At 34.0% G+C, this 115343-nt stretch carries 106 protein-coding genes, 3 tRNA genes, 3 pseudogenes and 1 other annotated feature (2 of these 113 cut by a window edge); of the genes and pseudogenes, 62 read left to right on the top strand and 50 right to left on the bottom strand.

From position 1 onward, the window contains the following. The 5 genes from B6C99_RS00825 to dapB form a co-directional block, all read right to left on the bottom strand. Positions 1-1911: the 5' portion of a translocation/assembly module TamB domain-containing protein gene (locus B6C99_RS00825; protein ID WP_086358081.1), read on the bottom strand. The gene continues 1890 nt to the left of window position 1, outside the view; 1911 of the gene's 3801 nt are visible here — the first part of the coding sequence; the start codon lies at positions 1909-1911; its stop codon lies beyond the left edge, outside the window. 1 nt (position 1912) lies between these two features. Beyond that, a complete protein-coding gene (locus B6C99_RS00820; RefSeq protein ID WP_173795324.1) occupies positions 1913-3595 on the bottom strand; it encodes an autotransporter assembly complex family protein in 1683 nt (560 codons plus the stop codon). A gap of 53 nt (positions 3596-3648) precedes the next feature. Then, positions 3649-4188 (bottom strand): hypoxanthine phosphoribosyltransferase, encoded by a 540-nt coding sequence (gene hpt / locus B6C99_RS00815; RefSeq protein WP_086358079.1) that lies wholly within the window; start codon positions 4186-4188, stop codon positions 3649-3651. 160 nt (positions 4189-4348) lie between these two features. After that, positions 4349-4819 (bottom strand): tRNA adenosine(34) deaminase TadA, encoded by a 471-nt coding sequence (gene tadA / locus B6C99_RS00810; protein WP_086358078.1) that lies wholly within the window; start codon positions 4817-4819, stop codon positions 4349-4351. Between the two features lie 9 nt (positions 4820-4828). Then, the gene (gene dapB, locus B6C99_RS00805; protein ID WP_086358077.1) at positions 4829-5650 is read right to left on the bottom strand and encodes a 4-hydroxy-tetrahydrodipicolinate reductase; all 822 of its coding nucleotides are present in this window, start codon (positions 5648-5650) and stop codon (positions 4829-4831) included. A gap of 128 nt (positions 5651-5778) precedes the next feature. Here dapB and B6C99_RS00800 point away from each other — a divergent pair, with 128 nt between their 5' ends. Beyond that, a complete protein-coding gene (locus B6C99_RS00800; RefSeq protein ID WP_086358076.1) occupies positions 5779-6972 on the top strand; it encodes an MFS transporter in 1194 nt (397 codons plus the stop codon). Positions 6973-7008: 36 nt separating this feature from the next. Here B6C99_RS00800 and B6C99_RS00795 read toward each other — a convergent pair whose 3' ends face one another. Then, positions 7009-7620 (bottom strand): FKBP-type peptidyl-prolyl cis-trans isomerase, encoded by a 612-nt coding sequence (locus B6C99_RS00795; RefSeq protein WP_086358075.1) that lies wholly within the window; start codon positions 7618-7620, stop codon positions 7009-7011. 208 nt (positions 7621-7828) lie between these two features. Between B6C99_RS00795 and bamE the strand changes: the two genes are divergently transcribed. The 6 genes from bamE to B6C99_RS00765 all read left to right on the top strand — a co-directional run bounded on the left by bamE (position 7829) and on the right by B6C99_RS00765 (position 13901). Then, on the top strand, positions 7829-8290 hold the full coding sequence (bamE, locus tag B6C99_RS00790) for an outer membrane protein assembly factor BamE (protein WP_086358074.1): 462 nt from the start codon (positions 7829-7831) through the stop codon (positions 8288-8290). Positions 8291-8693: 403 nt separating this feature from the next. Then, the gene (locus B6C99_RS00785) at positions 8694-9419 is read left to right on the top strand and encodes an MBL fold metallo-hydrolase (RefSeq protein WP_086358073.1); all 726 of its coding nucleotides are present in this window, start codon (positions 8694-8696) and stop codon (positions 9417-9419) included. Positions 9420-9499: 80 nt separating this feature from the next. Then, entirely contained in the window at positions 9500-10006 is a 507-nt protein-coding gene (locus B6C99_RS00780; RefSeq protein WP_086358072.1) for a hypothetical protein, read from the top strand. A gap of 437 nt (positions 10007-10443) precedes the next feature. Continuing rightward, positions 10444-11406 (top strand): tRNA dihydrouridine(20/20a) synthase DusA, encoded by a 963-nt coding sequence (gene dusA, locus B6C99_RS00775; RefSeq protein ID WP_086358071.1) that lies wholly within the window; start codon positions 10444-10446, stop codon positions 11404-11406. A gap of 97 nt (positions 11407-11503) precedes the next feature. Then, positions 11504-13519, top strand: a complete 2016-nt coding sequence (rep, locus tag B6C99_RS00770) for a DNA helicase Rep (protein WP_086358070.1) — start codon at positions 11504-11506, stop codon at positions 13517-13519. A 305-nt stretch (positions 13520-13824) separates the two neighbouring features. After that, positions 13825-13901: transfer RNA gene (locus tag B6C99_RS00765), tRNA-Arg, on the top strand. Positions 13902-14811: 910 nt separating this feature from the next. Here B6C99_RS00765 and B6C99_RS00760 read toward each other — a convergent pair. From B6C99_RS00760 to B6C99_RS00735, 5 genes are all read right to left on the bottom strand, one after another. After that, positions 14812-15525, bottom strand: a complete 714-nt coding sequence (locus B6C99_RS00760) for a pentapeptide repeat-containing protein (RefSeq protein WP_086358069.1) — start codon at positions 15523-15525, stop codon at positions 14812-14814. A gap of 645 nt (positions 15526-16170) precedes the next feature. After that, the gene (locus B6C99_RS00750) at positions 16171-18471 is read right to left on the bottom strand and encodes a TonB-dependent receptor domain-containing protein (protein WP_086358067.1); all 2301 of its coding nucleotides are present in this window, start codon (positions 18469-18471) and stop codon (positions 16171-16173) included. A 94-nt stretch (positions 18472-18565) separates the two neighbouring features. Then, entirely contained in the window at positions 18566-19414 is an 849-nt protein-coding gene (locus tag B6C99_RS00745) for a hemin ABC transporter substrate-binding protein (protein ID WP_086358066.1), read from the bottom strand. A gap of 369 nt (positions 19415-19783) precedes the next feature. Next, positions 19784-20155 (bottom strand): TonB-dependent receptor, encoded by a 372-nt coding sequence (locus B6C99_RS00740; protein ID WP_086358065.1) that lies wholly within the window; start codon positions 20153-20155, stop codon positions 19784-19786. A gap of 389 nt (positions 20156-20544) precedes the next feature. Next, positions 20545-21357 (bottom strand): hemin ABC transporter substrate-binding protein, encoded by an 813-nt coding sequence (locus B6C99_RS00735; protein ID WP_158092413.1) that lies wholly within the window; start codon positions 21355-21357, stop codon positions 20545-20547. Between the two features lie 294 nt (positions 21358-21651). On the opposite strand from B6C99_RS00735, the pseudogene hutW reads away from it, so the two are divergent. The 8 genes and pseudogenes from hutW to B6C99_RS00700 all read left to right on the top strand — a co-directional run. Beyond that, positions 21652-22956: pseudogene (hutW, locus tag B6C99_RS00730) on the top strand (heme anaerobic degradation radical SAM methyltransferase ChuW/HutW); the annotation flags it as partial. Between the two features lie 125 nt (positions 22957-23081). Then, positions 23082-23582, top strand: a complete 501-nt coding sequence (gene hutX / locus B6C99_RS00725) for a heme utilization cystosolic carrier protein HutX (protein ID WP_086358062.1) — start codon at positions 23082-23084, stop codon at positions 23580-23582. A 16-nt stretch (positions 23583-23598) separates the two neighbouring features. Next, positions 23599-24237, top strand: a complete 639-nt coding sequence (locus B6C99_RS00720; protein WP_086358061.1) for an NAD(P)H-binding protein — start codon at positions 23599-23601, stop codon at positions 24235-24237. A 21-nt stretch (positions 24238-24258) separates the two neighbouring features. Continuing rightward, positions 24259-25245 carry an iron ABC transporter permease gene (locus tag B6C99_RS00715; RefSeq protein ID WP_086358060.1) on the top strand — a complete coding sequence of 329 codons (987 nt, stop codon included), beginning with the start codon at positions 24259-24261 and terminating at the stop codon, positions 25243-25245. 16 nt (positions 25246-25261) lie between these two features. Further along, positions 25262-26035: a heme ABC transporter ATP-binding protein gene (locus B6C99_RS00710; protein ID WP_216819332.1), complete on the top strand. Its 774-nt coding sequence runs from the start codon at positions 25262-25264 to the stop codon at positions 26033-26035. Between the two features lie 87 nt (positions 26036-26122). Beyond that, on the top strand, positions 26123-27124 hold the full coding sequence (gene zntB / locus B6C99_RS00705) for a zinc transporter ZntB (RefSeq protein ID WP_158092412.1): 1002 nt from the start codon (positions 26123-26125) through the stop codon (positions 27122-27124). Between the two features lie 34 nt (positions 27125-27158). Next, complete coding sequence (locus B6C99_RS13155) at positions 27159-27329, top strand: hypothetical protein (protein WP_158092411.1); 171 nt, start codon at positions 27159-27161, stop codon at positions 27327-27329. A 103-nt stretch (positions 27330-27432) separates the two neighbouring features. After that, positions 27433-29349, top strand: a complete 1917-nt coding sequence (locus B6C99_RS00700; RefSeq protein WP_086358058.1) for a DNA topoisomerase III — start codon at positions 27433-27435, stop codon at positions 29347-29349. Positions 29350-29406: 57 nt separating this feature from the next. Here the strand turns inward: B6C99_RS00700 and B6C99_RS00695 are convergent, their stop codons facing one another. Further along, positions 29407-30093 (bottom strand): hypothetical protein, encoded by a 687-nt coding sequence (locus B6C99_RS00695; protein WP_086358057.1) that lies wholly within the window; start codon positions 30091-30093, stop codon positions 29407-29409. A gap of 698 nt (positions 30094-30791) precedes the next feature. On the opposite strand from B6C99_RS00695, the gene mgtA reads away from it, so the two are divergent. Further along, a complete protein-coding gene (gene mgtA / locus B6C99_RS00690) occupies positions 30792-33500 on the top strand; it encodes a magnesium-translocating P-type ATPase (RefSeq protein WP_086358056.1) in 2709 nt (902 codons plus the stop codon). A gap of 389 nt (positions 33501-33889) precedes the next feature. On the opposite strand, the gene B6C99_RS00685 is transcribed toward mgtA, so the two are convergent. Continuing rightward, entirely contained in the window at positions 33890-34105 is a 216-nt protein-coding gene (locus B6C99_RS00685) for a YdcH family protein (RefSeq protein WP_034903410.1), read from the bottom strand. A gap of 108 nt (positions 34106-34213) precedes the next feature. Between B6C99_RS00685 and B6C99_RS00680 the strand changes: the two genes are divergently transcribed. Together B6C99_RS00680 and B6C99_RS00675 are read left to right on the top strand one after the other, a co-directional pair. Then, the gene (locus tag B6C99_RS00680) at positions 34214-35731 is read left to right on the top strand and encodes a helicase HerA-like C-terminal domain-containing protein (RefSeq protein ID WP_086358055.1); all 1518 of its coding nucleotides are present in this window, start codon (positions 34214-34216) and stop codon (positions 35729-35731) included. Between the two features lie 53 nt (positions 35732-35784). Continuing rightward, positions 35785-36870, top strand: a complete 1086-nt coding sequence (locus B6C99_RS00675; RefSeq protein WP_086358054.1) for an AI-2E family transporter — start codon at positions 35785-35787, stop codon at positions 36868-36870. Between the two features lie 27 nt (positions 36871-36897). On the opposite strand, the gene bcp is transcribed toward B6C99_RS00675, so the two are convergent. Further along, positions 36898-37371, bottom strand: a complete 474-nt coding sequence (gene bcp / locus B6C99_RS00670; RefSeq protein WP_086358053.1) for a thioredoxin-dependent thiol peroxidase — start codon at positions 37369-37371, stop codon at positions 36898-36900. Between the two features lie 68 nt (positions 37372-37439). Continuing rightward, the gene (gene hemL, locus B6C99_RS00665; protein ID WP_086358052.1) at positions 37440-38732 is read right to left on the bottom strand and encodes a glutamate-1-semialdehyde 2,1-aminomutase; all 1293 of its coding nucleotides are present in this window, start codon (positions 38730-38732) and stop codon (positions 37440-37442) included. Between the two features lie 157 nt (positions 38733-38889). Between hemL and erpA the strand changes: the two genes are divergently transcribed. From erpA to B6C99_RS00650, 3 genes are all read left to right on the top strand, one after another. Beyond that, a complete protein-coding gene (gene erpA / locus B6C99_RS00660; RefSeq protein ID WP_086358051.1) occupies positions 38890-39228 on the top strand; it encodes an iron-sulfur cluster insertion protein ErpA in 339 nt (112 codons plus the stop codon). Positions 39229-39433: 205 nt separating this feature from the next. Then, a tRNA-Leu gene (locus B6C99_RS00655) sits at positions 39434-39521 on the top strand. 17 nt (positions 39522-39538) lie between these two features. Beyond that, positions 39539-39614 (top strand) — tRNA-Gly (locus B6C99_RS00650). A gap of 13 nt (positions 39615-39627) precedes the next feature. Here the strand turns inward: B6C99_RS00650 and B6C99_RS00645 are convergent. Continuing rightward, the gene (locus tag B6C99_RS00645) at positions 39628-40011 is read right to left on the bottom strand and encodes a VOC family protein (RefSeq protein WP_086358050.1); all 384 of its coding nucleotides are present in this window, start codon (positions 40009-40011) and stop codon (positions 39628-39630) included. Positions 40012-40146: 135 nt separating this feature from the next. On the opposite strand from B6C99_RS00645, the gene B6C99_RS00640 reads away from it, so the two are divergent. The 6 genes from B6C99_RS00640 to B6C99_RS00615 all read left to right on the top strand — a co-directional run bounded on the left by B6C99_RS00640 (position 40147) and on the right by B6C99_RS00615 (position 45427). Further along, complete coding sequence (locus tag B6C99_RS00640; protein ID WP_086358049.1) at positions 40147-41094, top strand: YafY family protein; 948 nt, start codon at positions 40147-40149, stop codon at positions 41092-41094. Between the two features lie 242 nt (positions 41095-41336). After that, positions 41337-41561: a LysR family transcriptional regulator gene (locus B6C99_RS00635; protein WP_086358048.1), complete on the top strand. Its 225-nt coding sequence runs from the start codon at positions 41337-41339 to the stop codon at positions 41559-41561. Between the two features lie 18 nt (positions 41562-41579). Then, positions 41580-42239 carry a LysR substrate-binding domain-containing protein gene (locus B6C99_RS00630; RefSeq protein WP_371265798.1) on the top strand — a complete coding sequence of 220 codons (660 nt, stop codon included), beginning with the start codon at positions 41580-41582 and terminating at the stop codon, positions 42237-42239. A gap of 150 nt (positions 42240-42389) precedes the next feature. Then, positions 42390-43229: an aldo/keto reductase gene (locus tag B6C99_RS00625; protein ID WP_086358046.1), complete on the top strand. Its 840-nt coding sequence runs from the start codon at positions 42390-42392 to the stop codon at positions 43227-43229. Positions 43230-43616: 387 nt separating this feature from the next. Next, positions 43617-43778, top strand: a complete 162-nt coding sequence (locus B6C99_RS00620) for a shikimate kinase (protein WP_086358045.1) — start codon at positions 43617-43619, stop codon at positions 43776-43778. 449 nt (positions 43779-44227) lie between these two features. Beyond that, positions 44228-45427, top strand: a complete 1200-nt coding sequence (locus B6C99_RS00615) for an MFS transporter (RefSeq protein ID WP_086358044.1) — start codon at positions 44228-44230, stop codon at positions 45425-45427. A 578-nt stretch (positions 45428-46005) separates the two neighbouring features. Here the strand turns inward: B6C99_RS00615 and B6C99_RS13325 are convergent. The 3 genes from B6C99_RS13325 to B6C99_RS13315 all read right to left on the bottom strand — a co-directional run bounded on the left by B6C99_RS13325 (position 46006) and on the right by B6C99_RS13315 (position 47117). Further along, on the bottom strand, positions 46006-46230 hold the full coding sequence (locus tag B6C99_RS13325) for a hypothetical protein (protein ID WP_216819331.1): 225 nt from the start codon (positions 46228-46230) through the stop codon (positions 46006-46008). Positions 46231-46387: 157 nt separating this feature from the next. After that, positions 46388-46750: a hypothetical protein gene (locus B6C99_RS13320; RefSeq protein WP_216819330.1), complete on the bottom strand. Its 363-nt coding sequence runs from the start codon at positions 46748-46750 to the stop codon at positions 46388-46390. A 115-nt stretch (positions 46751-46865) separates the two neighbouring features. Then, a complete protein-coding gene (locus tag B6C99_RS13315; protein WP_216819329.1) occupies positions 46866-47117 on the bottom strand; it encodes an MFS transporter in 252 nt (83 codons plus the stop codon). A gap of 377 nt (positions 47118-47494) precedes the next feature. On the opposite strand from B6C99_RS13315, the gene B6C99_RS00600 reads away from it, so the two are divergent. From B6C99_RS00600 to B6C99_RS13605, 5 genes and pseudogenes are all read left to right on the top strand, one after another. Continuing rightward, positions 47495-47842, top strand: a complete 348-nt coding sequence (locus B6C99_RS00600) for a hypothetical protein (RefSeq protein WP_086358042.1) — start codon at positions 47495-47497, stop codon at positions 47840-47842. Between the two features lie 140 nt (positions 47843-47982). Beyond that, complete coding sequence (locus B6C99_RS00595; RefSeq protein WP_086358041.1) at positions 47983-48318, top strand: hypothetical protein; 336 nt, start codon at positions 47983-47985, stop codon at positions 48316-48318. A 22-nt stretch (positions 48319-48340) separates the two neighbouring features. Next, positions 48341-49213 carry a shikimate dehydrogenase gene (locus tag B6C99_RS00590; protein WP_086358040.1) on the top strand — a complete coding sequence of 291 codons (873 nt, stop codon included), beginning with the start codon at positions 48341-48343 and terminating at the stop codon, positions 49211-49213. A gap of 107 nt (positions 49214-49320) precedes the next feature. Continuing rightward, on the top strand, positions 49321-50085 hold the full coding sequence (aroD, locus tag B6C99_RS00585; protein WP_086358039.1) for a type I 3-dehydroquinate dehydratase: 765 nt from the start codon (positions 49321-49323) through the stop codon (positions 50083-50085). Between the two features lie 145 nt (positions 50086-50230). Beyond that, positions 50231-51064: pseudogene (locus B6C99_RS13605) on the top strand (SDR family NAD(P)-dependent oxidoreductase). A 166-nt stretch (positions 51065-51230) separates the two neighbouring features. Here B6C99_RS13605 and B6C99_RS00575 read toward each other — a convergent pair. The 8 genes and pseudogenes from B6C99_RS00575 to B6C99_RS00540 all read right to left on the bottom strand — a co-directional run bounded on the left by B6C99_RS00575 (position 51231) and on the right by B6C99_RS00540 (position 58911). Then, positions 51231-51857, bottom strand: coding sequence for a hypothetical protein (locus B6C99_RS00575; protein WP_086358038.1), 627 nt, complete (start codon positions 51855-51857; stop codon positions 51231-51233). A gap of 56 nt (positions 51858-51913) precedes the next feature. After that, the gene (locus tag B6C99_RS00570; protein ID WP_158092410.1) at positions 51914-52279 is read right to left on the bottom strand and encodes an ester cyclase; all 366 of its coding nucleotides are present in this window, start codon (positions 52277-52279) and stop codon (positions 51914-51916) included. A gap of 65 nt (positions 52280-52344) precedes the next feature. Next, positions 52345-52703: pseudogene (locus B6C99_RS00565) on the bottom strand (MmcQ/YjbR family DNA-binding protein). Positions 52704-53057: 354 nt separating this feature from the next. Next, entirely contained in the window at positions 53058-53402 is a 345-nt protein-coding gene (locus tag B6C99_RS00560; RefSeq protein ID WP_158092409.1) for a TetR/AcrR family transcriptional regulator, read from the bottom strand. A 750-nt stretch (positions 53403-54152) separates the two neighbouring features. After that, a complete protein-coding gene (locus B6C99_RS00555) occupies positions 54153-55364 on the bottom strand; it encodes an MFS transporter (RefSeq protein ID WP_086358035.1) in 1212 nt (403 codons plus the stop codon). A 738-nt stretch (positions 55365-56102) separates the two neighbouring features. Further along, entirely contained in the window at positions 56103-56945 is an 843-nt protein-coding gene (locus B6C99_RS13590; RefSeq protein WP_172400304.1) for a methylated-DNA--[protein]-cysteine S-methyltransferase, read from the bottom strand. Between the two features lie 333 nt (positions 56946-57278). Beyond that, positions 57279-58211: a DUF1848 domain-containing protein gene (locus B6C99_RS00545; protein ID WP_086358034.1), complete on the bottom strand. Its 933-nt coding sequence runs from the start codon at positions 58209-58211 to the stop codon at positions 57279-57281. A 7-nt stretch (positions 58212-58218) separates the two neighbouring features. After that, positions 58219-58911 carry a DNA alkylation repair protein gene (locus tag B6C99_RS00540; RefSeq protein WP_086358033.1) on the bottom strand — a complete coding sequence of 231 codons (693 nt, stop codon included), beginning with the start codon at positions 58909-58911 and terminating at the stop codon, positions 58219-58221. A gap of 110 nt (positions 58912-59021) precedes the next feature. On the opposite strand from B6C99_RS00540, the gene B6C99_RS13295 reads away from it, so the two are divergent. Next, complete coding sequence (locus tag B6C99_RS13295) at positions 59022-59165, top strand: HPP family protein (protein WP_216819325.1); 144 nt, start codon at positions 59022-59024, stop codon at positions 59163-59165. 120 nt (positions 59166-59285) lie between these two features. On the opposite strand, the gene B6C99_RS00530 is transcribed toward B6C99_RS13295, so the two are convergent. Then, a complete protein-coding gene (locus B6C99_RS00530) occupies positions 59286-59843 on the bottom strand; it encodes an endonuclease V (RefSeq protein WP_086358032.1) in 558 nt (185 codons plus the stop codon). Positions 59844-59987: 144 nt separating this feature from the next. Here B6C99_RS00530 and B6C99_RS00525 point away from each other — a divergent pair, with 144 nt between their 5' ends. Further along, positions 59988-60650 (top strand): DUF421 domain-containing protein, encoded by a 663-nt coding sequence (locus B6C99_RS00525; protein WP_086358031.1) that lies wholly within the window; start codon positions 59988-59990, stop codon positions 60648-60650. A 66-nt stretch (positions 60651-60716) separates the two neighbouring features. Here the strand turns inward: B6C99_RS00525 and B6C99_RS00520 are convergent, their stop codons facing one another. Then, entirely contained in the window at positions 60717-60989 is a 273-nt protein-coding gene (locus B6C99_RS00520; protein WP_086358030.1) for a DksA/TraR family C4-type zinc finger protein, read from the bottom strand. Positions 60990-61142: 153 nt separating this feature from the next. Between B6C99_RS00520 and msrA the strand changes: the two genes are divergently transcribed. Genes msrA through msrB form a run of 3 tightly spaced genes read left to right on the top strand, consistent with a single transcriptional unit; the run spans position 61143 to position 62722 of the window. Beyond that, positions 61143-61691: a peptide-methionine (S)-S-oxide reductase MsrA gene (gene msrA, locus B6C99_RS00515; protein WP_086358029.1), complete on the top strand. Its 549-nt coding sequence runs from the start codon at positions 61143-61145 to the stop codon at positions 61689-61691. Between the two features lie 3 nt (positions 61692-61694). Further along, entirely contained in the window at positions 61695-62225 is a 531-nt protein-coding gene (locus tag B6C99_RS00510) for a cytochrome b (RefSeq protein ID WP_086358028.1), read from the top strand. 59 nt (positions 62226-62284) lie between these two features. Then, positions 62285-62722, top strand: a complete 438-nt coding sequence (msrB, locus tag B6C99_RS00505) for a peptide-methionine (R)-S-oxide reductase MsrB (RefSeq protein ID WP_086358027.1) — start codon at positions 62285-62287, stop codon at positions 62720-62722. A gap of 215 nt (positions 62723-62937) precedes the next feature. Here msrB and lptG read toward each other — a convergent pair whose 3' ends face one another. Both lptG and lptF read right to left on the bottom strand, forming a co-directional pair. After that, positions 62938-64002: an LPS export ABC transporter permease LptG gene (gene lptG / locus B6C99_RS00500; protein WP_086358026.1), complete on the bottom strand. Its 1065-nt coding sequence runs from the start codon at positions 64000-64002 to the stop codon at positions 62938-62940. A 10-nt stretch (positions 64003-64012) separates the two neighbouring features. Continuing rightward, on the bottom strand, positions 64013-65116 hold the full coding sequence (gene lptF, locus B6C99_RS00495; protein WP_086358025.1) for an LPS export ABC transporter permease LptF: 1104 nt from the start codon (positions 65114-65116) through the stop codon (positions 64013-64015). A gap of 138 nt (positions 65117-65254) precedes the next feature. On the opposite strand from lptF, the gene B6C99_RS00490 reads away from it, so the two are divergent. The 3 genes from B6C99_RS00490 (at position 65255) to B6C99_RS00480 (ending at position 71238) form a co-directional block, all read left to right on the top strand. Next, positions 65255-66739: a leucyl aminopeptidase gene (locus B6C99_RS00490; RefSeq protein WP_086358139.1), complete on the top strand. Its 1485-nt coding sequence runs from the start codon at positions 65255-65257 to the stop codon at positions 66737-66739. 13 nt (positions 66740-66752) lie between these two features. After that, positions 66753-67208 carry a DNA polymerase III subunit chi gene (locus tag B6C99_RS00485; RefSeq protein ID WP_086358024.1) on the top strand — a complete coding sequence of 152 codons (456 nt, stop codon included), beginning with the start codon at positions 66753-66755 and terminating at the stop codon, positions 67206-67208. A 1171-nt stretch (positions 67209-68379) separates the two neighbouring features. Further along, positions 68380-71238, top strand: coding sequence for a valine--tRNA ligase (locus B6C99_RS00480; protein WP_086358023.1), 2859 nt, complete (start codon positions 68380-68382; stop codon positions 71236-71238). 44 nt (positions 71239-71282) lie between these two features. On the opposite strand, the gene B6C99_RS00475 is transcribed toward B6C99_RS00480, so the two are convergent. Then, positions 71283-71954, bottom strand: a complete 672-nt coding sequence (locus B6C99_RS00475; protein ID WP_086358022.1) for an OmpW family protein — start codon at positions 71952-71954, stop codon at positions 71283-71285. 224 nt (positions 71955-72178) lie between these two features. Then, a complete protein-coding gene (locus B6C99_RS00470) occupies positions 72179-73591 on the bottom strand; it encodes an EmmdR/YeeO family multidrug/toxin efflux MATE transporter (protein ID WP_086358021.1) in 1413 nt (470 codons plus the stop codon). Positions 73592-73810: 219 nt separating this feature from the next. Here B6C99_RS00470 and B6C99_RS00465 point away from each other — a divergent pair, with 219 nt between their 5' ends. The 11 genes from B6C99_RS00465 (at position 73811) to B6C99_RS00415 (ending at position 87720) form a co-directional block, all read left to right on the top strand. Beyond that, entirely contained in the window at positions 73811-74191 is a 381-nt protein-coding gene (locus B6C99_RS00465; RefSeq protein ID WP_086358020.1) for a hypothetical protein, read from the top strand. Between the two features lie 778 nt (positions 74192-74969). After that, positions 74970-75653, top strand: a complete 684-nt coding sequence (locus tag B6C99_RS13290; RefSeq protein ID WP_216819324.1) for a hypothetical protein — start codon at positions 74970-74972, stop codon at positions 75651-75653. A 334-nt stretch (positions 75654-75987) separates the two neighbouring features. Then, positions 75988-76344: a hypothetical protein gene (locus B6C99_RS13150; protein ID WP_086358019.1), complete on the top strand. Its 357-nt coding sequence runs from the start codon at positions 75988-75990 to the stop codon at positions 76342-76344. Positions 76345-76955: 611 nt separating this feature from the next. Beyond that, positions 76956-77672, top strand: coding sequence for an epoxyqueuosine reductase QueH (locus B6C99_RS00450; RefSeq protein ID WP_086358018.1), 717 nt, complete (start codon positions 76956-76958; stop codon positions 77670-77672). Positions 77673-77877: 205 nt separating this feature from the next. Beyond that, positions 77878-82152 (top strand): acyl-CoA dehydratase activase-related protein, encoded by a 4275-nt coding sequence (locus tag B6C99_RS00445; protein WP_086358017.1) that lies wholly within the window; start codon positions 77878-77880, stop codon positions 82150-82152. Between the two features lie 21 nt (positions 82153-82173). Continuing rightward, positions 82174-82791, top strand: a complete 618-nt coding sequence (locus B6C99_RS00440; protein WP_086358016.1) for a CDP-alcohol phosphatidyltransferase family protein — start codon at positions 82174-82176, stop codon at positions 82789-82791. Between the two features lie 3 nt (positions 82792-82794). Then, entirely contained in the window at positions 82795-84552 is a 1758-nt protein-coding gene (locus B6C99_RS00435; protein WP_086358015.1) for a bifunctional alpha/beta hydrolase/class I SAM-dependent methyltransferase, read from the top strand. A 2-nt stretch (positions 84553-84554) separates the two neighbouring features. Next, complete coding sequence (locus B6C99_RS00430) at positions 84555-85877, top strand: phosphatase PAP2/dual specificity phosphatase family protein (protein ID WP_086358014.1); 1323 nt, start codon at positions 84555-84557, stop codon at positions 85875-85877. Further along, complete coding sequence (locus B6C99_RS00425) at positions 85871-86335, top strand: hypothetical protein (protein WP_086358013.1); 465 nt, start codon at positions 85871-85873, stop codon at positions 86333-86335. The genes B6C99_RS00430 and B6C99_RS00425 overlap by 7 nt, the downstream gene beginning before the upstream one ends. A gap of 35 nt (positions 86336-86370) precedes the next feature. Beyond that, positions 86371-87312 carry a phosphatidate cytidylyltransferase gene (locus B6C99_RS00420; RefSeq protein ID WP_086358012.1) on the top strand — a complete coding sequence of 314 codons (942 nt, stop codon included), beginning with the start codon at positions 86371-86373 and terminating at the stop codon, positions 87310-87312. Positions 87313-87456: 144 nt separating this feature from the next. Then, positions 87457-87720, top strand: a complete 264-nt coding sequence (locus B6C99_RS00415; protein WP_086358011.1) for an HPr family phosphocarrier protein — start codon at positions 87457-87459, stop codon at positions 87718-87720. A 118-nt stretch (positions 87721-87838) separates the two neighbouring features. Here B6C99_RS00415 and B6C99_RS00410 read toward each other — a convergent pair whose 3' ends face one another. Next, complete coding sequence (locus B6C99_RS00410; protein ID WP_216819323.1) at positions 87839-89218, bottom strand: APC family permease; 1380 nt, start codon at positions 89216-89218, stop codon at positions 87839-87841. Positions 89219-89549: 331 nt separating this feature from the next. Here B6C99_RS00410 and B6C99_RS00405 point away from each other — a divergent pair, with 331 nt between their 5' ends. Beyond that, positions 89550-89984, top strand: coding sequence for a PTS sugar transporter subunit IIA (locus tag B6C99_RS00405; protein ID WP_086358009.1), 435 nt, complete (start codon positions 89550-89552; stop codon positions 89982-89984). Then, entirely contained in the window at positions 89977-91383 is a 1407-nt protein-coding gene (locus B6C99_RS00400; protein ID WP_086358008.1) for a PTS fructose transporter subunit IIC, read from the top strand. Before B6C99_RS00405 ends, B6C99_RS00400 begins: the two co-directional genes overlap by 8 nt. Positions 91384-91437: 54 nt before the next feature. Here B6C99_RS00400 and B6C99_RS00395 read toward each other — a convergent pair whose 3' ends face one another. Further along, positions 91438-93120 carry an amidohydrolase gene (locus B6C99_RS00395; protein ID WP_086358007.1) on the bottom strand — a complete coding sequence of 561 codons (1683 nt, stop codon included), beginning with the start codon at positions 93118-93120 and terminating at the stop codon, positions 91438-91440. A gap of 149 nt (positions 93121-93269) precedes the next feature. On the opposite strand from B6C99_RS00395, the gene matP reads away from it, so the two are divergent. From matP to cysB, 3 genes are all read left to right on the top strand, one after another. After that, a complete protein-coding gene (gene matP / locus B6C99_RS00390; RefSeq protein ID WP_086358138.1) occupies positions 93270-93734 on the top strand; it encodes a macrodomain Ter protein MatP in 465 nt (154 codons plus the stop codon). A gap of 29 nt (positions 93735-93763) precedes the next feature. Beyond that, positions 93764-96364, top strand: a complete 2601-nt coding sequence (gene topA / locus B6C99_RS00385) for a type I DNA topoisomerase (protein ID WP_086358006.1) — start codon at positions 93764-93766, stop codon at positions 96362-96364. Positions 96365-96530: 166 nt separating this feature from the next. After that, on the top strand, positions 96531-97502 hold the full coding sequence (cysB, locus tag B6C99_RS00380) for an HTH-type transcriptional regulator CysB (RefSeq protein ID WP_086358005.1): 972 nt from the start codon (positions 96531-96533) through the stop codon (positions 97500-97502). 73 nt (positions 97503-97575) lie between these two features. Here the strand turns inward: cysB and hisIE are convergent, their stop codons facing one another. From hisIE to B6C99_RS00335, 9 genes are all read right to left on the bottom strand, one after another. Then, the gene (gene hisIE, locus B6C99_RS00375) at positions 97576-98202 is read right to left on the bottom strand and encodes a bifunctional phosphoribosyl-AMP cyclohydrolase/phosphoribosyl-ATP diphosphatase HisIE (RefSeq protein ID WP_086358004.1); all 627 of its coding nucleotides are present in this window, start codon (positions 98200-98202) and stop codon (positions 97576-97578) included. Next, complete coding sequence (gene hisF, locus B6C99_RS00370) at positions 98196-98972, bottom strand: imidazole glycerol phosphate synthase subunit HisF (RefSeq protein ID WP_086358003.1); 777 nt, start codon at positions 98970-98972, stop codon at positions 98196-98198. Before hisF ends, hisIE begins: the two co-directional genes overlap by 7 nt. Continuing rightward, positions 98954-99691: a 1-(5-phosphoribosyl)-5-[(5-phosphoribosylamino)methylideneamino]imidazole-4-carboxamide isomerase gene (hisA, locus tag B6C99_RS00365; protein WP_086358137.1), complete on the bottom strand. Its 738-nt coding sequence runs from the start codon at positions 99689-99691 to the stop codon at positions 98954-98956. Before hisA ends, hisF begins: the two co-directional genes overlap by 19 nt. Positions 99692-99708: 17 nt before the next feature. Beyond that, positions 99709-100296, bottom strand: coding sequence for an imidazole glycerol phosphate synthase subunit HisH (hisH, locus tag B6C99_RS00360; protein ID WP_065613039.1), 588 nt, complete (start codon positions 100294-100296; stop codon positions 99709-99711). Continuing rightward, positions 100297-101364, bottom strand: a complete 1068-nt coding sequence (gene hisB, locus B6C99_RS00355) for a bifunctional histidinol-phosphatase/imidazoleglycerol-phosphate dehydratase HisB (protein WP_086358002.1) — start codon at positions 101362-101364, stop codon at positions 100297-100299. It lies immediately after the preceding gene. An 8-nt stretch (positions 101365-101372) separates the two neighbouring features. Continuing rightward, positions 101373-102431, bottom strand: a complete 1059-nt coding sequence (gene hisC / locus B6C99_RS00350) for a histidinol-phosphate transaminase (protein ID WP_086358001.1) — start codon at positions 102429-102431, stop codon at positions 101373-101375. Between the two features lie 9 nt (positions 102432-102440). Continuing rightward, positions 102441-103742: a histidinol dehydrogenase gene (hisD, locus tag B6C99_RS00345; RefSeq protein WP_086358000.1), complete on the bottom strand. Its 1302-nt coding sequence runs from the start codon at positions 103740-103742 to the stop codon at positions 102441-102443. 5 nt (positions 103743-103747) lie between these two features. Further along, complete coding sequence (gene hisG, locus B6C99_RS00340) at positions 103748-104647, bottom strand: ATP phosphoribosyltransferase (RefSeq protein ID WP_086357999.1); 900 nt, start codon at positions 104645-104647, stop codon at positions 103748-103750. A gap of 39 nt (positions 104648-104686) precedes the next feature. Further along, positions 104687-104812, bottom strand: a sequence feature (His leader region). 194 nt (positions 104813-105006) lie between these two features. After that, positions 105007-105399 carry an Lrp/AsnC family transcriptional regulator gene (locus B6C99_RS00335; RefSeq protein WP_086357998.1) on the bottom strand — a complete coding sequence of 131 codons (393 nt, stop codon included), beginning with the start codon at positions 105397-105399 and terminating at the stop codon, positions 105007-105009. Positions 105400-105505: 106 nt separating this feature from the next. Between B6C99_RS00335 and B6C99_RS00330 the strand changes: the two genes are divergently transcribed. The 3 genes from B6C99_RS00330 to B6C99_RS00320 all read left to right on the top strand — a co-directional run bounded on the left by B6C99_RS00330 (position 105506) and on the right by B6C99_RS00320 (position 108341). After that, positions 105506-106057 (top strand): cysteine hydrolase family protein, encoded by a 552-nt coding sequence (locus B6C99_RS00330; RefSeq protein WP_086357997.1) that lies wholly within the window; start codon positions 105506-105508, stop codon positions 106055-106057. 131 nt (positions 106058-106188) lie between these two features. Next, a complete protein-coding gene (locus B6C99_RS00325) occupies positions 106189-107346 on the top strand; it encodes a hypothetical protein (protein WP_086357996.1) in 1158 nt (385 codons plus the stop codon). A gap of 53 nt (positions 107347-107399) precedes the next feature. Further along, positions 107400-108341: a zinc-dependent alcohol dehydrogenase family protein gene (locus tag B6C99_RS00320; RefSeq protein ID WP_086357995.1), complete on the top strand. Its 942-nt coding sequence runs from the start codon at positions 107400-107402 to the stop codon at positions 108339-108341. An 83-nt stretch (positions 108342-108424) separates the two neighbouring features. On the opposite strand, the gene B6C99_RS00315 is transcribed toward B6C99_RS00320, so the two are convergent. Then, positions 108425-108841 carry a DoxX family protein gene (locus B6C99_RS00315; RefSeq protein ID WP_086357994.1) on the bottom strand — a complete coding sequence of 139 codons (417 nt, stop codon included), beginning with the start codon at positions 108839-108841 and terminating at the stop codon, positions 108425-108427. Between the two features lie 134 nt (positions 108842-108975). On the opposite strand from B6C99_RS00315, the gene B6C99_RS00310 reads away from it, so the two are divergent. Together B6C99_RS00310 and B6C99_RS00305 are read left to right on the top strand one after the other, a co-directional pair. Continuing rightward, positions 108976-109878 carry a LysR family transcriptional regulator gene (locus B6C99_RS00310; RefSeq protein ID WP_086357993.1) on the top strand — a complete coding sequence of 301 codons (903 nt, stop codon included), beginning with the start codon at positions 108976-108978 and terminating at the stop codon, positions 109876-109878. Positions 109879-110006: 128 nt separating this feature from the next. Then, entirely contained in the window at positions 110007-110882 is an 876-nt protein-coding gene (locus B6C99_RS00305) for a DUF4261 domain-containing protein (protein ID WP_086357992.1), read from the top strand. A 68-nt stretch (positions 110883-110950) separates the two neighbouring features. Here the strand turns inward: B6C99_RS00305 and B6C99_RS00300 are convergent, their stop codons facing one another. The 3 genes from B6C99_RS00300 to B6C99_RS00290 all read right to left on the bottom strand — a co-directional run bounded on the left by B6C99_RS00300 (position 110951) and on the right by B6C99_RS00290 (position 113682). Next, entirely contained in the window at positions 110951-111367 is a 417-nt protein-coding gene (locus B6C99_RS00300; protein ID WP_086357991.1) for a DoxX family protein, read from the bottom strand. 253 nt (positions 111368-111620) lie between these two features. Beyond that, positions 111621-112454 (bottom strand): phosphoenolpyruvate hydrolase family protein, encoded by an 834-nt coding sequence (locus B6C99_RS00295; RefSeq protein ID WP_086357990.1) that lies wholly within the window; start codon positions 112452-112454, stop codon positions 111621-111623. Between the two features lie 16 nt (positions 112455-112470). Beyond that, positions 112471-113682: a Tm-1-like ATP-binding domain-containing protein gene (locus B6C99_RS00290; RefSeq protein WP_086357989.1), complete on the bottom strand. Its 1212-nt coding sequence runs from the start codon at positions 113680-113682 to the stop codon at positions 112471-112473. 185 nt (positions 113683-113867) lie between these two features. Between B6C99_RS00290 and B6C99_RS00285 the strand changes: the two genes are divergently transcribed. Continuing rightward, the gene (locus B6C99_RS00285) at positions 113868-114521 is read left to right on the top strand and encodes a TetR/AcrR family transcriptional regulator (protein ID WP_086357988.1); all 654 of its coding nucleotides are present in this window, start codon (positions 113868-113870) and stop codon (positions 114519-114521) included. 151 nt (positions 114522-114672) lie between these two features. Here B6C99_RS00285 and B6C99_RS00280 read toward each other — a convergent pair whose 3' ends face one another. Together B6C99_RS00280 and crcB are read right to left on the bottom strand one after the other, a co-directional pair. Continuing rightward, on the bottom strand, positions 114673-115065 hold the full coding sequence (locus B6C99_RS00280) for a cell division inhibitor SulA (RefSeq protein WP_086357987.1): 393 nt from the start codon (positions 115063-115065) through the stop codon (positions 114673-114675). Between the two features lie 105 nt (positions 115066-115170). Continuing rightward, positions 115171-115343: the 3' portion of a fluoride efflux transporter CrcB gene (crcB, locus tag B6C99_RS00275; protein ID WP_086357986.1), read on the bottom strand. The gene runs 205 nt beyond the window's last position; the window shows 173 of its 378 coding nt (coding positions 206-378); its start codon lies beyond the right edge, outside the window; it ends in the stop codon at positions 115171-115173.

The raw sequence follows: 115343 nt of genomic DNA, 5'->3' as shown, positions 1-115343 counted from the left end.
ACCTGATAGTTCAATATTAGCTTTTTTAATATTTTGGTTAGCGATATCGATATTTTGACCAATTAGTTTCAATTGCCCACTAAGTTGATCGTTGTATTGGATTTTTCCTGATAGATTTGCTTTAGCGATTGAAATATTTTCATAATTTAATTCATTGATATTTATATTGTTTTCAATAACAGGTGAGGCTTTACTACCTGTCATTCTAATATTTCCTATTATGGTGCCATTTAGATCATCAGCTAATAATGACAAAGACTTTAAATTAAGTTGGCTATTCAAATTACCTTTATCAGTAGAACCACTAATATTTAATTCGTTTTTGCCCCAAAGCATAGTTAGATTTTTTGATATTAAAGTACGATTAGAATCGATAAATAGATCGCCATTAGCTGAAAAATTAGCTTGTTTTATGTTACCTTTTAATTGTATATCAGGAATATTTAATTGCCATAAATCACCTTCGAGCATACCCGAAGTTTTTACTTGGCCGGCTAAGCGAATAGGGAAGGTTGGTAACTCTTTAGTTATATCAACATTATTAAGTTTAACACTAGCATCCCATTTAAGAGCTTTTTGCCAATCTAATTGACCGGTAAGATTAATATCACCTTGTGGAAACTTAATATTGGCATGATCAAAAGAGGCCGATTGGTTGGTACCATCACCAATAATATCAACAGATGTATCAGGTAAGTCATGTCCCTTAATCAAACCTTTAGCAAGCATATTATATTTTTGTGCATTGCCATTTAAGCTTATAGCAAAATTATCAAGCTGATATTGCGGTGTGCCATCAATTGGCCATTGGATATGTTTACCTTCTAGTTTTGTAATTAATGGTAAATATTTTTCAATAAAATTTATTTGCCCTTCAATAACAATCTGATTTAACCCAGTAACATGAGTATAAGTTGATAATTTACCTAATAAGTTTCCTGAAAATTGCCCATTAAGATGATTTTTCTCTGTATCGGCCTTAACATAAGCAAAAATAGGCCAATTATCACCTAAGGTTATTTCACCTGATACATAAGCATGACCACTCGCATAAGGAGTTATTGCATTGGTGTCGACATGTTTAACCATAATATGATTATTAATCATCTCTGTTTTGATATTCACTTGATTAAAATGATAATCTTGCCCTGCAATGTGTAATAACCAATTGTTCCCGGTTAAACTTGTAACATTAATATCGAGTGGAATACTAACTTGTGGCAGTGAATTTATTAAAGGTTGGTTAAACAGTTGACTAATTTGTTGGTCAAGCGGTAGATTATCATCTATCTGATTATTAGACTTTTTTGCAGGATAATCTGCAAATATTGCCTGTAAATCCATAGCAATAGCTGGATATACATAGATTTTTTCATTGACCCAGTTAGCTTTGCCAGTAAAGTCTGACATACCAAATTGCATATTGTTAACTTTTACTGTGACATCTGAAATATGTGTTTGTTTTAATTCAATAGGTAATGGTGTTTTAATTATTTGTCGTTTTTCTGGTGTTGGTTCATCCGGTGAAAGTTCTATTTCATCAGTATTAATTACAACACTAACCCCATCAGCATCAAATTGTTTAACACAAATTTTTGTCTGTATTAAACATAAACCAGACAATTTGAATGTTGCATCTTTTACCTGTACATTGACACCAGGTAGTTCAAGTGACAGTCCTTTAATATGTAAATCATGGAATGTACCTTCAATTTGTGCTATTTTCAATTCAGGTAAAAATTTATTAAGAACATAGGTTGTTAGTTTTACACCTAAAGAGGTGTAAATCATTAACATTATAAAAGTGATAAGGAAAACAAAAATGGAAAGCACTATAATGCTGCGTTTTTTCCATTTACGTATTCGTTTTATTTTTTCAACCTTTTTCGTTCTTGTTGGATTTTTTGCCATTTTATAGTTCGCTTCCTAAACCAATATATAGGTGTATTGAGCCTTTATCTTTTTTATTTAGTGGTGTTGCTAAATCAAACTTAATTGGCCCAACAGGTGAAGCCCAGCGAATACCTAGGCCGGTACCGGTATAAAATTTAGTTGTATCGACTTTATCTATTGCTTCTCCAGTATCAACAAAAGCAGCACCCCACCAAGAACCGGTTAAGTTGTATTGGTATTCCGCTGATCCTGTGATCATTTTTGAAGCCCCTTTAAGTTTACCTTTTTTATCTTTCGGTGAGATAGATTGATAGCTGTATCCACGAATGCTGCGATCACCACCAGCAAAAAATCTAAAAGAAGGGGGCACTCGATCAAAGTTACTTGCTTGAATAATGCCGAAATTACCTCTGGCTATAAAACGATGTGATTGTTTAATTGAACGAATCCAAGTTTGTTGGGCTTGAAAACGGACTAAATTAATATCAGATCCTAACGATTCTGCCGCGCCTTCAATTGAATAACGTTGAGAGTCGCCCCACATAGATAATAAATTACCGTCATTACGAATACGCGAAATACTAAGTGATGGGTAGTATAAAAAGGTTTTAAAACTTGCATCCCCTTGAGTAAAGTCGTCATGTAACATATTAAAACCTAGAGCTGTTTGCCAACCATCAAAGTTATCCCAATTACGCAGAGCACCTAAGGTATAAGAGCGCGAGTAGGTATCATTATTGTCAATTTTTTTATAACCACCTTGAATGGTATAATATTGTTCAATAGGTGATTTTTTCAAAGGTATCTTATAACTCATCGTAATAATTTGCTCAGGTGATGATAGAGATAAATTACTTTGAAAACTCTGCCCTCGGCTATTAATCCAAGGTTTATTCCAACCAATTTTGCCATGCACACCATTATCTGTTGAAAAACCTAAACCCAGATCCATGGCATTTTTTTTACGTGGCGTGGTTACCACATCAATAGGTAACGCTTTGTCTGCTGTTAGATTAGGAAAATCCGGTGTAACGACCACTGAGTTAAACCAGTTTGTTGAACTAAGACGTCGGTTTAATAATGATAGTTGTTCAGCCGAATATTCATCCCCCTCTTTAAAAGGTACGATGTTGGCAAGATATTCTTGGCGAATTTTTGCGTCTGGAAATTTAACCTTACTAAACTTATAGCGTTTACCGGTATTAAAATCGATATTCCAAAAAGCTTGATGATCGTATTGAGATACAGCTAATTGATGGGTTGGCATTTCAGCATCAAAATAGCCTTTTTTTAATGATAAGTTTTCTAAGCCTTTTTTAAATGCTTCGTAAGTGCCATGATTTAAAATTTCACCGATTTTAGGCAGTTGTTTAGCTAATAATTCTTGAAAATCTTTATCTTGTTTACCTTCACCATTAATATTGATATTTAATTGTTTAATTCTAACCGGTTCGCCAGGCGATATTTTAACAACGAGGACTTTAGGATCACTCTCGTCGTAACTAAAAGTAGGGGAATAATACCCTAATGCTCGAAGGGCTTTTTGTGCTTCACTTTCAAAATATCGCTTAAAATTAGGCGAATTATTAATTTTATCTGATGTGATTAACGAAATGCGTGCATCGACATTTTCCGCAAGTTCTCCCGATAATCCTTTAATTGATAACTTCATATCAGCATAACTTGATGCAGTCGTTACCATTAAAAGTACGCATAATGAGCGAGAAAATCGTGACACATACACCTCGATAAAGTTTAGGATTCAAGTAATTTTACATGTCCAATATATGGTAAATGGCGATAATGCTGAGCATAATCTATACCATAACCCACTACAAACTCGTCAGGAATTGAAAAACCGATATATTTCACTGGTACTGCAACTTCACGACGTGAAGGTTTATCTAATAATGTACAAATCTCGATACTACGAGGATGACGTAGTTTTAAAATAGCCATTACCTTGCTAAGAGTATTGCCGGTATCAATAATATCTTCAACAATCAGCACATCTTTGTCACGAATATCTTCGTCTAAATCTTTTAAAATTTTGACATCTCTATTACTTACCACGGCATTGCCATAACTTGAGGCCGTCATAAAGTCGACTTCGTGACCAACACTAATTGCTCGGCTTAGATCAGCCATAAAGATAAAAGAACCTCTTAACAAACCAACTAAAATAAGCTCATTTTGACTGCCTGCATAATCTTGACTTATCTGTTGACCTATTTCATTTACCCGCTTTTGGATATCTTCAGCAGATATCATGGTTTCTAATGTATGTTTTTTCATTAATAATGCTCAGTATATATCTTAAAAAATCAGAACAGATTCTAGCAATTTTCGCAGGTAAAAAGAATAACTAAGCTAATTTTTTATCAAATAATTAAAAAATGATTTATTGAATTAATTTTTAATTATTAAGCCAATCGTTAACTGTACTATGACAAGATTATTTATTATGTTTTTTTTCTAAACGACGTTTTTTGAAAAAGTTGCTTAACATTGAGCTACATTCACTAGCTAAAACACCACTAGTTATTTGGGCAAAATGATTAATGCCCGTTCTGGAAAGAATATTGATATAAGAACCAGCTGCGCCGGTTTTATAATCACTAGCACCATACACTACACGCTTGATTCGACTATGTATAATAGCACCAGCACACATAATACAAGGTTCGAGAGTAACATACAATGTTGTATTGACTAAACGGTAGTTGTGTAAAAATTGACCTGCTTGTTCAATTGCCATGATTTCTGCATGAGCAGTTGGGTTATGTTTAATAATTGATTGATTAAAACCTTCACCAATAAGTTGTCCGTTTTCATCAACAATTACTGCGCCGACCGGAATTTCTCCTATAGATTCAGCGCATTTCGCTAATTCTAATGCATGACGCATCCAAATTTCATCTGTCATGCTTTAATATTATAAATTATTTAGATTAAGTACATCACGCATATCATAAAGTCCAACCGGTTGCTTAGCAAGCCATAATGCAGCTCGTACTGCTCCATTCGCAAATGTCATTCGACTTGAAGCTTTATGACTAATTTCAACTCGTTCACCGATATCAGCAAAAATAGCAGTATGTTCACCCACAATATCACCAGCTCGAATAGTAGCAAAACCAATTGCACCTTTTGGTCTTTCTCCTGTATGGCCTTCTCGACAATAAACTGCACGTTCATTTAAGTTACAACCCAACGCATCGGCAATCGCTTCGCCCATAGCAAGCGCAGTACCCGAAGGGGCATCAACTTTATGACGATGATGAGCCTCGATAATTTCGATATCGGTATAATCACCCATAATCTTGGTGGCTTTTTCAAGTAACTTAAGTACTAAATTCACGCCAACACTAAAATTGGCGGCAAACACGATAGCAATTTGTTTCGCGGCAGTTGCAATAGCTTGTTTACCGGCCTCATCAAATCCGGTGGTACCAATAATCATCATTTTTTTATTTTCAATGCAAAAAGCTAAATGGCAAAGTGTGCCTTCAGGACGGGTAAAATCGATTAAGACATCAAACTGATCTTTCGCCTGTTGTAAATCAGCAGTAACTTTTATTCCACAGTGACCAATACCAGCAAGTTCACCAGCATCACTACCAATCAATGATGATCCCTCTCGTTCAAACGCAGCACCTAAGGTAACCCCTTCAATTTGCGAGACAGATTGAATTAGTTGTCGTCCCATTTTTCCACCTGCGCCAGCAATAGCGATACGAATCATATTTGTAGACATATAACTTTCCTTAACTTTCCATTGAATATTTATAAATAATTATTATAGCGGAAAACTTTTAAGTTATATACCTAAACAAGATGATATACTTTTCGTGTTCTTAATATTAAGACTAATAGGAAATTGAAATGCATTGTCGATGGTATTTTGGCTGGAATATTGTTATAGCAGCCGCATTTTTAACCTTACTTTCTAGTGGATTACGCATGAGTATGGGGGTATTTTTTCTGCCTATAGCTAACGATCTCCATTTCAGCCGAAGTGCTTTGTCGAGTATTATTGCTATAGGGATGCTATTTTCCGGTATCGCCATGCCGATAGCAGGGTACTTAGTCAACAAATATAGCACCCGATTTGTATTACTATTAGGTTCAATTATCATTATTATTTCAACTGTTTGGGCAGCTAACGTAAACGGCTATTGGAACTTTTTCTTATCTTTTGGGGTAGCTTTATCCTTTGGTACCTCATTTGTCGGCTCTGTCAGTTTTACACCTATTGTGGTTCGTTGGTTTAGCAAACATAGAGGCCTGGCACTATTTATTCTGTCGAGTGGCAGTATGGCGGGTATTGCAGTTATGCTACCGGTATTTGCTTATTTTATTCCGCTGTATGGATGGCAAACCACGTTAGTCGGATTTTCTCTGCTTTTTATGCTACTAGCTCTGCCTATCGCTATTTTTATTATGAAGGATAATCATATTGAGACAGCGACAGCAGAAGTTCAGGAAAATCTAAAAAATAATATAACTTTAAAACAGGTGTTAAAAACACGGCCTTTCTGGTTGCTTAGTTTTGGCTTATTTACTTGTGGGTTTAGCATGAATTTACTAGGTACACATGGTGTTCCTATGTTAATTGATCACGGTTTCGACGCAATTACTAGTTCTTCTGGGATAGGTTTAATCGGATTAGTGGCAATTTTTAGTACCTTGGTGCTCGGTTTTATTTCCGATATAGTGCAACGAAAATTAGTATTAGCGATGATCTTCTTAGTTAGAGGGCTTGGTTTTATCGCATTAGTCATTGCTTCAACTAAATGGCAACTCTATGGCATTGCATTAGTTGGGGGATTAGTTTGGGCTGGAGCTTTATCATTATCAAGTGCTATTAGTGCTGATATTTATGGAGTGAAAATTGTAGGACTACTCTCTGGATTAACTTACCTTGGACATCAAATTGGCGCAATGGTTGGTTCATGGTTAGGTGGGTGGGCCTATGACAATTGGCATACTCATTATATTGCTTTTGGCGCTGCTAGTGTTTTACTCCTCTTGGCTGCCTTTGGCTCATGTTTTTTACCGAAAATAACTAATGATTAAACACCAAATAATGGACGCGAATGCGTCCATATATACTTATAGAACTTTCAATAATTCGACATCGAAAATCAGTGCACTATAAGGTGGGATAGAAGCGCCTGCTCCTTGTGAACCATAAGCTAGTTCCTGAGGAATGTATAAACGCCATTTTGAACCTTCCGACATTAATTGTAATGCTTCAACCCAACCACGGATCACACCATTAACCGGGAATTCAGCTGGTTGCCCACGTTCAACTGAACTATCAAATACAGTACCATCGATTAATTGTCCGGTATAATGAACTCGAACACGATCGGTTGCTTTAGGAAATGCGCCATCACCTTGTTTAATGACTTCATATTGCAGACCAGATTCAGTCGATTTTATGCCATCTTTTTTTAGATTTTCAGCTAAAAAGTCTTGACCTGCTTGGGCAATTTTTTCAGCTTGTTTGGCTTTTTGTTTCGCTGCTTCTTCGTGGACATGACGAAGGGCATCGTGTAACTCTTGTAAAGGTAATGCTGGTTGGTTATCGCTCAAAACATCTTCCATAGCTAATTTTAATGCATTAAGCTCTAAATTATTTAAGCCAGATTCTTTTAATTGTTGACCAATTTGCAGTCCAATTGCATAACTTGCTTTTTGTTCAATCGTTTCTAATTTCATTTTTTACCTATCGCTGGTTTATATTAAGTTAATTATTATAGAGCATTAAGATTGAAGATAATAAGAAAAATATCAACTATTATTAATTATCATTAATATAACAATACTTTTTATTATTAATTTTTGAAAGAATTTATTATTTTATCTAGCGCTTAGTTAAAATATCAGCGATAATAAACACCATTGTATTTTTGAATGGATAATTTAAATGCCGTTTCGTAAATCTATTTTGCTTTCTATTATGACCGGTATATTACTTACTGGTTGTTCACTTGTTGATCGTTGGGTTTATAGACCTGATATTAATCAAGGTAATTACATAACACAGGATGCAATTGAACTATTACAAGTTGGCCAAACCAAAGATCAAGTAGTATTTATTATGGGATCACCAATGTTGACTTCTTCTTTTGGGGGAAATGTTTGGTATTATGTTTTCCGTCAACAACCACAACATGGTAATCTAAGTCAAATTACTTATGCCGTTTATTTTAATGAGATGGGCGTAGTTAGTGATATCAAAACTTCAACACTAGAAGGATCATTATCATTAGAAGAAATGAATAAACAGGGAATTTCAGATCCAATTGAAATAAAATCTGATGATGATAATCCAAATAATCAACAACCGTCAGAAACCTCATCAGAATCTGAATCTCAATCTGAATAAAATTAAAAAAACCTCGAATATAACGAGGTTTTTTTATATTTCTTATAGCGAATATTTAATTAAGCTCATTACTACTTTATATTGACTTTCAACCTTTCTAGCTTATTACTTCATCTACTAATTTAAGATGTTACTATGTGAATATTTGGAAAAATTTATTTGATAGGCAACTTATGGATTAGTATATTTAAATATTTTGCTACATAACTTTGCGTTTTTATAAATATCATATTTACCCTAAATGTTATAAGATAAATTATGATTAATGAGATATTTTTAAAATTTAGTAATAAGATACCCAACAATAGTATAAATAATGCATTAAATTGATTGAATAATGGATAGAATTATTTTAAATGACAATAATTAAACATTATTGTGATACTAAAAAGGTTTTGAGACAATGAAAATATCGTTAAAAAGAGTATTTCACCCAGTTGGCCAAGGCGCTTTTTATTCAGAGCAAATTTATTCAGGCAACAATGTTTTCGAAATGGTCTTTGACTGTGGTAATGCCCCTGAGCATAATGAAGAATCAACTATAAAAGCTGACTCTAAATTATCCAAATATTTTAAGTGTCGAACACAAAATAATGATTGGAAAATAGATTTGCTGTTTATATCTCATTTCCATGCAGATCATATTAGTTTTTTGATAAAATATAGAAGAAAATATCAAGTTAAAAATTTGATTATTCCTTTGCTGACCCCGCAAGAAATTAATTTATTATTGTTAGGTGTAGCGCTAAAAGAATATCAAATTGATATTAAAGCTTATCATGAATTGTTGACAAATCCCGAAAAATTTTTTGGTGAGGATTGTCATATTATTAAAATAAATTCGGATAAATCAAATGAATCAAATCTGTTAAAAACATTTAATCCCATTTTCAAATTACAATATACTGATAACAAATTGATTATCTATCATCCTGATCCTCAATCTCATTATTATTTTCCTATATGGTTATATATACCTTATGACTTTATAAAATATTTTTGTCGTTTGGATTATAATAGAAAAATTTCTACTTTCTTTACAAAAACGAAGTTAACGTCCGAGCTATTAATGGATGTTAAAGATATAACAGAAATACTTAAACATATAGAAAAAAACTTAAAAATATAGAAAAAAAACTTAAAAATAAAAATAAAAATAAAAATAAAATTATCAATATCAAGCCATTAAATTATTTGAAAGCTCAATATATGAAATTTAATAGAGATTTAAATAAAATTTGTTTAGGTGTTTTTTCTGGTCCAGTTCCCTTTCATTTATATTCTTATTTGCGAAATTTAGACTTAAAAGAATATAATAAAATTTTTAAGGAACAGAGTTGTCTGTATACAGGGGATATTCCTTTTAATGCCACTAAAGAGATAAATTGCGTAGAAGAAATTAGGAAACTTATTATCAAATCTTATGCATCATTGAGCAAACTTTATTCAGAGTCGGAGGATTACGATTTTGAAAATAACTTTGATTGGCATATAGGAACCTTGCAAATACCTCATCATGGAAGTGGTAGCAATTATTCTGACGATTTTTTTAAACTAAAATTTATCAATGCGGTTATCTGTTTTGGTTCAAACAATGGATATGACCATCCTGATGAAATATTAAAGGAAAAACTCTTAGACAAAGAAAAAATTATTAAAGAGGTTAGTGATTATTATAAAACAAAGTTTAAGCAGAAATTTGAGATCAATAATTGAATGGATAGCGTTATCTATTTATTAAGCGACGATATTTATTTTAATTACTTTCAAATAATGGAATCTTCAATTATCTAAATATATGCTTCACTATGAAGCCAATTATGTTGAGATTTTCCTCGAAAATATTATTGATAATCTATCCATTTTTGACGTAGTTTATCTTGTAAACTAGTTACAGCAACATGTAGTTCATTAATACTAATTTTCATTAATCTAATCTTTCGTATTCAATATATATAAGGAGATTGAGGAAACTTAACACATGACTTATTTAAGCAATTTAATGTGCATAGTTGCCTATCTGCACCTACTCTAACCTCTATGGTATAATAATTTATAATTTTTTGCTTGCGTTTAGGCTATAGCGTAACTTATTGATAAAGCAAAATAGTATTCCAATAAAATCAAAGAACCTTTTAGATACTGGTATTTCAATGAATTCAATTTTAAATAAGTTTTCAATAGCTCCCATGCTCGATTGGACTGATAAACATTGTCGTTATTTTCATCGTATATTGACCAAACAAACCTTACTCTATACCGAAATGGTCACTACCGGCGCAATTTTGTATGGTAAAGGCGATTATCTTGCTTTTAATAGTCAGGAACAGCCGGTGAGTTTACAATTAGGTGGCAGTGATCCCATTGCATTGGCTAAATGTGCAAATTTAGCTGAGCAACGAGGATATGCTGAGATTAATCTTAATGTGGGGTGTCCATCGGATCGTGTTCAAAATGGTATGTTTGGTGCTTGTTTAATGGCTAAAACTGATTTAGTGGCAAATTGTGTTGCAGCTATGCAACAAGAGGTCAATATACCTGTGACGGTAAAAACACGCATTGGTATTGATAACCAAGATAGTTATGCATTTTTATGTGAATTTATTGAAAAAGTCATGCCATATACCACAACATTTATTGTGCATGCTCGCAAAGCATGGCTTTCAGGACTCAGCCCTAAAGAGAATCGAGAAGTGCCTCCTCTTGATTATGAACGAGTTTATCAACTAAAGCGTGATTATCCGCAGTTAACTATTGCCATAAATGGTGGCATTAAAACCATTGAAGAGATTAAACAGCATTTAAATTATGTTGATGGTGTGATGGTAGGGCGAGAAGCTTACCAAAATCCGATGCTCTTAACCCAGATTGATCAGCAAATCTTTGGCGATGATACGCCAATTATTGATCCGATTGCGGCAATACAAGCACTTTATCCTTATATCGAAACGCAACTTAGTCAAGGCGGACAGCTTAATCATATTATGCGACATACCCTAGGTATCTTTAATGGTAGAAAAGGGGCAAAACAGTGGCGACGTTACCTTAGTGAAAATGCACATAAGTCAGGGGCAGGAATTGAAGTTGTTGAACAAGCGTTGACTTTCATTCAATAGAGCTCAAGTTTTTATTTTTAATGCTACTACCTCTGATTGAACATGATGGATAAATCAGTATATACTAGCGAACAATTTTACTTAGGGTTCATTTTCTGTGCGTTTAAATTCAAGCCAACAACAAGCAGTGGAGTATGTCTCGGGGCCTTGCCTGGTATTGGCTGGTGCGGGTTCAGGCAAAACTCGGGTAATCATTAATAAAATTGCTTACCTCATTCGAGTTAAGGAGTATTTACCTCGACACATTGTTGCTGTGACTTTTACTAATAAAGCTGCGCGAGAAATGAAAGAACGTATTGCCCACTCATTAAGCAAACAAGAGGCCAGAGGGCTTAAAATTTCCACTTTTCATACGTTAGGTTTAGATATTGTTCGCCGCGAATATAAACATCTGGGAATAAAATCTAATTTTTCATTATTTGATGATCATGATCAATTTGCTCTGCTTAAGGAGCTCACTCAACAATGGTTTGAAGGTGACAAAGATCTTATTAACCAATTACGCTCTACCATCTCAAATTGGAAGAATGATATTATCGATTCAACTATAGCGATGGCTCGAGCACAAACCAATAAAGAAAAATTATTTGCCCACTGCTATCAACTTTACGAAAAACAACTTAAAGCATGTAGCATATTAGATTTTGATGATCTTATTTTATTACCGACATTGCTATTAAAAGCCAATGAAAAAGTCAGAGAAAAATGGCAAAACCGTATTCGTTATCTATTAATCGATGAATATCAAGATACCAATACCAGCCAATATGAATTTATTAAATTATTGGTAGGTAGCCGAGCTAAATTTACAGTTGTCGGCGATGATGATCAATCAATTTATTCATGGCGTGGTGCTCGTCCGAAAAATCTAGTTTTACTCAAGCAGGACTATCCTCAACTAGAAGTGATTAAGTTAGAACAAAATTACCGATCATCAGGAAGAATATTAAAAGTTGCCAATATTTTAATTGAAAATAACCCTCACATTTTTGAAAAGAAATTATTTTCCGAACTCGGTTATGGAGAACATCTAAAAGTCATTTCAGCCGATAATGAAGAACATGAAGCTGAAAAAGTGGTTAACGACTTAATTGGACATCGATTTGCCAATAATAGCCAATATGGTCAATATGCCATTTTGTATCGAGGTAACCATCAATCTCGTTTAATTGAAAAAATGCTAATGCAATATAGAATTCCTTATCGAATTTCAGGCGGTACATCTTTTTTTGCTCGAATTGAAATCAAAGATTTAATGGCCTATCTTCGTTTATTAACCAATCCTGACGATGATAATGCATTTATTCGGATTATTAATACCCCAAAACGTGAAATTGGACCTGCAACTATCCAAAAATTAGGTGAATGGGCCAATCAGCGTGGAGTGAGCCTATATCATGCAAGCCATGATATGGGATTAACGGAATTACTCTCCGGTAAACGTTTAGAAACATTGCATAGCTTTATTCACTGGTTTGATTCTTTGATTGAAAAATCACATATAGAGCCGATGGCTGCCATTCATGAACTCTTACATGATATTCATTATGAAAGTTGGATCTATGAAACCTCATCTTCGCCGACGGCTGGGCAAATGCGCATGCGTAATGTAGAACAGTTGGTAAGCTGGTTAAATGATATGTTACAAGGTGATGATATCGATGAAGGATTAACTTTAGAGCAGGCTGTAGCGAGATTTACCTTGCGTGATATGTTAGAGCGTAATGAAACAGAAGGAGAACTGGATCAAGTACAATTAATGACATTACATGCTTCTAAAGGGCTTGAGTTTCCTTATGTATATTTAATTGGCATGTCAGAAGGATTATTGCCACATCAAACCAGTATAGATGAAGACAATATTGAAGAAGAACGACGACTTGCTTATGTTGGCATAACTCGAGCACAACGGGAATTAACCTTTTCATTTAGTCGACAGAGAAAACAATTTGGTGAAACAGTTTATGTAGAACCTAGCCGTTTTTTACTTGAACTTCCTCAAGACGATTTAGCATGGCAAGATCAGCGTCATGAATTATCACCCGAGAAAAAGATGCAACAAGGGCAAAGTCGTTTAGCTATGCTAAAAGCACAAATAGCCAATGCTAAATAAAAGAATAATATTTCAATTGAGATAAGACAGCCATCAAACTGCTATCATGATTTATAATTAAATCTGACTAAATTATCAATGATATAAAAAGTTTAGGAAAGGGGTTTTTTAGGCTTAACAATAAATAAATTTTTATTTATTTTTAACAAAATACCCGATTTTAATTAGAAAAATTTTCAATATATCGATTATGTCATTAAATTGATGATATTTTGACTATATAACCTAATAATCGATTAAAAAGCATTGACGGATCAAAATAGCTTTATATAATACTCTGCGATATATTAATTCTGCTACTTAATGTCTCCTTAGCTCAGCTGGATAGAGCAACGGCCTTCTAAGCCGTAGGTCACAGGTTCGAATCCTGTAGGGGACGCCATTATAAAGACGAATCGCTGAGCCTGTTACTCTTTCAGCTCTACATTGATCCTTGATTTTAGAATCTTCCACTGCTTTAATTTGATCCTTCTCAACCTTATACTCAACGACAGGTTTTCTTATTTCGTTATAGAATGCTCCAAGTGCATAATTTATTTTTCTTCGTGTAGCATCAATTTTGTTTGGTTTGGATTTTAATATTGACACCAACTCCTTGCTAGCGTCATCGATCTCGTCAATTTTTTATTTAATTCCGCAGCTATTTTATAATACTTGTTTGCCCGCAATTGTTTTGCTATCTACGTCTTCAATTGTAACTGATGAATAGTATTTTACTATTGCGTCAATAAGTAGTTACACATCGTTATTTTCTTTAAAAAAATGCTTCACGGTTAGAATAATCCACTGGTACTAAACTTTTAATTTCGATAAAATTTGTCATTTTTATTATTCCTTTTAATCTATAGCTACTTCAATCATTCACTTAAACAGCATAAATAAAGCGTTGAACATTGTTAAAAAGATACAAAAAAGGGCGTAAACTTGTTTCCCTTCGTTAACTCATAATTGATTGCCATTTAATCGGTTTGTCTAACATTACGACCAGTATAGTCAATCGGTATGTTGTTAGTCTATACGACCTTTGGTCGTTCTGTTAATGATAACTGCCCACGCCGTTTGTGTTTATATTGAGTGCGCAACTCTCAAAGTACGAGAAGAGGATAGTCAACAGTAATTGCATTTGGTGGATTTAATATCATAAAAATATATACCTTTACTTTCATCCATAGCAATAAATTGCCGTTTTTTATCTATTCTTCGCCACAACTCGCTAGAAACAGATAACAGTGTTGGTTTTGAGTTTATGCGGTATTCATAATCTAGGAATATTGAGCTCCATGATCTTTTTACTAATCATTGTTTTCCTCCTTTAACCATTCTGGGCGCTCACCTTTACCACAATAAAAATCAATAATATCTAATAGGCGAGAGTAAAATTTAAGCCAGTCATCGCCCATATCAATAATGTTTTGTTTGCTAAATTGACGCCATTCACTAGCTGAATGAACCTCACAACCTACTCTGACATAATCACCACATATTGAAATAAAATATTTTTCACCAAATATAATGAAAGTTGATTCAGGTAAATCAGTACTAGTCAGGTTAATATCTTGTAGATCTGCATTATTCAGATCAACACCTCTCAAGTCTGCATTACTTAGGTCTGCACTACTCAGGTCTGTATAATCCAGATCTGCTCCTTTCAAATCTGAACCTTTCAGATCGGCTCCTTTCAGAGATGCACTTTTCAGATCTGTACCTCTCAAGTTAGCTTCTCTTAGGTCTGCTCCTCTAAGGTTGGCACCTCTCAGATCTGCACCTCTAAGATTCGAGCCTCTAAGGTTTGCTCCTCTTAGATCGGCATCATTTAGGTCAGCACCTCTAAGGTCAACACCACCTAAGTCTGCACCTCTAAGGTTGGCACTTCTAAGGTTGACACCACTTAGCTCTGCATCTTCCAATTTGGCATTTCTCAGGTCTGCTTTCTCTCCATTTTTGCCACGAGAAAAGATCCAAATTTCATGTTTTTCCAATATTTCATTCATTTCATTACTGTTCATCAATTCACCACGTTTTAGTTATTCATTAGTTAATTCAATGATAAAATTATAAATGTGATTTTTTTAACATTCATGCTGTTTTATATCTTAATTAAAAGCTCTAAATATTTTGCACCTAACTGCTTATTATTCTTGCTTTGATATTCACATTGTAGCTTGGTTATTATTAACACAATTATAGCGTTAGATTCGTTTTATAGTGACTAATTAATGATTTCTATTTTTCACATGCTTTTAAATTTTTCAAATAATGATAGAATCTATGACATACAGCTATAAAATAATTTAAAAGGAATTAAATATGGTGTTAAATGGTTGGGGAGTGTTTTTACTTACTTTGATTATTTATTGGTGGGTTTATTTTGCTGTTTTAGTGGTTGGTATATTGCTTTTATTCTCATCTCATAAATTTTTAAGAATTACTGGGATATTTTTTATAATTGTTCCTATATGTTGTTATCTCTTCATGTTTCTCTTCTTTATTTTTGCACCTAGGTTTTCAGTTGGTTAAAAAGAGCGTAACATAACCAACATTATAATAATTAAATGGTTTTTTGTTGAAAAAATTAATCAATAGTCATATCTGTTATGCTAATAAAATAACCCGCAAAAGCGGGTTATTTTTTATTCTGTGATTATTTGATTTTAGAAATCAATATCTAAACCTAGTTGGAAAGTACGGCCTGGAGCAGTAAACATATCTAGATATTTATGATCTGATGTACTATATAATTTATTATTACTTAGATAATCCCAATATTTTTGATCAGTAAGATTGTAGATGCCACCATTTAGCTTCACATTTTTGGTGATATTGATATAACCAGTTAAATCAACAATACCATGACCAGCGATTCTAAAGTAATCATCTTTAGATTTATCAATTGGTTTACCATCATTACCATAAGTTTCACGAGATGTTGCTTCGGCCTTTTTGCCTTTTTGGAAGGTTGCAGTAATCGCTACACCGTAAAACTTGTTTGGATCGTCCCATGCTAAGCCGATAGTGCTTTTCATTGGTGCAATGGAATCCATCTCAATATATTTATCACCTAAATAACTCGATTTTGATTTGCCTTGGTTATAACCAATTGCGAATCTGGCGCTCAAACCATTAACCGGTTCAATCCATTTTCCGATATTGAATTCACTGCTTAGTTCAGCACCATAAATATAAGCCTTATCACGGTTTTCAGATTGATAAACAATACGGTTACCAATGCCAACGAAGTCTTTTTTATAGCGAGTATAAGCTATAAAGTTTTTATATTTATTATAAAAAGCTGATGATGAAAGTGTCACACCCGATACAGGTTGTCCTTTTAAACCTAATTCAAAGTTGTCACTGGTTTCAGTTTTAAGATTTGAATCGCCTACTAATACATACATGTTGCTATGCGCTAAATAAGAGCCATAAAGTTGGTTCTGATTTGGCATTTGTGCTGCACGCTTATATTGCAAATAGGCAGTGAAATCAGGGGTAATGTCATACATAAATGCCATCGAAGGTAATACTTTAAAATCACTATTACCATTGTATTGTTTACCTAATTGACTACTACTTATTTTTGATAATGACATATTTTCAAGGTTACGCGGTTTAGTATTTTGGTAAACCGCTCTGACACCTGGAACTAAATAAAAATTATTACTGTCATTAACATTAAAGCTGATCCGATCTTCAAAGAAACCACCAAGTTGATAACTACGGCTATCGGCTTGTGGTTTACTGTAATCGCCATCAGGGAATACTATAGCATTTGGTGATTTAGCTGATGAGAAGAATGGTGATTCATCTTCACTCCATTTACCATTTAAACCAGCACTAATTCGTTGGTTATCATAACTTTTGATTAAAGTCGTAATGAAGTTATAGGCTTTAGTGTTATAGTTAGTTTGGGTATTAAAATCACCTTTAGTTTTGTGACGGAGGTCGGTATTGTCATAGACATTAGTGCGTTGATAATTCAATTGTGTAGTTAAACTATCAATCCAACTAATATTTGTCGGTTTCCATAGATCTTTAATTGCAAGATTGAAACGATTGTTTTTGCTTCTTTGATGATCAAATGATTCAACCTTTTTACCATATCTATCCCAAGTATCATAATGAGAGTTTTTGGTTTTATTATTATAATCAACTGTGGTGTTGATTAAATGTTCATCCGTCATTTGCCAACCAAAACCAGCTAAAATCGAGTTGGAGTGCCAATTTTCTGGATAACTATTGATTGAATCACCATAATTACGAGTTTGTTGACCATCACGTCGACTTAATACCAAAATACCATTTAGATACTCATCACCACCAGCCATCGTTAAACCTTGGTGATAACTTCTATCAGCACTGTCATAGTTGTTTTGAAAACCGAAATAGCTAGTTTTTCCGGGATATAGGTAATAACTTGCAGTTTTAGTTTGAAATGAAACAGAACCACCTAAAGCATTGTTAGCATTACTTACTGAAGTTGCACCTGATTGGATATCAACTTTATTGTACATATAAGTATCAATATAATCTCGCCCAATACCATAAGATCCAAATCCAGCTCGACCTACTGAATTAACCCGACCTTGGGCAATAGGTAATGGCATACCATCGATATCGATTGAAACACGGTTAGCATCTAAACCACGGATGTTATAACCGGTAAATCCACCACGGTCCCAACTACTTTTGCCACTACCTGAGCCGGAAATACTACCAGATGCTGATATTAGTGGTTGATAACGCATAATGGTTCCAAAATTAGTCCCACCATCACGGCGAATATCTTGCTCTGAAATTTCGGTATTTGTTCCGGGTTTTTTCGTTGCTTCATGAGCGGTAACGGTAATAGTATCAATGTCTTTTTCATCATTATACTTATCAGTAGCGAGAGCGGGTAACGCTAATGTTAAGCCTATTGCTAATGAGCTTGTCTTTTTTAATTTTTTAAAATTCACCTTTAAATCCTTTCATATTTAATATGCTTAATAACAAATATACGCATTTATTGCTTCAATTAATAAAAAATATTATTAAAATTATTTGACTACATTATTCAGGGTAAAAGCTTTGGAATAGCAATTTTGCTGCTTCATCAACTCGTGGACCAATTCCAAATAAATAACTATCATCAATAATAGTGATACGATTATTTTTAAATGCACTCGTTTCAGTTATCCCCGGAATAGTAGCAATTTTGTCTAATCCACCAAGTTGATCAATCGAATATTTATTTAGGATGATAACTTCTGGGTTAATAGCAATGATTGATTCAGCAGTATAGCTTTTGAAACTATTATGTTTTGCTAGATTCTCACCGCCTGCAATAGCAATTAATGCATCAATGGTGGTATTTTTGCCGGCTACTGAATTGGTGCCACTCATACTCATTAGTGATAGAACTTTAGTTTTTTGCGGGTGTGTTGCGATTTTAGTTTGAATATCGGCAAGATTGGTTTTAATTCTGTTGATTAATAATTCACCTTCTTTTTGTTTATTCAATTTAGAGGCAATTTTATTGATATTTTCGTATAACAGTTCAATAGTACCAGGTACACGTTGTAAAGCTAATACATCTACTTTGGATTCAGACACTTTTTGGATAACATTATCAGGTTCTACATCATTTAAAGTGATAAATAATGTTGGTTTAAGTGATAATACTCCCTCAATATTTAACAACTTCCAATAGCCAATTTGTGGCAATTGCTTAACTTTTTCAGGGTAACTACTGGTTTTATCAACGCCGACAACATCATCACCAGCGCCTAATGTAAAGACAATTTCAGTCAAAGATCCACCAGCAATAACAATTCGTTGGTTTGCTGAACTAAGGTTGATAAGACTATTGATACTAAAAATTAGCAAAAATAGACAAATCTTTTTTACAAACTTCTTCATGAGCTAATTTACCTACCATGGTTTTCCATTTAGATTGCGTAATATAGTGAAAATGAGAACCATTATCAACCTAAAATATCGATATATTTGTGAATAATGCATTGAAATATAGTTAACTATAAGATGCTAAAGAAACTTTTTTTCAAATAAATAATAAATTTATAATCAATATATTAGTAAAATAATATGCAAGTTTTTTATAAAAATTGTCAGAATTTTTAACTCAATAACCATATTATGGTCAATACAAAGGATTAATATGTTAATTGATGGCAATTTACAATGAATTTTAGATCCTTTTTTAACTCGAAAAATAAACTTTAAATTAACACATCCAAAAGTAGGAGATGTTTTTGTTCGTGTTTTGAATTAATAATCAATATTCAAACCTAACTGGAAAGTTCTACCCAGCGCGGAAAACATATTTAGATAGTTATGATCGGCAGTGCTATATAATTTATTGTTACTGAGATAATCCCAATATTTTTGATCAGTAAGATTATAGATCCCGCCACTTAATTTGATATTTTTAGTGATATTGATATAACCGGTTAAATCAATAATGCCATGGACAGCTATTCGAAAATAATCGTCTTTAGAATTAGAGATTGGTTTACCATCATTACTATAACTTTCACGAGAAGTTGCTTTGGCTTTTTTGCCTTTTTGCAGTATGGCAGTAAGCGCTAGCCCATAAAATTTATTTGCATCATCCCATGCTAAACCAATCACACTCTTCATGGGGGCTATGGAATCCATTTAAACGTATTTATCAGGTAAATAGCTTGATTTTGATTTACCTTGGTTATAACCTATTGCCAATCTAGCGGTTAAACCATTAGCTGGTTCAATCCATTTACCTATATTGAGTTCACTGCTTAATTCAGCGCCATAAATATAAGCTTTATCCCGTTTTTAGCTTGATAAACAATTCGGTTACCCATGCCAAAAAAGTCTTTTTTATAACGGGTATAAGCAATGAAATTTTTATATTAATTGTAAAAAGTTGAAGAAGAAAAGGTCACGCCAGAATTTGGTTCTCCTTTCAAACATAATTTATTAAAAAATGCTCATCTCTTGCTTCAATTGCTAAAAATATTATTAAAATAGAGAAATTACTTAATGAAGTTTTATTCAGGGTAAAAACCGTTAAACAGTTTAAATACTACCTCAACAACTCTCGGTCCGATTGCAAATAAATAGCTATCATCGATAATAACAATGCCATGGTTTTTATATGCATCTGTTTCGGTAATACCAGGAATGGTATTAATTTTGTCAAAGCCACCTAACTCTTCGATTGAATGGTTAGTTAAAATAATAACTTCGGGATTCATCGCAATTAGTGATTCACTAGTATAAGTTCTAACACTATTATGTGTTGCCAAGTTCTCACCACCAGCGATGGTAATTAATGCATCGATAGCGGTATTTTTTCCTGCTATAAAAATGTTTCCCTCCATATTCATGAGGCATAAAACTTTGGTTTTTTGTCGACGAGTAGCTGTTCTGTTTTGAATTAGCGAAAGATCATTTTGGATTCGCTTAATCAGTTTTTGTCCTTCCTTTGCTCTATCTAATTTAGCGGCAATTTTATTGATATTTTCATACAGTAATTCTACTGTACTTGGAACACGTTTAAGCGTTAAAACTTCGACTTTTGCTTGGGAAATCTTTTTCAGTACGTTAGCGATTTCCGCATCATCAAAACTAATAACCAAGGATGGTGTGAGGGATAAAACTGCTTCAATATTTAACAATTTTACATTACCAATTTGTGGTAATTGGTTAACTTGTTTTGGATATCGACTGCTACCATCCACCCCAACGATATCTTCTCCAGCACCTAGGTCAAAAACGATTTCTGTCAAAGCATCACCAGCAACAACAATTCTTTCATTTGCATAGCTTAAATTGATTAGGCTATTTAGGCTAAAGAGCAACAAAAATAACCAGATTTTGTTTATGAAATTTTTATTTATCACTTGAGTCATCGACCACAATTTTAAATCAGACAGAACACTATAATGAAAAAAATTATCAATATCAACTTTGACAAAGTAGGGTGTGGATTGAATAGAATTTTTAAAAAACATCCAGAATTAGGATGCAAATTGAACAGTTATTAAATAAATATTTAGTTCAGGATAAATAAACAGCAAAAAAATTAAAAAAATATTGATAAATGATAATAATTATTATTTAATTCACCGAGATTATTTTTATGAATGGATGTTATGAAATCATTTGATGTAAGTGCGTTTTACGCTTCAAATTCAGTTTTACCTTTTAAAGATCGTTGGGCAGTGATGCCATTACAAGCAAGCCTACCAGTACCACCGCAAGAACTAGAGCAGCAATGGAGTGTCCTGCAAAATTCAGATTTGTCTGGAAAAAAACGACTGATCTACATACATATTCCTTTTTGTGATATTCATTGTCAATTTTGTGGATTTTATCAAAACCCATTAAAAAAGTTTGATAGCAAGACTTATATTGATTATTTATTACAAGAAATATCCCTCGAAATAAATAATAAAGCTATGCAGTCGGCGCCAATTCACGCTATTTATTTTGGTGGAGGTACACCTTCAGCGTTAGCGGTAGGACAATTAGCACGTGTAATAAGTTATTTTAAACAGCATGCACCATTAGCGCCTGATTGTGAAATTACGGTCGAAGGGCGAATTTCTGATTTTGATGAAGATAAAATTGATAGTTATATTGAAGCTGGCGCAAATCGTTTTTCGATAGGTATTCAAACCTTCAATACTGCAATTAGACAACGATTGGGACGCCAATCATCTGAAAAAGAGATTATTCAAGGTTTTGAACGTATTGCTGCGCGTGATAGTGTTGCATTAGTTTGTGACCTGATGTTTGGCTTACCTAACCAGACACCGGCTATATGGCAAAGAGATTTAGAAATTGCTGATCAATTGCCACTTGATGGGGTTGATCTTTATTCTTTAAATCTCTTGCCGACCACACCATTAGCTAAAGGGGTGGAAAATAATCGAATCGCGATCCCATCGGTTACTGATAAGTGCAATTTTTACCATCAAGGTGCTGAATATTTAGCTAAACAAGGTTGGACCCATTTAACTAATGCTCATTGGGCAAAAACCAGTCGCGAACGAAATTTATATAATTTTTTGATAAAACAAGGCTCTCACTTTTTTGCATTCGGTTCTTGTGCTGGTGGAAAGCTAGACGGACAATCTTTTATGATCCATCGAGATTTGAGTCAATATTATGCTTTATTAGACCAAGGTAAAAAACCGTTGATGATGTTAACTGGCAAACCTTTAGTGGGTGACTGGTTGCACAAATTACAAGCTGGTATAGAAAAAGGGCGAGTAGATTTAACGCAACTAACCAATCAATCTGAACTCTTTGATCCACTTATCAAGCAATGGCATGAAGTCGGTTTGCTGCAAAATGAAGATCGTTGTTTACGCCTAACTTTATCAGGACGTTTTTGGTCGAGTAATATAGTTCAAGCATTGCAGCAATTGTTATTGCAACTTAATAATCCAGAACATATCGAATTACAACAGAAGATGGCCCAAGCTAGACAAGCCATGCAACAAGGTAATGGTATGCCTAAATCTCATCCACATATGCAAAACATCCAAGTAAAAACAAAAAATTAAAGGAAATTACTATGGCAGAAAAACAAACCCTTTTAGATAACCTTGCAGCTTATATGCAATCTAATCCAGAAGAACTGTTAGAAAAAATCGCTCAAGATCATAAAGTCACGCTAACACAAGTAATCCAAGCAATACCAGATGCTAAAATTGTTGATGGCAGCCATTTTGATGAAATTTGGCAAGAAGTAACCACTTGGGGTGATGTATTATTTTTAGTTCACACTGGTGACGTTATTGCTGAAATTTCAGGTGAATTACCACCGGGAACACATAGCCAAAAATACTTTAATTTACGTCACCAAAAAGGGTTAAGCGGTCATATCAAAGCAGAACATTGTCAATATATTGCATTTATCGAAAGAAAATTTATGAAAATGTCGACTGCTTCAATGATTTTCCTCAACCATTTAGGTCAATCCATGTTTAAAATTTTCGTTGGCCGTGATGAAAAGCATCAATTAAAAGCCGATCAACTAGAAAAATTTAGAGCGTTAGCCAAAAAAATTAATTAATTTGAAGAATAATAACATGAAAACAGTAATTATTTTTGGTGTTAGCGCCAAGTTAGGAACTGGTTATCAAGTATCGCAATTAATCAAACAATGCCACCCAGAGTGGCGTTGTATTGCTTTAGTCCGCGATGCTGACTTTGCAAAACAATTAGCTCAACAAAATATTGAAACCTATGTAGGTGATGCGACCGACGTTAAATTAGTCAAGGAAATTGGTAAGCAAGCTGGTTGTGATGCAACCATTATTTCAACTTTGGGCGGCGAAACCGGCAATTATATTGCGCAGCGTAATATCATTGATTGCGCTGAACAAATAGGGATCAAACAAATGATATTGGTGACCTCACTTGGTTGTGGTGATTCATGGTCAACCTTATCCTTACGAGCTAAACAAGCATTTGGTGATGCGGTGCGCGAAAAATCCTTGGCAGAAGTTTGGTTACAAACGAGTACATTAAATTATGTGATCTTAAGACCCGGCGGTTTACGCGATGGTGAATTAACCAATAACGGCCAATGCTATTTTGCTCAAGAAGTTCACGGTTTCGTATATCGTAAAGAATTAGCCAAAATAATCATGGATAAAATTGCAAATCAACAATTTGATAATCGTGCATATAGTGTTGTTGACCCAAGCCTTACGGTAAATTATTAATTAGATTTATGAGGTTAATCGGTGCGCAAATCTAGTCCACAAATATTGTTATTGGGATTATTCGCTTTATTGTTAATCTTAATAATCTATTCGGCAAACTCGGGAGCATTAAAATTATCCTTTACTCAATTAATGAGTATGTCATTTGATGATCCTCTATGGAATATTTGGTGCAATATCCGATTACCTAGAATTATACTCGCGGTAGTGGTCGGCATGGCATTAGCGAGTGCTGGCGCTGTTATGCAGGGCTTATTCAGAAATCCTTTAGCCGATCCTGGTTTATTAGGTATTAGCAGTGGCGCAAGCCTTATGGTGGGTATAACGATCTTATTTCCTGCTGTTTTTCCGCCCATTATGATGCTTTATGGCAAAATGGTAGCAGCTTTTGCCGGTAGTTTATTTATTTGTGTTTTGATCTATCTTTATAGTCTTAATGAGCAATGCAACCTTGCGAAGATGATTCTGTTAGGTGTAGCGATTAATGCCATCATTGGCGCAGTAATGGGCGGACTTAGTTACATCAGTGATGAATCACAATTACGTCAACTTTCGTTATGGTCAATGGGACATTTAGGTAAAGGGTCTTGGGATCTGGTATTCGTATCCATTTCTTTAATTTTTCCTGCATTATTTGGCGTCATCAAACTGGCTCATCAGCTCAACATATTACAACTTGGCGATGAAGATGCCCATTACTTAGGTATCAATGTTGAACGTATTAAACGTTATCTCTTATTACTTTGTGCCGTGTTAATTGGTACCTCAGTGGCGGTTAGTGGCATTATTGCTTTTGTTGGTTTAGTTGTTCCTCATATGATTCGTTTACAAATCGGTGCCAATCATAAATGGTTAATACCGGGTTCGGCACTTGGTGGCGCATGTTTGCTCTTATTAGCGGACACTTTAGCGAGAACATTAGTTGCGCCAACGGAAATCCCTGTAGGCCTTTTAACCAGTTTAATTGGTGGCCCGTATTTTCTTTGGCTTATTCTGAGACATAAATAACGCATGGAGATTTATTGTGTTAACCGCTAAAAATTTAACCTTTGGTTATGGCAGTCGCATGATCATTAATGATGTATCTTTATCAATAAATGCGGGCGAAATTGTTATTATCATCGGTCCTAATGGTGCCGGTAAGTCGACCTTATTACGTCTATTAACTGGTTATCAAAAACCGTTATCAGGTGAGTGTTATTTACAAGGTCGTCCAGTATCACAGTGGCCACAAAAGCAATTGGCAAAAATAAGAACCGTAATGCTTCAACAAAGCCAACTTACTTTTCCATTTAAAGTAAAAGAAGTGATTGCAATGGGGCGAGCGCCTTATGGTAAAATGCATTTTGATCAATCAATTCATGAAGTCATGGTTCAAACCGATTGTTTGCAATTTGCCGACCGAGATTATCGAGGTTTATCCGGTGGCGAACAACAAAGAGTTCAATTGGCTAGAGTTTTAGCCCAATTATGGCAACCAGAACCGAATGAAAAATTACTGTTTTTAGATGAACCTACCTCAGCGCTTGATCTCTACCATCAACAACATACTTTACGCTTATTGAAGCAATTAGCAGTTAAGCAGCAATTGGCTGTGTGTTGCATCTTGCATGATCTGAATTTAGCAGCTTTGTATGCTGACAAAATAATTTTGGTTAACCAAGGAAAAATTGTTGAACAAGGGGCACCAACCGAGGTGTTAACTGTTGAAAATATTCATCGATGGTATGGTGTTGAAATCGGTATTTTTAATCATCCACATCATACATCGATACCGCAAATTTATTTGAACCCTTAAATAGTAGAACTAGAAAATCATTGATACGCTGCAATTTTGTTCAAAATCGGTATATAATTAAGCAAAAATTAATAAATGGGGCTGATAATGATTAATGAAAATAGCGATAACTCTATTTTGGTTTCAGATCTCCTTGCAGCACAACCTGTTTTTAGTTGCCAATTGGATGGTAAAGGAAAAGCAAATCCTTTAAACGATAAAACTAAAGCTTCTATTAATCAACCATATTGGATACATCTGGATTTTGCTAAAAGTGAAACTATTAATTGGATTAATCAAACAAATTTAATACCTGATCTTGTTAAAAATGAGTTAATTAAAGCTAATCAATTTCCAAAGGAGATCCGTTGTGATTCAGGTATTTTAGTGGTATTGAAAGGGGTAAACTTTATTCCAAATGAACTACCTGATCCTATTGTTACTTTTCGTTTTTATATTACCGATAATTTGATTATTTCAACCAGGCATCAAAAAATAGATGCAATCGTTAAATTAAAAGAAAATTTAGAAAAAGGTATTGGTCCTGTTGATGTTGCTGATTGGCTGATACAACTTTCAGAATTAATTTGTGATCAAGTGAATTTATCTTTTGATGGTGTTCACAATAAGATAATAAAATTAGAAGATTTATTATTAAATCAGCGAATTTTTTCCCATAAAGAAATTGGCAGAGTGCGCAAACAACTTTTCATACTGCGTCGTCTGCTTTCGCCACAGCGTGATATTTTTGTAAAAATTTCGACCGAAAGAATATCTTGGATTGATGACAACGATCGTCAACGGCTTCATGATATCTCTAATCAACAAAATCATTATGTTTCTGAAATTGATAGTTGCCTAATAAGGATTGGTTCAGTTATGGAACAAATAAATAGTATTCTAGCTGAATCGACTAATAAGCGTATCTATTTAATGTCACTATTTACCATTATTTTTACGCCAATTACATTTATAACAAGTTTACTTGGGGTTAATTTAGCCGGTATTCCTTTTAATGAAAAAGAGTGGTCTTTTGTTGGCTTAATCGTACTATTAATTGTGATTAGCATAGTATCTGTTTTATGGCTTAAGCTAAAAAAATGGTGGTAAAGAAATTAACTTTTAAAATAAATATAAATAAAATATGATGAATATTCATGAGATTAGGAGTAAACAGAATATTAAGTCGTTATTTGCAAGCGTACCACAATCATTTTTAATCGCCGATAGGCAAAAAGATCTAAACAATGCTTATACAGATAACGCATTACAAGCTAATTCGGTAGCAATCAATATTGGTTGCTTGTTTTTTTAGTTTTTAAACCGAAGCCTGAACAGATTAGTTATATTTCACAAAGATATTTTAAGCATGATACTAACATTGTTCCAATTAAAATTTATGATTAATAATAATTATTATGCAGTCTAATCAATCTTTTCGCTTATTTATTGCTGAAAAGCCCAGCTTAGCTAGGGCTATTGCTGATGTTTTGCCAAAACCTCATCAAAAAGGGAATGGGTTTATAAAAGCCAGTAATGGTGATGTTGTTAGTTGGTGTATTGGCCATTTATTAGAACAAGCCACGCCTGAAGTATATGATGAACGATATAAAAAATGGGCAATTGATGATTTGCCTATAGTGCCTGATAAATGGATATTGATGCCTAAAAGTAGTACTGAAAAGCAATTCAATATTTTAGTGGATTTGATTAAATCTGCAGATCAGATTGTTCATGCTGGTGACCCAGATCGCGAAGGGCAGTTATTGGTGGACGAAGTGCTAAACTATTGTCAGCTAACACCAGAAAAACGTAAAACTATTCAGCGTTGCTTGATTAGTGATTTAAATGCCAGTGCTGTTGAAAAGTCACTTGAACAGTTACGTAGTAACCAAGACTTTATTCCTTTGTCTACTTCGGCATTAGCTCGAGCGAGGGCTGATTGGCTGTATGGCATGAATATGAGCCGAGTTTGTACTCTGGTCGGTCAACGTAATGGTTATCGAGGCGTTTTATCTATTGGCCGAGTTCAAACACCTATTTTAGGCTTAGTCGTTAGACGTGATTTAGAGATAACCCAATTTGTTCCTAAACCATTTTATGAAGTATTTGCTATATTACAAACCAAACATAATGAAATATTTAAAGCCAAATGGCAACCAAGTGAAGCTTGTGCACCTTATCAGGATGAAGAAGGTCGTGTCTTGGTTAAACGGTTGGCTGAAAATGTTTGCCAACGAATAAAAGATCAGTCGGGCATTATTGATAAAGTCAGTAACAAGAAGAAAGAATTAGCGCCACCAATGCCGTTTAATTTATCAGCTCTACAAATTGAAATGGCAAAAAGGAATGGTTTAAGTGCGCAAGAAGTGCTTGATATCTGCCAATCTTTATATGAAAAACATAAGTTAATTACTTATCCTCGTTCCGATTGTCGTTTTTTACCAGAAGAACATTTAAAACAGATTAATGGTGTAAAAGCTGCCATCGAAAACAATTGTTCAGAACTGCAAACTGCGGTTAATGATGCTGATTTCACTTTACGTTCTAAAGCGTGGAATGATAAAAAAGTTGAAGCACACCATGCCATTATTCCAACTTTACGTAAAACCAAAATGGATAATTTATCGACTAACGAGAAAGCAGTATATCAAGTGATAGCAACACAATATTTGGCACAATTTTATCCTGTTTATAAATATGCCGAATTACAAATAGATGTTGATATTGGTGGTGGTAAATTTACATCTAAAGCCAATCAAATGTTAGATGAAGGTTGGAAAGTTTTATTTAGAAGTAAGAATTATCAAGCCGATAGTGATAAAGATAGTGACGAGAACAATGGTTTATTAACTAAACTAGTTAAAAAAGGCGAATTAGTACAATGTATTGATACAGAGTTACTTAGTAAAGAAACACAACCGCCACGACCTTTTACCGATGCAACTTTACTTTCAGCAATGACGGGTATAGCAAGATTTGTTAAAGACCCTGAGATAAAAAAAATCTTACGCGAAACAGATGGGTTGGGCACTGAAGCGACACGTGCAGGAATAATTGAACTTTTATTCAAACGACAATTTTTGACCAGACAAGGTAAATCAATACGTTCAACACCAATTGGTCAGAATTTAATTCTATCATTACCCGAAAGTGTTTCAATGCCAGATATGACAGCTCATTGGGAGTTGCAACTAGAAGAAATTAGTAAGAAGGAGTTTAGCTATCAGCAGTTTATGTATCAATTAAATTCATCTTTGCTGAGCCTAGTTGAACAACTAAAACATTCACGCTTGAAAATTCAATCTTCATCCCCAAATATGAAAAAAGGATAATCGATAATATCGCAATTATTGATTATCCTTTTAATTGATAAATCCAAACAATTTTAGTTAGTCTGTTGATTCTTCATTTGCAACTTCTTGTGAAACGATAGACTCATTTAGTTCCTGATTTTCAGCAAGTATATTCGTAAATTCTTGATTTGCTCTGCTTAAAAAGTCACTATCCTTCAAAATTAAGCGATAAGTATTTAATCTTTTTAATGGTCCTTTAGCAAATTGACTAATTATAAAAATCATAATAAAAATTGTTAATAGAGAAATAATCACATTAACAATCCAAGCTGATTTAAAGATAGTATGCAAATTGGTTATTAACATAATAAATGTAAACAGACAAACAGCGGCACTTAAAATTACCTCTTTAATTAAAAAAGGTTTTAGTAGCGTAATTCGATTTTGTTCGATAGCAAAATATTGAGTGAATTGATTTAATTGTGATAGTTCAATAATGTTATGTTTATCAGCATTAACCAATGAGATAGCAATTCTCTCTTTATTAATATTACCTGATTTATAGAAGCAGACTTTTTCCCAAATTAGTTTCTTCTTAATGTTATTTAAATAATCTTTTTGATAATTTGGTTGTGGTGTTTTTTCTAAAATATCTGCATATTTAATAATATTGTCAAAGTAGTTTTTTGGCGTGTTTTTTTTATAAATAAAGCCAACAAAAGAGAGCGTAAAAATAAGAAATAAATTAAACCAATTATCTTGTAATAGTTGTGTAAGATCCATTCAGATTAACCAATGTTGATGACAATTGGGCAATTGTAACTGATATTGTATAAAACAGGTATTAATTCTATACAATATTTTCTAATAACCGCATTATTAGTGCTGTTTTTAGGCAGTCACAAGTTTAATTTTGCATATTAAGTTGACTTCTTAAATTTAAAAGCGTATAAAGTGCTCGCCTTTGAGCTTTTCTTATTTTTTTAACTATAAGGTGGTTAAAAATGATGGTTAAGAAAAGTTGAAATACAAAGTGATGAGTTCAATTTACAGGAGAAATATGGACACTCAATCGGGTCACCCCAAAATGTGGGGAGATAAATTCAAACACATCATTATCGGTTAATGAACCTGTCTAAATAGTAATTTTTTCAGTTCACGAGCCGAAATTGATAAAAACGGTAACGGTGAACGATATGCAGTTTTCTACACGCTATCACACAAACTCAAAACATCATTGTGCTCATAAAGTACTTTTACGAGTATTGTATCTTACTGATAAACATTTAGAGCCACCTAGTTGTATCTAATTCTTAATTAAATTTATTTTTTAATAATTTTATTTCGTGCCAAGCATTAGCTTTAATGGCTAGTTATTGCTTTGCATTTAAATTTTGGTCAATTAAAACTTATTTACGCCTTGTTATGTTTAACTAAGGAATAGGTTTCTTTTGTCTAAAAAATATAGATAGGTACCAACTATGATTAAAAACACATCTAAAGTAAAGACAGAAAATACTTTAACTATAAAAGCACTTGAGGAAGCTCAAAACAGTCTAGATAACATTTTATCTAAATTTCAATCAAGCCTTTCTGGCTTAACCCAAGAAAATGCAAAATCAAGATTGGAACAATATGGTAAAAATGAAGTTGCTCGGGAAAAAGTTCCTTCTGCCTTTATTCAGTTGTTATTAGCATTCAAAAATCCATTTATTTTTGTCTTGTTGATACTAGCTATAGTTAGTTTTGTGACTGACTATTGGTTACCACTACAAAGTGGTGAAGAAACTGATCTAACAGGCATTATTATCATTTTAACCATGGTAACATTAAGCGGCTTACTCCGTTTTTGGCAGGAGTTTCGCTCAAATAGAGCTGCCGAGGCACTCAAATCGATGATTCGAACCACAGCTACAGTTCTGCGTCGGCCAAATAAAAATATGCCAGCTGAACATATCGAAGTGCCTCTAAGTGATATTGTCCCCGGTGATATTGTATTTTTATCTGCCGGCGACATGATTCCAGCGGATATTCGTTTAATCGAATCAAGAGATCTATTTGTCAGCCAAGCCGTATTAACCGGTGAATCAATTCCAGTTGAGAAATACGATACTTTAGGTGCGGTATCGCAAAAAACAACTGAAGAGATTAACCCAGCCGATATTGATAAAGATAATGTTCTCGATGTAAATAATATCTGTTTTATGGGTACCAATGTGGTCAGTGGAACGGCAAAAGCGATTGTTGTGGCAACTGGTGCGGATACACATTTTGGTTCGTTAGCAAAATCTATAGTAGGTTCCAGAGCTGAAACTTCCTTTGATCGCGGCGTAAATAGCGTGAGTTGGTTATTGATTCGTTTCATGTTAGTAATGGTTCCGATTGTTTTACTAATAAATGGTTTTACTAAAGGTGATTGGGGCGAAGCTGTTTTATTTGCATTAGCTGTTGCGGTTGGTTTAACTCCTGAAATGTTACCGATGATTGTTAGCGCCAACCTTGCAAAAGGTGCGGTAGGAATGGCAAAACGCAAAGTGGTGGTTAAACGCTTAAATGCGATACAAAATTTTGGTGCAATGGACATTTTATGTACTGATAAAACTGGCACATTAACTCAAGATAAAATTATTTTAGAACACCATTTAGATATTAATGGTCAAGTTGATCCCGCTGTTTTACAACTTGCATGGCTTAATAGTTACTATCAAAGCGGAATGAAAAACTTAATGGATAAGGCTATCATTCGTTTTGCAGAAGAAAAAACCAGTGTTAAAAAAGTCGGCGTTGGTCTTTATCGTAAGATTGATGAATTACCGTTTGATTTTGTGCGTCGTCGCTTATCGGTAGTGGTACAAGGTAATGACGATAATCACTTAATGATCTGTAAAGGTGCTGTTGAAGAAATGTTATCTATTTCTGATTTTGTCTATGAAAATGGAGAATATTTACCACTAGATGAAAAACGAAAACAAGCATTAATTGAACTGGCTCATAATTATAATAAAGACGGTTTTAGAGTATTAGCTGTTGGCGTCAAAGAGATTTCAGCAGAACAAACTAAAACGCAATACAATGTCCAAGACGAGAAAGCATTGGCTATTCGTGGTTTCTTAACATTCTTAGATCCACCAAAAGAGAGTGCTTATGAGGCTATTTCAGCATTAAACGAACATGGTGTTGCGGTTAAAGTTTTAACTGGTGACAACGAAATTATCACTATTAAAGTTTGTCGTGAAGTTGGCTTAGAACCTGGTATTCCTTTATTAGGTACTGAAATTGAAAAAATGGATGATGATGAGTTAAAACAGCAAATTGAGCAAAGGACTATTTTTGCCAAACTAACTCCGTTACAAAAATCCAGAATTATTCGATTATTACAAGATAATGGTCATACTGTTGGTTTCTTAGGTGATGGTATTAATGATGCACCAGCTTTACGTGATGCCGATGTTGGTATTTCTGTTGATACCGCAACGGATATAGCTAAAGAATCGGCTGATATTATTCTACTTGAAAAAAGTTTAATGGTGTTGGAAGAAGGCGTGATCTGCGGTCGTGAAACTTTCGGCAATATAATGAAATATCTTAATATGACGGCTAGTTCTAATTTTGGTAATATTTTCTCGGTATTAGTTGCGAGTGCATTTTTACCATTCTTACCAATGTTGGCGATTCATTTACTTATCCAAAACCTGTTATATGATATTTCACAATTATCATTACCATGGGATAAGATGGATGAAGAGTTTTTACAGAAACCACGTAAATGGGATGCCCCAAATATTGGTCGTTTCATGATTTGGATTGGCCCAACATCATCGATTTTTGATATTACAACATATGCATTAATGTGGTTTGTATTCAGTGCTAATAGTATTGAAGCCCAATCGTTATTTCATTCCGGTTGGTTTATTGAAGGCTTATTATCACAAACTTTAGTTGTACATATGTTAAGAACACAAAAAATACCATTTATTCAAAGTACAGCAGCATTTCCTGTAATCGTAATGACAATGCTAATAATGGCGGTAGGAATTTATATTCCGTTCTCACCAATTGGTAGTTTAATTGGTCTGCAACCATTACCATGGTCATATTTCCCATGGTTAGTAGGCACGTTATTATGTTACTGTTTTGTTGCACAATTGATGAAGCGAATTTACATCAAACGCTTTGGACAATGGTTCTAATTAATTCAAGAATTGATGTAAGAAATAATATTTACATCATAAACTAAAAGATGTATAAATATTGAACTATTATGTTATAGTAATGCCATCATTGAAAAAGCGTTTATACATTATTATTAATAAACTAATATTTATACATTTAATCAGCATCTTTAAAATATTTTAAGGAGCATTTATTTAACAATAACAACAAGAGGATTAAAAAATGAAAACCCCACACAAAAATTTAATTACACTAATCAAAAACCGTAAATTGAAAAAAGCACAAGAACAAGTAAATAAACAATAACAAGTAGATTGGTGGAAAAAGATAAATTGAGATAAACCCCATAATTTGGGGTTTTTTTATAACTTAAAGTAGAATTAATCAAAATTATTGTTTTGAAATATCAGGCTGTTGCTTTTTTCAAAACTTCATAAATTTGATCTTTTAATTTTAATTTTTGTTTTTTCAAACTTTCAATCGTTTCAGATGTATCAACGGCAATACCCGCTTCAATATTTTTAATTTTTTGGTCAAGTTGATTGTGTTCTTCAAATAGTTTTTGAAAATGTAAATCAGTGTTTTTTAACTTAGAGATTAAATCACGATATTCTGGAAACATACTGCCCCCTTACAAGATGAGTTAAAATAATAACAATAGCAGTTATTACTATTTAAGCTTACAATATTCTTGATTGTTTTAATAGCAATTTTTGAACGGGAGATGTTTATGAGTGAAAAGATCGTTATTGCAAAAAGTGAAGGTAATGATTTATACATCCTTGCATCGTTGGCAAATCGCCATGGTTTAATAACTGGTGCGACAGGTACCGGTAAAACTGTAACCCTACAAAAGATAGCAGAAAATTTTTCGCAAATTGGTGTACCGGTTTTTCTTGCTGATGTTAAAGGTGACTTGACTGGCTTAGGAGAAAAAGGGGTATTATCTGACAAATTACAATCACGATTGGCAAATATAGGCGTAACTGATTGGCACCCTGATTCATCACCTTTAGCGTTATGGGATGTTTTTGCTAAAAAAGGGATCCCAGTTCGTAGTACGGTTTCCGATATTGGTCCTATTTTATTGGCTCGATTATTAAATTTGAATGATGTGCAATCAGGCGTTTTACAACTTGTATTTAAAATAGCGGATGATAACGGTTTGTTATTGCTTGATTTTAAAGATTTACGCACCTTAATACAGTTTATTGGTGATAATGCTAAAAAATTTACCACGCAATATGGCAATATTAGTGCCTCATCAATCGGTGCAATACAACGAGGATTATTATCTCTTGAACAGCAAGGTGCCGAATTCTTCTTAGGCGAACCTATGTTAGATATTAACGATTTACTACAAGTTAATGAACAAGGTCGTGGCATTATCAATATTTTATCAGCGGATAAACTATATAATTCGCCTAAACTATATTCAGTATTTTTATTATGGTTGTTATCTGAATTGTTTGAGCATTTACCTGAAGTTGGCGATCTTGATAAACCGAAACTGGTATTCTTTTTTGATGAAGCTCATTTATTATTTAATGATATTTCTCAAGCTTTATTAGAAAAAATTGAACAAGTTGTTCGTCTTATTCGTTCTAAAGGTGTTGGTATCTATTTTGCTACACAAAGTCCAACCGATATTCCTGAAACTATTCTTGGCCAGCTAGGTAATCGCGTTCAACATGCATTACGAGCTTTTACACCTAAGGATCAAAAAGCGGTTAAAGTAGCAGCACAAACCATGCGGGCCAATCCAAATTTTGATACCGAAAAAACTATCATGGAGCTTGGTGTTGGCGAGGCGCTCATTTCGTTTTTAGATGAGAAGGGGCGACCTAACGTCGTTCAACGTGGAATGATCATTGCGCCAGGTTCTAAAATGGGACCAATGGATGCTGAAAATCAGTTGTCGATTATTCATCAATCCTATTTTTATGACAAATATTTAACAACAATTGATCGTGAATCTGCCTACGAAAAACTTAAAAAAGGTTTTACTGTAGATACAGCAAATGGTCAAAAACCACCAGAAAACAATTCAACACCAAACTCTAAAAATCAAGATGAGCATGGTGGTTTGATGGAATTTTTAAATTCAATTATTTTTGGCAGGACTGGGTCAAAAGGTAGACAACATGATGGTATAGTTCAAACTGTTGCTAAAAGTGCCACCAGACAAGTAGTTAATCAAATTGGCAGGCAAATTACTAGAGGGATATTAGGTAGTTTTAAAAAGTAATTTTAATTAATAAAAAATGAACTAATGAACTAATGAACAAAAAGGAGTTGTAGATGTTAAAATTGTTTATTGAATGGTATAAAAAACGCTTTAGTGATCCGCATGTGGTATCATTAATGGTTGTTATTGTTGTGTTATTTTTTATCATCTATTTCTTCAACAAAATTCTACTTCCTATTTTAATTGCAATTGTTTTATCTTATTTACTTGATAGACCAGTTAATTATTTGCAAAGCAAAAATGTTCCTCATACATTAGCCGTCGTGATCGTGCTGCTACTATTTATGTTTGTCGGATTAACTGGAATTATGATTTTGTTACCTTTGATTTGGCAACAAAGTGTTAGCTTAATCACTAATATTCCCAATATGTTGAATTTTGCAAATAAATTTATTACATCTTTACCAGAACATTATCCTGAATTAATTGATGTTGGTCTATTCGATTCAATAATTCAGAGTATAACCAGTAGAGTTGTGCAAACAGGAAATTCACTATTACAGTTTTCAATTAGTTCTTTATTTAGTTTAGTTTCAGTGGCCATTAATGCAGTTTTAGTACCAATTATTATGTTTTTCTTATTGAAAGATAAAGCGAAAATATGGGGGTACTGTTCTAAGGCATTACCGAAGAATCGTACCATATTAAATAAAGTCGCCTCTGAAATGGATATGCAAATTTCCAACTATATAGTCGGCAATGTTTTACACATTGTTATATTAACTATCTGTGTTTATATCCCATTTTGGTATTTTGGTTTAGATTATGGCTTATTATTAGCCGTTTTAGTTGGACTTTCCGTACTGATCCCTTATATTGGTATTATTATCTCTAGTATTCCTGTGGTGTTAATCGCACTCTTTCAATGGGGCTTCACGGCACAATTTGGTTATTTAATTTTCTTCTATATTCTAATTCAAGCCCTTGATGGTAATTTATTAGTTCCCTATCTGTTTTCTGAAAAACTCAATCTTCATCCATTGGTGATTATTGTTGCTGTCATCATATTTGGCGGCTTATGGGGATTTTGGGGGGTATTTTTTGCCATACCACTTGCGACATTAGTTAAAGCCATTATTAATGCATGGCCAAATCTTGAAGAGATAAATAATATAAAAAACGAAAACAAAGCAGATTAATTTAATAATCTGCTTTGTTTAAAGGAATTAATTATGATTTTTAAGATAATCTAAAACTACAGTGTGATGGTTTGTCGTTTTAAAGTCATTAAAGACTTTTTCGATTTTACCATCTTTACCAATCAGAAAGCTTATACGATGGATACCGTCATAAGTTTTTCCCATAAATTCTTTTTCTCCCCAAACACCAAAATCTTCAGAGGTTTTATGGTCTTCATCAGAAAGTAGGGTAAAATTCAACAATTCTTTATCGACAAAACGTGATAATTTTTCCGGTTTATCCGTACTAATACCAATAACAACTACATTATATTTCTTAAAATCATCAGCGCTGTCACGTAAGTTACAAGCTTGAACTGTGCAACCAGGTGTCATCGCTTTAGGATAAAAATAAAGTAAAATTCTCTGACCTTTAAAATCTTTTGAACTAATTAGCTCGCCATCTTGGTCTGGTAGAGAAAATTGAGGTGCTTTTTCGCCTTCTTTTAGTGGATTAACCATAAATTCATTACCTATATTAATAGTTAAAATTTTAATTGTTATGGGGATATTTATTATATTTTATCAATTTAAATTATGTTTTTAAAAAAACGACTTGCTGCATCAATCGTATGATTGATTTCTTTATCTGTGTGCATAAGTGACATGAAACCTGCTTCGAAAGCTGAAGGTGCAAAATAAACTCCTTCACTGAGCATATGATGATAGAATTTTTTGAATAATTCAACATTACAATTCATTACATCCTTATAACTGCTTACTTCTAGAGCAGTTGTAAAGAAAAATCCAAACATTCCTCCCGCATGATTAACCACAAATGGTACATTAAAACGTCTTGCTGCCGACAATAGACCATTAACTAGTGTAGCAGTTTTCTCCGCTAATTCTTGATAAATACCTACATCCATCAATTTGGTCAAAGTAGTATAACCAGACGCCATAGCAACTGGATTACCGGAAAGGGTTCCTGCTTGATAAATTGGTCCGGTTGGAGCTAATTGTCGCATGATTTCACTACGACCTCCAAAAGCACCAACCGGCATACCTCCACCGATAATTTTACCTAAGCAAGTCAAATCAGGAATAACATCGTAATATTCTTGCGCTCCACCTAAGGCAACTCTAAAGCCAGTCATTACCTCATCAATAATTAATAAAGCACCATAATTATCACATAAACTTCTTAATCCCTGTAAGAAGGACTTTTTAGCTGGAACACAGTTCATATTACCTGCGACGGGCTCAATGATAATTGCGGCTATCTCATCCGGAAACTGATCAAATTGTTTTTTTACCGATTCTAAATCGTTATAATCACAGACTAAGGTATGTTTAACAAAATCTTGAGGTACCCCAGGAGAAGTCGGGTGACCAAAAGTAAGTGCTCCAGAACCCGCTTTAACTAATAAATAATCCGCATGTCCATGATAACAGCCTTCAAATTTGATTATTTTGTCACGACCGGTATAGCCACGGGCAAGGCGTATTGCACTCATGGTTGCCTCAGTGCCTGAATTTACCATGCGTAACATCTCTATAGATGGCATCAATTGAGTAACGAGGTTGGCCATTTTGATTTCAATTTCGGTTGGTGCTCCATAACTTAAGCCTTTACGAACGGCATTAATCACAGCCTCTGCTACATCGACATCATTATGACCTAAAATCATTGGTCCCCAAGATCCGACATAATCAATATATGCTTTTTCATCAACATCATAAATATAAGCACCATCAGCTTTTTCAATGAATAACGGTGTTCCATCAACTCCATGAAAAGCACGTACGGGCGAATTAACACCTCCTGGTATTAAAGTTAATGCTTCTTGGTAAAGTTTTTCTGATTTGAATGTTTTAAGCATAATTATGATCTTCTCTTTAGAAATTGTTGTCGTATTTATTCATAAAATTAACTTAAATTCAAGCAAGCCATACAAATTTAACTAATTGATGTTTTCATTTTGTATTTTCCTTTTTCAACAGTATATAATATAACAGTAATTAAATTAGGAGAATAAAATGAGCGATGCGTTACCAATTAACTTTACTGATGCTGCTGCAAATAAAGTAAAAACTCTAGTAACGGAAGAAGAAAACCCTAATCTTAAATTAAGAGTTTATATCACCGGTGGTGGGTGTAGTGGATTTCAGTATGGTTTTACATTTGACGAAAAAGTTAATGAAGATGATCTAGCGATTGAAAAAAATGGTGTTTCACTTCTTATTGACCCTATGAGTCTACAATACCTTGTTGGAGGTACAATAGACTATGTTGAAGGATTGCAAGGATCACGTTTTGTGGTAGATAACCCAAATGCAACCACCACTTGTGGTTGTGGTGCGTCTTTTAGTGTTTAACCAATTCCTAATCGTTAATTAAATTTTTTATTATTCTTATTTAAAATTTAAAACATTTTTGGAGACGGTTGATTAAAAATCCCCTCAAATGTGACAAACATTGAGCAATTAAATAATTATTTTAATTTTTTTATTGACGTAATATTTAAGATAGGTAAAATGCACAACATCCAAAACTCAGTTACCTTTCAGTAATAAGTTTTGAGCCCGGGTGGTGAAATCGGTAGACACAAGGGATTTAAAATCCCTCGGCCTTTTTGGCCGTGCGAGTTCAAGTCTCGCCCCGGGCACCATTTAAAACACCTCTCATGCGGGAATAGCTCAGTTGGTAGAGCGCAACCTTGCCAAGGTTGAGGTCGCGAGTTCGAACCTCGTTTCCCGCTCCAAATTTATACGCGATCAGAAGTCAAATTTTGACGTATCAGTGGCACAAATCCTTAGGCGATGACCATCAGGATCATTAACAACAAAAGTATAACCAAAATCGAGCATTTGTGGTTCAAGTTCAATTTTTAAGTTAAGCTTTCTCCATTCAGAATAAATTTTATCTACTTCATCTTTTGTTACATCACTTAAAGATAGTTCAAAACCACCGTAATGCTTTGGTGCTTTAGGGGTTATTTCATCTGCTTGTTGTAATCCCAAAACAAATTCATCTTTCAACAAAAAAACTGCGAATCCAGGATAAGTTTCTATAGGTTCTTGTGCAAATAGTTTTGTATAAAAGTCAGTACTTATATCGACGTTTTTAACATAAATAATTATGCTATTCGGTTTAAACATTTTGGCTCCTTTAAATATATTGCTATTAAACAAATTAAAATATGTAAATTACATTATCTGTATTATGATGGAGTAATAGTGACAACAGTTTGTCATATTTAAAATTACTTATTGATTATTTTAATGACCTAACATATGAAAATTAACCGCATCATCACTATCATCATGATATTGCTTCAAAAAGAGAAAATAAGTGCTAAGGTGTTGGCTGATAAATTTGCTGTATCTTTACGAACAATCTATCGAGACATAGAGGTTGTTGAAAATGCAGGTATACCGATTATCACTTTTAGAGGAAGTCATGGCGGGATTAGCATCCTAAAAGATTATAAAATCAGCAAAGGGTTATTTACTAAGGATGATGTTATTATTTTGTTAAAAGGACTTAATTTATTATCTTCGCCAATATTAAACGAAAATGAAAAGTCAGCCACACTAGAGAAAATTAAATGCTTGTTAACTCAACAAGAGTTCAATCAAGTAGGAGATGATGTAGGCAAACTAGCTATAGATTTATCACCATGGTTTTCGAAGGAAAATATTAACAACAAAATAGCCATCATTAAAATGGCGTTACAAGAACAGTTGCTGTTATCTTTCAATTATATAAAAATAAAAAATGAAAAAGTTTTGCGTACAGTTGAGCCTTACAAAATGCTATTTAAAGAGAGACAGTGGTATTTACAGGGTTATTGTTTGGCTAAAAAAGATTTTCGGATATTCAAACTATCCAACATGTCTGACATCAACAAAACAGAAATCAAGTTTATTCGCAAATCAGTTCCTGACATGTTCGCGGGATTTAAAAGCAACATGCAACAAAAAATCTTTAAAATAAAATTATTAATCGATCATTCTATCTTAGAGCGGGTATTAGATTATTGCGCTGAAAAAGATATTGAAAAACTTAATGATGCACAATATCTAGTGAATTTTGACTTTATTGATGATGATTACAGTTATGGTATCTTAATGAGTTTTGGACCTAACTGCATTTGTTTAGAGCCGGAACATGTCCGAGAGCAAATAATTCAACGTAGTGAAAAACTCCTTACATCTTATTACAAGTCTCAATTAAATTGAAAACGATAGAATAAAAGATTTAATTAAGCTATTTTATGCAAAGTAACCAGACCATTTAAAGATTATCATTTTGAATAAAATTAAATTTTTTGATTTTCTTAATAGATGATGAAATTTGATTACTAATAAATATTATTTTAGTCAGCAAACAAGCAATTCAATTTAAGAAAATCTTGAAACTTTCCATTTTAGTGTTAACCATCTTATAATATAAACAAATCGTTGATTAGAGTAATGCATTCATGAATATAAAACAACTTAAATACTTTCAGATACTCGCTAAAAATCAACACTATACTTACACTTCCGAATATTTTTCTATTAGTCAACCAAGTCTTAGTCATGCTATAGCTGAATTAGAGAAAGAGGTTGGTATTAAGTTATTTCAGAAGAAGGGGCGTAATGTAGAGTTGACCAAAGAAGGGGAACAGTATCTCCTCTACGTTAATCAAGCATTACAATCGTAAAATGAAGGTGAACAATTTATAAAAGAATTAACTAGCATATCGCATGGACATATCCGATTAGCTTTTGTTTATTCATTATGTATGGGGTATGTACCCAAAATTATTAAAGCGTTTACTAGCTTACCGGAATATAAAAATATTTCATTTTCTTTTTATGAAGATTTAAGCGCTAATATTGTGCAAGAGCTCAAAAGTAAACGTTATGATATCGGATTATGCTCTTATTTGCATGATGATCCCGAAATAGAATTCACGCGTTTAGCTAAGCAAGAAATTGTTTTTATTATCTCGAATGAACATCCGCTATCTAAACGCAAAAAACTAGATCTAAAAGATATTGCTAATGAGCCGGTAATTTTATATACCGAGCGTAGCGGTATGAAAGGTTATCTGGATAGTATTATTAGCGAATCAGGGGTTAAACTGACCAATGTGGTTAGTCATGTTGAAAGTGAAAACGCCATGATTGGTTTAGTATCCATCAATTACGGTATAGGCATGATGATAAACGTACCTGTTCCAGAACAAGCAAATGTTTCATTGATACCAATGAATAAAAATCGTCAAAAACGTGAAATTTATGTCGCAACCGTTAAAAACAGACCACTGATGCCGGTAGCGCAAAAATTTTATCGATTTTTAACCCAATATTGTGGAGATAGTTTTTTTAATAATTAATTTTGTGCTACTATTCATATAATTATTTAATAAATGTTGTTATTTACATAGATAATTTAAATATATTTGTTAAATGATAAACTTAAAACAACATATGTTGTTTTAGAAATTGATTAATTTCGGTAGCTAGAATAATTTGATGAGAGAAAAATGACACCATTAATTAAAAAAATTAGCTTAAGCAATTCTGTATCAATTGAACAGTTAGGTTTTGGTACTTTTAAAATTGTTGATCAGCAAGAAGCCAATAACGCTATCATGACGGCCTTAAACGATGGTTATCGCTCATTTGATACTGCTCAACTTTATAATAACGAAAAAATACTTGGCGAAGCTTTTGCTAATTCGGGTGTAGCTAGACAAGACCTATTTTTAACCACTAAGGTAAGTAACCTCAATCAAGGTTATGAACTAACATTAAAATCCGTTGAACAATCCTTAAAAGATTTACAAACAGACTATCTAGACCTGTTCTTAGTCCATTGGCCATTAAAAAATCATTTTTTCGATACTTGGAAAGCGCTAGAAAAAATTTATGAAACAAAAATGGCTCGGGCAATTGGTGTTTGTAATTTTCATCAATCTCATTTTGAATTGTTAAAAACTCAAGCAAATATCAAGCCAATGATTAACCAAATTGAGATTCATCCTTATTTAGTGCAAAAAGAGTTAATCGAATACTTAAATAAAGAACAAATTGCGATCGAGGCTTGGAGTCCGCTAGCTCGAGGTCGGGTTGTTGATGAACCTTTATTAATAAATATTGGTAAAAAATATCAAAAATCTGCTTCACAAGTAACATTACGATGGCATGTGCAAAAAGATCTTATTGTTATCCCTAAATCGGTTAACCCTAAGCGTATAGCGGAAAATAGACAAATTTTTGATTTTGAACTCACTGAAGACGAAATGCTGCAAATCGATAGTTTAAATGAAAACTTTCGAACAGGCCCAAATCCTGATAATATTTATCAAAAAAATGGCTTTTAAAATATAACATATGTGATCTTTAATGCTTTATTTCTTAGAATAATTTTAAAACGTTATTTAAAATATTAAATTAAGATTACATATTCTTATCTCTCTTCTAGTTGGTAAACTTTTCTATAAATCGTTCCTCATGCCTGAATTAATCGTCACATCTAGCGGTTTTCTATTTTTTAATATTGAGACCTAAAATTAATTTTTATTTCAATTAAATCATCAATAGTTATTAACAAAATTATTTTGATAATAAATGTTTACAAATATTTGTTATATAATTGTCTGATATAATTACTGTTTATAATATTTTATGGCTGTATGTAAATAATTGTTTTAATTATGTATATAAAAATAACATATAAGAGTACTAGGTTAATGATATGAGTTTTTAAAATGAATAAAACCATCTTTCTCGTTAGAGCGCGAGCGTCAGGAAAAACAACAATGGAGCGTTTACTTGCTGAAAAATTACATTACACATTTATTGATAACGATTTTAATTTATATGAAACCACCAAACAAACTGTGGCTGAAATTGTAGAAAAAGATGGATAGTATTCTTTTTATCGGTTCCAGCAAACATTCTAGCAGAACGATTAATGTAAGATCCGAATATCGCTCAACGCCCTTCGTTAACGGGTTTATCTATTGCTGACGGGATGGAAAAAATACTTGAAGATCGTCATCATGTTTATATGGATTGCGCAAGTCATGTAATCAATGTAGATTATCAGGAGATGCAAATATTAGGGCAATTTTTAGAAGTGCTCAATATCGACTAAAAAATTTGTTTTTTTAATGATTAGTTCATTACCATTAAGATGAAATTCCTGTGTTTGTCCATTTTAAATATCATTATTTCTTATAACTATTTAAATATAAATAATAATTAATTAATGGCACAATTCCTAAGGTTATTTCTTCTTTTATTAAAACACATTTACCGCTAATATTAACTTTAATAGATTTATGAATTTTTTAAATTAATAATGGAGTATTAACTAATGAATATCTATAAGAGTAGCTCCTGTTCGATAGCAGGGTCTATCTATGCCAATTACATTATTCAAAGTATCGCTTTAATCGTAATTATGCAATTTTCTGTCGAAATCTCAGCGCAACTTAATACTGATCTAGTCGGTGTTGGTGGTGTTGCTGCTGGAATAGGTGTTGGTAAAATATTGTTAATGTTTGTTGGTGGAATACTATCTGATAAATTTGGACGTAAACCATTTATTCTTATGGGTATGTGTTGTTACATAATCTTTTTTATTGGGATACTTTTTTGTCATGATGTAAATATTGCTTTCTTTTTGGCTATGTTTATTGGGGCAGGAAACTCATTTTTAGATACAGGTTCAATGCCTGCATTAACCGAATGCTTTCCTCGTTCTGCAGGCACAGCGAGTGTTTTAATTAAAGCATTTATCTCAATGGGTACATTAGTTTTACCATTTATTGTTACTCTATTTCATACTTATCATTTATGGTATGGTTATGCTTTCCTTGGCTTTGTCACTTGTATTGTTATAAATTTCTTATTTTTAATATCAAGAAAATTTCCTTCTAAAAATACAGTTATTTGTGGTAATGAAGGCCATAGTGACTATTTTATTGGCAAACCCAATATTTTATTTGAAGGAATTTTGTTAATCATTATGGGCTTTACCACTACAGCAACCTTTGTCATCATATTACAATGGTTACCGGCAATTGCTGAAAATGGTATTGGAATGGATCCAATCGCCTCTAAACAATTAATTAGTTATTATAGTATCGCATCAATAATTTCCGTGTTTATTACTGCTTATATCGTTAAAAAATTCATAAAACCAATTTATTGTATTATTATTCTGCCACTACTATCGGCATTAATTTTATTAATGTTCCTTTTTAATCTTAATCCTACAATGAGCTTAATAGCAGCAATTGGCATGGGGTTGACAGCGGCCGGAGGGGTATTACAACTTACCTTGGTTGTTATGCAACAATTATTTCCTAATCATAAAGGCTTTGCAGTTGGAACCATGTATACTCTAAGTGGCTTATCATTTATCGTTATCCCCTTAGTAGTACCAGAATTAGCAGTAACAAATGTTAGTTACGCGATCTTAGTTGATCTTGTCATCGCATCAACAAGTGTAATATTAGGTTTAATTGTTTATTCACGTTTCAAAAAAGTTATTGATATGAAGAAAATTTAATAACTATTTGCGTCGTAATTTTAAAAAAGCATCTTATTGCAATAAGATGCTTTACCATTTCATAATACTTTTACTGAAAATAATCGGCATAAACATTAATAACTTTATGGTTATTCCCAAAACAAAATCAAGTTGCATTTTAATAGGTAGCTATCTGTTTGTCAGTAATCATTAAGATAATTATTGATTGTATCTATCCTAATTTCAGCCATATTTAGGATTCATATGCGAAAATTCGTTCCTATTTTTTATGTCCATCCTGTGGATAATATATGGGATATATATACTTTCTAGGACTTAAACTAAGTTATAAAAAAGAGTTTATTGCACCTTCTATAATTTCTTCTGGTACTGATTACATCAAAGTAAAAGATATTAAATACACTTTTTTGCCATTCCGATTCAATACTTTGGTTTATTCTCTTTGGTATTGTTATGCTATCGATATCTATATTTATAATATTTTAGTTAAGAGATTATCTACGGAAGATTGTTGAATGATTAACCACAAGTCTGATTCAGCATATTTGTGGCTTTTTATTCGTTAATAATTGTTGATTGTAATTGATAACACAATCTTATTTACGATTTAGTAGTTCAAAAATTTTATGATATCTAGCAATAATCACCAATGCTAAAATTGCTCCTATTACCGCGATAAAGGTGTCAAACAAGATAATATTAGCGATACTGATTTTGGAAATAATTCTGGTCATAACTGGTATAGAGAAAGTAGCTAAACTAGAAGAGGTAAAGAAAATACCAAGGACTTTACCTTTACCTTCAGGATAAAATTCTGACATGGTGGTTAATGCTAATTGTAAAACTCCCCCAGCTGCTGTAAATCCTAAAATAAAACCACCTGCAATAAATAAAGTAGGCCGAAGGGAATAAGAATAAAATGAACAATATAATTGCTGATAAACAAGGATAAAAAAACACTATATAAACCGAACGAATCTAGTTTTTAACTAATATTGAGGCCAAAATAACATTGGCTAATGTTCCAATAACATAATAATTAATAGTTTGAGCAGATGCTGAAGGACTCATCATTGCAACCGATTCTGAGAATTTAGGTAACCATATTGATACTAAATAAATTGTCGCGATTGATGTATAACTAATAATGATAAAACAAACACCTTCAATCCCAAAGTTAGCTTTTTGTTTTAATTTTGGTAATGGTTTTGCATCTTGTTCTACGGATTCTTTTGCAATTTGTTTAGCTATCGGTTGTTTATGATTTGGGAAAGGCATTTCTAATACAGCTAAAGCATTAAGGGCTAAAATAGCAAACGCAAAAAAGGAATGACCAACCATAATAAGCATTAGAAACGATAATCATGGTCATCACAATTGGTAACACAATGTCCACCAGCAATGGCCGCTTTGGTTAAAATTGATGCTGTTCCGGCCTACTTAGGAAATGATTCCATTAATGCTGGGCTAGCGTTGAATTAGCAATACCACCTAAAAAAGCAAACATAAATGCGACTTGGAGATTTGGACTAATCAAAATGCCAAGCAAAAAGCCTATATAAAATAAACCTCCTAAAAATACGAAAGGTTTACGACCAAATTTATCTGATAGTGCACCCATAAAAAACAAAACAATTAATCGCCCAATCCCCAAACCAGAGATCACATAAGCAATCCCCGCACTGTCGGTATTTAATCGATTAGCCAAAGAGTCCATATTTTGAGTTAGAATGATTGCCCCATATCATGAACAAAATAGTTCATGTATAAGCATATCGAAGTGGTGATATAGTTATTTTTTTAGTGCATCCTTTTTTGAATAATTTAACTAGCTTCTGATTAATGAATAATTAATATGGATTTATTTATTTTTATTTATAAATCAGTAGAATAGATTTTTTTAATTTCTTCATTCCATAATCATACTTAAATAATTTTAGCGATTATTTTATTTATTATGTTTAAATTTATAACAAAATAAATTAAAACAACAAAATCTATAGATAAAATGTTTTATTATTTTCATTATTAGCTTTTTATTTTTACTAAATTCAGCTAAATTATTTAAAATTTCAGGGAAATTGCATGGCAATTGAACGCCGTATAGGGCTTGCGGCGTTAATGGTTTTAGATGTATCTCCCGCAAAGCAAGTTATTCTGGCTGCAGAAACTGATTATATTCATGTTGGTTTAAGGCTTATTCTTGCCACACCTACTGAGCTGGTTTATGCGACAGTTGGTGATACACCATTAATTCGGGAAGTCGAGAGACGATTAAAAGAGATAGGTATCAAAGTTTTATATATTGAAATTTTTCGGCTTAAACCAGATACCCGAGTTATCAATTTTTTGCCAGTATTAGAAACAGGGATTTGTTTAGGTGCAAGCCAAGTATTATTAGGGCCGGTAATGATTCTGATAAAAATAGTTTAGCTGATAATTTTGCACGATTATGTGAAATTTCAGCGCCATTAGGTATTGCAATCAACATTGAACCAATACCTTGAACTGATATTCCTACCGTTAATTCTGGGGTAGACTTATTCAAAGTCGCCAACCAAAACAATTAAGGTATGATTATTGATCCATTGCATTTTGATCGTGGAGCTAATACTCTGGAGGACTTGCAGAAAGTACCTAAGGATTGTTGGCGCTATATGCAATTATGCGATGGAACTAAAGAGAAACCAAAAGATACCGAAGGATTACTTTATCAGGCAAGAAATTATCGATTATCACCGGGACGTGGCGGCATTGATTTAGTATCATTATTAAAAGCTTTACCAGAAATGCCGATTTCAATTGAATGTTGTAATGATGAATTTGCGTTGAGTCATTCTCCAATTGAACGAGCTAAAATGTATCTTGAAGATACCAAAAAATTACTTAAACAAGTCGCTGAATCTTAATAATAACTAATTGGAGAGAAGTATGAGAGCAAACATCGATGGACATTTTTTATTAATCGGACTAATGGCTTATCCAATTCGACATAGCTTATCACCGAAAATGCAAAATATAATTTATTCTAAACTAGACGTTCCTTATGTCTATTTAGCTTTTGAGGTGACACAAGAAAAATTACCTGATGCGATAAAAGGATTACGCGCATTAGGTTTACGAGGTAGTGCGGTATCAATGCCAAATAAACAACTGGTCTGCCAATATTTAGATAAATTAACACCGGCTGTTGAGCTTATTGGCGCTTGTAATACCATTTCTAATGATGACGGTGTTCTAACCGGATATAACACGGATGGAATGGGATACATGCGTTCATTAAAAGAGGCAGGTGTTGATATTATTGGTAAAAAAATGACATTACTTGGTGGTGGTGGTGCCGCAAGCGCTATTGCTGTACAGGCTGCACTCGACGGCGTTAAAGCGATTTCTATTTTCAACCAAAAAGATGAGTGCTTTGATAAAATTGTTGAAATAGCTAAGCGAATCAATGAAAAAACTGATTGTAAAGCCACGGTTTATGATTTAGATGATCAAGCTAAATTGCGTCAAGAAATTGCTGAAAGTGCCGCATTATGCAATGCTACTGGTGTCGGTATGAAACCGTTAGAAGGACAGAGTCTGATTACCGATCCTAGCATGTTAAGGAAAGATCTCGTTGTAACCGATTGTATTTATAGCCCACGTAAAACAAAATTACTGGAAATTGCCGAAGCCCAAGGTTGTAAAACTTTAAACGGTATCGGAATGATGTTATGGCAAGGTCATGCACAAATAAAAATTTGGACAGGACAAGATGCTCCGATTGATTATGTAAAAGAAAAAATGGGTTTTAATGACTAAAAAATTTTAGTTAACTTAATATAATTAATATAAATATTAATATCAGCATAAATTATCCTCTTAATAATTTTGATTAAGAGTAAAGAAAAAAATAAATTGGTGATCAGATGACAAAGATTACAGTAAAAGGTTTAGATATAGGCGTTGGAGCGCCTAAGATTATCGTTCCAATTGTAGGTAAAACAGAACAAGAGTTAGTAAATGAAGCTGAATTTTTAACGCAAATCGATTTCGATATGGTTGAATGGCGAGTGGATCATTTTCAAAATGTTGATGATGTTGAAAAAGTAAAACAAACAGCAAACAAATTACACGCAATCATTGGTCACAAACCAATTTTATTCACATTTCGAACCGCTAATGAAGGCGGTGTCTATCCAGCTCCGGTGGAATTTTATATCAATCTAAATAAACAGATGATTAAAACTGGCTTGATAGATCTTGTCGATATCGAAGTTTTCACTGGTGATCAATATGTTGAAGAAATTGTTGAATTAGCTCATCAACATAACGTTTTAGTTATTGCTTCAAATCATGATTTTGATAAGACACCAGCAAAAGATGAAATTGTCGCAAGATTACGCAAAATGCAAGATCTCGGTGTAGACATTCCTAAAATCGCAGTAATGCCGCGTTCGCGTGAAGATGTCATTAACTTATTGGCCGCAACAGCTGAAATGAAAGACAAATATGCGCGTAAACCACTCATTACCATGTCAATGGCAGGAAAAGGCGCAATTAGTCGAGTTGCTGGTGAAACCTTTGGTTCTGACCTTACCTTCGGCGCAGCAAAAAATGCTTCAGCACCTGGGCAGCTTGATGTTAAAGAGCTAAGACAAATTTTGAATATTTTACATAGAAGTTTAGCTTAAAAATAATGACTTTCTTACAAATAATCTAAAAAGATTAAGTGATTAAAAAGTTTGTCGTGAAGTAAGTCAAAGATATAAACCGTCAAGTCGAAATGATTAACCGTAAATAACAATGACCCATATAAAGATAATATTAGTGGTCTGTATGAATAATAATTGGTTAGGTTTAGAGAGTGATATGTGCTTTATCACTGGTGCGGTTAGGTGGCATGGGGGGCGAAATTTGCTAAACAGAAAGCAAATTTAGTACTCATTGATCTTAATGAAACCAAATGCCAAGATTATACCGCTGAATTATCTAAAAATATGGTATTAAAGCGATAGGGTTGGCTTGTAATAAACTGATGAAAGAAGTGTTGACGATGCTGTTGCTTTAGTCAAAAAACAATTTGGTCTCTGTGATGTTTTATTCAATACTGCGCAATTTTAAAATTCTGTCCGTTAGAAGATTTACCGCTTGATGAATAACAACTAACCATTAATGTCAACATGACAGGTTATTTCCTAATGTTTCAAAGTTTTGGTCGTATGATGATCGAACAGAAATCAGGTCATATGGTACATATTTCAACGGTAGCTACACATACGCCAGAAATCTATAGTGGCGCATATAGCCCTACGAAAGCAGCTATTTCCATGTTTATCAAAACAAATTACTCCCGAATGGGGACAATTTGGCATTCGTTCTAACGCTGTTTGCCCATGTTTTGTTAAAACTCCATTGTAAAAAAATTCTATTAAGATAAAGAAGTAGAAGAAGGTCGTACACGAATGATTGCTATTCGTCGTAATTAGTGAAACAATTGATATTGAAAATGCTGTTTTATATTTAGCCAGCAAACACTCAGATTACTCTAATGGTGCCAAATTAGTTGTCGATGACGGTTATGAAATCATGTTTGGTGACTTAGTGCCAAGACCTGATGGGTGCCGTCAATTTGCTATTCAGAATAAATTTTATCTACTTTATCTTTTGTAATATCACTTAAAGATAGTTCAAAAGCACCATAATGCTTTGGTGCTTTAGGTTTTATTTCATCTTCTTGTTGTAATCCCAAAACAAATTCATCTTTCAATAAAAAAACTGAGAATCCTGGATAAATAACTGTCAGAAAGAGTCTGTAATAGTGATCTAAAGTTCAATTTTATTGTTGGTAATAAATAATATCAAGCATAGCCACTCGAAATTGCCAAATCTGTTTTTCACTATTATCGCGAGGACAACTAGATGACCACCATACAGAATAAATAATAATTGTTATTAAATTATTCCAGTACTTTTCATATCTGATATTTGAAGATAAGTTAAAATCTTTGCGTAATCCATTTCGATTTTTTGAATTCAAGCATATAAAGTAATCAGGGCGTTTCATTGCTAATAATCTACTAGTAGCCGCAATTCCATCTCCACCATCGACAAATGCAAGTTTAAATTCTTCAATAAATTTATCATAATCTTTTTTGTTCACAATTCCTGTGGTAGGAATATGGTCAAGTGCATTTGATATATGAATATTATTATTTATATGCTCATAAAGTTTTCCAGCAGCGCACATGCTACCAAAGCATCTCCCTACAGATTCTTTATTTTTTCTGAGTCCCGCTACTTGTTGTCGCTGTGTATCGCTAAATGTTGAAAAAGATTTATCTTCATTGAAAAAATTTTTAATCTTTTGTAATACTTTTAAACGTTTTTTAAGTGATTGGCGATTAGAATTTATAATTTTTTTATAATGATCTTCCCATTTAAGATCATAAATATCTGAATTCAAAACATTTGAATTATAACTTTTTCTATCTAGATTTCTATAAGTTCATAATTAGATTACTAAAAAATCCCATTATTATTGAGTGATTGTATCTTTTCTACACCTCTTTCAATTACATCCCAATGTTCTACTATTTTATGATTTTCAACGCGAAAAATATCACATACTTTATTAATACTACCATCAGCAAGAGTACATTTATGGAATATGTAAACCATATCACCTTCACTGCACAGGTTAATAATTTCAAATTTAGGTTTTAATTGAAGAAAATTTTTAAAAAAGTTAATAAAAGCTTCACGGCCTGTTTCAACTTTAGGGTTGTGTTGGATATAATCTTCGATAACATATTCGGGAATTTTATCAATTTCGCCATTAATAAATACGTGTTGATAAAATTGTTTAACTAGCTCTTTATTCGTCATAAAAAATACCATTTTATTAATAATAATGAGTATTATATCACTATATTAGGTTAATGATGCAGTGGTTAACGAGATGTTAAATGATAACTTTCATCTAGAAAATCAAATATTTCTTTATCGGTTAGTGGTCCAGAAAGAACAATACTAATCCAGTGTTCTTTGTTCATATGATAAGCGGGCAAAATACCTTCTTTTTTCTTAACGATCCAATATATTCTGGTCTGAGTTTGACATTTAATATATCCACTTCTTTATCATCGTTGAAACCTAATTTTGTACCAGGCACATTCATCACAATAGCAAACCACTTATCACCATCATCGTGATGCCGTAATACAGCATACCTAGGAAAAATGTTCCAAAGATAATTAGGTTCTGCATGAAATTGCTTTTTGGCATAGTTTAATAACGTTTCCCTTTTCATAATGACTCCTTGGAGTATTAAATAGATAATTGGAACATTAGTTTATGTGATGGAACTAAGCAGTTTAACTAATGGTTTATAGTTTAGTATTAAATATGCATTGACAGACTAGATGTAACAGTGATTATTTATCAATAAAATTCAGTCCTGCTGTGATAATATTTTTAAAACTAAATCAAAACTATCATGAATCATCTCATCATAAAGTGATTTATTTTCTTTATAAACAACGCTGATATTGATTAATCCTTCTAATATCACCATTAGTTGGTTGGTTAAAGTTGTCTGTTGTGGCGTTTTGGGCAGTTGGTCATGGATCAGTTTGCGGATAAATTCTTTATGCTCAATTACCAGTTATTGTACTGCTTGATCGTTATGAATTTCTTCTTTAGCTCTAACAAATAAGCAGCCATTAAAATCGTCTTGATTAAACCAATCAAGGTGCCATTTGAATATTTGCATAATTGACTCATAATGATCAAGATCAGCAATTGCTTCAGTAAGTTTTTGTTTAAAACGTGAATCTCTTATTTTCAATATTTCAAAAATTAAATTATCTTTATTACCAAAATATTTATATAGCGTTGTTTTAGAACAACCTGATTGATCTCTAATTTCATCAACCCCAACATTGCCAAATCCTTTTTGATAAAAGAGTTGCTCGGCGGTGTCCGCTATTAATTTAGATGTTTTTTTCATTTTTATCCAAAGTGTTTGATATATGAAAAAATTTGTACTAATACAAAAATGAACATAGTTGTTCATTTTTAGGTTTACAGCCATACTTTCACTCATTTAGTCTAATAAAGAATAATGAAATCAATTTTTTTCAGCAAGGGAAAGTTGCCAACAAAATCAAAAAATAGTGAATTATTACAAAGTTTAGTTGGCAGTTTTGGTTCTATTTTTTTAATGGTTTTAGTCATTTTATAAATTACACCATTTATGATGCCATCTTTTGGAGCAAATTGAGTAATTTTATTTTCAGTATCACTGTCACATTAGCAGTTGCTGGTACAATCAAAGGTACATTGCTCGCAACAGGTACTGCTATTAGAATATATTGTTAGTGATAATATTGATAAACCTAATTAAAACAGGCCCTGAACTACTTGCAAAAAAGTAATTATCGATTAAGTTTAAAAAAACATATTTCACTTCATAGTTTACGTTAGTTTTCATCCAAGACTAAATAGAACAATACTTAAAATAAGGTTACAGTGGGCAAGACGTTCTAACTGAAGTATCGATAACTTTAATGGGTATGGCTATGTTTAAGGAAAAAATTAATCAAGTTGATGGGATAATTTAAATAATAGGTAGTTTTATATTTTTATTTATAACTTGAGCCCTAAGGATATAATTAAATCTAAAGGCAAAATGGTGAGCCTAGCCAAAATATTAGACAGTGCTCACCTTTATAATATTGTTATTTAACTGATATTATTTTTATTCTTCAGCATCCGATAAATTTTTTAATTTGGACGGTTTTGAAAAAAGAATTATGATTAATTGAATTAAAAAACCGATTAACACTGCAAGAATACAACTTTTCACACCAAAATTTGCACTTATGTACACTCCTATTGCTGCCCCCAAAGGTCGAGCACCAAATGTAACAGTCATTATCACCGACGATACTTTAGCTATCATATTACTAGGCGTGATTAGCTGTCTTAATGATACTGTTGATATAGTCCATATAATAGGTCCAAATCCAAAAAAGAAAAAGGCTACAAAAACTAATATTTTGGCAGAATATATAAGAGTTAAGAACATCAAAATTGAAGCCATAAAAGCAGATATAGGCCCTAAAGACAGTTGAAAACCAAAATTAATTTTTTTAGATATAATTTTGTATAAAAATGATCCTATTAACATACCTAAACCAATTAAACTTAATGAAGCTCCAACTTCAAAAGAAGTAAAGGATAGATTATTGATAACATAATAAGCAAAAATAGATAATAACAAGTATTGCGATAGATTAAACACAAAGGCTGTTATGGTTATTGGCATAAGATATTTATTTTTTATTAAAAAAATCAAACCATCACAGAGTTCTTGAATAATATTTCTTCCAGATTTTTCTATAAGTGGCTCTTTAGGTAAACATATTAGAAAAACAGCGCTTACTATTGAGAGCGAAAAAGCCAAGATGAACGCTAACCCGCCAGATAAATAACTAGCAAGAATACCACCTAAAGCTGGCCCAGCTGTAAAAGCCACACTTTTGGCAATTTCTATTGATCTATTGGCATTAATAAGTTGCTCTTTTATGACAAAAGATGCCACTAAAGCCGGACTTGCTACACTGTAAATAACGGTACCCATGGCTATGAAAAAACCAAATAATGCAATTTTATTGATTGATAGAATCCCTGAGAACGTCAAATAAAATAATATAAATATAGCCGTTGCTCGAACTATTTCTATTATGATCATTAATTTTTTTCTAGATACTCTATCTGCAATTACTCCCATCGGAATCGATAGTAATAGAAAAGGCAAAGTATTTATCATTTGTATAAAAGCGGTTTCAGCTGCTGAAGCATTCATAGATAGCACTGCTATAATCGGTAGCACGGCTATTATTATTTGTTCAGAGAATTGCGCGCATAAATTTGAATAAGAAATCTTATGAATTAGCAATTTGTTCATCTTCTCTTCCCATTATTTATTAGTAAATTACCATAAGAAATTTTAGTAAAAATGTATTATTTGCGATCGCCAATATTACTGTTAATCGCGTGTTCATCTATATGCAAGTAAGCTTTTAATTAGATCTATGTATGGAAGGATAGGTACCTTAATGATCGCTTCCATACATTTTTATTTTCTATTAAAGATTCATGTCTATCTTTTACAATAGAAAAATTGACTGCATAAATATTATAATTTCTGCGTTTTTGAATTTTATTTTTAACACTTTCCATTTATCCTTTCTTTGTGTTTACTCGATTGTTTATTTTTAAGTTATAGTAAAATTCATTCAGCATTGTTAACAATCCGAATCTTGCTAAAGTTTCAAATGACTGTTGTCAATAATGTAAAAAATTGGGTAGGTAGCACTAATTAATATTGGTTTTATTAGATCATTGTTATGAAAAAAATAAAGAGGTGAAAACAATGGCAATTAATTAACCGTGTAGAAAAAACAGTCTTACGAACGTGTTTTAAAGTAGGTAGTAATACTGAATCAAAATGGAAAGAAGTGAGTTAAGATTGTTGATAATTATGACCTAATTAAATTAGCGCCAAACAAATGTATAATTTAGTACCAAACGACTGGTTTATATACTGATCAAAATAATCGTAACGCTAAAAGGATGTGCTTGCAAAACCCTCAGTTATTTCTTCTTTATGAAGCTAGCTTTAATTATTACTAGTTTATTGTAGTCAATCATCTGTTTTAGCGCCTTCCCAACCAATCATCGCGGCTTTCCGATCGCAACCCCAATGGTATTGCCCCAGTAATCCTGTTGATTTTATAACCCTATGGCAAGGAATTAAAAATGCTACTGGGTTATCGCCAATAGCAGAGCCAACCGCACGGCTAGCTTTTGGATTATTTATTTTGTTTGCTATGTTGCTATAGGTTGAGAGTTTGCCCATAGGGATTGTTAATAAAGCCTGCCATACCTTAAGTTGAAAATCAGTACCCTTGATATGTAGCTTTATTTTATCTAGTCTTGACCAATCTTGTGTAAATACAATTATTGCATTTTGTTGAATCTGATCTCTGTGTTTATGGTACTGAGCATTAGGATATTGGTTTTTCAATAATTTAAGTGATGATTCTTCGTTATCAACAAAAGCGATATAACAAATTCCTTTTATTGTTGATGCAACAATGGCCCTTCCAAAAGGGCTTTCAACAAAACTGTAGTTAATTGATAAGTTTTCACCGCCATTTTTATATTCTCCAGGAGTCATACCTTCAATATCAATAAACAAATCGTGTAATCGGCTCGTACTTGACAACCCCAACTCATAGGTTGTATCCAATAATGAAGCTTTATCTTCTTTTAGAAGTTTTTTAGCATGAGTTATATTGATATATCTTAGGAATTGTTTAGGACTAACGCCCGCCCAGTTAGAAAACATACGTTGAAAATGATAAGAACTTAAATTTACATGCTCTGCTGCTTGTTCAAGTGTCGGTTGAGATTTATAGTTTTCACTCAAATATCCGATAGCTTTTCTTATTCGAGCAAAGTCTATCTGTTTTTGTCTTTGTATCATGAATACTCCGTTTCAACTAGCCAGTGAAGCAATGTAGGAATGTTCTTGTTCATTTGAATATTGACTAATCTGTTTTAATCCTCGGAATAACAAATTATATTCACAAAAAACAAGCGTACAGTACCTAAATTCGTACCAGATCCAATCTCTCTTCTTAAATTTTTCAACGTAGTTACTTGAATCTGTTTATTAGTATTTGGCTTTTTAGCACCACTATCAGCCAGTTTTAAATAATCACTTTTGGATAACTTTTCATGCTTTTTTTATTATAATTAATGATAGAACCTATAATATTTAAAATTTAAACAATTAAAAACCCGAATCTTGCTATTAAAATAATTCATTTTGCAAAGTAAATAATGAGTGCATTGGCTTATCTTTGATTATGTCGGTTTCAAGAAGATCACCTATTAATTTAGGCGAACATTTATTATGTAGGCGTCTATTAGCTAGGACTTTTCTCTTTGATGATGTTGCATAACAGTATACACATCCAAAAGAGCAGGTATCATATGTTCCAATATCAATACTTTCTATACATTGACAGATCGGTCGCTGATTTTTATCTTTCTTAGCCAATAATAAGCGACCAGTCAACTTTTCAATGCGTGTTTTATCGATACAAGCTCCATTAGAAATATTGCAATTCAATAACTCTATTTCCTCAGCACATGTTTGTAAAGTTAGTTGATTAAATCTAGCAATTTCAGATAGTGAACTGCATAGATTTAATATGTCAGCTAACTCTAATTGTATGATTCGTTCTTTAATTAAAGACTGTCGTATGTGTGGATAATCATCAATAAAACTAATGATACAGGTATCGGTGTAACCGCGAAGAGAGGAAGCAATTTGATTAAAAAAATTGATGTGATAGTCAACTGTATAGTGTGTATTGATTAATATAGGATCATATCGCCAAATAACACGATCTTGTCCAACTTGCTCAGCTAATTGCTTGAATATTGCTATTCGTTTTTGCAAAGAGGGAAGATGTTTTTCAATGTCTGTTTGATATGCTGTTAATGTAAACTGAAAATAAAAAGGATACTCAGAAAGCTTTACCAGTTTATTTAACATAGAAGATGGGTTTTTAGTCCAAAATACAATGCAATCAACTATATCGGGTGATAGAAAAATGCGACTTAACTGCTTTGAATTCCTCGGATTAGGAACCAGTACAAAACCATCTTTTAGACGGTTAAAAAACCACGAAGAGTAAAAAGCAGGAATATCTGTTCGGCGGCTAGCACTAATAATCATAATTTATTTATTTTTCTTTCTTTCTTTTCATGGTTCGAATGATGATTTTTGTATTAAAATCCACTTTCAAAGATTCAGTTATTTTTTGTAATGCTTTATTATAAATCCAATCATCTAGCTGATTTTTCTGCAAGTATGACATTGTTAACGTAGGCAACTCACGAAAGTAAATAGAAATCGCCCATGCAACAGCCATCTTAACATAGTAATCATCGTTTTTTATTTGATCAAACAAAGTGAATGCTTTCTGCGCATACTCATCATCTACAAAATAAAAAAGTAACATGACGACAGCAAAGCGAATATCATATGGTTTATCCGATGCAAAATAGGGCTGCAGGAATTGCCATACAAGCTCTTTTTCTGAAACCTCAAACTTTAAACCACAACAAAAACTATCACAGACTGACCAGTTATCAATTTTAGAGATAAATTGTTTCACATAACGTGAACGCTCAGTCCATGGCAATTTAATTTCATCTATAATCATACCTTGTAACATCACTTCCTCGAAGTATAAGTGATTATCCATTGCAAGGTAGTATTCATAATCAAGCTGTGCTATTTTTTTTGCTATTTTACGGAGTCTAGGTAATCTCACACCTAATAAATTATCAACATTGGGAATCAGCTTTGTAGCAAAGATTCGATAATTTTCTTCTGCTATTTTTTCAAGCTCTATGCGTATTTTCTCTCTCATAATATGATTTTATAAATTATATTATGTATTACAATCTGAATCTTGCTATTTGATAATTATATTCTTTATATTGTAAAAAATGTTTGCGTTTCGCTCAAAAATGACTAGCCATGGGGGTTGCAATTGTCGCAATGCAATATTTTCGAGCGGTGCATCCACCAGCCGGTGCTAATCCATTGGTTATTTTATTGACTGCGGACAATATCGATTATGATTTAATTTTCTTTTATTTCCGGTATTGTCTGGCGCAGTAATATTAGTTGCTATTGCTTATATAATTAATAATTTTTTCAATAAAACTCATTGGCCAATTTATTGGTTAGCATTGTTCAGTAGTAAAAAAGAGTCTTAATCTATTGTTAGTGAAGAGAAGGCTACTCAAATTTAAACAACTTAGTTTGTTGATCTAAGTAGGTAAGTAAATCTGGCATGCGATGTTTGCCTGCCATCGATTTAATGTCTTGTGCTGCTTTGGTTAATGCTGTTCCTAATGACGTGACATATAACGGCTTATTACTTTGGCCGCGTGTCACTTCTATCACATATTGACTATTATCAGCAAAGGACTTTTTAGCAACACCAATAATAGGTATCTTTTTATCAAGGGATTGATATAGATGACCACCTAAGCCAAGCTTACCGTCATTTAAATGAACATAACCGTCAACAATAATCGCATCAATTGTATTGAGATCGACCTGAGACAATAACGCTAATATGCATGGTAATTCACGTTGATAAAATTGGCCTGATTGATATGGGGCAACATTTGATTGGTAATCAGTGATAACGGATTTTATCTCCTTAATACTATCAGTAAATTGCTCAAACAAAATACCGACCGTTTTCGCTTTATCATCTAAATAGTAAACATCTATTGCAAGTATCATTTTTTTAAATTCCTTTTTAGAGTAGAATAGCACTGCTCTCATATATATCTCACTATTAAAAAACAATTTGTCGTTTGTTTCAAATAAATAAAAATTTAGTTCCTGATACATCTTGTTAACTGTTATTGATCCAATTACGCCAAAAACATTGGTCGTTTAAATTAGATCGACACTAGGAGGTTAGTAATGTATTTACTCGAAATGGCACCAAAATTCTTAGTTGCACTTATTATTTTATTGATCTACGTTAAATTATCAGGTAAAAGCCAAATAGCGCCAATGTCGCAATTAGATCAAGTTGGTAGCATGGTTATTGGTGCGTTGGTAGGGGGAACGTTACTCAATGCTAATGTTTCAGCATGGGAATCAGCTGGAGCCGTAGCGATTTGGGCGGGACTGCTTATTTTAGTTCGATTCATCAAATCTAAAAACACAAAATTACGCGATGCCATCGACGGTGAACCTATACAACTGGTTAAAAATGGTCATCTGCTATCTGACAATTTTATTAAAGCAAATTTACCAGTTAGAGATTTCGAAACGTTAATTAATATTCAAGGTATTTGCGCATTTAGTGAATTAAAACAAGTTTGGTACGAATTAAATGGCTCTTTAACTATTATCAAAAAAGGCGATAAAGATATCGCGGTATTAGTGATTGAAAATGGGGCTATTAGCCAAGACAATCTTGAACAACTTCATAAAAGTGAGACTTGGCTTAAGCATGAAATTAAAAAGCAAGGATATAAAGATATCAAAGAAATCTTTTGTGCAGAATGGTTTGACGATAAATTATTGGTTTACCCTTACGATGATGTTCGTAAGTCAAAATCAGAGAGTAAAGAATAATGACTAAAAATACAAAATAAAAGGGTGAGAGGGGTGAAACTCGACGCCCCTCTTATTGGAAACTTATTATCGAAGTTGACTATCTTTACTGCCACGACGATTATATAACATGGCGGATTTTGCCAATTGCTTATCTACCTCTTGCTGACACGCCAAACAATATTGCACGCCGGGTAGAGCAAGTTGTCGTGCTTTTGCAATAGTTTCGCCACATTCAACACAAAAATCAGCACTTGGTTTATCGTGTTTTAGTTGGCGTCTGGCAAGTTCAATAGCATCAATAATTGTGCTTTCGATTTGTTGGTTAACAGCATCATCAGATGCCCAGCCACTAGCCATTATTTCACCTCCTAAACAATTACATTAGATTAATAATATGGTGATTATCTGAACAGTTTCAAGTAATATAACCGCATATCTATCAAGCAAAAGTAAGTGTTGTGTTTTAAAATAAAGATCATTTCTATTAATATCATTTAATTGGAGGTTTTTATGCAACAATATGAACAAGCAACATTTGCCGGTGGTTGTTTTTGGTGTATGGTAAAACCTTTCGACAAATATGAAGGTGTGATTAGTGTGATTTCTGGGTATACGGGAGGCCACACAGTAAATCCAACTTATCAACAAGTTTGCCACGGCAATACTGGCCATACTGAAGCTGTACAGATAACGTTTGACCCAACTATGATCAGCTATAAAAAATTACTGGAAATTTTTTGGCAACAAATTGATCCAACTGATTCACAAGGACAATTTGCTGATCGGGGAGATTCTTATCGATCGGTGATTTTTTATCATAATAAATTTCAACAGCAGCAAGCAATCGCATCTAAACAAACATTAGAAGAAAGTAAACGATTTAATCATCCCATTAATGTTGCTATAGAGCCAGCAACAACATTTTATCCGGCAGAAGATTATCATCAAGATTACTATAAAAAACAACCAGAACATTATAACCGTTATTATCGCTTATCTGGACGAGCCAATTTTATTGCTAACAATTGGCAAGATAAGCCTGCAACAAAAAGTGAGTAAGCAATGCAAAGTTATCCACAGTATAGCAATAAACAAAAATGGATCCATTGGTCATCTGCCTTGTTAATCGTGATTGTTACTTTATTGCTTTTAGCTAAAGTGACAATGTCGAATATTTTAGGTGGTATGCCAATTGTTTATTTATTGCATAAATCTTTGGGCGTTGTTGTTTTGCTATTAATGATATGGCGAATAATAGTAATTCGAGACCAAGGTGTACCTGATGTTTTACCTAAAGAACAAAAACTACAACGGATATTGTCTAAATCTACTCAAGGATTCATCTATATTTTACTGCTTATTGTACCGCTATCTGGTTATTTTATGAGTGGCCGAGATTTAAATGTCTTTGGTCTAATATCTGTTCCGGCCATAGCTATGCCAAATTCAATACATCAAATGTTTCATTCAATGCATCTAATCAGTGTTTACACTTTAGCAATATTGGTTATTATTCATATATTAGGTGCGTTGTATCATTATTTTTGGCTTAAAGATAAAGTACTGGAATCAATGTTAAGCAGTAACGATTAACATAAATTTAAAATTGCTAATATTATAGCATCTATAACGTAATGTGAGGCAGATAAATCATGAATAAATCAATGAAAGATAAGGCTATAGCAGCATTAACACCTATGCAATATCATGTTACTCAACAAAATGGCACTGAGCCCCCATTTGACAACCAATACAATGCCAACCATCGGGAAGGTATCTATGTCGATATCGTCTCAGGAGAACCACTATTTACGTCATTAGATAAGTTTGATTCTGGCTGTGGTTGGCCCAGTTTTTCTAAACCGATTAATCAGCAACAAATTATAGAAAAAGAAGATAACAGTCACGGCATGAACCGGATAGAAGTGCGTTCATCAAAGGCTGACTCCCATCTTGGTCATGTATTCACTGATGGTCCTGCAGCGTTAGGTGGATTACGTTATTGTATTAATTCTGCTGCGTTGAAATTTATCCCGAAAGAAGAACTTGAAACCCAAGGTTATGGTGAATATTTAAGGCTATTTAAATAAATTAATTTAATGGATCTTTTATCAAATTAATAGATGCTGAAAAATAAAATACCTGAATGAATTTCTACTTAAAATAAACAAATATATAAGTAAATTTGCTTATATTTGCTGTGAACATTTTGCTTGTTTGATATGAAAGATAATATTGGCATATATCAGAGCATTGTATATGCCAATACCATTTTTAATGAGTAATGATAATTCTCATAAATATGCTAATTTTTGCGCTTAAATAAAATATAACTAATTAATAAAAACACTAAGCTGGTTAGCATTGAACCTACAATAGGATAAATTCCCATTACAATACTGACTTGAGCAAAAAGATTATCGGCAATATAGAAAATAAATCCAAAACTAATACCAATAATCACTCTAACCCCCATCGAAACACTACGTAACGGGCCAAAAATGAAAGATAAAGCCAATAGTAACATTACCGCTACTGACACAGGTTTAATCAGTTTTTTCCAAAATAGTAGGTCATAATATTTGGTATCTTGCCCTGAATCCTTCAAATATTGCGAATATTGATATAAACCAGATGCGGATAGAGATTCTGGATCAAAGGCGACAATACTTAATTTATCGGGAGTAATATTGGTTTTCCATTGCATTGTCAACATATTGATGCCAGTTACTTGGTCGGAATTGCTTAAATCGTTTTTTTCAATTTCTGACAGAGTCCAAACTCCATTTTCAAATACACCATTATTAGCATGGGTGATCGAAAGAAGTTTATTTTTATCTACGCTATAAATATCAATATTCGATATTGAGCTGTCATTGTTAACATGGCCAATAAAGACATAGTCATTACCATCTTTAGCCCACAAACTCCCTTGCTGCGCTAATAAGGAATCACCATAAAGTTTTTCTGAACGCATATTGCGAGCGGTTTGCTCACTAATTGGCGCAACCCATTCGCCAATAGCCATAGTTAAAATTACTAAAGGTAAGGCTGTTTTCATTACAGCTAAAGCAATTTTAAATCGGCTAAATCCAGATGTTTCCATGACAATGAGTTCACTACGTGAGGCTAATATACCTAAACCGATTAAGCCGCCCAGAAGTGCCGCCATAGGGAAGAATATTTCTAAATCTTTTGGTACCATGAGTAATGAATAAAAACCAACAGAAACCGCATCATAATCCACTTTTATTCTTCTAAGTTGATCAATAAATCGAATAATTCCTGATAGACTAATTAATAAAAATAAACAAATCCCAATGGTATTTAAAATAGTTTTACCTATATAACGATCTAAAATCGAAAACATCGTTCACCCCTTATAATGCACTATATTTTAAACGAAGTTTACGCATAAATAAGTTATCCCAACAATTTAGAATTAAAGCTAAAATAAAATAACCTATATTAATGAGATAAAACCATAAAGCAGGATCTAATCGGCCTTTGCCAGCATTAGCTTTAACTGAGCTGGAAATTAAAAAATACACTAGATAAAGTAATAATGCTGGTAGAATTTGCGCTAATCTACCTTGCCGTGGGTTTGAAACACTTAATGGTATGACTAAAAAAGCCATCAAAGGAACTGAAATAATTAGCGTTAAGCGCCAACACAATTCAGCTTGGGCTTTAGCGGTAGGATTCTGCTGTAGTTCAAGTAACCCTAATTGTTGCACATCAGCTTTATCATCATCAACATTTGTATCTAACTCTTTAGGTTTTATGATTCCCAAATAGTTATGAAAATTCGATATACGAAAATCTTTTAGCTGGGCAGTGCCTTCATAACGATTCGCATCTTCAAGGGTGATGATTTGATTACCATCGGCGTCTTCTTCAGTTTTTCCTTTGTTGGCAATAATGATAGACGGGCGCTGATTATTTCTAGGATTGATCTGGGCAATAAATACGTTGTCTAACTTATTGTTATCGACATTGCCAATATAAATGACTGAATTGCCATCCGGTGTTTGTTGAAATTGTCCTGCAAGTAGGCCGGCTAAACTTGGATTAATTTTTGCGTTCTCAACTAATTGATCTTGTTTTACGCTTGACCAAGGGCCAAACCAAAGACTATTCAGTGCAGTTAACGTACATGTCATTACACAAAGTAAAAATACGACTTGATAGTTAAGTCTTTTTTTTACACCACAAGCATGCATCGCGACCATCTCGCTATCAGAATAAAGCCGGCCAAAGGTAACAAGCACACCTAAAAAAAGACTTAATGGCAAGATAAGATCAGCCATATTTGATACACCTAACACTAATAATGGCATAATCAAATCTCGAGGAATGCTACCATCTATTGCGCTGGATAAAATTTTTATTAATTTTTGAGAAAAGAAAATCAGCAATAATATAAACAATATTGCTCCTTGAGTTTTCATTGTCTCTTTAATTAAATATCGGCGAATTATCACGTTTTTACCTATCTATCCGTCTTATCAAATCCCACTATTATAATCCGATTTGCACTATTTCGTTATCTTTTTGTTGCTATCGTTTAATGAACCGATAAAATGTTACTATTCACATTCAATATCTTACAAGAGAACCCTATGCAATACGCAATCAAAAATAGCCTTGTTATAACTAAACAAAAAGAAGAATGTTTAGTTATTACTGTTCAATCAGGCAAAACACAATCTAATTTAATCAAAGAGATAGATAACGTAAATAATGGTTTGATTAGCCAATTGATAAAATCAGGTGATATTAGTGGTGAGTTAGGTAAAACTACATTTTTATATTCATCGGCAAATTCTACCAAACAAAAAATATTAGTTGTAGGATGTGGTGAAGCGAAAAGTTTTGATTTAAATGCCGCTAAAAAAGTAATTCAAGCTACAATTAAAGAGCTTGCTAACAAAAAAGTTAACCACATATGTTGGGATCTTTTGACCTTAAATTCAGCAATAAGTGGTGAAATAGCTAAGCAATTACCACAAATTGTTAGTGAATTAACCTATTGTTTTGATGAGTTCAAATCAACAAAATCAGAACAACCGAGTCTACAAAAATTGACACTACTTTATGGCGACAAAAAGACAGTCAACCAAGTTGAAGACCAATTATCGCAAGGGCAAATTATTGCCAAAGCTATTAGTAGCACAAAAAATATAGCTAACATGCCATCGAATGTCTGTAATGCTAAATACTTAGCTGAACAGGGTAAAAGTTTAGGTCAACAACATACTAATTTAAAAGTCACCTGTTTTGGCGAAAAAGAATTAGCAAAACTCAACATGAATGCTTATTTAGCTGTAGGGCGAGGATCTGCTAATGAATCAATTATGACGGTGATTGAATACCATGGCGCTAAGGATAAAAAGGCCCAGCCTTATGTCTTAGTTGGTAAAGGATTAACCTTCGATTCAGGCGGTATATCTATTAAACCTTCTGCTGGTATGGACGAAATGAAGTATGATATGTGTGGTGCAGCAACCGTATTTGGCGTAATGCAAGCAGTAGCCGAGCTCAAATTACCAATCAATGTCGTCGGTGTAATGGCTGGCTGTGAAAATATGCCTGATGGTAATGCTTATCGCCCAGGTGATATTTTAACGACCATGTCAGGTATTACTGTTGAAGTAATTAACACTGATGCTGAAGGCCGTTTAGTATTATGTGATACCTTAACATATGTTGAACGCTTTAAACCAAAAACTGTCATTGATATTGCGACATTAACCGGCGCTTGTATTGTGGCTCTTGGTCATCATTACACAGGGGTAATGGGTAACAATTCACAATTGGTGGAACAACTTGTTAACTCATCAAATAAAGCCGGTGATAAAGCATGGTCTTTACCAATAGATAGTGATTTCCAAGAACAAATCAAATCGACTTGCGCTGATATTGTTAATGCTGGTGGTCGAGATGGCGGTACAATTACTGCTGCTTGTTTCTTATCACGCTTTACTGAAAAATATCAATGGGCACATCTTGATATAGCTGGTACAGCTTGGAAATCAGGTGCCAACAAAGGTGCAACTGGTAGACCAGTTGCTATGTTAATTCAATATTTACTTGATCAAAAATAAGTAGATAAACATCATGAAAAAAGTGATTTTCTATTTACTAGAAAACCTAACCCCAGCTAATGATGCTGGGGTATTATTTCAAGAAAAATTAGCCTGTGAAAAAATTGTTGAAGCATGGCACAGCAAACAGAGAGTATTGGTTGCTTGCCAAGATCAAGCGCAAGCTGAGCGAATTGATGAATATTTATGGCAACTTGATACTGATGATTTTGTTCCACATAACTTAGCTGGTGAAGGTTTAAAAGGCGGATCACCAGTTGAAATCTGCTGGCCACAAAAGCGCAGTAGTGGTACACGACATTTATTAATAAACCTACAACAACAATTTCCAGAATTTGCCGGTGTCTATCGTGATATTATCGATTTCGTTCCTTTCGACGACCAACAAAAATCATTAGCTAGAGAAAGATATAAAGCTTATAAAGATGCAGGTTTTAATCTAAAAACAATCTCGATTTTATGTTCATAAATTAATAAATTTTGAGGAGTGAACTATTTTAACAGAAAAAAGTTGAGTAATTTTTTTTCGTTACCGGAAATTCCTTAAAAACTTCTCCACAATTCAAGCTTCAGAAGATATTTCTAGTTTTAGCAACCCAATAAAATTATCCATAGGTATGGTAAACTTTGCCAGTATCAAAAATTTCGTTCCTTTACCTGACGCAGATAATGCTAATTATCTAAAATTAGATATGGCGGAGTTATTAATACATCTTATAGTTATTTTTGTGATTATGATGGTTACGATACTACTGGACAAATCACGCTTCTGCAACAGGTAATCTCATCTTAAAGTGGGAATCGCAGTATCCTGAGCAATCTATCTTTTATATCATTACGTCAATAGTTCAACAAAATTTTAATCCATTAATGAATAACTGTAATGACCCGAATAAATTAACCATAATTACAAATGTCACCACAATAAAAACGCCTTATGGTGACCCTAAACAAGACACTATTCTCTCTAGTAGTCATTCTTATTACATAAAACCTAATAAATCATTAATATTGACCTGATATGTCAAACCTAGTTTGGTTTATCATAATCAAATTCTTCTATCAGGAAGTTTTGACGTATCTTGTAGATTACGGGAAGCAGATTATTCATCAGATGATGGAACATCAATATTCATAGCAGGTAGAAAATATAAAATTATAAGTACTTTCAATAGCGGTGATTATGATGAGGTAAACCAAGTGATGAAGAATAACTTTCCAATCACCGAATCACATTCTATTTTTATTTAATATTTAATGGCGTCGATTTACAAAGTTTTTTAAATGCCAATGACTCAACAGTAAATGCAGAAGAACGGGAAAATGTGAATATTACATTGGTTACTTTGGAATAATCGAACCTACTTTAAAAGTAAAGTCAAATGGTTCATGCTACAATTCAGACAATGAATTATTTAAATCAGCAACTTTTAAAGTATGTCTTGATAGAGTCAAAAATTCATCATCTACTTCGGTGATAAAATAAGATTGTTTAGAAATAAACGCTCTTTTAATTGTACATATTGCTATTGTTACTCTCGCCAAAATCGATTTTATGCGTCTAACAATTTATTGTTATATCATTTTACTGTAGAATAAAGGTCATTTTTATGCCTTGAATTAGGATTGATGCCTTTATTATGAAAAATACGACTTATAATCCACAAGAAATCGAACAACCTATCTATCAACATTGGGAAGAAAGTGGTTACTTTAAACCTAATGGTGACAAATCTCAGCCTAGTTATTGTATTGCTATTCCACCACCAAATGTAACTGGTAGTTTGCATATGGGACATGCTTTCCAACAAACTATTATGGATGCGCTAATTCGTTATCATCGTATGCAAGGCAATAACACGCTTTGGCAATCAGGTAGTGATCATGCCGGTATTGCAACGCAAATGGTGGTAGAACGTAAAATTGCTGCTGAAGAAAACAAAACTCGCCATGATTATGGTCGTGAAGCGTTTATCGAAAAAATTTGGCAATGGAAAGCAGAATTAGGTGGTAGCATCACTAAACAGATGCGACGTTTAGGTGATTCGGTTGATTGGGATCGCGAACGTTTTACTATGGATGAAGGGCTTTCAAATGCGGTTAAAGAAGTTTTTGTGAGACTTTACCAAGAAGATCTGATTTATCGTGGTAAACGCTTAGTTAACTGGGATCCAAAATTACGTACCGCAATTTCTGATCTTGAAGTTGAAAATCGTGAAGTAAAAGGTTCAATGTGGCATTTACGCTATCCATTAGCAGATGGTGTTAAAACTGCAGAAGGCAAAGATTATCTAGTTGTCGCTACAACTCGCCCTGAAACACTATTTGGTGATACAGGTGTTGCCGTTAATCCAGAAGATCCTCGTTATAAAGATCTGATCGGTAAATTTGTCATATTACCATTTGTTAATCGTCGAATTCCGATTGTTGGTGATGAACATGCGGATATGACAAAAGGTACTGGCTGCGTAAAAATTACTCCTGCGCATGACTTTAATGACTATGAGGTAGGGCGTCGTCATCAATTACCAATGATCAACATCTTAACTTTTGATGGCGATATTCGTGCTCAAGCTGAAGTGTTTGATACTAATGGTGAGCCAAGTACTGCACACGCAACCGATATTCCGGCACAATTCCAAAATTTAGAACGCTTTGCGGCACGTAAATTAGTTGTTGCGCAGTGTGAAGCTCAAGGTATTTTAGAAAAAATTGAACCGCATGACTTAACTATCCCGTATGGCGATCGTGGTGGTGTGGTAATCGAACCTATGTTAACCGATCAATGGTATGTAAGAGCTAAAGTATTAGCGGAACCAGCTATTGCTGCGGTAAAAAATGGTGATATCCAATTTGTACCTAAACAGTATGAAAATATGTATTTTTCATGGATGAATGATATTCAAGATTGGTGTATTTCGCGACAATTATGGTGGGGACACCGAATTCCAGCTTGGTATGATAATCAAGGCAACGTCTATGTTGGTCGTGATGAGGCTGAAGTTCGCCGTGAAAATAATCTTGCAGCAGATATCGAATTGTCTCAAGATGACGATGTTCTTGATACATGGTTCTCATCAGCACTATGGACATTTTCAACTTTAGGTTGGCCAGAAAACACTGATGATTTAGCTACTTTCCATCCAACTAATGTGCTAGTGACAGGTTTTGATATTATCTTCTTCTGGGTTGCTCGAATGATTATGATGACCATGCATTTCATTAAAGATGAACATGGTAAACCACAAGTACCGTTTAAAACGGTATATGTGACAGGTCTAATTCGCGATGAAGAAGGGCAAAAAATGTCGAAATCTAAAGGTAATGTTATCGATCCTTTAGATATGATTGATGGTATTTCACTTGCCGATTTATTAGAAAAACGTACTGGTAATATGATGCAGCCACAATTAGCGGAAAAGATTGCCAAACGTACAGAAAAACAGTTCCCGAATGGTATTGAAGCCCATGGTACTGACGCCTTACGATTTACCTTAGCCGCACTTGCATCAACTGGTCGTGATATCAATTGGGATTTAAAACGTTTAGAAGGTTATCGTAACTTCTGTAATAAACTATGGAATGCTAGCCGTTATGTATTGATGAATACCCAAGATCACGATTGTGGTTTTAAAGGTGGAGAGTTAGATTATTCATTGGCAGATAAATGGATCTTGGCAGAGTTTAACCAAACGGTGAAAACCTACCGTGAAGCATTCGATACTTATCGTTTTGATTTAGCGGCGAATACTTTATATGAATTTACTTGGAATCAGTTCTGTGACTGGTATTTAGAGTTAACTAAATCAGTATTGGCAAATGGTGAACAGAATCAGCAACGTGCTGCTCGTCACACCTTAGTCACGGTACTTGAAGCCTTATTACGTTTGGCTCATCCAATCATTCCATTTATTACTGAAGCTATTTGGCAAAGTGTCAAACCATTAATGGCAATCAAAGCTGATACCATTATGTTACAACCAATGCCAGCATTTGATAGCCAATTAGTTGATGATGAAGCAGTTGCCGATATCAATTGGATTAAAGATGCTGTCATTGCGGTTCGTAATATCCGTGCTGAAATGAATATAGCACCAAGCAAACCATTACAGCTATTGATTAGAAAAGCATCACCAGTGGTACATCGCATAATTAGTGACAATGTCACCTTTATCGAATCATTAGCAAGATTATCAGAAATAGTCTTGTTAGATGAGGGTGAAGCAGGACCATTATCAGTCACTAAATTGGTTGATGGCGCTGAACTCCTCATTCCAATGGCTGGACTTATTAATAAAGAAGATGAGCTAGCTCGTCTTGAAAAAGAAATCGCTCGTATTAATGGTGAAATTGCGCGTATTGATAATAAATTATCTAATGCTAGCTTTGTAGATAAAGCTCCAGCAGCGGTCGTTGCGAAAGAGAAAGAAAAACAACAAGGCTATATTGATGATAAAGCAAAATTGCAAGAGCAGCATACAGCCATAAAAAGTCTTTAACAACTTGAATAAAAAACCTCTCATATGAGAGGTTTTTTAGATCATCAGAATTTATAACCGACACCAAGCATGAATACCCATGGATCAAGATCATATTTTGCTGTGACTTTAGTGTTGCCTAAATGTGTTTTAGCTTTAGTTTCGATATCGATATAACGAACCTGTGCATTAATCAACCAATTGTCATCAAACGAATAATCAGCCCCTACTTGAGCAGCTAAACCCCAAGAGCTTTCTAAGTCTAAGCCATGAAAACCTGCTTTTTTAGCTTCACCACTAAGTTTTTCATCAAAAAAGAAGGTATAGTTAACACCAACTCCAACATAAGGTTGAAACTCATTACTACCTTCAAGCGGATACCATAGTGCACTTAATGTTGGTGGTAAATGCTTAATCTTGCCTAAATGTGCACCAGCTAATCCAGTTGAATTACCTCCGCCAAGTTTTACTTGATGACTAAAAGGTGTAGCACCTAATAATTCAACCGCAAAATTATCAGTGATCATATATTGAAAATTAAGTCCAAGTTGGGTGTCATTATCAGCTTTGGCTTTAAGATCGCTTTTCGCACCACCAACTTTGACATGTTCACTTTTATCTTGAGGATGAACATATACAGGACCGCCTCGGATAATAATTTGATTAGCACTGTGTGCATAAACGGCTGAACTGGCTAGTCCAAATATAACTAGCGTAGCTAATGACGATACTCTCATTTTTATCTCCTTATTATACTTATATATACTGATCGTAAGTTATACCTTTAATTAACATACCATTTTTAATAAAAAGTGTTAATGGATTAAGACAATAATTACCTCAAGGTATTAATGGATATCTTAACACCATACTATTAGCAATGATATGGTATTAGAAGAAATTTTGAATGAAATAATTGCCGATTGTTTGCGTTATTAATAGATAAATTGATTAATTTAACTCAAATTCGCGTTTGATGACGCCAAAGCCACTTGCCACTAATAAGTCGATGATAAAAGAAAATACTTCTAATAATCCAATCTAGGAACATACCGAACCAAACCCCAATCACCCCAAAGCCAAAATAAACTCCGAAAACATAGCCAACTACAATCCGACACATCCACATACTCCCGATGGCGACCCACATGGTATAACTGGCATCTTTAGCACCTTTAAAACCATATGGCAAAACAAAAGAGGAAGCCCAGAAAGGGGTAAACAACGCATTAAGCCATAACAAATGTTTGGAAATCTCGATAACTTCCTGATCATCGGTATACATTGAACTTAAGAGCCCGGCAAATGGAATCGATAAAAATGCTAAAAAGCAGAGTAACAAGCTGGTTAAATGAAAGATAAACCTAAGTTGTCTAGTAGGTTGATAGATTTGCCCCATACCAATACGTTTACCAACAATAATAGTAGAGGTTGCACCGAGTGTACCGCCTGGCAAATTGAGTAATCCAGCAATAGAGAATGCGATAAAATTAGCTGCAATCGTTGATGTCCCCATACCAGCAACAAAAGTTTGCGTTAACAATTTTCCAATGTTAAACATTACCGATTCAACACTGGCCGGAATTCCGATCCCTAAAATATCTATTAAAATCTTGCCATTAAATGCATGAAAGTAACTACGAAAAGGAATAAATAACGCTCGACTTGGCTTGATGGTTAACACCAATAAAATAAAAAACATCCCACAATAGCGAGACATCGTTAAGCCAATACCCGCCCCAATAAATCCAAGACCATGCCAACCAAAAGCGCCATAAATTAGGACATAGCTAATCGACAGATTTAAAATATTCATAATGATATTCAAATACATTGGTAACTTAGTATTACCGGCGCCACGCAGAGCGCCACAGCCAACTAAGATAAATGCAAGGGCAGGGTAACCTAAAACGGTTAATCTTAGAAAGGTGAGCGTTAATTCCTTAACTTCAGGATCAGCCTTACCGGCAATAATTTCGACAATCCAATAACCTGAGAACTCGACAAACAAAAACAGTAAAATCGAAATTATTACTAACAACGTAATGGATTGCCTTGCTGCGACCACGGCTTTTTTACGATTGTGTCGACCCAAGCTAAACGCTACCACCACAGAAGTACCTAGTGCAACTGCCATAAAGAAGGACATGATAATCATATTAAAGCTTTCTGCAAGTCCGACGGCAGCCATCTCGGCCTTACCAATCCAACTCACTAAAAACGTACTAAAAATCCCCATCAAAATGACCGACAAATTCTCAATCAAAATTGGCATAGCTAAAGGGTAAATTTCGCGCCAGAACAGCACATTATTTGAACGTCTTTTTTTATAAAGTTGAAGATTCTTTAATCGACTAACAAGTTGAAAATCCAATTTCAGGCCTAAAATTTTATTTAGAAAATTGAGGATATTATAACGCTTTTATTTGCTAAAAATGAAATTAAGTTTTATAAAAAATCAAAATTAATAATTATCATTATCAATAGAGCGTAGCTCTATTTCAAGGCTTATAAATTATAAATAAATTGAGGAATGGAGTTTTATTGTCAAAATTAAATAAAATACCATTGCTAAAAATTTTTGAGGAAAGGTATGAAGAAATTATTGGTTGGTGACTTTTTAACCTTAGTTTTAATTGGATGTTCTACTAGACCACCAGCTGAACATGAAATAAAACAAGTACCAGAAGCAAGAATATTCAATCATCAAGCTAAACTAGATAATAATGCGACATTAGTGTTTATCAGAGATAAAGGATTGACTGGTAGCGGATGTTACATAAATTTATTTTTAAATGGGCAAGAAGTTGCTAAGTTTGAAACTAAAGAAAGAGCAACTTTTTATCTGCCTGCTGGTGAAGTTATTATTGGTGCATCTATACAAGGTCACGGATTGTGTAGTTTTAATGTTCCCCGTCGTGAACGTGATTTTAATTTAAATAACAATGAGAAAAAATCTTTAGATTATTTATAGACCAAAATGGAAACACTGACATAATTCCAACAACTTTATATCAATGATTCAAAAGTTTAAAAAGAACCTGTATTACAGGTTCTTTTATTTCTTAAATTATTATAAGTAAATCAAAATTTAAATAATCAAATGAGATAAAAGTATATTACTTTATTACAAATCAATATGATGAGTCTTGTTTAATGACATTAGCAAAGTGCGGGCAATTGAGTGAGATTAGCATGACAAAGCAGTTGTTTGTCAGGAAAAAATACAGCCAGTGCGTTAAAAGCGAACGATGACGGAAGACAGTTACGCAAACCCTCTTTACTCGGATGTAATCGCCGTATAGAAATAGCCATCAAATAACAAAACGTCCGAAATAGATCGAATAAAAAATTTGAGGAACGGGGTTTTTGAAATCTAAAACATCCTATTACTAACCCTTTTTTTTGACTTAAAATAAAATATTTTAAAATCAACATATTAAAGAATAGCTCAAAAAAAGGGTTTTTATTGGTAAAATTAGACTTTGCCTTTTTGCCAACAACATTTATAGTATATCGGGTTCAAGTTCACTGCCGTGTAGGTAGTTTAGAAACAGTTAGTAATGCAAAAAAACATACATCATGCGTTCACTGCCGTGTAGGTAGTTTAGAAACAACTACTTTTTTCGGGTAGTTCTAGCATGTTGTTCACTGCCTTGTAGGTAGTTAAAAATTCAAACAAACCGCTTTAGGGCGGTTTTTTATTGCCACTAATTCTTAAATGACATACTATTACCAAAAAAGGAGATGGTATGAAAAGAATAATTTTTTTAAGTTTATTTGGCTTTGTTTTAACTGCTTGTAATACTGTGAAGTATAATTATGTAGCCGAAACAAAACAAATAAGTTATCCCGATTTGAATGTTGTTACAAAAACAGTTATCGGTGATGATATGGTTAGACAGGGTACAGTAGCAGCAAGGGATGTTGTTTATTTTCCTCAAACTACAGTTGTTAGTGGTATCGTCGATTTTACTATTCATGCTGGAGAATACCCTAAAGTAGGTGAAGATCAAAAGTATCTGTTTTTTGGGTTAAATGAGTTAAATTCTGGAGTAACAGTGGGAAAATCAGCTTTTGCGGATATACCTGTAGGGATTAGAACTAATAAACAAAATAATGACCTATGTATTATTACTGTTAGCGGTAGTTCTTTATGTAAAGGTGATGCTTCATTTTCTTACCAAAAGAAAAATGTAACTTATCAAAACGCGTTCCAGCAGATACTAATCTATAATGGAAAAGTTGGGAATAAGATTAACATTGGGTATAAAGAATTCAATAATGATTTTGCTCGACCTGCTTTTTCAAATAATGTTGAATATGACTTATCAGAATCAAAAGTTATAAGATATAAAGGTGCAGAATTAGAAATAATAAAAGCAACTAATCAATTCATTGAATATAAAGTATATAGTAATTTCAATCTGAGATAAAAAGCCCTTTGGGATTTATATTTGTCTATGAATTATGTATTCCTTATATTTACAGGAATATTTATACCGAGTAGATATCTATTACATTCAAACAAACCGCCTTCTGGCGGTTTCTTTATGTCTTGAAAAAATATGGAAACATATTGTTGGGACGTTGACCTAATATGAGTGTAAAAGAGGAGCCAAGAGTTAAAAAATATAATCAAAAAAACTGCGTACTTAAATTAGAAACTATAGCCGGTAGACACTGTGTTATCAGTAAAGCTACTGATGAGCTATATCAATGTAAGTTTATTATAGTTTTTATTGCTCAAATTTTATAAATAACATACCATTGCCCAAAATAAGGAAATGTTATGAAAAAATATTATGTTATTTAATAGTTGTTTTAACTTTTATTTCGTTAAATTCGTTTGCTAACGATGAACAACTTGCAACTGACGAGTTAAAGGATATAAATTTTCAGAATGGCGTAACTGCTAGCTCTAATTGTCATAGTTATTATGTTTTAGGGGAATTATTATTCGATTTAAAAGCAAATGGATACCCCAAAAACACAATTCCAGAAATTCGTAATGTCGTTGGTAATAAATTTGTAGACTCTATACTAAATTATGCAACAGATAAACGTGATACGCTTAAAGAAATGCAATTTTTGGACAATGATTATGATAATTGCTTAGTAAAATAAAGAAAGCAGGTTAATTCCAAAAAACATATTGATGAATGAAATAAAGTGTTGCCTATAAGAAGATATCATTAGCAGACAACCCTTTTTTTACCGACACTTATAATTCATTTAAAATCAAATAATTATAAATGGGTGTAAAAAAAGGGTTTTTAGTTATAAATTGGTTATTATCCTTTTTCTGAACAAAGTTTATTGTGTATAATGTTCTTGTTCACTGCCGCATAGTAAGTCAAAAAAAAGAAAAATCCAGCCATCATTATTGACCATGCGTTCACTGCCGCATAGTAAGTCAAAAAATTGTCAGGAGCCTTAAAAGAAACAACGCCTGTGTTCACTGCCGCATAGTTAGTCAAAAAATTCTGTTGAAACAGTTTATTAAAAATGTCTAACTCATGATTTAGGCATTTGTCACTTTTTTACTGCTGCAAAATGATGAAATTAGCATTTAAAAATTTGAGGAAAAGGGTTTTTAATAACCGCAAATTTAGCGAAAAAATTAAATGTTAATCCCGAAAAACAAAATTGTAACTTAAACTTGAACGCTAAAGTAGAACACTATATTATACGCGCCTTAAAATTCATCAATCAGTCTGATACTTGAAAGAGTCCCAATGTTAATTAATGCCAAAGATATTCTCGAAAAATTAAATCCACATAATAAAGTAAACTACGATTCAGTTTTGAAAGAGGTGATTGCTGATTGGCAGTTAGCATCAGCACGACCAAAGTTACTAATTCATAGTTGCTGTGCACCATGTAGTACTTATGTACTGGAGTATTTGGCTCAGTATGCAGATATTACTATTTATTTTGCTAATTCGAATATTCATCCGCGAGTAGAATATGAGTATCGTAGTGTTGTGCAACAAAAATTTATTGCTGATTTTAATCAAAAAACCGGCAACAATGTTCAGTTTTTAGAAGCCCCGTATCAACCAGCAGAATTTATTAAGAAGGTTGAGCATCTACGTGATGCTCCAGAAGGCGGAGAACGTTGCCATCTTTGTTATAAGATGCGATTAGATTTAGCAGCGATTAAAGCTCAAGAGTTAGGTTTTGATTATTTCGCTAGTGCTTTAACGCTAAGTCCGAAAAAGAATAGCCAGAAAATTAATCAAATTGGTTTTGAGATTCAAGAGCTTTTTTCGGTAAATTATCTGCCTTCTGATTTCAAAAAGAATAATGGTTATAAACGATCTATTGAACTTTGTAAGGAGTACGATGTTTATCGTCAATGTTATTGCGGTTGTATTTTTGCTGCAAAAGCACAAGGGATCGATTTAAAGAATGTTATTGCTACGGCTAAGCAAGGACTGACAAAAGCTTAACCTTAAACATATTAGAGGGTTTTATGTTTAAAGCCTTCTAACTGTTTTCCTAGCCAAAAAATATCCAAAAATGTCATTTTTCAGACAAATAGATTAAAAATTAGAAAGATTTCGCTATAATAATTTCATAAAACAATAATAATTATATCTATATTTTTGTGATCCTTTTATAGGTAAAGTCTAAATTGCAAAATGTGAGTTTGTTATGCCAAAAATGTATAGACTTGGATTGGATGTTGGTTCTACTACAGCAAAATGTGTTGTGCTTGATGAGCAAGATAATTTTGTTTATACCAATTATGTTCGCCATAATACCCATATTGTTCCTACAGTTTTATCGCTATTAGATGAAATTAAACAGCAATTGGGTGAAGATATTGTATTATCGGTCAAGGTGACTGGTTCTGCTGGGATGGGGATTTCGGAAAAAGCCGATATCGCCTTTATTCAAGAGGTGGTTGCCGCATCGGAAGTGGTGCAGCGCAAATATCCTGAGGTTAGAACTTTAATCGATATTGGCGGTGAAGATAGTAAGATGATCTTCTTTTTTCCTGATCGTCCGCCTGATATTCGAATGAATGGTAGTTGTGCAGGAGGCACAGGGGCATTTATTGATCAGATGGCGACCTTGCTTAATACTCCGGTTCAAGAATTTGATCTTCTAGCAACTCAACATGATAAAGTCTATCCTATAGCATCACGTTGTGGTGTATTTGCTAAGACTGATGTGCAAAATTTAATTAGCCGTAATGTATCAAAAGCGAATATTGCCTATTCAGTTTTACATGCCGTCTGTATTCAATTGGTCAATACGTTAGCTCGTGGTTATGATATCGTACCGAAAGTAATGTTGATTGGTGGTCCGTTTTCGTTTATTCCTACGTTAGGTAAAGCTGCTTTAGAGACACTAAAGTTAAATGAAGATCAGATAGTTACCACCGAACATCCTACTTTGTTGTCCGCTTGGGGCGCAGCGATTCATGCTATTGAACGCAGTCAACTTACACTTACTGAATTTATTGATAGATTAAATGCCTCTACCAAGATTCAAGTTAATCAGTCTTTTAGGTTAAAACCACTCTTTAATCAAGCTTTGTCTTTTGATGATTGGCAACAAAAACGCAAATATATTCAAATTCCTCGTTTAGCTTTAACTGCTTATCAAAAGCAGAAAGCTTATTTGGGAATTGATAGTGGTTCAACTACTACTAAAATTACCTTAATTAGTGAGGATGACGAGCTACTTTTTGCTTATTATGCGCCTAATAATGGCCACTCAATCACCGCATTAATTAAAGGTTTAACGGTATTAAAAGATGAGATTGCTGCATCAGGTAAAGAGATTATTATTGCTCGCACTGGTGTTACTGGTTATGGTGAGGAACTGCTAAAAGCCGCTTTTGCAATTGATGATGGTCTAGTCGAAACAATGGCGCATTTTGCTGCTGCTAAACATATTGAGCCTAAGGTCAGTTTTATCATGGATATTGGTGGCCAAGATATGAAAGCCATCTTTATTGCTAATGGTGTAGTAAATCATATTGAGTTAAACGAAGCATGTTCTTCTGGCTGTGGTTCATTTATTGAAACTTTCGCAAAATCACTTAACTCAAATACGATTGATTTTGCTGACGCAGCGTGTAAGTCTAATAATCCTTGTGATTTGGGTACCCGTTGTACGGTTTTTATGAACTCAAAAGTGAAACAGGCACTGCGTGAAAACGCAACAATGGGCGATATTTCTGCCGGGCTGGCTTTTTCGGTGATTAAAAATGCCATTCATAAGGTACTGAAATTACATGATATGCGCAAATTAGGTGATCATATTGTGGTGCAAGGTGGGACGTTTAAAAATCCTGCGGTGTTTCGTGCCCTAGAGCAGTTAACTGGGGCTCAAATTGCGAGTTCGAATATTCCTGAACTCATGGGGGCTTATGGTGCAGCATTAGTGGCAAAAAATCATTATGCACAACAACAAACTCCTTCCCAATTTATTGGATTAGATAATCTACATAAAGCTGAAGATAATAAAGCGAAACCATCACGCTGTAAGGGGTGTGAAAATAAATGCGATATTATGATTTATCGTTTTGCTAATGGTCAGCGTTATTATTCTGGTAATAAATGTGAACGCTTTTTAAGTAATAATCAATATCAAGATAAAAATGCATTTAATATGTTTGATTATAAAAATGCGTTGTTATTTGATCGAACTAATATCCATAATGCTGAATCTAAGCTTAATGTCGGTATTCCTCGGGTTTTAGGACAATACGAAAACTTCCCATTCTGGCACACGTTGTTAACCAATAGTGGTATTAATGTAACGTTATCACCATACTCGACGCATGAGATTTATGAAAAGGGCGCCGGTACAGTAATGTCGGATAGTATCTGTTTTCCTGCCAAATTGGTTCATGGGCATATTATGGAGCTGATTGAGCAAAAGGTTGATCGTATTTTTATGCCGATGGTGGTGTTTGAATCTGATCAGTTTACTAATGCAGTTAATAGCTATAACTGTCCAATTGTGAGTAGCTATGCTGAGGTGGTGAATAGTGCTATCAATCCTAGCCAAAAATATGACGTGCCACTGGATTATCCAGTAATCAATTTTAGTAATCAAAAATTGTTGAAAAAGGGCTGTATTAATTATTTAACTTCGCTTGGTATTGCAGAAAAGATAGCTAATCAAGCATTTTCTGATGCATTAGCAGCTCAAGCTGAATATAAGAAATCGCTGTATAACAAAGCGGTTGAAGTATTAAATAATGCTAAACAAACGGGGCGTTATGTATTTATTTTGGCAGGTCGTCCTTATCATAGTGATAGTTTAATTAATCATAAAACGCCAGAGATTTTAAATGCGCTTGGTTGCGATGTAATAACCGAAGATTCAGTGTTAGGTGCGATCAGTCAATTATCGCCCGAACTACAAATTTGCTCACAATGGAGTTATCCAAATCGCTTATATGCAGCAGCTAGTTTTGTTGCTGAACAACCGAAAAATATTCAGTTTGTACAACTTAATTCGTTTGGTTGTGGTCCTGATGCGATTGTCACAGATGAGTGTAAGGCGATTTTAGAGTCAAAAGGTAAGACATGTACAATAATTCGAGTCGATGAGATCACGGCAACAGGTTCGGTGCGATTGCGTTTACGTTCGATTATTGAGTCAATCCGTATGAATCACCAACAACCGTTAAAAGTTGTTGAGCGTAAAAAGACGGCTATTTTTGCTAAACAAGATAAACAGAGAAGGACTATTTTAGCACCTTATATCTCTGATTTTTATTCACCATTATTACCGCCGATTTTTGAGTTGTCAGGTTATAAACTTGAAACCTTGCCAAAACCAGATAAAAGTTCGGTTGAGTGGGGACTTAAATACTGTAATAACGAAATATGTTATCCAGCGACCATTATTGTTGGTGATATTATTAAAGCGCTTAATTCGGGTAAATATCAACGTGATGAAGTGGCTATAGGCATTACTCAAACGGGTGGACAATGTCGAGCGAGTAGTTATCTTTCTTTGATTAAGAAAGCAATGATTAGTAATGGTTTTGAAGATATTCCTATCGTGTCGCTCAGTACTGGTAATATTAATGAAATTGAGCAACCAGGTTTTAGAATTAATTGGCTAAAAACTTTACCAACCACGTTTTTTGCGATGTTATTTACTGATTCGATTTCGAAGATGTTCTACTCGATTGCGCCTAGAGCCAAATTTAAGCAACAAGCTAACCAAGCGAAAGATCTTTATATTAGAAAATTACAACAACTTATCAATCAACATAAAGGCAAAAAGGCGATCTTTGCGCTGTTGAAAGAGGCGGTCGATCATTTTAATCAAATCGAGACATTGAATAAAGATTGCCCACAAATTGGTATTGTTGGTGAAATTTATGTTAAATATAACAGTTTTGGTAATCAACATAGTGTTGATTGGCTTGTCGATCAGGGTATTGAACCTGTTATTCCGCCAATGATTGAGTTTTTTGCGCAATGTTTTGTTAACTATGATAGTAATGTCGATAATTATATTGTTAACAAGAGTTTTGTCGCTTATTTTGTGCACTTTTTTGAAAAGGTGGCACAAAAGTATATTGATAAAACTAATCAGATTTTATCTGGCTTTAAACACTATCAACCATTTCATAATATTCGTGATATGGCGAAAAAAGCAGAAGAAATTTTGAATTTGGCCAATCAATATGGCGAGGGTTGGTTAATTCCTGCTGGTATTATGACCTTTGCTGAGCATGGCATCAATAATGTTATTAGTTTGCAACCGTTTGGCTGTATTGCTAATCATGTTGTTTCTAAAGGGGTTGAGAAGCGGATGCGCGATCTTAATCCAAAACTGAATCTGCTCTATTTGGATTTTGATGATGGTGCAGGTGAGGTCAATGTACTTAACCGTTTGCATTTTATGGTAAGTTCATTAAAGTATGCTCAACTACAACGAATTGTATAATTACCTATTAAGGGACGATCTGTGTTTTCTATTTATCAATTAAAATCTCGCTTTCAAGCATTGCTTCGTCCTTATGTGAATTCGCTTTATTATTCACGAATAACCGCCAATCAAGTCACGTTAGCTGCTTGTGCTGGGTCGATATTGGTTGCTTTATTAGTTGGCTTTTTTGCCGATCATCAATGGCTATTTTTGTTAATACCCATATGGATGTTTATCCGGATGGCTCTTAATGCTATTGATGGTATGTTAGCCAGAGAATTTCGTCAGAAATCCAATTTAGGTGCCTATTTAAATGAGATTTGTGATGTGATTTCCGATTGTGCTCTGCTGTTAATCTTTACTCAAATAAATCAAGTTAATACCAATTTAATGATATTAGTGATCTTATTATCATTTCTAACCGAATACGCGGGTGTACTCGGTGTGATGATTGGTAGCTCTCGACGTTATGATGGACCTATGGGGAAAAGCGATCGAGCTTTAGCTTTTAGCCTAATTAGTTTAGGAATTGCAACCTATCTATTGCCTCTTGAATGGCTAAATGTTCTATTGTGGCTTATCACCTTTTTGCTACTAATTACTGTGATTAATAGAGTGAGAAAAGGATTGCAAGAAGCGAAAAATAATAAGGAATAATTAATGCGCGAACAGCAGCAAAACACATTTATTAGTCATGATGGCTGTCAATTATTTTATCGTTATTGGCCAGCAGTCGATAGTGATACGAAAACAGCTTCAAAAGCAATTGTACTTTTTCATCGTGGGCATGAACATTCTGGACGCATTGCTCATTTAGCAGAAGAGCTGGAATTACCTGATTTCCATATTTTCGCATGGGATGCGCGAGGAAATGGTCAATCTGATGGTCAACGTAGTGATGCGGTAAATTTTGCTACTCTGATAAAAGATGCCAACTGTTTTATAGAGCATATCATTAAAGAATATGCGATTGATATGCAAGATATTGCTATTATCGCTCAAAGTGTTGGTGCAGTAATTGCTGCTGGTTGGGTACATGATTATGTACCGAATATTCGCGCTTTAGTTTTAGGTGCTCCAGCTTTTAGCGTTAAATTATATGTGCCATTAGCGGTGCCTGGACTTAAGTTATTATATAACTTGAAGGGCAATTTCTTTGTAAATAGTTATGTCAAACCGAATTTACTAACCCATGATGGCAGTCGAGCAGATTCTTTTAATAAAGATCCTTTAATTACTAAACCTATTTCGGTTAGATTACTGCTTGATTTGTATGCGGTAGCGGATCGAATTGTTAAGGATGCCAATGCGATCACTGTACCCACACAGTTATTAGTTTCTGGCTCTGATTTTGTGGTGCGACGCAAACCACAACAAGCCTTTTATGATAATTTAGGAACCAATCAAAAAGAGTTTCATATCCTACCAAAATTTTATCACGATACCTTTGGTGAAAAAGATCGTTATATGGCTATTGATAGAGCAAGGCGATTTATTCAAGGTTGTTTTGCTAATCAACCCGATGTTCCAAAGTTAACAAATGCCGATCGGGTTGGTTATACTCGATCTGAATCCGATAAGTTAGCTTTACCGCCTTCTGGTTGGCTTAAACCATGGTATTGGAAGTTAGTTAAAGCGACCTTGAAATATGCTAGTAATTTGTCGGATGGAATTAAGTTAGGCTTTGAAACCGGTTTTGACTCCGGTAGTACACTTGATTATGTTTATCGAAATCAGCCATCCGGCACTTCAAAATTGGGGCAATTTTTTGATTATCTCTATTTGCAATCTATTGGTTGGCGAGGGATTCGGCAACGAAAAATTCATCTTGAACAGCTCTTAAAGCAAGCTATTGAACAGTTACAACAACAATCTACTGAAGTAAATATTGTTGATATAGCCGCAGGGCATGGTCGATATATTTTAGAAACCATTAGTCAAATCGCTAATAAACCTAATTCGGTGTTGTTGCGGGATTATAGTGATATTAATATCCGCGATGGACAAGAACTAATTGAGCAGCAGGGTTTAAGTAGCATCGTTCGTTTTGAAAAAGGCGATGCCTTTAATCGTGAAGAGCTTTCACAATTATCACCTAAACCTAATTTAGCGGTAGTATCAGGATTGTATGAATTATTTGGTGATAATCAACTGTTACAGCAATCTTTATCTGGCTTGGCTGATGTAATTCCAGAAGGGGGGTATTTACTTTATACCAATCAACCTTGGCATCCGCAATTAGAATTTATTGCTAGAGCGTTAACTTCACATCGAGAAGGGCAACCGTGGATCATGCGACGCCGAACACAGATCGAGATGGATCAGTTAGTTGCCGAAGCAGGTTTTAGTAAAGTGACCATGTTAGTAGACCAGTGGGGGATTTTTACCGTATCACTGGCACAACGAACTTCGCATTGATTATGTTTAAACTGTTTAGCCGACTTAATGTCTATAAATGTGTATGGTTAGCCGGTTTATCAGTGTTCTTTTTTGCTAGCTATAATTTTGCCAACTGGCTATCAGCTCAGCGTGAGGATGTTGCAAGTCTATTTTTTAGTTGGGAATATTCTATTCCGCTTTGGTCATGGACGATAATTCCTTATTGGTCTATCGATCTGATGTATGGATTAGCTATTCTTTTAACATCTTCTTGGCAATCACTTAAAAATCTTGGTTTACGGCTATTAACGGCACAAGTGATTTGTATCATCTGTTTTTTAATTTTTCCGCTTAAGTTCTATTTTGAACGGCCTGCTTTGGATGGATTTTTTGGCTTGATGTTTGATATTTTAATGGGATTTGATAAGCCGTTTAATCAAGCTCCTTCATTACACATCACTTTATTAGTTATTTTGTGGCAATTTTATGCTCAATATTTTCGGGGGGTTGGGCGTTATCTATTACATTTTTGGTGTTTTTTGATTGCACTTTCGGTTTTAACTACTTGGCAACATCATTTTTTTGATATTCCAACTGGATTATGGGTAGGGTGTTTTTCTATTTGGCTATGGCCATATAATATGACGACGCCATTAAAACATCGACCATTAACTAAAAATTATACTTGGGCGATGATCTATTTTTGTTTATGCCTACTGTCACTCACTATAGCTATTTATGTTTCTGGCTGGGCACTTTGGTTGTTATGGTTGGCTGGTGCCTGGTTATTGATTGCAGCTAATTATTGGTTGTTTGGTGCCTGCGGTTTGCAAAAACAGCAAAATGGTCATTTTAAGTTAGCCGTTTATCTGCTCTATTTGCCATTTTTTGTTATTATGTGGCTCAATTCACGGTTATGGACAATTAAACATCCAACTGATGATTTGATTATTGATGAAGTCTATTTAGGTCGCATTCCAACCTCAAAATCGCTAAATCAAAATCATTTTATATCGGTTGTCGATCTTTGTGCTGAGTTGCCAATTGGATGTTTTAACGGTAACTATAAGCTTATTCCGGTTTTAGATATGACTCCCTTATCACAACAAGAGTGTCAGCAGGCTGCACAAGCTATCGAATATTATCGGCAGCAGGGTAAATTATTAGTCTGTTGTGCTTTAGGTTATTCGAGGAGTGCAACTGCAGTTATTGCATGGTTATTGTGGACTAAAAGAGCTAACACTCTGCAACAGGCGATAGCTATAGTAAAAGAACAGCGAAATTCAATTGTGATTTCTCGCCAGCAACAACTGATTTTATCCAATTGGTTGGCTAACTTTAAAGATGAGACAGTGATATGTTGAGTAGTAATAATAGTTCGCAAAATAGTGTAACTAAAGTAGATTTAGTAACGTTTTGTTGTTTTTTATCGTTAAGTAAACATATTGATATTTTTTCGATGCTATTAACCATATTAGCTGCTATTGTCGCTTTGATTCATGTTTCGCTAACATCATTAACTATCTGTTGCCTAATCATTTTTATTCTAGGTTTAATAAGTAAGTATTATGCAATAAGGTTAGATTTTGATAGAAAATTGTTTGTATATTTATCTGAGCATGTTGATCATTTGCCTGAAGAGCTATCAGCTATGGATAAAGCATTAGCCAATTTGCAACTAATCAAACCTTATCAATCATCAAGAACAGTCGCTGAACGGCAAAAAGGGATTTTATCCTTGTTTAAAAAGCAGATAATTCTATTTTTATTACAAAATTGTTTAGTCGTTTTTATGGTGATTAATGCTATTATCACAAGTTAATAAATTAACACCACAGCAATATAAGGAGCGCTGAGATGTCCCATTTCCAATATGATACGCTATTATTATTTTTGGGCATCAGCTTGTTTTTATTAGTGGCAACAATTATTGGTCAATTGTTAAAATATCGTCTTACATCGCCTAATAGTGTTATCGATAATTTAAATACTCGCATCAATGCGTGGTGGGTAATGGTTGCCATTATTGGTTTAGCGTTTTGGTTTGGACAACTGGCAGTAATTTTTTTGTTTTTTGTTATTTCAGCTTTAGCATTGCGAGAGTTTCTTATTTTAACGCCTATCAATCACTCTGATTATTTTGCCCTAATCTTTGCTTTTGCAGTTGCTTTACCCGTGCAATATATTTTGGTTGCCTTAGCATGGTATGGTCTATTTAGTATCTTTATTCCGGTTTATGCTTTTTTGTTTCTGGCGATATTTGCCACAATAACTGGTTCAACCACTAATTTTTTGGCGAGAATAGCCGATGTGCAATGGGGATTGATGATTACGGTATATAGTATCTCGTGTGTGCCGGCATTATTAGTATTAGATATCGAAAATTACCAAGGGCGTAATCTATTACTCATTGCTTATTTAGTATTAATCGTTCAGTTATCTGACGTGTTGCAGTACGTATTTGGTAAATTATTTGGTAAACATAAAATTAGCCCAAACGTATCACCATCAAAGACGATTGAAGGCTTTATTGCTGGCGTTTTATCTGCTAGTTTTATTGGTGCCTGTATGTGTTGGATTACTCCGTTTACTTTTGTACAATCAGGACTTATTTCTTTAATGATCACTTTGTTAGGATTTATGGGTGGTTTAGTTATGTCTGCTATTAAACGTGATCGCGGGGTAAAAGATTGGGGCAAACTAATAGGTGGTCACGGTGGAATACTTGATCGTTTTGATTCTATTTGTTTTGCCGCGCCGATATTTTTTCATATCGTAAGGTATTTTTGGTTAGTATAGTTTTTTATGTGATGAAAAATTTTATTAAAACTGAAATATAATCAAATAATTTCAAAAATTGATGCTAAAAAAGAGCAAAAAAAGTTAATTTATGATATAAATACATGCATTGTATTAACGTTAGATATAAGTAAGGACTATAATATGTTAAAAGAGCAAATGGTAGTAAAAAATGCAACTGGTTTACATGCACGCCCGGTAACAACGCTTGTTAAATTAGCTGGCCGTTATAAATCATCAATTGAACTTGTTTATAACGATAAAACCATTAAATTAAAAAGTATGATGGGTTTACTTGGTGCAGGTGTTAAAGGTGGTTCAACTGTTGAAATCATCTGTGATGGTGAAGATGAAAAAGCAGCAATGGATGAAATTCGTGAATTATTTGCTACTGGTTTTGGTGAATAATTTTAAGTAATTTTAATTTAGCTTATTTACTTAGAAACAACAATCCCGTCGACCTAGGTTGACGGGATTTTTTTAAAAGGGCATCAACTAAATACTTTCAAGTAGACCTAATAGATTACTAATCTTTGATGATTGAATCCAATTCTGTATGATCAATAGAAGGCAATGATTTGGTAAAACATCGAGTTAGATAAAGTAAATAACAAAATCCAATTACTAACCAAATTAAACCTACCGTCATCGCTGTCGTTTCAAGACTGGTCCATAGCCATAACGAAAGTAATACGCCAATTGCTGGCATTAATCCATATTTGAAAATCATTGGTAATGTTTTTTTCGTACCACTTAGGTAGCTTTTGATTACGCACAGGTTAACGAAGGTAAAGGCTACTAAGGCGCCAAAACTGATCATCGAAACGACTAAACTTAAGTCAAGAACTAAAGCGAGTAGTGAAAAACAGGAAACAAAAATAATTGATAAATAAGGTGTTCTAAAGCGTGGATGAATTTTATAGAAGATCTGTTTTGGTAATACACCTTCACGTCCCATCGCATAAAAGATTCGTGACACGCTAGTTTGCGCTGTCATAGTTGAAGCAAAGACACCAGTTAAATAGGCTGTTTGAAAGAAGTTATACATAAAATCATTGCCGTATTTACCAAGTACATTGGTTAAGTGACTTATGTTGTCCACTCTACGCATTACATCCAAACTGGCGGTATCTTTATTATCAACAAAATCTGTCCATTGTGGGTAAGCTAAATGCGCACAATATGAGACAACTAAAAATATACAACCAGCAATCAATACGGTGCCGATAATTGCTCTTGGTAAGGTTTTTTTCGCATCATTGGATTCTTCTGCTAGTGTTGCTATAGCATCAAAACCTAAGAAGGCAAGACATAATATGGCAGCTCCAGAAAATAAACCACTGAAATCATCGGTTGTGACTGATATTGGTTTTAACATTGTTTCAGGTGTTAAATGAACATTTGTCAATGTTAAAATAATAAACAATACGATGAATAATGCTTGAAAGAAATTCAAAGTAATATTGGCCCAATTAATTAACTTGATTCCAAGGTAATTTAATACACTTACACCTACAATCGAACCCAATACATATACATAAGCTGGAATACTATCATATAGTTCATGTAGATAGATCCCTAAAACCAAGTAATTTAATATTGGTAAAAATAGGTAATCAAGAATTTGTGCCCATCCAACTAAAAAACCTGCTTTTCCACCAAAAGTTCGTTGTACATAGGTATAAGCCGAACCAGCAATAGGTAGTTTATTTGCCATTCGGCAATAACTCAATGCTGTGAAAAAGATCATGGCAAGGGTGATAATGTAGGCTATAGGTAAGTGTCCATTACTGACAACGGTAACTTCCCCATAAGTGGTAAAGATCCCTAAAGGAACCATATAAGCTAAACCAAATGCAATCAATGCAGGTGTGGTTAAAACTCGTTTCATTTTTATTGCGGACATGATTTAATTTGCTCCTCTGTCCCAAAAAACAATAAAAAACTACTAAGTATAGTTTTGCCTTTTTACCCGCTTAAAGCGGCAGGGAATTCTGCCATATTATCATAATTATGCAAGCTAATTTTTAGTAAAGATTATAAATCCGGATGATTTGCAGGCTTTTTCGAAATAAAAATCAAAAATAATTGGTTCAATAGTGTTATTACTAGGTTGGATTGGCACATTTATTCGTTGATCAGCTAATTATCCAATTTTTTATAAACAGTTATATTTTTACTTAAAAATCATGTATAAAGATTGTACACAGAACAGTGATTAATTAGGAGGATATATTATGGAACCAATTCCCGTTTTACCTGTTGAATTAACGAGTGATGTTATTACGCATAAGTCATCAGTGATTAAATTGATGGCGGAACAAAGCGAAGTTTATTTAACGGATGTAAATAAATTCTTTGTTGATGTTATGCAACATGAGCAAGAGATGGAAACTGATGTTTTGCCCAATATTGCATTACCGCATTCCAAAAGTGATGCAGTGAAAACACCATTTATTGTCGTAGCGAAATATAATCAAGGGATAGTCTGGAATAATGCTAATAAAGTTAAGTTAGTGGTGCTGATCGGTGCACCAAAAAATGCTAATAAAGAGCATTTGACTATTATTGCGAAATTGGCGGCTAACTTGGCTGATGACGATTTCATTGAGGTTCTATTAAATAGTGATATTCAAACAGTAGCAGAAAAAATCCGAGGTTTATATGAGTAAAGAATCCTTAAATAATAAAAAGATTGTCGCTATATGTGCTTGTACTGCTGGTATGGCGCACACCTATATTGCTAAACAAAAAATTGAAAACGAAGCTAAAAAGCGTGGATGGGATTGTAAAGTTGAAACCCAAGGAGCAGCTGGAATTGATAATGTATTAACTGAGCAAGATCTGAAAAGTGCTGATGTGATTTTGTTAGCGACAGATATTTCGATCGATAATGCTGAACGGCTAGAACCTTTTAAAAATGTGATTAAGGTTAGCACTGGTGAAGCGGTTAAAAATACAGCTAACATTTTTAATAATGCCGAAGCCTTATCATCCAAAAAAGAAGTAAAAGAGAGTATTGGTAAAGAGATATTTAGATCGTTAAATACTGGTATTAGTAAATTTTTACCTGTCATCATTGCTTCCGGTATTCTTTTTTCAATTGTGTTAATGACTGGGCATGTGAGTGGTGACACCATTCTACCTAGTAATCAATTCTTTGCCGATTTGCAACAAGTGGCTCTTTACGGCTTTGCAATGATGGTACCAGTGCTTGCGGCATATATGGCTTACTCTATTGGTGGTAATGCTGCCTTGGCACCAGCGTTTATTATGGGATATGTAGTAAATAATCCAATTGGCAGTAATCATGTATCTACCGGTTTTATTGGTGCAATGATTTTCGGTGTTCTTATTGGCTATTTTGTTAAATGGTTCAAAACTGTTAAGGTCCATCCGGTTATTGCTTCGGTTATGCCTGTGATGATCATTCCAACTGTGACATTATTGATCATGGCGCCTATCTATATTTATGGTTTGTCATATCCCCTCGATTGGTTTGTAAAAGCGATGGTAGAAACCTTAAAAGGTATGTCAGAAGTTAATGCGGCATTTTTAGGTATAGGAATCGGTGTTCTTGCTGCGCTTGATATGGGTGGACCTTGCAGTAAAGCGGCGACTGCTTTTACGTTAGCCGCTATGGCGGAAGGTGTTTATGGTCCTAATGGTGTGTTTCGTATGTGTTGTGCAATTCCTCCTTTAGGATTAGCAATATCTTCTTTACTGGTATCACGTTCTAAATACACCAAAGAAGAAAAAGAGTTTGGTATCACTGCGTTCTTTTTATCGTTAGCTGGTATTACCGAAGGTGCGATTCCATTCGCCGCTAAAGATCCAAAACGGGTTATTATCGCCATAGTTGTGGGTACAGCAATTGCTGGTATGTTAGGTATGATTAATGGTATTGATTCCTTAGTTGCATTTGGTGGTTTAGTCGCATTAGGTGGCGTAACTAAAGGTGCATTGTGGTATGTGATTGATATGTTTATCGGAGCATTTATTATTGCTGCGATTTTACACTTTACTCGAAAACCAGCAGTTGAGGGTGATGTTGTTGTTGATGCGGACTAGTAATAAAAAACTACCCCGACCCATTGGCGGGGTAGTGAATTTATTTAAAGTTTATTAAGCTTGTTGATAAACCGTTTTGCCGCCAACAATTGTCGTTAGTACTTTGACGTTTTGCATATCTGTTGCCGGAATGGTAAATGGATTGCGATCTAAAATAATTAAATCAGCAAATTTGCCTTTTTCAATAGAGCCGATATATTCATCTTGTTTTAACACGTAAGCTGCACCAATAGTTGCACAACGTAGCACTTCAACGGCAGTTAAATTGCGGTCGCTGTTTAAGCGTGGGTGTTCGGCGTCAATTTGTCGAGTCATAGCAATTTGGAAATCATACCATTCATTAAGTGGATCAATTGGCCAATCACTACCAAAAGCACAGGTTACGCCGGCATCAATATATTGGCCATGGGCTTCTAAACCATTATAACGTTCAGCACCAAACAGAGTTTGATATTGTTCAACCATTGCCGAGCTACAACCAGCCCATTGGAATGAGAATACCACACTGGCTTTTAATTGTTTATAACGGGCAAATTGATGCATCGCACTGAGTTCATTATGGGCAGTACTTGGGCGAATATCAGCATCCGGTAGTGCTTTTCGCATTTTTTCAATAGCGTTAAGAACCACTTCGATCGCGCCTTCACCAACGGTGTGCATGTGCGGGTGAAAACCTGCTTTCGATGATTCAAGGATTAAAGCATCTAGCATTTCTGTAGAGTAATAAAGATCACCATAGCGATCTTTTTCATTTTCTAATTGATACGGTTTTAGCAAACGCGCTGTCATTAACGGCGCTTGCATTACGCCATCAACAAATAATTTGGTATGCGATACTTTTATTCCCGGTTTAGGTTGCCAATTTTGGTCATCATAGCGTTTAGCAAACTGTTTTACCCGATCAATTACCGCTGGAATGTCTTCAATTGAATTGACATCATCAGGGGGTAATTCACGGGCACCAAATAAGCGTATTGAAAGCTCATCTTGCTGTTGTAATTTTAAAAATGCATCGGCTTGGGTTTCAGTAATACGCGCATCCATTACTGAAGTTACACCTTGCTTATTTAATTCTGTTTGTGATAATTTAGCAATGTTTATCGCTTGTTCATCGGTAAGTTTAGAAATGCTATCAAATGCGCGCATTGCTGGAGCATCTTCTAAAATTCCGTTTAATTCGCCATCTTCAGTACGTCCAATTTTGCCATCAGAAGGCTCTGGCGTATTACGATCGAGTCCAAATTTTTCTAAAGCAATACTGTTAGCAACGAGTGTATGACAATCATTTGAGAATAGAATAACCGGACGCGTGGTATTAAGCTTGTCAAGATCAAAACGGGTAATGTCAGTGCCGATTGGTAATACTTCTTGACGCAACCAGCCACGAATTTGTAACCAATTTGTGCTATTATTACTGGAATCGTTATCTAAATATTTTTGAATAATGGCCAGAGTGGCATCAACAGTTAAACTTTGATAATTTAAATTACATGAAGATAATTGCATGCCGCCCCAAAAAGTATGTAAATGGGCATCAATAATGCCTGGCATCATGGTTTTATTTTGTAGATCATAAATTATCGTACAATTATCAACATATTGAGTGTTATTTATCTCTTGTGTGGTGCCAGTTGCAATAATATAGCCGTTTTGAATTGCAATAGCTTCACAAACTGTATCGTATTTGTCAGCCGTGTAGATGTGGCCATTAATATAAATAACATCGGCTTTTGCCATTATACGTGATTCCTTAATTAGAAGATTGAAGTTAAAGGTGAACGATAGCAGATTTATAAAAAATTTGTCAAATGCAATAATTTTCTTTATTGTGTGATGAGTTTATGCTACAACTATCATATTTAGTTACAGCGTCACAAGGTGAGCTTATGAAATACCAACAATTAGAAAACCTTGAATGCGGTTGGAAGTGGCACTATCTAGTAAAAAGACATTTAGAAGGTGAGCTAATTACTCGTTATATAGAAAGAAGTGCAGCAGAGCAAGCTGTAAATGAACTACTATTATTAGAACACAAGCCGACAGCTGTCGTTGATTGGATTAAGCAGCATTTAAATCCCGATTTAGATAATCGCATGAAACAAACTATTCGGGCAAGGCGAAAACGGCATTTTAATGCCGAGCAACAAAATACACGTAAAAAATCTATTGATTTGGAATTTCTAGTCTGGCAAAGGTTAGCTAATTTAGCTAAACGCCGAAAATGTACGTTGTCACAAACAATTACGCAATTAATTGAAGATGCAGAGCAAAAAGAGCAATATGCCACTAAAGTATCGACAATTAAAGATGATTTACTGTCATTACTCGATGATAATTTATACGGTAAATAACTTAAACTACAGGATAAATAGGTTTAATTATGGGAAAATCCCTTGTTATTGTGGAATCACCAGCAAAAGCAAAAACGATTAATAAATACCTTGGCAAAGATTTCGTGGTTAAATCAAGCGTGGGGCATATTCGAGATCTTCCAGTAAGTGGTAGTAGCCACCGCAATGAAAAAGCCAGCAAAGATAAAACTGAGAAGAAAGTAAAACGATCTGAAAAACAGGTCTTAGTCGACCGTATGAGTGTCGATCCTTATAATGGTTGGAAAGCTCATTATGAAATTTTGCCAGGCAAAGAGCGGGTCGTTGATGAACTTAAAAAATTAGCCAAAGATGCGGATATGATCTATCTAGCAACCGACTTGGATAGAGAAGGGGAAGCCATAGCTTGGCATCTTAAAGATGTTATTGGTGGTGATGATGATAAGTATCGCCGCGTTGTATTTAATGAAATCACTAAAACTGCTATTCAAAATGCATTTAAACATCCGGCTATGTTGGATATGGATCGCGTTAATGCTCAACAAGCACGCCGATTTATGGACCGTGTGGTGGGTTTTATGGTGTCGCCGTTACTTTGGAAGAAAGTGGCACGTGGTTTATCGGCCGGTCGCGTTCAATCAGTTGCGGTACGATTAGTCGTTGAACGTGAACGCGAAATCCACGCTTTTATTCCTGAAGAGTATTGGGAACTTTATGCCGATTTAAAAACTGCTAATCAAGAAAAATTAACCATGCAAGTCACGCATTATAAAGATGATGCGTTTGAACCAAAAGATCAAGTTGCGATTGATATTGCTTTAGCAGAGCTAAATAACAAGCAATACCAAGTTACCAATATTGAAGAAAAACCGACTAAAAGTAATCCAACTGCACCATTTATCACCTCAACTTTGCAACAAGCGGCAAGCACTCGTCTTGGCTTTGGGGTGAAGAAGACAATGATGTTAGCCCAGCGCTTATATGAAGCCGGTTATATCACTTATATGCGTACCGACTCAACAAATTTGAGTCAAGATGCATTAAACATGGTTCGCGATTATATTGGCAAAAACTATGGTGATAAATACCTACCGAAATCACCGAATGTTTATACAAGTAAGAAAAATTCACAAGAAGCGCATGAAGCAATTCGTCCGTCAGATGTCAATATTTCAGCAACTAATCTTAGTGATGTCGACGTTGATGCGGTTAAATTATATCAATTAATTTGGCGTCAATTTGTTGCTTGCCAGATGACATCCGCTGAATATAACTCTATCACACTTACTGTTAAAGCGGGTGATTTTACTTTAAAAGCTAAAGGTCGTACTTTACGTTTTGATGGTTGGACAAAAGTGCAATCTCAATTAAGTAAAAATAATGAAGATAAGATGTTACCAGCAGTATCGGTTGAAGATATTTTAGAACTACTCAGTTTAAATCCAGATCAACACTTTACTAAACCTCCTGCTCGTTACAATGAAGCCTCGTTGGTAAAAGAATTGGAAAAAAGAGAAATTGGTCGTCCTTCTACTTATGCTACCATTATTTCAACCATTCAAGATCGTGGATATGTTCGATTAGATAATCGTCGTTTTTATGCGGAAAAAATCGGTGAGATTGTTACTGACAGGTTAAGTGAAAACTTTAATGATCTTATGAGTTATGATTTTACTGCACGCATGGAACATGCACTTGATGAGATTGCCAATAAAAAACAAGAATGGCGCGAAGTTTTAGATCAATTCTTTGAAGATTTTAGCCAGCATCTTGAAATTGCTGAACAAGATCCTGATCGTGGAGGAATGCAATTAAATCCACTCGTTTTAACACCGGAAATTAAATGTCCTAACTGTGGTCGTGAAATGGGGATCAAAACAGCGGGAACCGGGGTATTTTTAGCATGTTCAGGTTATGCGTTGCCACCAAAAGAGCGTTGTAAGCAGACAATTAACTTGATTCCTGAACATGAAACTTTGAACATTTTGGAAGAAGCGGAAACAGCTGAGACTAATGCTTTAAGAGCACTTAAACGTTGCCCTAAATGTCACACTGCGATGGATAGTTATCTACTGGATAATGAGCGTAAGTTACACATTTGCGGTAATAACCCGATTTGTGATGGCTCATTAGTTGAAAAGGGCACATTTAAAGTAAAAAGTTACGATGGTCCAATTATTGAATGTGAAAAATGTGGATCAGAAATGCATCTTAAGTCAGGCCGTTTTGGTTTGTATATGGGATGTACTAACCAAGATTGTAAAAACACGCGTAAAATCTTAAAAAATGGTGACGTGGCTCCTCCTAAAGAAGATCCTGTTGATTTGCCTGAACTAAAATGTAGCAAATCAGATGCCCATTTTGTACTAAGAGATGGTGCATCAGGTATCTTTTTAGCGGCTCATAATTTTCCTAAATCTAGGGAAACTCGTGCACCTTTAATTGAAGAGTTACAACGTTTTAAATATCGTTTACCGGAAAAATTTATTTATTTAACCGAAGCCCCAAGTCATGATCCAAATGGCAATCCGAGTATTGTTCGCTTTAGTCGTAAAAGTAAGGAACAATATGTCACATCTGAAGTGAACGGCAAATCTACCGGTTGGTTGATGAAATATGTTCATGGTAAATGGGTTGATAGTAAAAAATAGGTAAGAACACCAGGTCATTTTTGAAGAATAGATCAGGTTAAGTAGCCGTTTTAGTATAAAAAAGCTGTTTTGTGCTAAAGTTTGAAAGGAATTACCTTGCAATTTCCTTCTTTCTTAAATTATTGTTGAGAAGAGGGAAATGTATATGGTCAAAGGAGCCTTTGTCATGAAGTTGCAACAACTGCGTTATATTGTTGAGGTCGTCAATAACGATCTCAATGTCTCTCTTACCTCTGAAAAACTGTATACCTCGCAACCAGGGATTAGTAAGCAGATTAAATTATTGGAAGACGAGCTCAATGTACAAATCTTTACCCGTGTAGGTAAACATCTTTCAGAAGTTACGCCAGTTGGTGAGCAAATTATTGCTTTAGCCCGTGAGATTTTAAATAAAGCACAAGATATTAAAATTCTAGCTAAAGAGTTTAGTCAACCAAATCAAGGCTCATTAACAATTACCACCACTTATACTCAAGCTCGGTATACTTTACCATTGGTTATCCAGCAATTTATGCTGCAATATCCAAGTATCACCCTTCATATGGAGCAAGGTTCATCCGCTCAATGTCTCTTGCAAGCACAAACCGGACAAGCGGACTTTGCTATAGTTACTGATTTGTCAGATCTTAGTGATGATATGATTGCTTTACCTTGTTATCACTGGAACCAAGCGGTGATTGTTATGAAAGATCATCCTTTAGCCAAAAGTAAGCTAATCACAATCGAAGAATTATCTAACTATCCATTAGTCAGTTACGACTTTTCTAATGACGGTTCTGACCTAAATCAAGCATTTATTAAGGCTAATCAAGTACCTAATATTGTATTTAGCACCACTGATGCTGATTTAATTAAGACCTATGTTAAGTTAGGTGTTGGTGTTGGCATTGTTGCTAAGATGGCGGTAAATGAGAGCTCTGATAGTGAGTTTGTGGTACTTAATGCTGGCCATATCTTCCCCTACAGTACCACTTATATCGCATTTGCACGTTCTCTGTTTTTGCGTAACTATATGTACGATTTTATTAGCCAATTTTCACCACATTTAAATAGACAAACCATCGATAAACTTAGTCTCTGTGAAAATAATATCGCTGTGCAAGCTATGTTTAATGGCGTCAAGTTACCTGTTAGATAAAACTATTGGTCATTTGTGGCTAATAAAGTTTAGCAAACCAAGCAGCGAATAGTGTGCTTGGTTTTTTTGGTGGTTATTTATGTCTAGCTTTTAAAATACCGATCACATCTTTTAGAGCAAGGTTTTGATCTTGCAGTAGCACGAGTAAGTGATAAATTAAATCAGCTGATTCATTTTTTAACTCTTCTTTATCGTGTACCGTGGCTGCAAGCGCAGTTTCAACGCCTTCTTCTCCCACTTTTTGGGCAATACGTTTAGTACCGTCATGGTAGAGTTTTGCGGTATAAGAGGATTGCGGATCGGCTTGTTTACGAGCCCCCAACAATTGCTCTAAATCATATAGAAAGCCCCACTCAGTTTTGCAATTGGTGAAGCAGCTATTTGCTCCGGTATGACAAGTTGGTCCGATTGGGTTGACTAAGATTAACAGCGTATCGTTATCACAATCGGATGAGATACTAACTACATTTAAAAAGTTACCCGAGGTTTCGCCTTTGGTCCATAAACGTTGTTTGGAGCGAGAATAAAAGGTGACTTTTCCACTGCTTTGGGTTTGAGCTAAAGCCTCTTGATTCATATAACCAAGCATCAGTACTTCGCCAGATACATAGTGCTGAATAATAACTGGCATTAAATTATCGACTTTTTGCCAATCAAGTTGTTTGGTATCTATTTGTATTTGGGAATGTTGAGTTAGCATAATCGTATTTCTACTCCATGTTGAGCTAAGTATTGTTTAAGTTCACCAATATTAATAATTTGTTTATGAAAGACTGAAGCCGCTAAAGCACCATCAACGTTGGCCTCTTTAAAAGCTTGTAAAAAGTGTTCCATCGTACCTGCGCCGCCAGAGGCAATCAGTGGTACTTGGCAAACTTCCCGAATTGTTTTAAGTTGCTTAAGATCGTAACCATTGCGAACGCCATCTTGATTCATCATATTTAATACAATTTCACCGGCACCTCGCTTTTGCACCTCTTGCACCCAATCAATCGTATTCCATTTGGTAGCGACTGTGCGTTTTTCATCGCCAGTGAATTGATAAACGTGGTAACTATCTGAATCTTTATCATACCAAGTATCAATCCCCACAACGATACACTGCACCCCGTAACAATCCGCTAATTCAGTAATTAAGCCCGGATTAGCTAAAGCAGGGGAGTTAATTGAAATTTTATCCGCACCATAAGTGAGAATTCTTCCTGCATCTTCAACCGTTTTTATCCCACCAGCGACACAAAATGGAATATCTATTACTTTAGCGACTTTTGCCACCCAACTTTTGTCTACTACCCGACCGTCGGATGAGGCTGTGATATCATAAAATACCAATTCGTCAGCGCCTTCTTCGGCATAGCGTTTGGCTAGCGGTACTATATCACCTATGATTTCGTGATTACGGAATTGTACACCTTTAACAACTTGCCCATTACGAACGTCCAAACAAGGTATTATCCTTTTTGCCAACATGCAATTGCCTCCTGAACTGTAAATTTACCTTCGAGTAATGCTCGACCGACGATGATACCTGCAACACCGCTCTCTTGTAACGCTTTAACATCGTCCAATTGTCCAATTCCGCCAGAAGCTTGAAAAGCAATAGTTGGGTATTTTTGGCTGATCTCTTGATATAACTTCACATTAGAACCACTTAGCGTTCCATCTTTGGAAATATCTGTACATAGTACATGTTTCAAGCCATAGGGTAGATAATCATCAATAACTTGTTCCAATGTCTGTTTAGAATCCTCTTGCCAACCATGGATAGCGACATTTTTGTTACCTTGTTGATCAATACGAACATCTAAGGCTAACACTAAAGATTCAGGACCATAAGTATCAAACCATTTTTTAACCAAATCAGGTTGTTTAATGGCTGTTGAACCAATAACTACGCGGGTGGCACCTGCTGATAATAATGCTTTAACATCTTCTTCTGTCCGAATTCCACCACCAATTTGTACTGGAACTTGTACACCATTAATCAGGGATTTTATCAATGAGATTTGTCGAGCTTTCGGATCTTTAGCTCCAGTTAAATCAACTAGATGTAATAGTTTCGCACCTTGCTTTTGATAATCTTGTAGACGAGCTAAAGGATCATTACCATAATCTCGTTTTTGGTCATAATCACCTTGATGTAACCGCACAACAGTACCATCAATTAAATCAAGCGCGGGAATGATAATAGGATAAACTGCCATAGTTACATCTCCAAAAAGTTCTTGAGCAATTTTGCACCGGCTGAGCCAGAACGCTCGGGATGAAATTGCACACCGTAAAAGTTGTCTTTTTGCACGGCAGCGGTAAAGCTTTCGCCGTAATTGGTTTCTGCGATAGTTGATGAGCATAATGGTAAGGCGTATCCATGTACAAAGTAAAAGTAAGCACCATCAGGAATATCTCTGAATAGATGATGTCCGGCTTTGGGATTGACTTGATTCCAGCCCATATGTGGTAGTGGTAATCCACAATCAGGAATTTGTACTACTTTTTCGTGAATAATACCTAAGGTATCGACATGACCTTCATTACTATAATCAGCTAAAAGTTGCATACCGAGGCAGATACCTAATACTGGTTGAGTACAGACTTTGATAAGTTCAATCAAATTACGTTCTTTTAATTTTTGCATTGCAGCAGAAGCTGAACCAACCCCTGGTAAAAATAGTTTGTCTGATTCGAGGACTGTATCAGGATCAAGGCTAATAATTGGATTATAACCTAATCTCTGTATTGCATATTTGACAGAGGAAAGATTAGCACAGCCAGTATCTAGAATGACAATTTTCATCTATAACACCCCTTTCGAGCTAGGTAATCTGTCACTTTCAATTTTAATCGCTTGTTTAAGTGTACGCGCAAAAGCTTTAAACAAACTTTCGATTCGGTGATGATCGTTGTCACCAGTTGTTTCAATATGTAAAGTAATTGCCATCGCATAACTCAAAGAATAGAAGAAATGCTCGACCATTTGCGTGCTCATATCACCAACTTTCGGATCACTAAATTGCGCAGAGAACACTAGATAAGGGCGGCCTGAAATATCCATTGCACATTTCGCTAAACACTCATCCATTGGAATAACTGATGCATAACGAGTGATACCTCGTTTATCGCCAAGTGCTTTTTTTAGCGCTTCGCCTAAGGCAAGACCAGTATCTTCAATAGTGTGGTGATCATCTATATGTAAATCGCCTTCTACTTGAATGTTTAATTTGATACCGCCATGAGTGGCGATTTGGTCAAGCATATGATCAAAAAAACCAATGCCGGTATTAATTTGACTGCCACCTTGTCTATCTAACCAAACTTCAACTAAAATTTTGGTTTCTTTGGTATTTCGTTCGACTTTGGCATAACGATCTGCAGTGGTTAAACGTTGGGCTATTTCATTCCAATTAAGTGTTTCTGGATTATAGTGTAATCCTTTTATTTGCATATTTTCAGCAAGTTGCATATCTGTTACCCTGTCACCGATAACGTAACTATTTTGTTTATCTAACTTACCACTGGTTAAATAAGGTAGAACTAAAGTGATTTTCGGTTTACGACATTCACAATTATCTTGAGGAAAATGAGGGCAGATTAGTACTTCTTCAAAGTTAACTCCTTGTGATTCGAATATTTGCATCATTAAATTATGCGGTCCATCAAAATCAGCTTGCGGATAACTACTGGTTCCTAATCCATCTTGATTGGTCACCATCACTAATTTATAACCAGCTGCTTGTAGTTTAAGCAGCGCCGGGATCACATTAGGTTCAAACGCAAGTTTTTCAAAACTATCAACTTGAAAATCAATAGGCGGTTCAACAATTAGCGTTCCATCACGGTCGATAAATAAATATTTTTGTAACATACTTGCTCCTATTTTATCGCTTTAAGTGCGGATATTACGGCATCACACTCATCTTGGGTACCAATCGAAATTCGCACAAAACCATTTTGTCCAATTGATTTACTTTGATCGCGTAGAATAATACCTTCATGCCAAAGTTTACTAAATACTTCTTTATTACTTTGAAATTTAACACATAAATAATTTGATTCACTAGGATAAACTTTTTCAACAATTGGTAAAGCAGAAAGTTGTTTAGCAAACTTCTCTTTTTGATTATTTAGATTGGTGACATGTAATCTCATCGTTTCAATACCTTCTTTACTCAATGCCTGAGTGGCAATGTCCGCTACCGGGGTAGCAAGAGGGTATGGAGCGATCACTTTTTGTAAAGCATCAATTATCGGTTTATTAGCTAAAGTAAATCCACAACGCAATCCGGCTAAGGCAAATGCTTTTGATAAGGTTCGTAAAATGACTAAGTGAGGATAATCATTAAGCCATCTGACCAAGGTTGAGTTTGGAGAGAACTCAATATAGGCTTCATCAATAATAACTAATGCGTGATCTTTGACTAAATTAAGTAATGCTTTAATATCCTCGGGATTGATTAAATTTCCAGTTGGATTGTTTGGTGAACAGACATAGATTAACTTAACATTATCCAGATTTTGTTTAATACCCTCTAAATCAAGTTGCCAATCAGATTTTGTTGGTACGGTTTTAGTTTTTATTCCTAAAGTTTCAGCGCTGACTTGATACATACCATAAGTTGGTGGGCAGTAAAGCACTGTATCAGTATCTGGTTCACAAAAAGCACGCATTAACAGCTCTATCGCTTCATCGGCCCCTCGACTGACAATCACTTGCTCTGGAGTGACTCCAGCATATTGCGCATAACCATCTATAACTTGCTGAGGTTGTGCTTCTGGATAGCGGTTTAACGTTTGCTCGGTTAACTGATAATTGGGTGCAACTGGGTATTCATTGGCATTTAGCCACACATCACCGTTGCCACCAATGCGTCTAGCGGATTGATAGGGTGTCAATTTTTGTACGTTCTTTCTGACTAATTGATTGATATCCATTTTAACCACCTATTGTTTAGTATCAGCGTTAAGTTTAGCTAAGCGAATAGTCACGGCATTTTTGTGGGCAGTGAGTTGTTCTGCTTGTGCCATTAATTCAACTGCATTACCTATTGCTTTTAACCCTTCAGCCGATAATTTTTGCACTGTCATACGTTTTTGGAAATCAGGTAATCCAAGGCTTGAATAAGTTGCTGTATAACCATAAGTTGGCAATACATGATTTGTACCAGAGGCATAATCTCCAGCAGATTCTGGTGACCATTCCCCTAAGAATATCGAACCAGCACTATTAATTTTATCAACCAGTTGATCGGCATTTTCGGTTTGAATAATTAAGTGTTCAGGACCATAACGATTGCTGATATTTACACATTCATCTAAATTTTTGGTTACGATAAGTCGGCTCTCTTGTAACGCTTTTTCAGCAATTCCTTGACGTGAAAGTTGAGCAAGTTGCTTATCAACTTCGACTGAAACTGTTTGGGCGATCTTCTCATCTGGTGTAAGCAGTACAACCTGTGAGTCGGGGCCATGTTCAGCTTGAGAAAGTAAATCAGCAGCAATAAACGCCGGATTAGCGGAACTATCGGCAATGACTAAGACTTCTGAAGGGCCGGCTGGCATATCTATTGCTGCACCATCCAATCGTTGGCTAACTTGGCGTTTCGCTTCGGTAACATAAGCATTGCCGGGACCAAATATTTTATCGACTTTAGGAACTGATTGAGTACCTAATGCCATTGCCGCAATCGCTTGTGCGCCACCCAATTGATAAATTTCTGTTACACCACAAAGTTCTGCCGCATATAAAATCTCGTCAGCAATTGGTGGAGGTGAACATAAAATCACTTTACGACAACCGGCAATTTTAGCTGGAATGGCTAACATTAATACGGTTGATAGCAATGGGGCTGAACCACCAGGGATATACAGCCCTACCGAATCAATTGGTCTAGTGACTGACTGACATTTGATACCAGGCATCGTTTCCACTGTTATAGTTTGTCTAACTTGTGCTTGGTGGAATTTTTCGATGTTACTTACGGCTAATTGCATTGCCTGTTTTAATTCTGGTTTAACACGGCTAGTTGCTGTTTTTATCTCATCTTTAGTTAATTTGATTTGCTTAATTTGCACTTTATCAAATTTATTACTTAATTCTTTTAGAGCTTCATCGCCATTTTGTTTTACTTGCGTCAAAATATCTTTAACCGCTTGGCTAATAGTATCAGAAGCAGCTATAGCAGGACGAGTTAGTAATTCTGCTTGTTTTTCTTTAGAACATTGTTGCCAATATGAAAGCTTCATTTTGCTTACTCCATCATTTTTTCAATTGGTAATACAAGGATTGAACTTGCACCTAATGCTTTTAGTTTTTCCATGGTTTCCCAGAATAATGATTCAGTACTCACCATATGTAGTGCTACCCGATTTTGTTCGCCAGTTAATGGTAAAATGGTTGGATTTTCTGCACCTGGTAATAATGATACGACTTGATCTAAAACGGCTGTTGGAGCGTGCAGCATAATGTATTTGGATTCACGGGCTTGAATTACCCCTTGAATACGGGTCATCACTTTGTCGATTAATGCTTGTTTCGTTGGTGACATTTCACCTTTTCGTTGAATTAAACAAGCCTTCGATTTATAAATAACTTCAATTTCTTGTAGACCATTAGCTTCAAGTGTGGCCCCACTAGATACTAAATCACAAATTACATCAGCAAGCCCTGCTCGTGGTGCAACTTCAACAGAACCATTAAGTAAACAGGTTTTGAAATTCACATTATATTGTGAAAGGTAACGGCGGAGTAGGTGAGGATATGTGGTTGCAATACGTAAATTATTTAAACATTCAGGGCCACTGTAAACAAAATCACGAGGAGCAGCAATTGATAAGCGGCAGCCACCAAAATCAAGACGACGCAAGGTTTTATATTGTGGATTTTCACCTTCGGCTTGTCTATCAAGAACTTCTTCTTCTAACACATTCTCACCGACAATACCAATATCGACAACACCATCAATAACTAGTCCAGGAATATCGTCATCGCGAACGCGTAAAATATCAATTGGCATATTTTCAGCAAAAGCAATTAAGCGTTGTTCTTGCAAATTGATTTTTATACCACATTGTGCCAATAATTTTTTCGACTCATCGCTTAAACGTCCCGACTTTTGCATTGCTATACGTAAACGTGAATTATCCAACATATTATTCTCCAACTTGTTTAAATAAATTTATAAACCACAAATAAAAAACCCTCGGAAGACTGATCTTCCGAGGGTTCTCTAAATGCTTTCGCAATATCACCGGAAGACCTTTTGTCTTCCAGCACCAATCGCCCGAAGACTATTCAGGAATGATGGTGATGATGATGTTTAGTAACGAAAACACAAAAACAATTCATAAAAAATAAAACCTTTAAATTTAACTGTTGTACAAAATATAACATTAATGGCTAACTCGCAACTTATTTTTGTCGATTTATTAAAAAAATATAAAAAATTTAAATTTTTTAATTATCTGTTTTGTTTATTTTTATCATGTTTAAATAGAAAAATAGTTTAAGTTATAAAATTTGTTTTAATTGATGGCTGACCTTATATCGGCCATAAATCGAGATTTTTGTTAAGAAAGCATCCAATGCATCATTTTCAAAACAGCTAACTATCATATAACAACCGTCACCAGTAATCTTATAAAACTCAGAAATTTCATTAACAGATTTTACTAATTTTTCAAAAGATTCAAATTGATTTGAGTTCATGTAAATAGTGATAAATTGTAATTGATGTTTTGGTTCTTTAATTGTGAACTTTTCTATAATATGATTATTTAGCAACTCTTGTACACGTTGTCCCACAGCTTGACTTGATAAGAATATCTTCTCGCCGATCTCGCGCCAAGATTGTCGGCTGTTATTTCTTAATTCATTTAATATAGCGCGATCTTTTTTATCCATATTTTCAATTTGAAAGCTGACTGAGGTTTATTACTTCAATTTGCTATGTCATTTAGAGGTTGATTATTTCAAAATAATAACACAAAACATTACAAAGGAGAGCAAAATGACTCAAGCATTGATGATTATTGATGTACAAAATGATTATTTTCCCAATGGAAAATACCCATTAAACAATACCGAACAGACATTGCAATGTACCTTAAAGCTACAAAATTATTTCCGCCAAAAGCAATTACCGATTATTTATATCCAGCACGTTAACCAAGATGCTAATGCTCTCTTTTTTGTTAAGAACAGTGTGGGTTGTCAGTTACATCCCAAATTGCTTCCTGTTAAGCAAGATAATGAATTTGTGATTGAAAAGGCTTATCCGAATAGTTTTTATCAAACACAATTACAGCAGAAGTTAAAGCAAGCAGAAATAACCCAGCTGGTCATTTGTGGCATGATGAGTCATATGTGTGTTGATTCTACAACTCGTTGTGCATATGAACTCAATTACCAACCAATTTTAATTCATGATGCTTGTACTACCCGTGATCTTGAATTTAACGGTAATATTATTTCATCGTCAGACGTTCATAATAGCTTTATGTCGGCATTGATGCGATTTGCAACAGTAATGGATATTGAATCATTCATTGAAACAAATTAATAAGTTAAAATACTTTTTCTTAATTTTTGAGGATTAATAAAAAATCCTCATTTTTTGACATAAATATTTATCCGTGATAATCCTAACTGAAAGGAATTTTGTTATAGCTAGTTTTATAAATTGGATTTTATATGGATCATCCTGCTAATCATATCGATAGTTACATTTTTGTTTGGTTTTTCATGCTACCATTTTTTTATGGTATTTATACGTTTTCGTTAATATTTGTTTTTGTCCGGATGCATTGGATTATCAAAGCAATTTTTACAATTCCAATGGTTGTTTGGTTAATATTTTGCTTTATGCATACCAATCTTATTATTTTTCTATTTACGTTAACCGGTATGGTTTTTCCAATAATACTTCGACTATGCCAATTACAAGCAAAAAAATCTTATGGTATAAAACGTAAATTTGCTTCAATATTCAGTTATGTATTATTACCATTATTTTGTACTTTCTTTTGGCCTGCCTATTTAATAGCTCCTATAGTTGTAGAATTTGTAGAAAGTAGACCCAGTAGTGAATGTAGAGAAAATGGACGTTTAGTTGAATTGTCTAAAGATACTATTCTGCGAGTTTATCCTAATTCCAAATATTCACCATTTTGGATTAGAAAATTACATGATTCTACTTCTGTAAATATTTCTGAAAAAGATTTTTGTCAGCAGTTTTCCCATACTCAAGCCTATCAAATTGACAAAATCAGTGAAATTAGAATTAATTCAAGGAATTTATGCATTCATCCAACATCTAAAGCAATAATCGCTTATTGCAGTAATATAAAAAATGAACTTTTAAAATTGGATAGTTTAGACATCGAATTTGTGAAAAAAAATAAAGATGAAGTTAGTGATATTGGGCTTAAATCATTTCAGAAAAGATTAGAAGATATAAAGGAGATAAAGAGAAATAGAAATTCAGAAGATTGGTATGGAGATTGGCTTGAGACAAAACAATTCAACAATGGCATAGAATTACATAGATTTTATAAATATGAAAACACACTAATCATTCCTCAAGTAGATTGGTTGCCACCGCAAACAGAAGCTTTAGAAATTAATTGCTATCGTAAAAGTGTTTTAAGGTGTACTTATAATTATGAGTATAATCAAGATTGGAATGTATCAGTTTTCTATATATTTAATATTAGAGATAGTATCGAAAATGAAAATGACGACGATAATATGCCAATTTATGATCAAACTTTCATTGATATGAATTTAGAAGGCGCACAAAAAGCTTATCAAATAGTAGAAGATTTTATTGAAGCTCTGAGTGTGAAATGAACTAATATTATGCTTTTTAATCATAATAAATATAAAAATAGGAATAAGCAAACTTGAATGCAGCATTATTTTATAGAAAATTTGGACTACCTGAACAAGTATTGACACTTGAATATGCAAATAAATCATCCTTAAAAGAAAATTACATTAGAGTTCAAATGCTATATGCACCAATTAATGCCTCAAATCTTATTCCAATTACTGGCGCTTACCAACATCGTATCACACTGCCGCAAATTGCTGGTTATGAAGGCATAGGTAAAGTTATAGAAGCTCCACTATCTTATCAACATCTGATAGGAAAACGAGTTTTACCTTTAAGGGGAGAAGGGACGTGGCAGAATTTTGTCGATTTACCAGCAGAATTTGCTATTGAAGTTCCCGATTCAATTAGTGATATTACGGCTGCCAGAGCCTATATTAACTCAGTTGCAGCATGGTTAATGCTTAAACATTATTCGTCACAAGGAAAGCATATTTTAGTTACTGCCGCGGGATCGGATTGCGCAAAATTGTTATGTAACTGGGCAATAAAATTTGCAGCTTTATCTGTTACAGTTATCTGTCGTTCTGATAATCATGCTCAATATTATAATAAACATACAATTAAACATATAAAGCAAGATGATAAGCAAACTATCGAATATTTTGCCAGACAAGCTGATATTGTTTTTGATGCTGTTGGTGGTGAGCTTGCCGAAACAATTTTGGCGCATATGCCTGATTCAAGTGAATTTGTCTCGTATGGTCTGCTTTCTGGTGCTTTTTTTCAACCTAAAAAGCGATTACCCAAAGTTCATTGGTTTCATATTCGTCACTATTTAAACCAAATAAGCTCAAATCAATGGTTAAAAATGTTTGATGATATATGGCCTATATTAGATGTAAATGATTTAACTGTAGCAAATTTCTTTGAATTTAATGATTGGCAAGCGGCGATAAAAAATTATCGACAGCCATATAGAAACAATAAACCATTATTAATATTTGATTAAACCATCGATGTTATAATAATTATTAATTCAGAAGATTTAGGAAAGATATTTGTTGATTTTATCTTTCCTAAAAATGACTAATATCAATCTTTAATTGTTTTTTGATTTTTTATTCTAGCTAAGACAGTAAATCTTCCCGAGCCTATTAAGGCAAGACTTAAAGCTGTTAGGGACATAAATGCGGGATATTCCCATCCTCCGCCTGCGTTACCAAATGACCAACCATTAGACGAATGAATAAAACTGATAACAATCATTTGTAGAAATGTTAGCCAGCTGATAATGCGAACTAATATGCCTAAAACTAAACATATACCACCGCCAATTTCAAATACAATGGTTAAGTAAGCCAAAAATTCTGGCAAACCGAGTGATGCAAAAAATTGTGCTGTACCTGCTGGTGTAAAAACTAACAGTTTAGTCAATCCATGAGCTAAAAACATTATGCCTATGGTAATACGTAAAATAAGTGCTGCTAAATCATACTGATATTGTTTCATTTAATTTCCTTCAAAATATGTTTTTAAATTAAATCTTGTAAATAAATAATAGTAGTTATTTTTTTATGGATAAATAGTCCATTTTGTGATTTATTGTCACATAAAATGGAATAATATTGGACTTATAAGTTAGAATGAATAGATCAAACAAACTGTTAGAAATGAGTGTATTTGTTGCAGTAGTTGAATGTAATAGTTTTATCAAGGCTGCCATAAAATTGAATATGTCTAAGCAAGCGGTATCTCGTCAAATTCAAGCATTAGAAGATCGTTTACAAATACGATTATTGCAACGAACAACTCGAAATATGATTATTACTAATGAAGGACAAACATTTTATTGGCACGCCAAAGAAATAATTGAAGCTACAGAAGAGGCAGAAAACAATTTGCGCCTGAATCACGCCAATCCTCAAGGTATTCTAAAAGTGAATGTCCCTGTTAGTTTCGGTATTTTACATTTAGCTCCTTTATGGCAAAAATTTATCGATAAATATCCACACATTACACTCGATATAACTTTATCCGATCGAATAGTCAATTTGTTGGAAGAAGGCTATGATCTGGCTATAAGAGTGGGGAATTTAAATAACTCATCGTTAATTAGTCGCAAATTATCTACCACAAAAATGATTGTTGCTGCATCACCAAAATATCTAGCCGAACATGGCACACCTTGTCAGCCAAATGATCTTAAACAACATAAAATAATTATGTATAGTCATTGGGCAAAGAAAGAACAATGGAATTTTTATCAAGATAATATTTGTTATGCAATAAATTTAAATGCTGATATTTATTGTAATAATGGTGATACTTGCCGACAAATAATGCTACATCACGGAGGAATTTCCAAACAACCTGATTTTATTATTGGTAATGACATTAAAGAAGGGCGACTTTCCCCTATACTCAGTAATTATGAAATTGAGGATTTAAATATTTATGCTATTTACCCAAGTCGCAAATTATTACCACTTAGAACTCGATGTTTGATTGACTTTTTAATTATTGAATTAAAAAATTTACAATGGTGAAAATTGATAAATAAAATATTTACTTAATATATGTAAGTGGATATTATTGTTTAAGTTTTATATCGTCAATTACTATAAAATGCACAAAATTTGATTTAATTTAGAATAGTTGTCATAAGGAATATGAAATGGGTATATTTTCTCGTTTTTTTGCTAAAAAAACAGAATCAAAACAGATGGATAATTCGATTGTCCCAAATCCTGATATTGAAAATGCCATTAGCGTAAGTATTGTATTTAGCGGTGCCCTTAATATTAATAACGATGAATTATTAGCAAAACTCAAATCGATTGATCCGACCATAAAAGATATTCGATATGAAACTCCGTTCGGACAACTTGAAGAAGGTATGTGTATTTTAGTAAGTTGGGGTAAACATGTTATTAGAATATTTGGTCTCAATGCTCCTTATCCTAAGGCTGTATTAGAAACATGTGTTGCACCAGCAAGTTATAGTCAAGAAATAAAACAACAAGTTTATGAAAGTGATAGTCATTTATTATTATATTATGTCGGCTATGAACAAAATGTATTAGAGCAATACTTAGCTTTAACTCGTTTAGCGGTATGCTTTGAACAATTTAATGCGTTAGCAGTAATTAATGAGGATGCTCATACTTCATTACCAGTTAACTTTATTAATTCACTAGCTTCGGAAAAAGATGGTTTAACCACTTTAGGGGAATGTTTACCTTTATTGTTTTGTGGTTTTGTTAAATATGAAATAGAAAATATTAAAGGGATTTGGATGCGCACTTATGGTGCTAATAAATTTGGTATACCTAATTTTGCTGCATTAGCCAATAGTTATGAGGAAAGTGAATATTATTTTGACATGTTTAGTAACATTTTAAACTATTTGCGACAAAGTCAAGCGACAATGAATCCTGGCGATACCATGGAAATGGGTGATAATCGTATGATGTCATTACGAGCGCCTCAAGATGAGGAATATTTCTTAAAAGATCAGGGTGATCTTTTAGTAATTGAAATTAATAACTAATTTATACTTTTCAAGTTTTAGGAAAGGTAATAAATATTTGTCTCTACCTTTCCTAAATATTTAGAATCTTATTGTTGAATCGTTTGTGGATATTTTTTACCTGCTAAAACACTAAATCGACCTGTTCCTAATAATGCCAAACTAAAAGCAGTTAGTGACATAAAAGCTGGATACTCCCAACCACCACCAGGATTGGTAAATGACCAACCATTAGCCCAATGTACCATCGTTATTATTGCTAGTTGAAAAAAAGCAATTAGCGCTACTGCACGGGTTAAAATACCGAGTAACAATAGTGCGCCACCACCAATCTCAAAAACGATAACGATATAAGAAAAAAAGCTGGGAAAGCCAAGAGTATGAAAATACTCGGCGGTACCTTCAGGGGTTAGAACAAGTAGTTTGGTAAAACCATGGGCTAAAAACATCATACCTAAAGCAATTCGTAGTACAAATGCAGCTACATCAGTTTGATATTCTTTCATTTTGGTTTCCTATATTAAGTTAGCAAAATAACAATAATGAAACTCTTAAAGATTTCTTACAAACGTTATTACTCTTTTAAAACATAGGATACTGCAAATATGATTGTCTCACAGTTAACACTCAATAGTAAAGCAGTAGACAAATGTCATCAATTTTTTATAACTGAAATTTAAGACGGTATTAGTATATTTACTTTTGTTTAAGAATAGAAAAAATAGCAGTGCGACTAACAGTCGCACCGTTATTGCTTACTTATTGTTGGTGTCGAATAGATTTAAATTTTTCAGTAGTTTGTTTAAGTGCAGTTTCAGTAGGCAAACGTTCCATTGAACTTGCACCATAGAATCCGTTACAATCAGGACAATTTTGTAAAATATATTCTGCATCTTCAGGAGATGAAATAGGTCCGCCATGGCAAAGTATAATAATATCTGGACGAATTGCTTTAGCTGCTTTAGCCCATTGATTGATTAAAGGTACACAATCCGCAAGTTTTAATGCGGTTTGGGCGCCAATACTACCACCGGTGGTTAAGCCCATATGTGGAACTAAAATATCCGCCCCAGCTTTGGTCATATCAATAGCATCTTGTTCACTAAATACATATGGTGTAGTTAGCAGATCTTTTTCATGTGCTTTGCGAATCATCTCAACTTCTAACGCATAGCCCATACCAGTTTCTTCAAGGTTAGCTCTAAAATTACCATCAATTAAACCGACAGTAGGAAAGTTTTGTACGCCAGCAAATCCGGTAGCTTTAATTTGATCTAAAAACTGATCAAATTGGCAGAAAGGGTCGGTGCCATTTACGCCAGCTAAAACAGGAGTATGTTTTACAACCGGTAATACTTCTTTTGCCATATCCATAACAATTTCATTGGCATTACCATAAGCTAATAAGCCAGCTAGCGATCCGCGACCCGCCATACGATAACGACCAGAATTGTAAATTACAATCAGATCAATACCACCAGCTTCTTCGCATTTCGCCGATAATCCTGTACCAGCGCCTCCACCGATGATTGGTTGACCTTTAGCAATCATATCATGGAATTTTTTTAATAATTGAGCACGTTTACTACTCATAATTTTCTCCATTACTTTATTTAATTATATTTTTAAATTCGTTAATAACTAAATTACAAAATTCTGGTGAATTAATATGATGCGAGGTTTTTATTAACCGTCGTTTTTTAGTTTGAATAAAGACTTTTTCAAACTCATCTATAAAAGCTTTATCCGCTTGCGGTGACCAAAAATCCCCATTTTCAATATCAAGTGCAGAAAAACCACTTTCAGGAATAATAAAAACTACTTCACCTTGACATTTATTTAGTTTTGTAGCGATCCAATTTGCCATGATTTTATTCTCTTCTGGCGTGGTTCGCATTAAAGTAACTTGTGGATTATGAGGATAAAACAGCCGATCTCGATATTTTTCTGGAATAGTATCTGGACTACCGAAATTGACCATGTCTAAAGCACCACATGATCCAATATATGGAACTTGACTTCTTGCAATGGCTTCAAATCGATCATCATCACAAGCAAGTACTCCATCAAATAGATGATCACAAACTTCAGTGGTCGTAATATCAAGTACACCTTTTAATAAATGGCTATCAGCTAATTTTTCCATTGCCTTACCGCCACTACCCGTTGCATGAAAAACTAAGCAATCGTATTTATCATTTAATTTTGCTGAAAGTGATTGAACACACGGGGTAGTAACACCGAACATAGTTAATCCAATTGCTGGCTTATCTTCAACTTGTTCTTGCGTTTTAAATAATACTGAACCTGCAATAGAATTAGCTGCATTGGCAAGTACTTTTCTTGAGATAACATTTACGCCAGCAATATCTGTAACGGAATAGAGCATCGTAATATCACTTGCACCGATATATCCTGATATATCACCTGAAGCCATGGTTGAAACCATCAACTTTGGTACGCCAATAGGCAGCGCTTGCATAGCTGGAGTGATTAATGCGGTACCACCCGAACCACCTAAACCGAGTATAGCGTCAACATCATTTTGCGCTATTAAAAATTGTTTAAATGCATTAGCCATTGCAACGATAGCCTTTCCTCTATCGGTGACAAAAACAGCTTTTTCACCCTCGGGATGATATTTAGCGACAGTGCTGGCGCTAATATCAGCAATGTGATTAAAAGAATGCGGTTGCTTAGTGGAGATATCAACTATTTTACTTTCAACATTTCTTTTACTAAGTAAATGTTTGACGTAAACAATCTCTTCTCCTTTTGTGTCTAGTGTCGCGACCAAGTAAACCATGTTATGCGATGCCATTTATTTCTCCTTAACAGATAAAATAGAACTCGATACTTCTTACTTAACTAGCGATTACTACTTTAATTATTATATGATAAAGATGAGACCTAAGTCTCATTTTTTTTGTATTTTTTATAAATTTTAGTTATTTACAAAAAAGTTATATAATATACAGACATTTACATAAATAAAAAAATGACGATATGAAAAATAGATCACTCATTTCAAAAAATTACACAGGTGTAAAAAAACGTACTTATGAACATCTCATCGAAATTGCATTAAAAGTTTTGGAACAAGGTAAAGATGTATCCATTACTGAGTTGTCGGATAAAGGTGGTGTTTCAAGAGCGACAGCCTATCGTTATTTTCCAACCAAAAGTGACTTGATATCAGCAGTAGTTGAAAAATCGCTCGGACCTATATTCTTCTGGAAATCAGATAAAGAAAAAGTTGAAGATCGAGTAAATGATTTTTTAGCATTCGCATTTCCGCAAATGTTAAAGCATGAGGGTGCATTACGAGCTGCATTAAGACTTTCTTTGCAGCAGTGGGCAACTGAACGATCAAAAATTTCCGAACAATCAGAAAAACTTGTTCGGGGTAATCGTAAAGAGATCTTATCTAACCTGTTACAACCAATTAAAGAACAACTACCGGATGAGTTATACAATAAAGTTATTCATTCCATCTCCATTATATATGGTTCAGAAATTTTTATGGTATTAAAAGATATTTGGAACTTTGATGACGAACAAATGATAACTCTTTCACAATGGATATCTAAAGCAATAATCAACCAAGCCAGACGAGATGCTGAAATTGAATGTAATCATGAAAAACTCAAAGTTGTTTAAAATTTAGAAAAAATAAATAATTGTGTTTTTTTTAACAACTATTTATTTTAGTCAATATTAAAAACAAAAGACAAATAAAGGCACTACCGCTTAAGGTAGTGCCTTTATTTGAAGTTAATGAGATAATTAAATTATTGTGATAACAATTGTTTTAATGATATTGAACAAAATTTAATTTGTCACGAACTAAGAATAAACAAGTATCGCTGGTTAAAACCGCTTGTTCTATACGTTGTTTATCTTGCTCATTAAGATCGTTAATACAAGCAACCACATAACTACAGGTTTTACTTTGTAATGCCTTTTCAATAGTTGAGACTAAATTATTATTAGTTAAGTTAGCTAAATGTACGACTTTTTGTTTATCGAGCCCAGCAATATTTAACCATGAACGTTTTAACATTGGACGATCTGATAGCCATAATTGCCATTTCTTTTCTTTATTGAACGAACGTAATAAAGGTCTCTGCTGTTGCAACACTTGTTGAAAAGGTGTTTCAAAATTGATAGCCATAAGTTGTGGTGATGAATGTTCAATAAGCATAATAATCTCTACACTGTTTACTTATACAGTGTATATTAATACAGTATTTTGAGGTTGTAAATACTGTTTTGCTCATTTTTTATATTATTATGGTGTAATATATCTTCATGAACGAAAATATTGATAGGTCAAAATTCCTAAAAACGTCATTAATACTGAACCTGCAACATGAATAGCGATGGTAGTTAATCCCCAACCAATACGTCCTTCTTGAAGAAAATTAACAATCTCAGCTGAAAAGGTGGAGAAAGTCGATAATCCACCACAAAAACCAGTAA

The organism is Gilliamella sp. N-G2 (genome assembly GCF_002142215.1).
Taxonomy (GTDB): domain Bacteria; phylum Pseudomonadota; class Gammaproteobacteria; order Enterobacterales; family Orbaceae; genus Gilliamella.
This window is presented reverse-complemented; position numbering and strand designations above follow the sequence as displayed.

Excerpts from the sequence above, each read along its gene's own strand:
- mgtA (WP_086358056.1), top strand. The coding sequence starts at position 30,792 with ATGATTAAAAACACATCTAAAGTAAAGACAGAAAATACTTTAACTATA.
- matP (WP_086358138.1), top strand. The coding sequence starts at position 93,270 with ATGAAATACCAACAATTAGAAAACCTTGAATGCGGTTGGAAGTGGCAC.
- B6C99_RS00785 (WP_086358073.1), top strand. The coding sequence starts at position 8,694 with ATGAAAATATCGTTAAAAAGAGTATTTCACCCAGTTGGCCAAGGCGCT.
- msrA (WP_086358029.1), top strand. The coding sequence starts at position 61,143 with ATGCAACAATATGAACAAGCAACATTTGCCGGTGGTTGTTTTTGGTGT.
- B6C99_RS00590 (WP_086358040.1), top strand. The coding sequence starts at position 48,341 with ATGAGAGCAAACATCGATGGACATTTTTTATTAATCGGACTAATGGCT.
- B6C99_RS13295 (WP_216819325.1), top strand. The coding sequence starts at position 59,022 with ATGGGGGTTGCAATTGTCGCAATGCAATATTTTCGAGCGGTGCATCCA.
- B6C99_RS13325 (WP_216819331.1), bottom strand. The coding sequence starts at position 46,230 with ATGTCAGAATTTTATCCTGAAGGTAAAGGTAAAGTCCTTGGTATTTTC.
- B6C99_RS00335 (WP_086357998.1), bottom strand. The coding sequence starts at position 105,399 with ATGGATAAAAAAGATCGCGCTATATTAAATGAATTAAGAAATAACAGC.
- B6C99_RS00800 (WP_086358076.1), top strand. The coding sequence starts at position 5,779 with ATGCATTGTCGATGGTATTTTGGCTGGAATATTGTTATAGCAGCCGCA.
- B6C99_RS00410 (WP_216819323.1), bottom strand. The coding sequence starts at position 89,218 with ATGTCCGCAATAAAAATGAAACGAGTTTTAACCACACCTGCATTGATT.
- B6C99_RS00695 (WP_086358057.1), bottom strand. The coding sequence starts at position 30,093 with ATGGATCTTACACAACTATTACAAGATAATTGGTTTAATTTATTTCTT.
- hisC (WP_086358001.1), bottom strand. The coding sequence starts at position 102,431 with ATGGATATCAATCAATTAGTCAGAAAGAACGTACAAAAATTGACACCC.
- B6C99_RS00740 (WP_086358065.1), bottom strand. The coding sequence starts at position 20,155 with ATGAAGAGTGTGATTGGTTTAGCATGGGATGATGCAAATAAATTTTAT.
- dapB (WP_086358077.1), bottom strand. The coding sequence starts at position 5,650 with ATGTCTACAAATATGATTCGTATCGCTATTGCTGGCGCAGGTGGAAAA.
- B6C99_RS00290 (WP_086357989.1), bottom strand. The coding sequence starts at position 113,682 with ATGGCATCGCATAACATGGTTTACTTGGTCGCGACACTAGACACAAAA.
- B6C99_RS00420 (WP_086358012.1), top strand. The coding sequence starts at position 86,371 with ATGTCCCATTTCCAATATGATACGCTATTATTATTTTTGGGCATCAGC.
- B6C99_RS00300 (WP_086357991.1), bottom strand. The coding sequence starts at position 111,367 with ATGAAAGAATATCAAACTGATGTAGCTGCATTTGTACTACGAATTGCT.
- B6C99_RS13320 (WP_216819330.1), bottom strand. The coding sequence starts at position 46,750 with ATGGTTGGTCATTCCTTTTTTGCGTTTGCTATTTTAGCCCTTAATGCT.
- B6C99_RS00330 (WP_086357997.1), top strand. The coding sequence starts at position 105,506 with ATGACTCAAGCATTGATGATTATTGATGTACAAAATGATTATTTTCCC.
- B6C99_RS00595 (WP_086358041.1), top strand. The coding sequence starts at position 47,983 with ATGATTATTGATCCATTGCATTTTGATCGTGGAGCTAATACTCTGGAG.
- B6C99_RS00465 (WP_086358020.1), top strand. The coding sequence starts at position 73,811 with ATGAAGAAATTATTGGTTGGTGACTTTTTAACCTTAGTTTTAATTGGA.
- B6C99_RS00795 (WP_086358075.1), bottom strand. The coding sequence starts at position 7,620 with ATGAAATTAGAAACGATTGAACAAAAAGCAAGTTATGCAATTGGACTG.
- B6C99_RS00425 (WP_086358013.1), top strand. The coding sequence starts at position 85,871 with ATGTTGAGTAGTAATAATAGTTCGCAAAATAGTGTAACTAAAGTAGAT.
- B6C99_RS00445 (WP_086358017.1), top strand. The coding sequence starts at position 77,878 with ATGCCAAAAATGTATAGACTTGGATTGGATGTTGGTTCTACTACAGCA.
- B6C99_RS00325 (WP_086357996.1), top strand. The coding sequence starts at position 106,189 with ATGGATCATCCTGCTAATCATATCGATAGTTACATTTTTGTTTGGTTT.
- aroD (WP_086358039.1), top strand. The coding sequence starts at position 49,321 with ATGACAAAGATTACAGTAAAAGGTTTAGATATAGGCGTTGGAGCGCCT.
- B6C99_RS00510 (WP_086358028.1), top strand. The coding sequence starts at position 61,695 with ATGCAAAGTTATCCACAGTATAGCAATAAACAAAAATGGATCCATTGG.
- B6C99_RS00720 (WP_086358061.1), top strand. The coding sequence starts at position 23,599 with ATGAAAACAGTAATTATTTTTGGTGTTAGCGCCAAGTTAGGAACTGGT.
- cysB (WP_086358005.1), top strand. The coding sequence starts at position 96,531 with ATGAAGTTGCAACAACTGCGTTATATTGTTGAGGTCGTCAATAACGAT.
- B6C99_RS00490 (WP_086358139.1), top strand. The coding sequence starts at position 65,255 with ATGCAATACGCAATCAAAAATAGCCTTGTTATAACTAAACAAAAAGAA.
- B6C99_RS00760 (WP_086358069.1), bottom strand. The coding sequence starts at position 15,525 with ATGAACAGTAATGAAATGAATGAAATATTGGAAAAACATGAAATTTGG.
- B6C99_RS00520 (WP_086358030.1), bottom strand. The coding sequence starts at position 60,989 with ATGGCTAGTGGCTGGGCATCTGATGATGCTGTTAACCAACAAATCGAA.
- B6C99_RS00620 (WP_086358045.1), top strand. The coding sequence starts at position 43,617 with ATGAATAAAACCATCTTTCTCGTTAGAGCGCGAGCGTCAGGAAAAACA.
- hisB (WP_086358002.1), bottom strand. The coding sequence starts at position 101,364 with ATGTTACAAAAATATTTATTTATCGACCGTGATGGAACGCTAATTGTT.
- B6C99_RS00530 (WP_086358032.1), bottom strand. The coding sequence starts at position 59,843 with ATGAGAGCAGTGCTATTCTACTCTAAAAAGGAATTTAAAAAAATGATA.
- B6C99_RS00780 (WP_086358072.1), top strand. The coding sequence starts at position 9,500 with ATGAAATTTAATAGAGATTTAAATAAAATTTGTTTAGGTGTTTTTTCT.
- hisF (WP_086358003.1), bottom strand. The coding sequence starts at position 98,972 with ATGTTGGCAAAAAGGATAATACCTTGTTTGGACGTTCGTAATGGGCAA.
- hisH (WP_065613039.1), bottom strand. The coding sequence starts at position 100,296 with ATGAAAATTGTCATTCTAGATACTGGCTGTGCTAATCTTTCCTCTGTC.
- erpA (WP_086358051.1), top strand. The coding sequence starts at position 38,890 with ATGAGCGATGCGTTACCAATTAACTTTACTGATGCTGCTGCAAATAAA.
- B6C99_RS00675 (WP_086358054.1), top strand. The coding sequence starts at position 35,785 with ATGTTAAAATTGTTTATTGAATGGTATAAAAAACGCTTTAGTGATCCG.
- B6C99_RS00615 (WP_086358044.1), top strand. The coding sequence starts at position 44,228 with ATGAATATCTATAAGAGTAGCTCCTGTTCGATAGCAGGGTCTATCTAT.
- hemL (WP_086358052.1), bottom strand. The coding sequence starts at position 38,732 with ATGCTTAAAACATTCAAATCAGAAAAACTTTACCAAGAAGCATTAACT.
- B6C99_RS00600 (WP_086358042.1), top strand. The coding sequence starts at position 47,495 with ATGGCAATTGAACGCCGTATAGGGCTTGCGGCGTTAATGGTTTTAGAT.
- B6C99_RS00315 (WP_086357994.1), bottom strand. The coding sequence starts at position 108,841 with ATGAAACAATATCAGTATGATTTAGCAGCACTTATTTTACGTATTACC.
- dusA (WP_086358071.1), top strand. The coding sequence starts at position 10,444 with ATGAATTCAATTTTAAATAAGTTTTCAATAGCTCCCATGCTCGATTGG.
- B6C99_RS00640 (WP_086358049.1), top strand. The coding sequence starts at position 40,147 with ATGAAAATTAACCGCATCATCACTATCATCATGATATTGCTTCAAAAA.
- msrB (WP_086358027.1), top strand. The coding sequence starts at position 62,285 with ATGAATAAATCAATGAAAGATAAGGCTATAGCAGCATTAACACCTATG.
- B6C99_RS00395 (WP_086358007.1), bottom strand. The coding sequence starts at position 93,120 with ATGGCAAAAGCCGATGTTATTTATATTAATGGCCACATCTACACGGCT.
- tadA (WP_086358078.1), bottom strand. The coding sequence starts at position 4,819 with ATGACAGATGAAATTTGGATGCGTCATGCATTAGAATTAGCGAAATGC.
- B6C99_RS00820 (WP_173795324.1), bottom strand. The coding sequence starts at position 3,595 with ATGGTAACGACTGCATCAAGTTATGCTGATATGAAGTTATCAATTAAA.
- B6C99_RS00415 (WP_086358011.1), top strand. The coding sequence starts at position 87,457 with ATGTTAAAAGAGCAAATGGTAGTAAAAAATGCAACTGGTTTACATGCA.
- hutX (WP_086358062.1), top strand. The coding sequence starts at position 23,082 with ATGGCAGAAAAACAAACCCTTTTAGATAACCTTGCAGCTTATATGCAA.
- B6C99_RS00450 (WP_086358018.1), top strand. The coding sequence starts at position 76,956 with ATGTTAATTAATGCCAAAGATATTCTCGAAAAATTAAATCCACATAAT.
- B6C99_RS00400 (WP_086358008.1), top strand. The coding sequence starts at position 89,977 with ATGAGTAAAGAATCCTTAAATAATAAAAAGATTGTCGCTATATGTGCT.
- B6C99_RS13290 (WP_216819324.1), top strand. The coding sequence starts at position 74,970 with ATGAAAAGAATAATTTTTTTAAGTTTATTTGGCTTTGTTTTAACTGCT.
- B6C99_RS13155 (WP_158092411.1), top strand. The coding sequence starts at position 27,159 with ATGATGAATATTCATGAGATTAGGAGTAAACAGAATATTAAGTCGTTA.
- B6C99_RS00405 (WP_086358009.1), top strand. The coding sequence starts at position 89,550 with ATGGAACCAATTCCCGTTTTACCTGTTGAATTAACGAGTGATGTTATT.
- B6C99_RS00700 (WP_086358058.1), top strand. The coding sequence starts at position 27,433 with ATGCAGTCTAATCAATCTTTTCGCTTATTTATTGCTGAAAAGCCCAGC.
- zntB (WP_158092412.1), top strand. The coding sequence starts at position 26,123 with ATGATTAATGAAAATAGCGATAACTCTATTTTGGTTTCAGATCTCCTT.
- bcp (WP_086358053.1), bottom strand. The coding sequence starts at position 37,371 with ATGGTTAATCCACTAAAAGAAGGCGAAAAAGCACCTCAATTTTCTCTA.
- B6C99_RS00310 (WP_086357993.1), top strand. The coding sequence starts at position 108,976 with ATGAATAGATCAAACAAACTGTTAGAAATGAGTGTATTTGTTGCAGTA.
- B6C99_RS00555 (WP_086358035.1), bottom strand. The coding sequence starts at position 55,364 with ATGAACAAATTGCTAATTCATAAGATTTCTTATTCAAATTTATGCGCG.
- B6C99_RS00280 (WP_086357987.1), bottom strand. The coding sequence starts at position 115,065 with ATGCTTATTGAACATTCATCACCACAACTTATGGCTATCAATTTTGAA.
- B6C99_RS00545 (WP_086358034.1), bottom strand. The coding sequence starts at position 58,211 with ATGATTATTAGTGCTAGCCGCCGAACAGATATTCCTGCTTTTTACTCT.
- hisIE (WP_086358004.1), bottom strand. The coding sequence starts at position 98,202 with ATGCTAACTCAACATTCCCAAATACAAATAGATACCAAACAACTTGAT.
- B6C99_RS00745 (WP_086358066.1), bottom strand. The coding sequence starts at position 19,414 with ATGAAGAAGTTTGTAAAAAAGATTTGTCTATTTTTGCTAATTTTTAGT.
- B6C99_RS00680 (WP_086358055.1), top strand. The coding sequence starts at position 34,214 with ATGAGTGAAAAGATCGTTATTGCAAAAAGTGAAGGTAATGATTTATAC.
- B6C99_RS00625 (WP_086358046.1), top strand. The coding sequence starts at position 42,390 with ATGACACCATTAATTAAAAAAATTAGCTTAAGCAATTCTGTATCAATT.
- B6C99_RS00305 (WP_086357992.1), top strand. The coding sequence starts at position 110,007 with ATGGGTATATTTTCTCGTTTTTTTGCTAAAAAAACAGAATCAAAACAG.
- B6C99_RS00635 (WP_086358048.1), top strand. The coding sequence starts at position 41,337 with ATGAATATAAAACAACTTAAATACTTTCAGATACTCGCTAAAAATCAA.
- B6C99_RS00475 (WP_086358022.1), bottom strand. The coding sequence starts at position 71,954 with ATGAGAGTATCGTCATTAGCTACGCTAGTTATATTTGGACTAGCCAGT.
- B6C99_RS00525 (WP_086358031.1), top strand. The coding sequence starts at position 59,988 with ATGTATTTACTCGAAATGGCACCAAAATTCTTAGTTGCACTTATTATT.
- B6C99_RS00540 (WP_086358033.1), bottom strand. The coding sequence starts at position 58,911 with ATGAGAGAGAAAATACGCATAGAGCTTGAAAAAATAGCAGAAGAAAAT.
- B6C99_RS00435 (WP_086358015.1), top strand. The coding sequence starts at position 82,795 with ATGCGCGAACAGCAGCAAAACACATTTATTAGTCATGATGGCTGTCAA.
- B6C99_RS00570 (WP_158092410.1), bottom strand. The coding sequence starts at position 52,279 with ATGACGAATAAAGAGCTAGTTAAACAATTTTATCAACACGTATTTATT.
- B6C99_RS00685 (WP_034903410.1), bottom strand. The coding sequence starts at position 34,105 with ATGTTTCCAGAATATCGTGATTTAATCTCTAAGTTAAAAAACACTGAT.
- hisD (WP_086358000.1), bottom strand. The coding sequence starts at position 103,742 with ATGAAGCTTTCATATTGGCAACAATGTTCTAAAGAAAAACAAGCAGAA.
- hisG (WP_086357999.1), bottom strand. The coding sequence starts at position 104,647 with ATGTTGGATAATTCACGTTTACGTATAGCAATGCAAAAGTCGGGACGT.
- B6C99_RS00430 (WP_086358014.1), top strand. The coding sequence starts at position 84,555 with ATGTTTAAACTGTTTAGCCGACTTAATGTCTATAAATGTGTATGGTTA.
- B6C99_RS00285 (WP_086357988.1), top strand. The coding sequence starts at position 113,868 with ATGAAAAATAGATCACTCATTTCAAAAAATTACACAGGTGTAAAAAAA.
- B6C99_RS00560 (WP_158092409.1), bottom strand. The coding sequence starts at position 53,402 with ATGAAAAAAACATCTAAATTAATAGCGGACACCGCCGAGCAACTCTTT.
- B6C99_RS00645 (WP_086358050.1), bottom strand. The coding sequence starts at position 40,011 with ATGTTTAAACCGAATAGCATAATTATTTATGTTAAAAACGTCGATATA.
- lptG (WP_086358026.1), bottom strand. The coding sequence starts at position 64,002 with ATGTTTTCGATTTTAGATCGTTATATAGGTAAAACTATTTTAAATACC.
- bamE (WP_086358074.1), top strand. The coding sequence starts at position 7,829 with ATGCCGTTTCGTAAATCTATTTTGCTTTCTATTATGACCGGTATATTA.
- B6C99_RS00295 (WP_086357990.1), bottom strand. The coding sequence starts at position 112,454 with ATGAGTAGTAAACGTGCTCAATTATTAAAAAAATTCCATGATATGATT.
- B6C99_RS00480 (WP_086358023.1), top strand. The coding sequence starts at position 68,380 with ATGAAAAATACGACTTATAATCCACAAGAAATCGAACAACCTATCTAT.
- B6C99_RS00485 (WP_086358024.1), top strand. The coding sequence starts at position 66,753 with ATGAAAAAAGTGATTTTCTATTTACTAGAAAACCTAACCCCAGCTAAT.
- hpt (WP_086358079.1), bottom strand. The coding sequence starts at position 4,188 with ATGAAAAAACATACATTAGAAACCATGATATCTGCTGAAGATATCCAA.
- topA (WP_086358006.1), top strand. The coding sequence starts at position 93,764 with ATGGGAAAATCCCTTGTTATTGTGGAATCACCAGCAAAAGCAAAAACG.